Annotated in this window: 102 protein-coding genes, 4 tRNA genes and 1 rRNA gene (1 of these 107 running past the window's edge); 37 read left to right on the top strand and 70 right to left on the bottom strand. The window is 38.0% G+C overall.

Annotation, left to right across the window (positions count from 1 at the left end):
* The 4 genes from AC3WJG_RS16225 to AC3WJG_RS16210 all read right to left on the bottom strand — a co-directional run.
* Nucleotides 1-446, bottom strand: the beginning of a protein-coding gene (locus tag AC3WJG_RS16225) for an acyl-CoA dehydrogenase (protein WP_028409710.1). It extends 682 nt beyond the left edge of the window; 446 of the gene's 1,128 nt are visible here — the first part of the coding sequence; it begins with the start codon at nt 444-446; its stop codon lies off the left edge, out of view.
* Nucleotides 447-458: 12 nt separating this feature from the next.
* Complete coding sequence (locus AC3WJG_RS16220; protein ID WP_028409711.1) at nt 459-1,313, bottom strand: 3-hydroxybutyryl-CoA dehydrogenase; 855 nt, start codon at nt 1,311-1,313, stop codon at nt 459-461.
* Nucleotides 1,314-1,328: 15 nt separating this feature from the next.
* Nucleotides 1,329-2,492: an acetyl-CoA C-acetyltransferase gene (locus AC3WJG_RS16215; protein WP_060745878.1), complete on the bottom strand. Its 1,164-nt coding sequence runs from the start codon at nt 2,490-2,492 to the stop codon at nt 1,329-1,331.
* A 102-nt stretch (nt 2,493-2,594) separates the two neighbouring features.
* Nucleotides 2,595-4,706 (bottom strand): (Fe-S)-binding protein, encoded by a 2,112-nt coding sequence (locus AC3WJG_RS16210; protein WP_102813955.1) that lies wholly within the window; start codon nt 4,704-4,706, stop codon nt 2,595-2,597.
* A gap of 198 nt (nt 4,707-4,904) precedes the next feature.
* Here AC3WJG_RS16210 and cls point away from each other — a divergent pair, with 198 nt between their 5' ends.
* Together cls and uvsE are read left to right on the top strand one after the other, a co-directional pair.
* Nucleotides 4,905-6,098, top strand: a complete 1,194-nt coding sequence (gene cls / locus AC3WJG_RS16205) for a cardiolipin synthase (protein ID WP_102813956.1) — start codon at nt 4,905-4,907, stop codon at nt 6,096-6,098.
* 24 nt (nt 6,099-6,122) lie between these two features.
* Nucleotides 6,123-7,076 (top strand): UV DNA damage repair endonuclease UvsE, encoded by a 954-nt coding sequence (uvsE, locus tag AC3WJG_RS16200; RefSeq protein ID WP_102813957.1) that lies wholly within the window; start codon nt 6,123-6,125, stop codon nt 7,074-7,076.
* Between the two features lie 31 nt (nt 7,077-7,107).
* Here the strand turns inward: uvsE and argS are convergent, their stop codons facing one another.
* The 4 genes from argS to speE form a co-directional block, all read right to left on the bottom strand.
* Complete coding sequence (argS, locus tag AC3WJG_RS16195) at nt 7,108-8,778, bottom strand: arginine--tRNA ligase (protein WP_014457737.1); 1,671 nt, start codon at nt 8,776-8,778, stop codon at nt 7,108-7,110.
* Nucleotides 8,775-9,215 (bottom strand): YwiB family protein, encoded by a 441-nt coding sequence (locus AC3WJG_RS16190; protein ID WP_258006115.1) that lies wholly within the window; start codon nt 9,213-9,215, stop codon nt 8,775-8,777. Before AC3WJG_RS16190 ends, argS begins: the two co-directional genes overlap by 4 nt.
* Before the next feature lie 187 nt (nt 9,216-9,402).
* Nucleotides 9,403-10,281, bottom strand: coding sequence for an agmatinase (gene speB, locus AC3WJG_RS16185; protein ID WP_013059842.1), 879 nt, complete (start codon nt 10,279-10,281; stop codon nt 9,403-9,405).
* Nucleotides 10,282-10,356: 75 nt separating this feature from the next.
* Nucleotides 10,357-11,184 (bottom strand): spermidine synthase, encoded by an 828-nt coding sequence (gene speE / locus AC3WJG_RS16180; RefSeq protein WP_013059843.1) that lies wholly within the window; start codon nt 11,182-11,184, stop codon nt 10,357-10,359.
* 266 nt (nt 11,185-11,450) lie between these two features.
* Here speE and AC3WJG_RS16175 point away from each other — a divergent pair, with 266 nt between their 5' ends.
* Entirely contained in the window at nt 11,451-13,517 is a 2,067-nt protein-coding gene (locus AC3WJG_RS16175) for a transglycosylase domain-containing protein (RefSeq protein WP_098333902.1), read from the top strand.
* 39 nt (nt 13,518-13,556) lie between these two features.
* On the opposite strand, the gene AC3WJG_RS16170 is transcribed toward AC3WJG_RS16175, so the two are convergent.
* Nucleotides 13,557-14,069 (bottom strand): YwhD family protein, encoded by a 513-nt coding sequence (locus tag AC3WJG_RS16170; protein WP_025752469.1) that lies wholly within the window; start codon nt 14,067-14,069, stop codon nt 13,557-13,559.
* 19 nt (nt 14,070-14,088) lie between these two features.
* A complete protein-coding gene (locus AC3WJG_RS16165) occupies nt 14,089-14,733 on the bottom strand; it encodes a site-2 protease family protein (protein ID WP_016765944.1) in 645 nt (214 codons plus the stop codon).
* Between the two features lie 273 nt (nt 14,734-15,006).
* Here AC3WJG_RS16165 and thmT point away from each other — a divergent pair, with 273 nt between their 5' ends.
* Entirely contained in the window at nt 15,007-15,192 is a 186-nt protein-coding gene (thmT, locus tag AC3WJG_RS16160) for a 2-hydroxymuconate tautomerase (protein WP_025752468.1), read from the top strand.
* Nucleotides 15,193-15,238: 46 nt separating this feature from the next.
* Here the strand turns inward: thmT and AC3WJG_RS16155 are convergent, their stop codons facing one another.
* From AC3WJG_RS16155 to AC3WJG_RS16145, 3 genes are all read right to left on the bottom strand, one after another.
* Entirely contained in the window at nt 15,239-15,748 is a 510-nt protein-coding gene (locus tag AC3WJG_RS16155; protein ID WP_013059848.1) for a YwgA family protein, read from the bottom strand.
* A 23-nt stretch (nt 15,749-15,771) separates the two neighbouring features.
* On the bottom strand, nt 15,772-17,079 hold the full coding sequence (locus AC3WJG_RS16150) for an HD domain-containing protein (protein ID WP_013059849.1): 1,308 nt from the start codon (nt 17,077-17,079) through the stop codon (nt 15,772-15,774).
* A gap of 193 nt (nt 17,080-17,272) precedes the next feature.
* Nucleotides 17,273-17,497 (bottom strand): YuzB family protein, encoded by a 225-nt coding sequence (locus tag AC3WJG_RS16145; RefSeq protein ID WP_013059850.1) that lies wholly within the window; start codon nt 17,495-17,497, stop codon nt 17,273-17,275.
* Nucleotides 17,498-17,698: 201 nt separating this feature from the next.
* Here AC3WJG_RS16145 and AC3WJG_RS16140 point away from each other — a divergent pair, with 201 nt between their 5' ends.
* Together AC3WJG_RS16140 and lipL are read left to right on the top strand one after the other, a co-directional pair.
* Nucleotides 17,699-18,373 (top strand): RsfA family transcriptional regulator, encoded by a 675-nt coding sequence (locus tag AC3WJG_RS16140; RefSeq protein ID WP_013085499.1) that lies wholly within the window; start codon nt 17,699-17,701, stop codon nt 18,371-18,373.
* Nucleotides 18,374-18,500: 127 nt separating this feature from the next.
* Nucleotides 18,501-19,352, top strand: a complete 852-nt coding sequence (gene lipL / locus AC3WJG_RS16135; protein ID WP_028409720.1) for an octanoyl-[GcvH]:protein N-octanoyltransferase — start codon at nt 18,501-18,503, stop codon at nt 19,350-19,352.
* A gap of 31 nt (nt 19,353-19,383) precedes the next feature.
* Here the strand turns inward: lipL and pta are convergent, their stop codons facing one another.
* On the bottom strand, nt 19,384-20,355 hold the full coding sequence (gene pta, locus AC3WJG_RS16130; RefSeq protein WP_013059853.1) for a phosphate acetyltransferase: 972 nt from the start codon (nt 20,353-20,355) through the stop codon (nt 19,384-19,386).
* A 276-nt stretch (nt 20,356-20,631) separates the two neighbouring features.
* Here pta and hemQ point away from each other — a divergent pair, with 276 nt between their 5' ends.
* From hemQ to gerQ, 3 genes are all read left to right on the top strand, one after another.
* Nucleotides 20,632-21,375 (top strand): hydrogen peroxide-dependent heme synthase, encoded by a 744-nt coding sequence (hemQ, locus tag AC3WJG_RS16125; protein WP_013059854.1) that lies wholly within the window; start codon nt 20,632-20,634, stop codon nt 21,373-21,375.
* Nucleotides 21,376-21,552: 177 nt separating this feature from the next.
* Nucleotides 21,553-21,975 carry a cell wall hydrolase gene (locus AC3WJG_RS16120; RefSeq protein WP_016765947.1) on the top strand — a complete coding sequence of 141 codons (423 nt, stop codon included), beginning with the start codon at nt 21,553-21,555 and terminating at the stop codon, nt 21,973-21,975.
* Nucleotides 21,976-22,001: 26 nt separating this feature from the next.
* Nucleotides 22,002-22,481, top strand: a complete 480-nt coding sequence (gene gerQ / locus AC3WJG_RS16115; RefSeq protein WP_013059855.1) for a spore coat protein GerQ — start codon at nt 22,002-22,004, stop codon at nt 22,479-22,481.
* Nucleotides 22,482-22,505: 24 nt separating this feature from the next.
* Here gerQ and AC3WJG_RS16110 read toward each other — a convergent pair whose 3' ends face one another.
* From AC3WJG_RS16110 to AC3WJG_RS16100, 3 genes are all read right to left on the bottom strand, one after another.
* Complete coding sequence (locus AC3WJG_RS16110; RefSeq protein ID WP_013059856.1) at nt 22,506-22,877, bottom strand: DUF423 domain-containing protein; 372 nt, start codon at nt 22,875-22,877, stop codon at nt 22,506-22,508.
* A 15-nt stretch (nt 22,878-22,892) separates the two neighbouring features.
* A complete protein-coding gene (locus AC3WJG_RS16105) occupies nt 22,893-23,210 on the bottom strand; it encodes a YwdI family protein (RefSeq protein ID WP_028409722.1) in 318 nt (105 codons plus the stop codon).
* Between the two features lie 103 nt (nt 23,211-23,313).
* On the bottom strand, nt 23,314-23,988 hold the full coding sequence (locus tag AC3WJG_RS16100; protein ID WP_028409723.1) for a uracil-DNA glycosylase: 675 nt from the start codon (nt 23,986-23,988) through the stop codon (nt 23,314-23,316).
* A 177-nt stretch (nt 23,989-24,165) separates the two neighbouring features.
* Here AC3WJG_RS16100 and AC3WJG_RS16095 point away from each other — a divergent pair, with 177 nt between their 5' ends.
* Nucleotides 24,166-24,612, top strand: coding sequence for a staygreen family protein (locus AC3WJG_RS16095; RefSeq protein ID WP_060745884.1), 447 nt, complete (start codon nt 24,166-24,168; stop codon nt 24,610-24,612).
* Nucleotides 24,613-24,917: 305 nt separating this feature from the next.
* Nucleotides 24,918-26,420 (top strand): glucose-6-phosphate dehydrogenase, encoded by a 1,503-nt coding sequence (gene zwf / locus AC3WJG_RS16090; RefSeq protein WP_013059860.1) that lies wholly within the window; start codon nt 24,918-24,920, stop codon nt 26,418-26,420.
* A 42-nt stretch (nt 26,421-26,462) separates the two neighbouring features.
* Here the strand turns inward: zwf and gnd are convergent, their stop codons facing one another.
* On the bottom strand, nt 26,463-27,875 hold the full coding sequence (gnd, locus tag AC3WJG_RS16085; RefSeq protein WP_028409726.1) for an NADP-dependent phosphogluconate dehydrogenase: 1,413 nt from the start codon (nt 27,873-27,875) through the stop codon (nt 26,463-26,465).
* A 396-nt stretch (nt 27,876-28,271) separates the two neighbouring features.
* Between gnd and AC3WJG_RS16080 the strand changes: the two genes are divergently transcribed.
* Together AC3WJG_RS16080 and ald are read left to right on the top strand one after the other, a co-directional pair.
* Complete coding sequence (locus AC3WJG_RS16080) at nt 28,272-29,507, top strand: PucR family transcriptional regulator (RefSeq protein WP_028409727.1); 1,236 nt, start codon at nt 28,272-28,274, stop codon at nt 29,505-29,507.
* A gap of 252 nt (nt 29,508-29,759) precedes the next feature.
* The gene (gene ald / locus AC3WJG_RS16075) at nt 29,760-30,893 is read left to right on the top strand and encodes an alanine dehydrogenase (protein ID WP_013059863.1); all 1,134 of its coding nucleotides are present in this window, start codon (nt 29,760-29,762) and stop codon (nt 30,891-30,893) included.
* A 62-nt stretch (nt 30,894-30,955) separates the two neighbouring features.
* On the opposite strand, the gene AC3WJG_RS16070 is transcribed toward ald, so the two are convergent.
* Nucleotides 30,956-31,645: a hypothetical protein gene (locus AC3WJG_RS16070; RefSeq protein WP_225049787.1), complete on the bottom strand. Its 690-nt coding sequence runs from the start codon at nt 31,643-31,645 to the stop codon at nt 30,956-30,958.
* A 357-nt stretch (nt 31,646-32,002) separates the two neighbouring features.
* On the opposite strand from AC3WJG_RS16070, the gene pdxK reads away from it, so the two are divergent.
* Complete coding sequence (gene pdxK / locus AC3WJG_RS16065; protein WP_028409729.1) at nt 32,003-32,827, top strand: pyridoxine/pyridoxal/pyridoxamine kinase; 825 nt, start codon at nt 32,003-32,005, stop codon at nt 32,825-32,827.
* A 33-nt stretch (nt 32,828-32,860) separates the two neighbouring features.
* Here pdxK and AC3WJG_RS16060 read toward each other — a convergent pair whose 3' ends face one another.
* Together AC3WJG_RS16060 and pgmB are read right to left on the bottom strand one after the other, a co-directional pair.
* A complete protein-coding gene (locus AC3WJG_RS16060) occupies nt 32,861-33,730 on the bottom strand; it encodes a Cof-type HAD-IIB family hydrolase (protein ID WP_098333900.1) in 870 nt (289 codons plus the stop codon).
* A gap of 88 nt (nt 33,731-33,818) precedes the next feature.
* Complete coding sequence (pgmB, locus tag AC3WJG_RS16055; RefSeq protein WP_337134430.1) at nt 33,819-34,526, bottom strand: beta-phosphoglucomutase; 708 nt, start codon at nt 34,524-34,526, stop codon at nt 33,819-33,821.
* A gap of 275 nt (nt 34,527-34,801) precedes the next feature.
* On the opposite strand from pgmB, the gene AC3WJG_RS16050 reads away from it, so the two are divergent.
* The 9 genes from AC3WJG_RS16050 (at nt 34,802) to AC3WJG_RS16010 (ending at nt 44,872) form a co-directional block, all read left to right on the top strand.
* Nucleotides 34,802-36,439, top strand: coding sequence for a PTS transporter subunit IIBC (locus AC3WJG_RS16050; protein ID WP_337134429.1), 1,638 nt, complete (start codon nt 34,802-34,804; stop codon nt 36,437-36,439).
* A gap of 4 nt (nt 36,440-36,443) precedes the next feature.
* Complete coding sequence (locus tag AC3WJG_RS16045) at nt 36,444-37,229, top strand: endonuclease/exonuclease/phosphatase family protein (RefSeq protein WP_060745889.1); 786 nt, start codon at nt 36,444-36,446, stop codon at nt 37,227-37,229.
* Between the two features lie 291 nt (nt 37,230-37,520).
* Complete coding sequence (locus AC3WJG_RS16040; protein ID WP_060745890.1) at nt 37,521-38,621, top strand: glycosyltransferase family 4 protein; 1,101 nt, start codon at nt 37,521-37,523, stop codon at nt 38,619-38,621.
* The gene (locus AC3WJG_RS16035) at nt 38,618-39,556 is read left to right on the top strand and encodes a glycosyltransferase family 2 protein (RefSeq protein WP_013059871.1); all 939 of its coding nucleotides are present in this window, start codon (nt 38,618-38,620) and stop codon (nt 39,554-39,556) included. The genes AC3WJG_RS16040 and AC3WJG_RS16035 overlap by 4 nt, the downstream gene beginning before the upstream one ends.
* Before the next feature lie 2 nt (nt 39,557-39,558).
* Entirely contained in the window at nt 39,559-41,277 is a 1,719-nt protein-coding gene (locus AC3WJG_RS16030) for a DUF6020 family protein (RefSeq protein WP_263033655.1), read from the top strand.
* On the top strand, nt 41,277-41,612 hold the full coding sequence (locus AC3WJG_RS16025) for an EamA family transporter (protein ID WP_013059873.1): 336 nt from the start codon (nt 41,277-41,279) through the stop codon (nt 41,610-41,612). The genes AC3WJG_RS16030 and AC3WJG_RS16025 overlap by 1 nt, the downstream gene beginning before the upstream one ends.
* Entirely contained in the window at nt 41,605-41,937 is a 333-nt protein-coding gene (locus AC3WJG_RS16020; RefSeq protein ID WP_337134428.1) for an EamA family transporter, read from the top strand. Before AC3WJG_RS16025 ends, AC3WJG_RS16020 begins: the two co-directional genes overlap by 8 nt.
* Nucleotides 41,938-41,967: 30 nt before the next feature.
* Nucleotides 41,968-43,470: a murein biosynthesis integral membrane protein MurJ gene (murJ, locus tag AC3WJG_RS16015; protein WP_016765962.1), complete on the top strand. Its 1,503-nt coding sequence runs from the start codon at nt 41,968-41,970 to the stop codon at nt 43,468-43,470.
* 25 nt (nt 43,471-43,495) lie between these two features.
* A complete protein-coding gene (locus AC3WJG_RS16010) occupies nt 43,496-44,872 on the top strand; it encodes an O-antigen ligase family protein (RefSeq protein WP_492588398.1) in 1,377 nt (458 codons plus the stop codon).
* Between the two features lie 29 nt (nt 44,873-44,901).
* On the opposite strand, the gene AC3WJG_RS16005 is transcribed toward AC3WJG_RS16010, so the two are convergent.
* The 9 genes from AC3WJG_RS16005 to AC3WJG_RS15965 form a co-directional block, all read right to left on the bottom strand.
* The gene (locus AC3WJG_RS16005; protein ID WP_060745895.1) at nt 44,902-46,701 is read right to left on the bottom strand and encodes a cation:proton antiporter; all 1,800 of its coding nucleotides are present in this window, start codon (nt 46,699-46,701) and stop codon (nt 44,902-44,904) included.
* Nucleotides 46,702-46,927: 226 nt separating this feature from the next.
* Nucleotides 46,928-48,676 carry a thiol reductant ABC exporter subunit CydC gene (gene cydC, locus AC3WJG_RS16000; RefSeq protein ID WP_337134426.1) on the bottom strand — a complete coding sequence of 583 codons (1,749 nt, stop codon included), beginning with the start codon at nt 48,674-48,676 and terminating at the stop codon, nt 46,928-46,930.
* Entirely contained in the window at nt 48,673-50,385 is a 1,713-nt protein-coding gene (gene cydD, locus AC3WJG_RS15995; RefSeq protein WP_028409736.1) for a thiol reductant ABC exporter subunit CydD, read from the bottom strand. Before cydD ends, cydC begins: the two co-directional genes overlap by 4 nt.
* A complete protein-coding gene (gene cydB / locus AC3WJG_RS15990) occupies nt 50,385-51,401 on the bottom strand; it encodes a cytochrome d ubiquinol oxidase subunit II (RefSeq protein WP_098526036.1) in 1,017 nt (338 codons plus the stop codon). Before cydB ends, cydD begins: the two co-directional genes overlap by 1 nt.
* Nucleotides 51,388-52,794, bottom strand: coding sequence for a cytochrome ubiquinol oxidase subunit I (locus AC3WJG_RS15985; protein ID WP_025752440.1), 1,407 nt, complete (start codon nt 52,792-52,794; stop codon nt 51,388-51,390). Before AC3WJG_RS15985 ends, cydB begins: the two co-directional genes overlap by 14 nt.
* A 302-nt stretch (nt 52,795-53,096) precedes the next feature.
* The gene (locus AC3WJG_RS15980; protein ID WP_013059882.1) at nt 53,097-53,552 is read right to left on the bottom strand and encodes a threonine/serine exporter family protein; all 456 of its coding nucleotides are present in this window, start codon (nt 53,550-53,552) and stop codon (nt 53,097-53,099) included.
* Between the two features lie 14 nt (nt 53,553-53,566).
* Nucleotides 53,567-54,328 carry a threonine/serine exporter family protein gene (locus tag AC3WJG_RS15975; protein WP_013085528.1) on the bottom strand — a complete coding sequence of 254 codons (762 nt, stop codon included), beginning with the start codon at nt 54,326-54,328 and terminating at the stop codon, nt 53,567-53,569.
* Between the two features lie 144 nt (nt 54,329-54,472).
* On the bottom strand, nt 54,473-55,483 hold the full coding sequence (locus tag AC3WJG_RS15970) for a LacI family DNA-binding transcriptional regulator (protein WP_337134425.1): 1,011 nt from the start codon (nt 55,481-55,483) through the stop codon (nt 54,473-54,475).
* 95 nt (nt 55,484-55,578) lie between these two features.
* A complete protein-coding gene (locus tag AC3WJG_RS15965; protein WP_098433222.1) occupies nt 55,579-56,355 on the bottom strand; it encodes an alpha/beta hydrolase in 777 nt (258 codons plus the stop codon).
* A 190-nt stretch (nt 56,356-56,545) separates the two neighbouring features.
* On the opposite strand from AC3WJG_RS15965, the gene AC3WJG_RS15960 reads away from it, so the two are divergent.
* Nucleotides 56,546-57,931 carry a sugar porter family MFS transporter gene (locus AC3WJG_RS15960; protein ID WP_098332531.1) on the top strand — a complete coding sequence of 462 codons (1,386 nt, stop codon included), beginning with the start codon at nt 56,546-56,548 and terminating at the stop codon, nt 57,929-57,931.
* Between the two features lie 32 nt (nt 57,932-57,963).
* On the opposite strand, the gene AC3WJG_RS15955 is transcribed toward AC3WJG_RS15960, so the two are convergent.
* Nucleotides 57,964-59,208 (bottom strand): glutamate-5-semialdehyde dehydrogenase, encoded by a 1,245-nt coding sequence (locus tag AC3WJG_RS15955; RefSeq protein ID WP_102813665.1) that lies wholly within the window; start codon nt 59,206-59,208, stop codon nt 57,964-57,966.
* Nucleotides 59,205-60,038, bottom strand: a complete 834-nt coding sequence (gene proB, locus AC3WJG_RS15950; RefSeq protein ID WP_258006097.1) for a glutamate 5-kinase — start codon at nt 60,036-60,038, stop codon at nt 59,205-59,207. The genes AC3WJG_RS15955 and proB overlap by 4 nt, the downstream gene beginning before the upstream one ends.
* A gap of 244 nt (nt 60,039-60,282) precedes the next feature.
* Here proB and cstA point away from each other — a divergent pair, with 244 nt between their 5' ends.
* Both cstA and katA read left to right on the top strand, forming a co-directional pair.
* The gene (gene cstA / locus AC3WJG_RS15945) at nt 60,283-62,091 is read left to right on the top strand and encodes a carbon starvation protein CstA (RefSeq protein WP_043977578.1); all 1,809 of its coding nucleotides are present in this window, start codon (nt 60,283-60,285) and stop codon (nt 62,089-62,091) included.
* A gap of 275 nt (nt 62,092-62,366) precedes the next feature.
* Nucleotides 62,367-63,827: a catalase KatA gene (gene katA / locus AC3WJG_RS15940; RefSeq protein WP_337051056.1), complete on the top strand. Its 1,461-nt coding sequence runs from the start codon at nt 62,367-62,369 to the stop codon at nt 63,825-63,827.
* 325 nt (nt 63,828-64,152) lie between these two features.
* Here katA and AC3WJG_RS15935 read toward each other — a convergent pair whose 3' ends face one another.
* Together AC3WJG_RS15935 and AC3WJG_RS15930 are read right to left on the bottom strand one after the other, a co-directional pair.
* Nucleotides 64,153-66,399: a sensor histidine kinase gene (locus tag AC3WJG_RS15935; RefSeq protein WP_337134423.1), complete on the bottom strand. Its 2,247-nt coding sequence runs from the start codon at nt 66,397-66,399 to the stop codon at nt 64,153-64,155.
* Complete coding sequence (locus AC3WJG_RS15930) at nt 66,377-67,066, bottom strand: response regulator transcription factor (RefSeq protein ID WP_028409744.1); 690 nt, start codon at nt 67,064-67,066, stop codon at nt 66,377-66,379. The genes AC3WJG_RS15935 and AC3WJG_RS15930 overlap by 23 nt, the downstream gene beginning before the upstream one ends.
* Before the next feature lie 250 nt (nt 67,067-67,316).
* Here AC3WJG_RS15930 and AC3WJG_RS15925 point away from each other — a divergent pair, with 250 nt between their 5' ends.
* A complete protein-coding gene (locus AC3WJG_RS15925; RefSeq protein WP_014457695.1) occupies nt 67,317-68,768 on the top strand; it encodes an alpha-amylase in 1,452 nt (483 codons plus the stop codon).
* 29 nt (nt 68,769-68,797) lie between these two features.
* Here AC3WJG_RS15925 and AC3WJG_RS15920 read toward each other — a convergent pair whose 3' ends face one another.
* On the bottom strand, nt 68,798-70,231 hold the full coding sequence (locus AC3WJG_RS15920; protein WP_028411930.1) for an anion permease: 1,434 nt from the start codon (nt 70,229-70,231) through the stop codon (nt 68,798-68,800).
* 275 nt (nt 70,232-70,506) lie between these two features.
* Nucleotides 70,507-71,706, bottom strand: coding sequence for a class I SAM-dependent rRNA methyltransferase (locus tag AC3WJG_RS15915; protein ID WP_337134422.1), 1,200 nt, complete (start codon nt 71,704-71,706; stop codon nt 70,507-70,509).
* Between the two features lie 523 nt (nt 71,707-72,229).
* Here AC3WJG_RS15915 and AC3WJG_RS15910 point away from each other — a divergent pair.
* Both AC3WJG_RS15910 and AC3WJG_RS15905 read left to right on the top strand, forming a co-directional pair.
* Nucleotides 72,230-74,128: a PhoX family protein gene (locus AC3WJG_RS15910; protein ID WP_060745909.1), complete on the top strand. Its 1,899-nt coding sequence runs from the start codon at nt 72,230-72,232 to the stop codon at nt 74,126-74,128.
* Between the two features lie 409 nt (nt 74,129-74,537).
* Nucleotides 74,538-75,536 (top strand): tRNA dihydrouridine synthase, encoded by a 999-nt coding sequence (locus AC3WJG_RS15905; RefSeq protein ID WP_028409752.1) that lies wholly within the window; start codon nt 74,538-74,540, stop codon nt 75,534-75,536.
* A 169-nt stretch (nt 75,537-75,705) separates the two neighbouring features.
* Here AC3WJG_RS15905 and rlmH read toward each other — a convergent pair whose 3' ends face one another.
* The 24 genes from rlmH to AC3WJG_RS15785 all read right to left on the bottom strand — a co-directional run bounded on the left by rlmH (nt 75,706) and on the right by AC3WJG_RS15785 (nt 95,409).
* Nucleotides 75,706-76,185 carry a 23S rRNA (pseudouridine(1915)-N(3))-methyltransferase RlmH gene (gene rlmH, locus AC3WJG_RS15900; RefSeq protein WP_016765982.1) on the bottom strand — a complete coding sequence of 160 codons (480 nt, stop codon included), beginning with the start codon at nt 76,183-76,185 and terminating at the stop codon, nt 75,706-75,708.
* 83 nt (nt 76,186-76,268) lie between these two features.
* Nucleotides 76,269-76,427 carry a CxxH/CxxC protein gene (locus AC3WJG_RS15895; protein WP_063611556.1) on the bottom strand — a complete coding sequence of 53 codons (159 nt, stop codon included), beginning with the start codon at nt 76,425-76,427 and terminating at the stop codon, nt 76,269-76,271.
* Nucleotides 76,428-76,499: 72 nt separating this feature from the next.
* Nucleotides 76,500-77,732: a S1C family serine protease gene (locus AC3WJG_RS15890; RefSeq protein WP_035335787.1), complete on the bottom strand. Its 1,233-nt coding sequence runs from the start codon at nt 77,730-77,732 to the stop codon at nt 76,500-76,502.
* Nucleotides 77,733-77,789: 57 nt separating this feature from the next.
* Complete coding sequence (locus tag AC3WJG_RS15885) at nt 77,790-78,584, bottom strand: MBL fold metallo-hydrolase (protein ID WP_028409754.1); 795 nt, start codon at nt 78,582-78,584, stop codon at nt 77,790-77,792.
* Nucleotides 78,585-78,602: 18 nt separating this feature from the next.
* Complete coding sequence (locus tag AC3WJG_RS15880) at nt 78,603-79,382, bottom strand: two-component system regulatory protein YycI (RefSeq protein WP_060745910.1); 780 nt, start codon at nt 79,380-79,382, stop codon at nt 78,603-78,605.
* Nucleotides 79,369-80,736 (bottom strand): YycH family regulatory protein, encoded by a 1,368-nt coding sequence (locus AC3WJG_RS15875; protein ID WP_028409756.1) that lies wholly within the window; start codon nt 80,734-80,736, stop codon nt 79,369-79,371. Before AC3WJG_RS15875 ends, AC3WJG_RS15880 begins: the two co-directional genes overlap by 14 nt.
* Nucleotides 80,727-82,634, bottom strand: a complete 1,908-nt coding sequence (walK, locus tag AC3WJG_RS15870) for a cell wall metabolism sensor histidine kinase WalK (RefSeq protein WP_013059906.1) — start codon at nt 82,632-82,634, stop codon at nt 80,727-80,729. Before walK ends, AC3WJG_RS15875 begins: the two co-directional genes overlap by 10 nt.
* 6 nt (nt 82,635-82,640) lie before the next feature.
* On the bottom strand, nt 82,641-83,348 hold the full coding sequence (gene yycF, locus AC3WJG_RS15865; RefSeq protein WP_013085552.1) for a response regulator YycF: 708 nt from the start codon (nt 83,346-83,348) through the stop codon (nt 82,641-82,643).
* 262 nt (nt 83,349-83,610) lie between these two features.
* Nucleotides 83,611-83,683 (bottom strand) — tRNA-Phe (locus AC3WJG_RS15860).
* A 4-nt stretch (nt 83,684-83,687) separates the two neighbouring features.
* Nucleotides 83,688-83,763, bottom strand: a tRNA-Asp gene (locus AC3WJG_RS15855).
* Between the two features lie 35 nt (nt 83,764-83,798).
* Nucleotides 83,799-83,870: transfer RNA gene (locus AC3WJG_RS15850), tRNA-Glu, on the bottom strand.
* Between the two features lie 15 nt (nt 83,871-83,885).
* Nucleotides 83,886-83,958 (bottom strand) — tRNA-Lys (locus tag AC3WJG_RS15845).
* Nucleotides 83,959-84,126: 168 nt separating this feature from the next.
* On the bottom strand, nt 84,127-85,413 hold the full coding sequence (locus AC3WJG_RS15840) for an adenylosuccinate synthase (protein WP_098578905.1): 1,287 nt from the start codon (nt 85,411-85,413) through the stop codon (nt 84,127-84,129).
* Nucleotides 85,414-85,600: 187 nt separating this feature from the next.
* Nucleotides 85,601-86,965: a replicative DNA helicase gene (gene dnaB / locus AC3WJG_RS15835; protein WP_028409758.1), complete on the bottom strand. Its 1,365-nt coding sequence runs from the start codon at nt 86,963-86,965 to the stop codon at nt 85,601-85,603.
* Nucleotides 86,966-87,080: 115 nt separating this feature from the next.
* Complete coding sequence (gene rplI, locus AC3WJG_RS15830; RefSeq protein ID WP_013085555.1) at nt 87,081-87,530, bottom strand: 50S ribosomal protein L9; 450 nt, start codon at nt 87,528-87,530, stop codon at nt 87,081-87,083.
* Entirely contained in the window at nt 87,527-89,500 is a 1,974-nt protein-coding gene (locus AC3WJG_RS15825) for a DHH family phosphoesterase (RefSeq protein WP_028409759.1), read from the bottom strand. Before AC3WJG_RS15825 ends, rplI begins: the two co-directional genes overlap by 4 nt.
* Nucleotides 89,501-89,536: 36 nt before the next feature.
* Nucleotides 89,537-90,481, bottom strand: a complete 945-nt coding sequence (locus AC3WJG_RS15820) for a YybS family protein (protein WP_337134421.1) — start codon at nt 90,479-90,481, stop codon at nt 89,537-89,539.
* Between the two features lie 138 nt (nt 90,482-90,619).
* Nucleotides 90,620-90,859: a 30S ribosomal protein S18 gene (gene rpsR, locus AC3WJG_RS15815; RefSeq protein WP_013059913.1), complete on the bottom strand. Its 240-nt coding sequence runs from the start codon at nt 90,857-90,859 to the stop codon at nt 90,620-90,622.
* Between the two features lie 66 nt (nt 90,860-90,925).
* Complete coding sequence (gene ssb / locus AC3WJG_RS15810; RefSeq protein ID WP_013059914.1) at nt 90,926-91,426, bottom strand: single-stranded DNA-binding protein; 501 nt, start codon at nt 91,424-91,426, stop codon at nt 90,926-90,928.
* Nucleotides 91,427-91,474: 48 nt separating this feature from the next.
* Complete coding sequence (gene rpsF, locus AC3WJG_RS15805) at nt 91,475-91,762, bottom strand: 30S ribosomal protein S6 (RefSeq protein WP_013059915.1); 288 nt, start codon at nt 91,760-91,762, stop codon at nt 91,475-91,477.
* Nucleotides 91,763-91,951: 189 nt separating this feature from the next.
* Nucleotides 91,952-93,052 carry a redox-regulated ATPase YchF gene (ychF, locus tag AC3WJG_RS15800; protein ID WP_013059916.1) on the bottom strand — a complete coding sequence of 367 codons (1,101 nt, stop codon included), beginning with the start codon at nt 93,050-93,052 and terminating at the stop codon, nt 91,952-91,954.
* 170 nt (nt 93,053-93,222) lie between these two features.
* Entirely contained in the window at nt 93,223-93,420 is a 198-nt protein-coding gene (locus AC3WJG_RS15795) for a DUF951 domain-containing protein (protein WP_013059917.1), read from the bottom strand.
* A gap of 14 nt (nt 93,421-93,434) precedes the next feature.
* Complete coding sequence (locus AC3WJG_RS15790; protein WP_028409761.1) at nt 93,435-94,328, bottom strand: mechanosensitive ion channel family protein; 894 nt, start codon at nt 94,326-94,328, stop codon at nt 93,435-93,437.
* A gap of 67 nt (nt 94,329-94,395) precedes the next feature.
* The gene (locus AC3WJG_RS15785) at nt 94,396-95,409 is read right to left on the bottom strand and encodes a YkvI family membrane protein (RefSeq protein ID WP_337134420.1); all 1,014 of its coding nucleotides are present in this window, start codon (nt 95,407-95,409) and stop codon (nt 94,396-94,398) included.
* An 86-nt stretch (nt 95,410-95,495) separates the two neighbouring features.
* On the opposite strand from AC3WJG_RS15785, the gene yyaC reads away from it, so the two are divergent.
* The gene (yyaC, locus tag AC3WJG_RS15780) at nt 95,496-96,116 is read left to right on the top strand and encodes a spore protease YyaC (protein WP_028409763.1); all 621 of its coding nucleotides are present in this window, start codon (nt 95,496-95,498) and stop codon (nt 96,114-96,116) included.
* A gap of 32 nt (nt 96,117-96,148) precedes the next feature.
* Here the strand turns inward: yyaC and AC3WJG_RS15775 are convergent, their stop codons facing one another.
* The 10 genes from AC3WJG_RS15775 to rpmH all read right to left on the bottom strand — a co-directional run bounded on the left by AC3WJG_RS15775 (nt 96,149) and on the right by rpmH (nt 105,358).
* Entirely contained in the window at nt 96,149-97,018 is an 870-nt protein-coding gene (locus AC3WJG_RS15775) for a ParB/RepB/Spo0J family partition protein (RefSeq protein ID WP_013059921.1), read from the bottom strand.
* Nucleotides 96,990-97,772 (bottom strand): ParA family protein, encoded by a 783-nt coding sequence (locus AC3WJG_RS15770; RefSeq protein WP_028409764.1) that lies wholly within the window; start codon nt 97,770-97,772, stop codon nt 96,990-96,992. Before AC3WJG_RS15770 ends, AC3WJG_RS15775 begins: the two co-directional genes overlap by 29 nt.
* Before the next feature lie 117 nt (nt 97,773-97,889).
* Nucleotides 97,890-98,765, bottom strand: coding sequence for a nucleoid occlusion protein (gene noc, locus AC3WJG_RS15765; RefSeq protein WP_013059923.1), 876 nt, complete (start codon nt 98,763-98,765; stop codon nt 97,890-97,892).
* 135 nt (nt 98,766-98,900) lie between these two features.
* Nucleotides 98,901-99,617, bottom strand: coding sequence for a 16S rRNA (guanine(527)-N(7))-methyltransferase RsmG (gene rsmG, locus AC3WJG_RS15760; protein ID WP_028409765.1), 717 nt, complete (start codon nt 99,615-99,617; stop codon nt 98,901-98,903).
* Between the two features lie 30 nt (nt 99,618-99,647).
* Complete coding sequence (mnmG, locus tag AC3WJG_RS15755) at nt 99,648-101,537, bottom strand: tRNA uridine-5-carboxymethylaminomethyl(34) synthesis enzyme MnmG (protein WP_013059925.1); 1,890 nt, start codon at nt 101,535-101,537, stop codon at nt 99,648-99,650.
* A gap of 22 nt (nt 101,538-101,559) precedes the next feature.
* Nucleotides 101,560-102,948 carry a tRNA uridine-5-carboxymethylaminomethyl(34) synthesis GTPase MnmE gene (gene mnmE, locus AC3WJG_RS15750; protein ID WP_013085566.1) on the bottom strand — a complete coding sequence of 463 codons (1,389 nt, stop codon included), beginning with the start codon at nt 102,946-102,948 and terminating at the stop codon, nt 101,560-101,562.
* A 305-nt stretch (nt 102,949-103,253) separates the two neighbouring features.
* Entirely contained in the window at nt 103,254-103,883 is a 630-nt protein-coding gene (gene jag, locus AC3WJG_RS15745; RefSeq protein WP_337134419.1) for an RNA-binding cell elongation regulator Jag/EloR, read from the bottom strand.
* Nucleotides 103,880-104,644 (bottom strand): YidC family membrane integrase SpoIIIJ, encoded by a 765-nt coding sequence (gene spoIIIJ, locus AC3WJG_RS15740; protein ID WP_028409767.1) that lies wholly within the window; start codon nt 104,642-104,644, stop codon nt 103,880-103,882. The genes jag and spoIIIJ overlap by 4 nt, the downstream gene beginning before the upstream one ends.
* Before the next feature lie 115 nt (nt 104,645-104,759).
* The gene (gene rnpA, locus AC3WJG_RS15735; RefSeq protein WP_013059929.1) at nt 104,760-105,113 is read right to left on the bottom strand and encodes a ribonuclease P protein component; all 354 of its coding nucleotides are present in this window, start codon (nt 105,111-105,113) and stop codon (nt 104,760-104,762) included.
* A gap of 110 nt (nt 105,114-105,223) precedes the next feature.
* Nucleotides 105,224-105,358 carry a 50S ribosomal protein L34 gene (gene rpmH, locus AC3WJG_RS15730; RefSeq protein ID WP_013059930.1) on the bottom strand — a complete coding sequence of 45 codons (135 nt, stop codon included), beginning with the start codon at nt 105,356-105,358 and terminating at the stop codon, nt 105,224-105,226.
* Nucleotides 105,359-106,112: 754 nt separating this feature from the next.
* On the opposite strand from rpmH, the gene dnaA reads away from it, so the two are divergent.
* The 7 genes from dnaA to AC3WJG_RS15695 form a co-directional block, all read left to right on the top strand.
* Nucleotides 106,113-107,456 (top strand): chromosomal replication initiator protein DnaA, encoded by a 1,344-nt coding sequence (gene dnaA / locus AC3WJG_RS15725; protein ID WP_028409768.1) that lies wholly within the window; start codon nt 106,113-106,115, stop codon nt 107,454-107,456.
* A gap of 186 nt (nt 107,457-107,642) precedes the next feature.
* On the top strand, nt 107,643-108,779 hold the full coding sequence (gene dnaN / locus AC3WJG_RS15720) for a DNA polymerase III subunit beta (RefSeq protein ID WP_028409769.1): 1,137 nt from the start codon (nt 107,643-107,645) through the stop codon (nt 108,777-108,779).
* A gap of 100 nt (nt 108,780-108,879) precedes the next feature.
* On the top strand, nt 108,880-109,095 hold the full coding sequence (gene yaaA, locus AC3WJG_RS15715) for a S4 domain-containing protein YaaA (RefSeq protein WP_013054822.1): 216 nt from the start codon (nt 108,880-108,882) through the stop codon (nt 109,093-109,095).
* 14 nt (nt 109,096-109,109) lie between these two features.
* Nucleotides 109,110-110,228 carry a DNA replication/repair protein RecF gene (gene recF, locus AC3WJG_RS15710; protein WP_028409770.1) on the top strand — a complete coding sequence of 373 codons (1,119 nt, stop codon included), beginning with the start codon at nt 109,110-109,112 and terminating at the stop codon, nt 110,226-110,228.
* 240 nt (nt 110,229-110,468) lie between these two features.
* Nucleotides 110,469-112,385 carry a DNA topoisomerase (ATP-hydrolyzing) subunit B gene (gyrB, locus tag AC3WJG_RS15705; protein ID WP_028409771.1) on the top strand — a complete coding sequence of 639 codons (1,917 nt, stop codon included), beginning with the start codon at nt 110,469-110,471 and terminating at the stop codon, nt 112,383-112,385.
* A gap of 126 nt (nt 112,386-112,511) precedes the next feature.
* Nucleotides 112,512-115,022, top strand: a complete 2,511-nt coding sequence (gene gyrA, locus AC3WJG_RS15700) for a DNA gyrase subunit A (protein WP_013054825.1) — start codon at nt 112,512-112,514, stop codon at nt 115,020-115,022.
* 261 nt (nt 115,023-115,283) lie between these two features.
* Nucleotides 115,284-115,343, top strand: a 16S ribosomal RNA gene (locus tag AC3WJG_RS15695); the annotation flags it as partial.

Below are 115,343 nucleotides of genomic sequence, written 5' to 3'. Positions count from 1 at the left end.
TTTAAAAGATAGTGGTCTCCTTTTCGTTCTGCCTTTGTTTTTAAGCTTGCAGCATCAGACCCTGCACTAGGTTCTGTTAAACAAAAAGCACCTAAATATTCACCTGTCGCCAGTTTTTTTACATACTTTTGTTTTTGATCTTCCGTCCCAAATACGACAATAGGATTCGTACCTACAGAAGTATGAACAGACAAAATGACGCCTAGGGCTGGACTTACTTTTGATATTTCGTGGATGGCAATCATGTACGATACAAAGTCCAGTCCGCCCCCTCCGTATGCTTGAGGAACGGGAATGCCCATCAGGCCAAGATCAGCCATCTGCTTTAATAAACCTCGAGGAAATTCACCCTTTTCCATGTTTGGCACAGCCGCAGCGACTTCTTTTTCACTAAAATCAGCTACCATCTTTTTAATCATGTGTTGTTCAGACGTAAAAAAGATCATTTCGCCACTCCTTTATGTTTCGTACGTAAAAAATCCTTTTCCTGTTTTTCGACCAAGCCACCCTGCCTTTACATATTTCCTAAGCAATGGACAAGGACGATATTTGTCATCACCAAACCCTTTATGAAGCGTTTCCATAATAAACAAACATGTATCGAGGCCGATGAAATCTGCTAATGTCAAAGGTCCCATTGGATGGTTCATTCCTAGTTTCATCACTTGATCAATATCCTCTTCGCTTGCTACACCTTCATAGAGCGTAAACACAGCTTCGTTAATCATTGGCATTAAAATTCGATTTGAAACAAACCCTGGAAAATCATGAACTTCCACCGGGGTTTTATTTAATTTTTTCGTTGTTTCATAGACTGCTTGATACACTTCATCGGTAGTAGCCAGCCCTCTAATAATTTCAACGAGTTTCATCACCGGAACAGGATTCATAAAGTGCATGCCAATTACTTTTTCAGGTCGAGTGGTCACAGCTGCAATTTCAGTAATAGGAAGCGAAGACGTGTTGGTTGCTAAAATAGTATGACTCGGGGCTAACGAATCCAACTCCGCAAAAATGGCTTGTTTGACTTCCATCTTTTCCACAACCGCTTCGACGATTAAATCTGCTTTTTGTGCTGCCGTTATTTCATTTGCCAGCTGAATGCGCTCCATAATCCCTTCATGTTCCTTAGCTGAGAGAGAACCTTTTCCCACCTGCTTTTTCAGACGTTTATCAATACCTTCTATTCCTTTTTGTGTATTTTTTTGATCAACGTCATACAAAGAAACTTGGTATCCGCTCGCAGCAAATACTTGCGCAATGCCTGCTCCCATCTGACCTGCTCCAATAACCATAACTGTTTCAATATTCAAGTTGGTATCCCCCTTTTACACTTCTACCATAATGGCATCACCTTGGCCGCCGCCGCTGCAAATAGAAGCAATGCCTAGTCCGCCGCCTCGTCGTCTTAATTCATGAATGAGCGTTACAACAATACGGGCGCCGCTTGCTCCAATCGGATGTCCAAGTGCTACAGCCCCGCCGTTCACATTTACTTTTTCAGCCGGAAGCCCTGCAATTTCCATACTCATCAACGCTACCGCTGAAAAAGCTTCATTGATTTCAAACAGCGCAATATCGTCTACTGTTTTACTTGTTTTTTGCAATAGCTTATTAATAGCAAACCCGGGCGTTTTCGGAAATTCCCTTGGCTCCATCGCAAGAGAAGTATGGTTTACAATCGTAGCCAACGGCTCATAGCCATTTGCTTTTGCCACATCTTCATCCATTAGCATGAGCGCAGCTGCTCCGTCATTCACGCTAGGTGCATTTCCTGCTGTAATGGTTCCGCTGTGACCAAATACAGGCCGAAGAGAAGAAAGTTTTTCTAACGACGTGTCTTTTCTTGGTCCTTCATCTTTTTGAACCGTTATCGTTCCTTTTTTAGACGGAATATCAACTGAAATTCTTTCTGCGGTCCATCTCCCTTTCTCTTCTGACTCTACCGCTAATTGATGACTGCGAAGGGCCCATTCATCCTGCTTTTCTCGGGAAATATCCATTTCAGAAGCTATTTCATTTCCATACGTACCCATTTGGACCCCTGTAAAGCTGCATGTCAAACCGTCATGAACCATCAAATCCGTCACAACGCTATCTCCCATACGGAACCCCCACCTTGCTTTTGGAAGAAGATACGGCGCGTTACTCATCGATTCCATTCCACCTGCAATGATTGTTTTTGCTTCTCCTAATCGAATCAGCTGATCAGCAGTTGTAATGCTGCGCATACCCGATGCACAGACTTTATTAATGGTTTCCGTCTCTACTTGCCACGGTAAACCTGCATAATGCATGGCTTGCCTAGAAGGCAGCTGCCCTTGGCCCCCTTGCAGCACGCACCCCATAATAACGGAATCAATTTCTGTACGTCCTTTTGATGCTGCTTGAATCGCTTTCCCGCCTAGTTCTGCCGCTTTTAGTCCACTTACGCTGCCACCTAATTTTCCAAAAGGTGTTCGAACTGCACTCACAATAACTGTTTTCCCCACTGTTATTTCCTCCTTTTTCTTCCTCTTTGTCCTTGCCGATTGAACGCTTGCTCAATTTCCTTTCTGTAAAAAGTAGAGATGAAGACCACCTCTACTTCTCCTTTATGAAACCTGTTCTTGCACGTCGCCATAAATTGACTTTTCAAGCAGTTCTGCTACGTCATACGTATGAACCTGTTCTTCTACTTCTTTTGCTTTTGTTCCGTCACTTAGCATCGTTAAGCAGTATGGGCAACCTGAACTGATAATGCTTGGGTTAACAGCTAAGGCCTGTTCGGTGCGCGCTACATTAATGCGCTGGCCGGTCGTTTCTTCCGTCCACATTAACCCTCCTCCTGCTCCACAGCACATACCATTTTCACGGTTGCGATCCATTTCAATCAAATGAACACCTGGAATCGCTTTCAAAATTTCTCTTGGCGGACTGTATACTTCGTTATATCTTCCTAAATAACAGGAATCATGGAAGGTAATTTTTTCATTAACCGCATGTTTTGGTGACAGCTTACCTTCTTTCACCAACATAGCTAGTAATTCTGTGTGATGATACACTTCTCCTTCAAAACCGAAATCTGGATATTCATTTTTAAAAATATTGTAAGCATGTGGATCAATTGTAACAATTTTTTTGATTTCATTTTTTTCAAATTCAGCGATATTTTTAGAAGCTAACTCTTGGAATAAAAATTCATTGCCCAACCTGCGCGGCGTGTCACCAGAATTTTTTTCTTTATTTCCTAAAATCGCAAATGAAACACCCGCTTCATTGAGAAGCTTTGCAAACGATAGGGCGATTTTTTGGCTGCGGTTATCATAAGATCCCATCGAACCTACCCAGAACAAATACTCAAACGTTTCACCGGCTTTACTTACTTCTTTAACAGTAGGAATGTGAACATCTTCTCTTACATGTCGCCATTCTTCACGCTCTTTTCGGTTTAATCCCCAAGGGTTTCCTTGACGCTCAATATTCGTCATGGCACGCTGAGCATCCGCGTCCATCTTTCCTTCAGTTAATACTAAAAAACGTCGTAAATCTATGATTTTATCTACGTGCTCGTTCATTACGGGACATTGATCTTCACAGTTTCGGCACGTTGTACATGCCCAAATTTCTTCTTCCGTAATGACATCTCCAATTAAAGCGGGATTATATTCCGCTGTTGCTGCGGCTTCTTCTCCGCCTTGGGTGGCCGCCATCATCGCCAGCTGATTTCCTTTTGTTTTGGAGAATGCATACGTAGGAACCCAAGGAGCCTTAGATGTAACAACCGCTCCTTTTTCTGTTAAGTGATCGCGCATCTTTAAAATTAAATCCATTGGAGATAAAATTTTCCCTGTACCCGTTGCCGGACACATATTCGTACATCGACCGCATTCCACACAGGCATATAAATCAATAAGCTGATGCTGCGTGAATTCTTCAATCTTTCCAACCCCAAACGTCTCCTGGGTCTCGTCTTCAAAATCAATCTTTTCAAGCTTACCTGGCTTAGAAACGCGGTTAAAAAATACATTAGCCGGTCCAGCCAGTAAATGAGCATGTTTTGATTGAGGAACATATACTAAAAACGTCAATAACACGGCTAAGTGGATCCACCATGAAACATAAAAAATGGAGATAGCGGCAATATCATTGATTCCCTTAAACAAGATCGCAATCGATGACGCAACCGGTTCTGTCCATGACGGTTCATGATTATGCCAGATGATTGACATACCGTTTCCGACAAGCACTGACAGCATAAGTGCTCCAATAAAAATCAGTACTAAACCAGATTTAAACCCTCTTTTTAAACGCACAAGCTTTTCGACGTAGCGGCGGTGAAAAGCCCAGACCACTGCTACTAAAATCAAAAGCGTCACAATTTCTTGAAAAAATGTAAAGCCGGGATATAAAGGTCCAAGCGGCAAATGTTTACCTGGAAGCAAACCTTTTATAATAAAGTCTAACGCACCAAACTGAACTAAAATAAACCCATAAAAAAACATGACGTGCATAATTCCACTTTTTTTATCTTTTAACAGCTTCTTTTGTCCAAACACGTTCACCCAAATTTTTTGCAGTCTTTCTTTTAACCGCTGATCAAATTCTACTTTTTTCCCTAATTGAATATACTGAATGCGTGTGCGAATCAAATATACAAACAAAGAAACAGCGTAAGCGGTTACAATAATAAAAAAGAGAAAATTCACCCACAGCAACCCTGTCATCTCGTCCCCTCCTTGAATAATTTGTTACCTTTTTTTCCTCCTGACGACTAAATTTTCTGATAATATATCTGCTTTCATTGTATATAATGAATGAGCATTCAGTCAATATCTTTTCGTTCTTTTGTTCATATTCTATTTAAACAAGGTGACACTAAGAACAACATAAAATGTATTTACATCGGGAAAAGAGGTGACGTGATGAGCGGCATGGTTGTAATTTTACTTTTTATTATTTTTATTGCTTGGCTTGCAATTGACCTTGGCGTTGGAAAGAAAGTATTTTCTCAGGCTGAAAATACATTTCCAAAGCGCCGTGCTTCTCTTTTTTTGTTCGCAGACGGGAATGTCTTGTATAAAGATTTATTTCATGAAATAGAAAATGCCTCTTCATTTATCCATTTATCGTTTTACATCGTACAAAATGATGAAATTAGCCAAGATTTTTTAGATTTACTAGTCCAAAAAGCACAGCAAAATATTGAAGTCCGGTTATTGGTAGACCGTGTGGGAAGCTATAAAATCAAGAAAAACAAAATTGCATTCTTAAAGAAACAAGGCGTTCATTTTGCTTACAGTCGAACGCTACGGTGGCCTTATTTGTTTTATACACTCAACGCACGCAATCACCGTAAAATGGCCGTTATTGATGGGAAAGTTGGCTACATTGGCGGTTTTAATATCGGCAGAGAATATTTAGGACTCGACGCCAAGCTTGGGGTGTGGAAAGATTACCACCTGCGTATGGAAGGTGAAGGTATCCAAGATCTTCAAATGCAGCTGTTGAGCGACTGGTATGCTGCTACCGGCATAGACCTGCGTAAAGTGGAAAGATACTTTCCAGCAGCCTCTGAAGGAGACTATGTTATTCAGCTACAGTCGACTGAAGGTTTTTCACTTGAAGAAAGCTTTTTATCGATTATCAACCAAGCCAATAGGGAATTGTACATAGGTACTCCTTATTTTATTCCAAGTGAACCTTTGATGAATGCGTTACTGCAAGCTCGCGCACGGGGAGTACAAGTTCATATTTTGATTCCAATGCGTGCAGATCAACCGCTTGTTCATCATGCTGCATTTGCCTATCTTCCTACATTACTTCAAGCAGGCTGCATGATTTATCAATATTATTACGGTTTTTACCACGCAAAAGTATTAATTGCAGACAATGTTATCTGCGATGTAGGAACGGCTAATTTTGATAAAAGAAGCTTGTTCTTAAACGCTGAAATCAACTGTTTAATCTACGATGCCATATACATTGAAGAGGTAAAGAACAGCTTTAAAGCTTGTATGGGGGAATGCCCCATTTTGTCTTTAGAAGATGTCAAAAACCGAAAATGGAGTGAAAAACTAAAGCAAGGACTTGCAACCTTTATTTCTCCGTTGCTTTAATGAACGAAAAGAGGAAAATTTATAATGAAAATTAGATTTGGCTATGTATCACATGCCCTGTCGCTTTGGGACTGCTCACCTGCGAAAACCCTCACGTTTACCAGATGGGAAAAAATGAAAAAAGATGAGAGGCTGGATAAGCTTCACTACGTCACAAAACAAAATTTAAATCATACTAAGCGCGCTTTACATTTTAATATTGCCCATGAAATTATGCTGTATCGATTATCATCTTCTCTTGTCCCTTTAGCTACTCATCCTGAAGTAGATTGGAATTACATTGATGCGTTCCAAGACGATTGGTCAGAGATAGGAGAATTGATTCGGAATCATCAGCTGCGCGTGAGTTTTCACCCCAATCAGTTCACATTATTTACAAGCGACAAAAAACATATTACAGAAAATGCGGTAAAAGATATGAATTATCACTATAGAATGCTTGAAGCGATGGGAGTGGTCGATCAAGCTCTTATTAATATTCACGTAGGTGGAGCCTATGGCAATAAAGAAAAAGCGATCGGTCGATTTCATGAAAACATTCAAACGCTGCCACCTGTCATTAAAAAGCGCATGACTCTTGAAAATGATGATAAAACATACACAACTGAAGAAACATTAGCTGTATGCGAAAAAGAGAAAGTCCCTCTCCTCTTTGATTATCACCACCACAAAGCAAATGAAGGAGAAGAACCTCTTGCATTATTGCTCCCTCGTATCTTTGACACGTGGAAACATATCGGGTTAAAACCAAAAGTACATATCTCTTCTCCTAAATCTGAAAAAGAATTTAGAAGTCACTCTGATTATGTCTCAACTGATTTTATCGCACCTTTTTTGCAAATGGCTAAAGATATTGGACAAGATTTTGACGTAATGATAGAAGCAAAGTTAAAAGATAAAGCGCTGCTAAAATTAGTGGAAGATTTAGCATCAATGAGAGGAGTAAAGCGTACAGGAGGTGCCACGCTTGTTTTTTAAATAAAAAAGAGCCAAGAGGCTCTTTTTTTTGTTACATTTTTTCAGGTGCTGAAACACCAATTAGTTTTAAGGAGTTTTGAAGCGTTACTTGAACAGCTTTCACTAGTTCAATACGCGCTTTACTTGTTTCTACATTATCGCTGTCTAATACTTTTTCTGCATTATAGAAGCTATGGAACGTAGAAGCAAGATCAAATACATAGTTTGTAATGCGGTGCGGAATACGTTTTGTTGCTGCTTCCGCTACGGCCTGAGGGAACTCTCCGATTTTCTTCAGTAGTTCCATTTCTTTTTCTGCACTAATTAATGAAAGGTCAGCGCCAGATGTTGATTGAATCCCCATCTCTTCACCTTGACGAAGAATACTGCAAATACGGGCATGAGCATATTGCGCGTAGTATACAGGATTTTCATTAGATTGAGAAACAGCTAAATCTAAATCAAAGTCTAAATGTGTATCCGCACTTCTCATCGCAAAGAAGTAGCGAGTTGCATCAAGGCCTACCTCTTCTACTAGATCACGCATTGTTACTGCTTTACCTGTACGTTTGCTCATCTTCATTTTTTCGCCATTTTGATACAGTTGAACCATTTGAATGATTTCTACTTCAAGCGTATCTTTTTCATAACCAAGCGCTTGAATCGCCGCTTTCATACGAGGAATATATCCATGGTGGTCGGCTCCCCAAATGTTAATTAGCTTATCAAATCCACGTTGAATTTTGTCTTGGTGATACGCAATATCTGGTGTTAAGTACGTAAATGAACCATCATTTTTAATTAACACACGGTCTTTATCATCACCAAATGTCGTAGAACGGAACCACGTAGCACCTTCTTCTTCATATACATGGCCTTGTTTTTTCAGCGTTTCAAGTGCAACTGAGATTTTATCATTTTTATAAAGAGACGTTTCAGAATACCATACGTCAAATTTCACACGGAACTGTTCAAGATCACGCTTTAATTTAGCTAACTCGTAATCTAACCCGTATTGACGGAAGAATTCAAAACGCTCTTCTTCAGAGGCATTTACATACTTGTCTCCGTGCTCTTTTGCTAGCTCTTTTCCGATGTTTATAATGTCAGCACCATGATAGCCGTCTGCAGGCATTTCTTTCTCTAAACCAAGAGCCTGCATGTAGCGTGCTTCTACTGAATAAGCCAGGTTATTAATTTGGTTACCAGCATCATTGATATAGTATTCACGTGACACATCGTAACCTGCTTTTTCAAGAACATTACATAATGAGTCTCCAACTGCAGCACCTCGGGCATGTCCTAAATGTAAATCCCCTGTCGGATTAGCTGAAACAAACTCAACCTGTACTTTTTGTCCGTTCCCTACGTTTGTTTGGCCATACGCTTCACCAGCTTTTACAATCGTTGGAATAAGCTCTGTTAAATAAGAGTTATTCATATAAAAGTTGATGAATCCAGGGCCTGCAATGTCAATTTTCTCGATAGATGCTTTTGATTTATCGAAGTTTGCTACAAGCTCTTCAGCGATAACACGCGGTGCTTTTTTGGCAATACGAGCTAGCTGCATAGCCATATTGGTAGAATAATCACCATGTGTTTTATCTTTTGGGGTTTCTAATAGAACTTCTGGAAGTTCTGCTTTTTCAGCAAGTCCTGCTTTGACCACAGCATCTTGAATTTCAGCTTTTAATTTTTGCTGCACTTGTTCGACGATGTTCATTTTTTCTCCTCCTTGAATGTAATGGTTAACGCATATTTCCCGGTAGGCTGCCCCTGTACTTCTAGATCATACGTTAAAAATAATCGACCCTTTTGAGTCATTTGTTTATATTCAATGTTATGAGCGAATGTTAGTAAATCCATACGTCCATAAGGGCTTATATAAGTTCCTTCGATCTGTACCTTTTTACGAAACGATTGCTTCATTTGAACAGCACCGGTTCGATTAATTGATACTTCATCTTCGCTAATTTTCACCATTGTTCTAATATCTCCGATTTCCTCTTGGCGCTCTGTGTATGTAAGATAAATTTTAGATCCTTTTTCATAATACATACCTTTTGCATTTACCGATGTTGTCTCTTTTCGGTGACCATCGCGGATATCCGTCACAATTTTAACTTCAATGGGTTTCTTGACATCTGAAGCGTTACTCACAAAAGACACTTCCTTATTAAAATGAATACGTTATAACTTAAATAGTATAAACATTCTAAAGAAAGAATTCAATAATACTTCAAAGGAAATATGATAGATACGCCGAGAATTCACCTTTTTACAGTACGTGACGCATTCACATATTCCAAATAAAAAAGGCAGCCACAGCGGCCGCCTTTTACTTTATTTATTTCTTTTGTACCCAGCCTAAGATCATTTCGCGAATAAGCTTGCTTGCTGTATTAGCGGTTTGTTCAGACGGATCATAAATTGGAGCTACTTCTACTAAATCTCCTCCGACAATGCGAAGATCTGATTTAGCAATTGCGTGAATAGAAGCTAAAAGCTCTTTTGATGTGATACCGCCTGCATCTACTGTTCCTGTACCAGGAGCGTGTGCTGGATCTAATACATCGATATCAATTGTTACATAAACAGGACGACCTGCAAGTGTTGGTAGAATCTCTTTTAACGGCTCTAGAACTTCAAATTTTGAAATGTGCATGCCGTTTTCTTTTGCCCATTGAAATTCTTCTTTCATTCCTGAACGAATACCAAATGAATAAACATTCTCCGGTCCGATTAGTTCTGCAACTTTACGAATCGGAGTGGAATGAGAAAGTGGTTCTCCTTCATACTCTTCACGAAGGTCTGTATGAGCATCCATATGAATAATGGCCAAATCCGGATATTTTTTATACATAGCTTTCATAACAGGCCAAGAAACCAAATGCTCTCCGCCCATACCTAATGGGAACTTGTCTGCTGCTAAAAGCTGGTCGATATACTCTTCAATCATATTTAAGCTGCGCTGAGGATTCCCAAATGGAAGTGGAATATCTCCTGCATCAAAATATTTTACTTCCTCTAGCTCTCGATCTAAATACGGGCTGTATTCTTCTAATCCAATTGATACTTCACGAATACGAGTTGGGCCAAATCGTGAACCTGGACGATAGCTAACTGTCCAGTCCATTGGCATTCCATAAAGAACCGCTTCACTTTCTTCAAAAACAGGGTGACTGCCGATAAATACATTACCTGAATAAGCTTCATCAAAACGCATATTTTGTTCCTCCTTCATTATTCATAGAAAAGATGCCAGTCTTAAATCTCTGGCACCTCACTTGTATGTGATAACTTATTTAATAAGATCTTGCACAAATTTAGGTAAAGCAAATGCGGCTTTGTGCAATTCTTTTGTGTAATACTTTGTATCAATATCGAAGAAACGATCTTCACTTACTTCTAATGGATCATGTTTCTTTGAACCCATTGTAAATGTCCATAAACCGCTTGGGTACGTGGGAATATTTGCTACGTATAGACGTGTAATCGGGAAGATTTCTCTTACGTCACGCTGAACATTTGAGATAAGTTCTGGCGTAAACCAAGGGTTGTCCGATTGAGCAACAAAGATACCATCTTCTTTAAGTGCTTTTGAGATACCTGCATAGAATCCTTTTGTAAATAAATTCACAGCTGGACCTACTGGCTCTGTTGAATCCACTAAAATGACATCGTATTCGTTCTCGCTTTTAGCGATGTGCATAAATCCGTCATCTACTTGTACATCAACACGAGGATCTTCTAGTTTGCCCGCAATTGAAGGTAAGAATTTTTTTGAGTACTCAATAACTTTTCCATCGATATCAACTAACGTCGCTTTTTTTACGCTTGGGTGTTTTAAGATTTCACGGATTACGCCTCCGTCTCCTCCACCTACAACTAGTACGTTTTCTGGATTTGGATGCGTAAATAACGGTACATGCGCAACCATTTCATGATAAACGAACTCATCTTTTTCCGTTGTCATAACCATACCGTCAAGTAGGAGCATGTTACCAAACTCTTCTGTTTCAACCATGTCTAATTTTTGAAACTCCGTTTGCTCTGTATGTAAAGTGCGATTAATTTTAGCTGTAATACCAAAGTTCTTTGTTTGCTTTTCTGTGAACCATAATTCCATTTCAAACTCTTCCCTTCTATTTTGAGAATTAACCTATGCATAGATTACCCTAACATAATTTATACAAACATGAAAAAAGTATAGATGAATTCAGCAAAAAAGCAAGTAAAATTTTTAGCAATGGAGGTTTAAAACCTCCTTTTCTATTTCATACTGATGATAGATACAAGCTTTAGAATCTACTTGCACCGCTCTTTTAATAGAATTTTGTTGTATTGAAAACAACATGCATGGTGCATAGTGACACATATTGGTGGTGAATAGAAATGGAAACGGTATTAACCGAACATTTAAAAAAGGCAAGACGCATCTTCCGAATTCTTCTCGTCCTTGGTATATTAGCGGGGGCTTTATTGTTGTTTGCCTACATAAGCATCTTTCTCTACGCCAAAATCTCTGGCCCCCCTCCGCTAAACGTTTCTCAAACAGCTGTTTTCTACTCAGCAAACGGTAAAGTTCTTGATGAAGTTCACAATGGACAAAAGCGCTACTGGGTTTCACTTAATCAAATTTCACCTTACGTAAAAGATGCGACTTTAGCCGTTGAAGATAAGCGCTTCTATGAGCATCACGGCTTTGATATGCATCGAATCGCCGGAGCAATTGTAGCTGATATAAAAGCTATGGGAAAAGTACAGGGTGCGAGTACCATTACTCAGCAGTATGCACGAAACTTGTTTCTAGAGCACGACAAAACGTGGACTCGAAAGCTTCAAGAAGCTCTGTATACAATTCGGTTAGAAATGAATTATAGCAAAGATGAAATTCTAGAAGGCTACATGAATACGATTTACTACGGCCATGGAGCTTATGGAATTGAAGCGGCAGCTAGGTTGTATTTTGATAAGCATGCCAAAAATTTGACGTTAAGTGAAGCGAGTATGTTAGCAGGTATTCCAAAAGGCCCTAGCTACTACTCTCCTCTTATTCATCAAGAAAATGCAAAAAAACGACAAAATATCATTTTATCTCTCATGAAAGAGGATGGAATTATTACAGCTAAGCAAGCAACAAAAGCGCTTGTAACACCTCTAGCATTCGCAAAGCCTGCTGAAAAAGATCCTAATAAAGAAGATGCTTCTTACTTTATGGATGCAGCGCTAGCAGAATTAAAGCAAGATTTAGGCATTGATGAAACCATGATTTATACAAATGGACTTCGCGTTTATACAACGCTGGATGAAAAGATGCAGCGAACGGCCGAAGAAAAAATGAAGGATGTTATCAGCAGCTCTTCAGACGTACAAAGTGCATTTGTTGCGATGAATCCTAAAAATGGACAAGTGAAAGCTCTTATTGGTGGAAGAGATTATGAAAAGAGCCCGTTTAATCGCGCGACTCAAGCAATAAGACAGCCTGGCTCAACGATGAAGCCATTTTTATACTATGCGGCGTTAAAAGACGGTTTTACTGAATCTACTCCAATGAAAAGTGAAGAAACGACGTTCAAATTGGAAGATGGCGTTTCGACATACACGCCTAGTAACTATCACAATTATTATGCAGATGCTCCTATTACAATGGCTCAAGCCATCGCACTTTCAGACAATATTTATGCCGTAAAAACGCATTTATTTATTGGGGAAAACCGCTTGATTGAAACTGCTAAAACACTTGGAATATCATCACCTTTAAAGAAAGTTCCATCTTTAGCTCTTGGAACTTCACCTGTCAAAGTCATTGATATGGTTAATGCGTACGGCATCTTTGCTAATGGCGGAAAAGAAATTCGTCCAACATTTATTAAACGAATTGAAACCCATGACGGAGAAGTTGTTTATCAAGCTCCTTCGGAACGGAAACAAGTCATTGATAAGCGCTATGCTTTTCTTACTACTCATTTAATGACAGGCATGTTTAATCAAAAGCTAAATGGCTATACAACCGTCACAGGAAAGCCTATTTCTAAATATGTATCTCGTCCTTATGCAGGAAAATCCGGCACAACCTCCACGGACAGCTGGATGATTGGCTACTCTCCTCAGCTCGTTTCAGGCGTTTGGGTTGGATATGATCAAGGAAGGACAATGGATGATGTAGCTGAAAAAGGATACGCAAAAAAAATGTGGGCATTATTTATGGAAGATGCTTTACAAGGGAAGAAAAAAGAAAAGTTTAAAGCACCAAACGGATTAATGAGCGTAAACATTAATCCTCAAAATGGAAAGTTAGCATCCAAATCATGCCCTGTTCAATATAAAGCTTATTATTTAACTGGAACACAGCCAAAAACATATTGTACTGATCACATCGATCATGCAGCAAAAACGAAGAAAAAAGAGCGTGAAACAGAAGATAAAAAGTTTCACTGGTTACCCAAATGGTTTGATTAAAAAAAAGCTTAAGGCGAAGGCCTTAAGCTTTTTTTAGCATTACGATGTTTGAAGCGCTTCTTTTAAGTCATCATTAGATAACGTCCAAACTTCTTCATTATGAGACTTCAAAAACTCACGAAGCAAATCCTTAGACTTGTTATCCATTTCTTCTACCATAATGCGTCGTTTTAAAGATTTATCCATTTTATTTACGTGTTCAGGAAGTGACTTATAGCCGCGGCGAATTTCACGATCAACGGTCATTTCACATGCTGTCATACCTGCGTAGTAAGGTCCTTCTTGCTTGCGATCAATCGTTACCCACACAAGCCAATATAACTTGCCGTTTGGCACCTCGTCTTTATTCGGTAAGAACTTAATTCCTTTTTCCACTACACTTCTTGCATGCATCGCACCGATATCCACAAATACTTCTTCGTCGCTCGGACAAACAAAAACAGGTGAAATGTTTTCTAAACTTAACGCTCCAACCCCGTAACCGCCGTGGCCGTCGGTTGAATCGTCTTTTATGATATTAAATCCTATACTTTTCTTTTTTGGCTGAGTCATAGTAAGCCTCCTCTATTCATTAAATCAGTGGTGCTAATATCTGCTGAAAGATATTCATAACAAATGTTGCTGCTCCGTTTAGAAGCGGCCAGATCACAATGCGATCCAGAGGTGTAATCACAAGAATCAAAAATACAAAAATGCCCCAAGACTCATACTGCGTCATCTTGGCTCGCGTAGACGGCGGAACGAGGTCTTCAATCACGCGGTAGCCGTCTAAAGGTGGAAAAGGCAACAAGTTAAATACACCTAGTGTTAGGTTTATTTGAATAAATAATGTAACAAAACGATAAAGCGCATCGTTGTCCACTGCGGCGTTATTCATCAAATAGTAAATAAGCAAGCCGATAAATGCCAACACCAAGTTGCTAAACGGTCCCGCTATCGATACTAGAATACCAGCTAAACGAGGCTTTTTAAAGAAATAGCGATTAACAGGAACCGGCTTCGCCCACCCAAAACCTGCGATAATTAACAAAAGCGTTCCAAATGGATCTAAATGAGCCAGCGGAGAAAGCGTTAGCCTTCCTTGCTTTTTAGCCGTGTGGTCTCCAAATAAATAAGCTACATACGCATGTGCAAACTCATGCAGCGTGAATGCAACAATAAGCGTCATTACCACGTAAGGAAGGTCTTGCAATGAAAAAGCTAAAAAATGTTCCACTCTTTATCTCCTTTATTTTAAAATAATTTCTACCTATCACATCTACTAGATGAATCTTTTTTTGCTGTAAGAAAGATACAAGGCTTCTTCAAATATGCCCTAAAAATTCTCAAAGACCAGCGATGAGCTTCCTTTGGACACAGCTGTTTTTTATATCGATGTTATTATAAAAGTATACTACAGATTATGGCCTCCATCACTATCTCATACTGTCATTTTATTCAGAAAACGGGTACACTAATCATATAATGACCAAAAAGGAGTGTACACATTATGCCAGTTGTAACTGTTAAAATGCTTGAGGGCCGTACAGATGATCAAAAAAGAGCTCTTGTTGAAAAAGTAACGGATGCTATTGTGGAAACAACAGGTGCAGCACCTGAAAAAGTATCTATTATCATTGAAGAAATGTCTAAAAACCATTACGCTGTAGCGGGCAAGCGCATGAGCGATCAATAACGCCTACATAAAAAAGATGCCATAGGAGTGAACCTATGGCATCTTTTTAATGGACAGACAGCGTTGCCTGAAGTTTTTCAATATATTTGTATGCTTCTGAAATGTCTTCTTCTGTATAGTTTTGCTTACGCTTTAGCGTAAACACTTTTTCTTTTACTTCTTCTTTCGGTAAATTATCGAAATATAAAATCGTGGAGACAAGCTCCAAAAATTTCGAGCTTTGTTCATTCATATCCTTCATACATTCCTGCAAGTGAGGAAGTTCTAAATCATAGTGGCTTAGAAATCCTTCCCCCGCTTCTGTTAATACGTAGCGATACTGCATATACCCGCCTTTTTTCTCTTTAATTTCACTTAAAAAGCCTAAGTTGCACAGCTCTTCAATTCGAAGCGTTAATTCCTCAGAATAAGGTCCAAAAAAGTGAAAATTATACTTTTCATAAAAAGGAAACTTCAGCTTTTTTCCGATAAATATCATCTTTTGTAACTTTTTTCTGCCAACAACTTCTCCCGCCGCGGAAAATACTTTCACAATCTTTGCGTGATCGTTTAACACAGCCCCTTCAACTCCTATACTATTTAACTCTGATCTCCTTTTAGTAAGTTTATAATCTGATCTTTAACTTTTCGCTTAGACGACAATTGATCAATGAGATCTTGTGGAAAATATAATTTATGATCGGTTCTCTTTTTCCCTGAAATTGCTTCAACAATCTCCGACTGACGTGATAATTCACGCACTTCATTATTTGGCATCAACAGATGAATCGGCAAACGTTCTTCCTCTTCACCCGGTCGATAAAAATCGTATGGTAAGTCGCTTGAAGAATCGACGACTAAATAATAATCTGGGTTAATACCCGCTTTTTTAAATAATGTTGTAAGCTCCATCCACATCTTCATTTGTGAATTCGGATTAAACTCAATGTATTTAAAAAGCTGACGATTCATAAATCTTCGGCATAGATCAGATAAAATTTCATCCTCTTCTTCTTCCCACGCTTGAAAATAAAATAAAATCACAGATTCATCTAATTTCAAATACTCTTTTAGCGATATTTCTTCTTCAAAAATCGAATAAAAATGAGTTGGCTCCTGCTTGAACTCATAGTAATGATGATGGAGCTCTTTTGCACGATGTAAAATTTTTGTCAAAATCACTTCAGCACTTCTCGTAACAGGATGAAAATACACCTGCCAGTACATTTGATAGCGGCTCATAATATAATCTTCAACCGCATGCATACCGCTGTGTTTAATCACGGCTTGGTCTTCCCTAGGACGCATAACGCGCAGAATTCGTTCCATATCAAAGTGACCGTAGCTTACTCCTGTGTAATACGCATCACGCTGCAAATAATCCATGCGATCTGCATCAATTTGACTGGAAATCAAACTAACGACAAGCTTATTTTCATATGTTTTCGCGATTACTTCAGCCACTTTTTTAGGAAAATCCTTTCCTACTTTCGTCAACACTTGATTTACCTCTGTGTCACCTACGATAATGGCTTGTGTAAATTCTTCATGGTCTAAGTGGAAAACCTTCTCAAACGAATGTGAAAACGGACCGTGACCTAAATCGTGCAGTAAAGCAGCACAAAGACAAAGAAGACGCTCATCTTCATTCCATTCAGGGCGTCCTTGAAAACCGTCATCAATAATACGGCGCACAATTTCATAAACACCTAGGGAATGACTAAAACGGCTGTGCTCAGCCCCATGAAACGTTAAGTATGTCGTTCCTAGCTGTCTAATACGACGCAGCCTTTGAAATTCGGCTGTCCCAATTAGCTCCCAAATAACACGATCTCTTACATGGATATAGCGGTGAACAGGATCTTTAAATACTTTTTCTTCACTGAGTTTTTCATTAGGATATGTCATTTACATACCTCTCTATCTTCACTTTGTTGTTGCTATAATTTTTCGACATTCACTTCCTATTTTCCTATTCAGAATAAAAAATCACCTTGTCAAGCAACCAAGGTGATTTACTTAACAAACAAGGCGATTCTGTTTGTAAGAAGCTCGTTCGACAAATAAGTAGCAGAAAAGCAGCTATTTATTGTTTCACTATCTATTTTTTTACTTTTTTCTCAATCTTCTCGATTAATTCATCCTCTGTTGGCGCTGCTACAGGACGATTGTTTACAAATGCAAATGACTTTTTACGTCCGGGTCCACAGTAAGACTGGCAGCCGATTTGTACTTCAGCTTGTTCATCTATTTTTTTAAGTCGAGGTAACAACGTTTTGACGTTTGTTGCCTGACAATCATCACAAATTCTAAATTCATTTGCCATGTTGACACAATCCTTTCAAAATTGGTTCATCATTTTGTCTAAGGGGTATTTTACCCCTATTTGAAGTCCGATGCAAGTTAAAGAAGGAAGCAAAATCTATCATACTCCTAGAAGAAATGGTATAAAGTATGGATTTTTTGTACATGATGATACTACAAAACATGATTACTATGAGTCATGGAAAATAGAGGAGTGAACAAAGTGAAAGATAGACAAGATGCTTGGACAGAAGAAAACGACTTATTATTAGCTGAAACAGTATTGCGCCATGTCCGCGAAGGAAGTACGCAGCTGAATGCGTTTGAAGAAGTTGGAGATGAATTAAATCGCACTTCAGCAGCATGTGGATTCAGATGGAATGCTGTGGTACGCCATCAGTATGAAAAAGCACTTCAGCTAGCCAAAAAACAGCGAAAACAGCGCATGCGTGCACTTGGACAAGAGCAAGGCAAAAAGAAATTATTATATACACCACCAGCATCTGTAGAGCATGTGGAACAAATGATGTCCGCACCTACAGCAACATATAGCTTATCTGAAACACAAGTAGAAAAAAGCAGCAGCGAGGAGCTTTCAATGGCTGATGTTATTCGCTTTTTGCAAACAATGCCAAATCAAGCGAGCAATTTACAAGCATTGCAAAGCGAAAATAAACGCTTGATGCAAGAAAATGCAGAGCTAGCTAAGAAAAACACAGAGTTGGAAAAACAAATCAAACATCTCGAGGCAAATGCTACTACTATTCAAGAAGACTATGAAACATTAATGCAAATCATGAACCGTGCGCGAAAGTTAGCTCTATTCGATGAAGAAGAACGTTCTTCTACTACATTTAAAATGGATCGCAACGGAAATCTTGAGAAAATGGCTGAATAAGCTACATGAACGAAGAAAGAGGATGTCAAACTTGGCTCTTCTTTCTTCTTTTTCTATTTTACAGTCAATGACACGACGCCTTTATGCTATAATATGTTCGTTTACTGTTTATAAAGGGGTTTGAGATATGCAGCAGAATAGTTTGAAGCTTTTAGCACAGCCCGCTTGGCGTATTATTGATCAATCCAGTCTAGGTCCTCATTTTGATGCCCGTCATTCTTTTGCCATCGATGACACGCTTTGTACAACCGTTGGAAGAGGTGAATCTCCAGCTGTCATGCGCTCATGGGTGCATCACGATACGATTGTATTAGGCATCCAAGATACAAAGCTACCTCATTTAGCTGAAGGTGCAGCTTATTTACACGAACAAGGATATAAAACAATCGTCCGCAATTCAGGCGGCCTCGCTGTCGTACTTGATCAGGATGTTCTAAACATTTCTTTAATTTTTCCTGATGCAGAAAAAGGAATTGATATTGATCGTGGATATGAAGCCATGTTTGATTTGATTAAGATCATGTTTGCATCTTACGGGACAGCAATTGAAGCGAAGGAAATCGTAGGCTCTTATTGTCCCGGCAGCTTTGATTTAAGCATTCGCAATCAAAAATTTGCAGGCATTTCACAGCGACGCGTTCGCAGCGGAGTGGCTGTACAAATTTACTTATGCGTTAAAGGAAGCGGTTCTAAACGTGCTTCTCTCATTCAAGAGTTTTACAAAAAAGGTCTCCAAAACACGGAAACTAAATTTTCATACCCAGATATCGAGCCTCACACAATGGCTTCGCTATCTGAACTATTACAGATTGATTTAACCGTTTCTGATGTCATGCTGCTTTTATTGCAAACACTGAATAGTATGAGCTCTTCTCTTGTGAATATGCCTTTAAATGCTACCGAACAAGAGCTGTTTGAGACGCAGCTGCAGCGCATGTATGACCGCAACGAAAAAGCATTAGGTTCATTAGCCGAATAAAAAAACTCCGCCCTAGGACGGAGTTTTTTTATTACAACGCTTGAGCTGCTGTGATTAAAGCAAGCTTGTACACATCTTCTTCATTACAACCGCGAGATAGATCGTTTACCGGTTTGTTTAGACCTTGTAAGATTGGACCTACTGCTTCGAAGTTTCCTAGGCGCTGTGCAATTTTGTAACCAATGTTACCTGCTTCAAGGCTTGGGAATACAAATACATTTGCATCTCCTTTAATCACTGAACCTGGTGCTTTCTTTTCAGCTACAGAAGGAACAAATGCTGCGTCGAATTGGAATTCGCCGTCTAATGTTACGCTTGGTGCTAATTCTTTTGCAATTTCTACTGCGTTTGCTACCTTTTCTGTTTCCGGAGATTTTGCTGATCCTTTTGTTGAGAAGCTTAGCATAGCAACACGAGGATCGATATCGAACATTTCAGCTGTACGAGCACTTTCGATAGCAATTTCAGCTAAATCTTGGCTGTCAGGTGAGATGTTGATTGCACAGTCAGCAAATACGTATTTTTGATCGCCGCGAACCATAATAAATACGCCAGATGTTTTCTTAACACCTTGTCTTGTTTTGATAATTTGTAGAGCCGGACGTACTGTGTCTGCTGTAGAATGAGCAGCTCCGCTTACAAGACCGTCAGCTTTGTTCATATGAACAAGCATTGTGCCAAAATAGTTTTCATCTAATAAAATTTTGCGAGCATCTTCTTCTGTTGCCTTACCTTTACGACGCTCAACAAACGCTGCTACCATTTCATCAAATTCAGAGTAGCTTTGAGGATCTAGAACCTCAACACCGTCTAGTTTTACGTTTAGTTCTGCTGCTTTTGATGCTACAGCGTCTTTGTTTCCAACAACGATAGGCTTTAAGATATTGTCGGCAGCTAAACGAGAAACAGCGCCTAATACGCGCTCATCTAATCCCTCTGGGAATACGATTGATACATCGCTAGCTGATACTTTTTGTTTTAAACCTGTAAATAAATCACTCAAAGTAAATCCTCCTCGATATGTAAAAAACTTTTCTCATAATAGGATACTCCACTTTTTTTAAAAATCAAAGGCATGTCCTTCAAGAATCCATGATTACGAAAAAGTCTTTTAATTCTTAATTTTCCACTAACACCTAAAATGAAACCTGTTTTTACTTTGCGACAATTGTTTAAAGTTTAGTCACAAAATCACAGGTTTTTCATTCCAGTTCTTCGGACAAACTATGATATAGTAGAATTGGAATTTATCATAATCGGACAATAGGAGTGAAACGAAATGGCAGAAGCAGCACAAACATTAGACGGTTGGTATGCACTTCATGATTTCCGTTCAATCGATTGGGGCGCTTGGAAGCAGTTATCAAGCGACGATCGCCAAGCGGCTATCCATGAATTTTTAGGATTGATTGAGAAATGGAAAGGAACTGAAGCTGAGAAGCAAGGCAGTCATGCTTTATATACCATTGTCGGCCAAAAAGCGGACTTTATGCTAATGCTTGTTCGTCCTACTATGGAAGAACTAAATGAAATTGAAACAGAATTTAATAAAACAAAGCTTGCTGAGTTTACCATTCCTACTTATTCATACGTATCAGTAGTTGAATTAAGCAACTACTTACCTGCTGGGGAGGATCCTTATGAAAATCCTCAAATCCAAGCTAGACTATATCCAACTTTACCAAAAGCTAGTCATGTTTGCTTTTATCCAATGGATAAACGTCGTCAAGGAAATGACAATTGGTACATGCTTCCTATGGAAGAGCGACGCAGCTTAATGCGCAGTCATGGAATGATTGGACGTCAATACGCTGGAAAAGTAAAGCAAATCATTACGGGTTCTGTTGGTTTTGATGATTACGAGTGGGGCGTTACTCTTTTTGCAGATGACGTACTTCAATTTAAAAAATTAGTATACGAAATGCGTTTTGACGAAGTAAGTGCTCGCTACGGGGAATTTGGCAGCTTCTTTGTCGGAAATTTATTAAAAGAAGAAGCTATTGCACGCTTTTTACACGTTTAAACTAAGCCGCAAAAGCGCTCATCGCTTTTGTAACGCCTAGAGCAATAAATATCAATGAGCTTTATCTAAAAAACCTGTTTCCACGTGGAAACAGGTTTTTTATTTTCTAGCCATGGCATATTCGCACTTACAGGACCATATATATACAACAGTGTCACAAGTAAGCGAGGTGGGATAATGGCAGTCGTTGCACACAACGAAGAAGATGTTAAGCTCCTAGCCAGACTCATTCGAGCTGAAGCCGAAAGTGAAGGAAAACAAGGGATGTTACTGGTAGGAAATGTAGGCGTGAACCGCGCTAAAGCTCCCTGTTTAGATTTTAGAAATATAAGAACCATTCGTCAGATGGTGTTTCAAAACCCAGGCGGATTTGAAGCAACTCAAAAAGGCTACTTTTATCAGCGTGCTCGCCAGTCTGAAATTACACTTGCACGACGTGTATTAAGAGGGGAACGTTTTAACCCCGCGGAAAACTCACTGTGGTTTTTCAAGCCCAGCGGCGACTGTCCTGCTCAATGGTATAACCAAAATAACACAGGACGATTTAAATCTCACTGTTTCTTCGCACCAACTCAAGCTGATTGTCCAGGAGTTTACTAATTTCTTTTTGTTTGAAGGAGGTTCCTATGAAAAAACCAAAGTCTAATCAACCGCAACAGCAATATATGCAAAATCCGTATATGAGTCCAAACTACCCTTATTATATGCCTCAGCCGCAGCAGCCCCAGCCAGGCGGCCAGCAGGTTCAAGGGCAAAGTCAAGGAGGTCCACCCCCTACCTCTTCTGGAGGCAGCGGTGCCCCGCAAGACCCGAATCAACTGCCCATTGAAGAATCATATATTGAAAATATTTTACGTTTGAATCGAGGAAAAATAGCGACTGTATATATGACGTTTGAAAATAACACGCAGTGGAACGCTAAGGTCTTTAGAGGGGAAATTGAAGCAGCCGGACGCGATCATATCATTTTAAGTGATCCACAAACTGGCACTCGTTATTTACTACTTATGGTTTATCTTGATTACATCACTTTTGAGGGTCCAATCAAATATAACTATCCGTTTAGCGGTGGAGGCCAGCAGTTGAGCAATTATTCTCCGCGTTAAAAAAACCCCTTTTCAGGGGTTTTTTTATAGCCATTTTACAGCTGCAACAACAATTAAAATCCAAGCCACAATAAATGCAACTCCACCTAGCGGCGTAATCGCGCCGAGAACTTTAATACCGGACGTACTTAATACATAGAGACTGCCCGAAAACAGCACAATCCCCGCGAACATAATCCAGCCCGAAGCTGTTAACAAAGAAGATTGAGGAAATTTGCTTAATAGAAACGCAATGACAAACAGCCCCATTGCATGGAACATTTGGTACTGCACTCCCGTTTTCCATACCTCTAAATACTTCTCTGAGATTTTCCCTTCTAACCCATGCGCTCCAAAAGCACCAAGAGCAACCGCTAACATTGCATTGATTGCACCGATTATTAAAAATAGTTTCATGTTTTTCTCCTCACTTTAGAAATCAAACAGACTATCGCCGTTTGCATCATCTGATTTCAATTTCGTTCCTTCAAAATTAGGTTTGGATGACTGAATAATCTGTTGCTGCATAATCTCAGGCGATTGCACAATTTCCGGTGAAGACATTACAACAGGTTTTGAAACCGAGACAGGTTTCGATAGTGAAACCTCTCCATTTTGATCTAATGCAAGCTCACATAGTGCTTTTATGGCAACCAATTGATCTCGAACGTTCGCACTATTCGAATGGTGCTTTGCTTTTTGTACTTCTGCACTAATTTTATCAAGGAGCTGCGCCATTTTTATATCCATGTAGACACCTCATCTTACATTCAATATGACTTTATACAGCTATTTTATCAAAAGATGAAATAGGAGGCTATGTCTGAAGCTAATCTTCATGAAATGCTCACTTTTACACATCGTCAATTTGCCAATCAATAGATTGACGTCCTTGTTGAAGCAAAAACTCATTTGCTCGTTGAAAGTGATTATTGCCAAAAAAGCCTCGATTAGCCGAAAATGGGCTAGGGTGCGGGCTTTCCAAAATTAAATGGTGCGAATGATGAATAAGCTCTTTTTTAGCTTGTGCATGCTTGCCCCACAGCAAAAACACGACTGGCTCCTCTTTTTGTGCCACTAATTCAATAATGCGGTCCGTCAGCTGTTCCCACCCTTTTCCTTTGTGAGAATTCGCTTCTCCTCTTCTAACTGTTAAAACAGTGTTAAGCAAAAGAACACCTTGTTCTGCCCATTTGACTAAATAACCGTTATTCGGAATATGATAATCCATTTCATTTTTCAGCTCTTTGTAAATATTCACTAAAGAAGGCGGTGTTTTTACTCCTGGTTGAACAGAGAAGCTCAGTCCATGCGCTTGATTTGGTCCATGATAAGGATCTTGTCCCAATATGACCACTTTTACATTTTTATAATCCGTATAGTGTAAAGCATTAAAAATATCATATTTATCAGGGTAAATGGTGTGGTGATTATATTCATCCACTAAAAATTCTCGAAGCTGTATGTAATAGTCTTTTTGAAATTCTTCTTCTAATAAAGGAGCCCAGTCATTTTTTAAAATACTCATCGCTTATCACCTCATAATAATCTTTTTTGTTATTTTATCGTAAACTCTGCCCCCTGCTCAAACGTTGCCTGCTTTAAATATGCTGAGAGCCTGGGCATATTTTAATATTGTCATGTTCAATGAAACTTTGTATACACTTATAAAGAGTGTATTTTTATATTAAAGGAGGGATTCCATATGATCATTAGCAATCCCCACCAAATAGATGTAACCTACAGCCTGGGTGTTACACCCGTTGAACCGATGATACCAAGAAAATACACCGTTTTCCCAGGTCAACACACTTCTGTTCCTTCCATTCAAATCGGCATTGAATTTGCCTACGATCATATGCAAAAAGAGCGGAACGAATATTTAGCATCCTTCGTCTTTGATAAAGGCTTTTATTCCCTTACTGTGTATTATTACATCGGTGCGCATACATCAACAGATGAAACCATTACACGCTACCTTCACTTTTTAGAACAGCTCCCTGTTATTCTATCGTCCATCTATCACGCTGATGCTTCTTTTTTCGAAAAATATCCACTTTTAATGCACTGTCCTATTTTTATCATTGCCGATAGCCCTGACTTGCCATTTTTAACAAAAAAATCTATCGGTTCCCTGTATCAATATAAATAAATGAGAAAAGCTACTGTTAAAATAACGGTAGCTTTTTCTCCGTATTCGAAACAAAATACTTTTAAACTTGTTAAAAACATGGAATAATAACTACAAATTGTTTTAATCTATTTGCGTTAACCCTTTAAAATCGTTACAATTTATTAGTAGTTCTATACATAAAGGAAAAGGTAAACAAGCAATCATTCGTTTGTTTATAAAGGCCGAGTTTAACGGGCAATGAATCCCCAGATTTCATTTAAGTGTTGTCTGTTAAAGCGGAAAAAAATTGAACGTAACTACGACAAAGTGAGGTCCTAGAAGTAATGACAAATGTACAACCAAAATCCATTATCGTAATTTTTGGCGCTACAGGTGATTTAGCAAAACGTAAGTTATTCCCCTCTATTTTCCGCTTATATAAAGCGAACAAACTATCGGAAGATTTCGCTGTTGTTGGTGTCGCAAGAAGACCTTGGACTAATGACGAATTACGCGAAAATGTAAAAAAATCAGTGAGCAGTTTCAAAAACAGTGACGCTGACATTGAAAAGTTTGCTTCACATTTTTATTACCAACCGTTTGACGTAACAGATGTCGCTTCTTATCAAGAATTAAAAAGCCTAACAGAAAGCCTTGATGAGCAATACAACGTGCCTGGAAATCGTATTTTCTATCTAGCAATGGCACCTGAATTTTTCGGAACAATTGCTTCAAATTTAAAAAATGAAGGTTTAACACAAACAGACGGTTGGAGTCGCCTAGTCATTGAAAAGCCTTTTGGCCATGATTATCCTTCTGCTAAAGAACTAAATGAACAAATTCGCCATGCATTTAAGGAAGATCAAATTTATCGTATCGACCACTACCTCGGTAAAGAAATGGTGCAAAATATCGAAGTTATTCGATTTGCAAATGCTCTATTTGAACCAATGTGGAACAATCAATACATTTCAAACATCCAGATTACGTCTAGCGAGACGCTTGGTGTAGAAGACCGTGGCCGTTACTATGAGTCTTCAGGTGCCCTTCGAGACATGGTACAAAACCATATGCTTCAAATGGTGGCATTGCTTGCAATGGAACCGCCAATTAAATTAACACCGGAAGAAATTCGCAGTGAAAAAGTAAAAGTATTGCGTGCTCTTCGCTCTTTATCAGTAGATGAAGTAGATGATTATTTTGTACGAGGCCAATACGGCAAAGGTGTACTTGAAGGAGAAGAAGTGATCGGCTACCGCGAAGGAAATTCGGTTGATCCTGAGTCTAATACCGCTACATTTGTATCTGGTAAGCTTATGATTGATAACTTCAGATGGGCTGGCGTACCAATTTATATCCGTACAGGTAAACGCATGAAAGAAAAAGCAACGACAATTGTTGTACAGTTCAAAGACTTACCAATGAACCTGTACTTCAATAAAGATAAAGAAATTCATCCAAACTTGCTTGTCATTCATATCCAACCGGAAGAAGGTATTACGCTTCACTTAAACGCGCGTAAAACTCCGGGTGCAACATCTTCCACACCAATTAACTTGAACTATTGCAATAACTGTGGAGATAAAATGAATACACCGGAAGCTTATGAGCGCCTTATTTATGATTGCATGCTTGGAGATGCAACGAACTTTACTCACTGGGATGAAGTAGCCCTTTCTTGGAAGTTTGTTGATACCATTTCAGAAGCATGGGAAAGCACAAAAGCACAAAACTTCCCGAACTACGAGTCAGGTTCAATGGGGCCAAAAGAATCAGACGCATTGCTTGCTGAAGACGGTTTTCACTGGTGGCCAGTCGGAGAAGACAACTTCTCCCCTAAAGAGTAAATAAAAAAAGCAGCTGTAGTATACAGCTGCTTTTCTTGTTTTTTATTTTAACCACTCAGTATGGAATACGCCCTCTTTATCAACACGTTGATATGTGTGAGCTCCGAAGTAGTCACGTTGCGCTTGTAAAAGGTTCGCTGGTAACGTTTCTGTACGGTAGCTGTCATAGTAAGCTAATGCACTTGAGAAACTTGGTACAGGAATACCTTGTTTAACCGCAATTGAAATAACTTCACGAAGAGCCGACTGATAGCCTTCTACGATATCCTTGAAGTATGGGTCTAATAATAAGTTTGTTAGATCTGCATCGCGATCGTAAGCTTCTTTAATTTTTTGTAAGAATTGTGCACGGATGATACAACCACCACGGAAGATCATTGCAATATCACCGTACTGTAAATTCCAGTCATATTCTTCAGAAGCTGCTTTCATTTGAGCAAACCCTTGCGCATATGAACAAATTTTACTCATGTACAATGCTTTACGGATTGCTTCTACTAATTCGGCTTTGTCACCTTCAAATGCAGCTGCATTTGGACCGCTCAATACTTTGCTTGCTTTTACACGTTCTTCTTTCATAGCTGAAATAAAGCGCGCAAATACAGATTCCGTAATGATTGGTAGTGGTACACCTAAATCAAGCGCACTTTGGCTTGTCCATTTACCTGTACCCTTTTGACCTGCAGTGTCTAAAATAACGTCTACAAGTGCTTTACCTGTTTCTTCATCTTTTTTCGTAAAGATATCCGCTGTGATTTCAATTAAGTAGCTATCTAGCTCGCCTTTATTCCATTCAGCAAATACTTCATGTAGTTCATCTGTTTCTAAACCTAATACGTTTTTCATAATGAAGTATGCTTCACAAATTAACTGCATATCCCCATACTCGATGCCATTATGAACCATTTTTACGTAGTGACCTGCACCATTTGGTCCAATGTATGTGCAGCAATCATCGCCTTCAACTTTTGCTGAAATAGCTGTTAAGATTGGTTTTACAAGTTCATATGCTTCTTTTTGTCCGCCAGGCATGATTGAAGGTCCTTTTAATGCGCCTTCTTCTCCGCCGGATACGCCTGTACCGATGAAATGGATACCTAATTCTTCTAGCTCTTTGTTACGACGAATTGTATCCTGGAAGAATGTATTTCCGCCATCGATTAAAATGTCGCCTTTTTCTAAGTATGGTTTTAACGAATCAATTGTTGCATCTGTAGCAGCACCAGCTTTAACCATTAATAAAATTTTACGCGGTTTTTCAAGAGAATTAATAAACTCTTCCACACTGTATGTACCTGCAAAATTTTTACCTTCTGCTTCTGTTTTTAGGAACTCTTCTGTCTTTTCAGGAGAGCGGTTATAAACTGAAACAGAATAGCCTCTGCTCTCAATGTTTAGCGCCAAGTTTTTCCCCATAACCGCTAAACCGATAACACCGATTTGTTGTTTTGCCATGTTAAATTCTTCCCTTCATGTGTAATATGAATTGGTCAACCTAATCGTAACTGAACATATCATAAAGAAAGTTACAGATTCAAGTTTGATATAACCATAATCATACGTTTTATTATACACACTTGAAAAGAATCATGCTCACCGAACATTGATTATTTTGAAGAAAATTTCGATAAAATAAGTGAAATGAACGCAGTTACGAATCATACGTACATTCTTAACTACCTTTAGACGCATTTTAACATTTTCTTAAACAATTACTTTTGTTAAAATATTAAGCAGTTAATCATTTCAATGAATTGACAATCAACACGGTTGTTACCGTTTGACTATATTTATTGCAGCTAAAAAAGCTGCACTAGTACTTATTTTGTTTTATGAAGAGGGATTTTATATATGACGAAACCAATCAAAGATCCGTTCAAGGAAAATTTTGATACGCTTGAAGAATTCGCTGATCGCATTAGCGAAGTATTGAACTGTCCTATTACCATTGAAGATGCTAATCATCGCTTATTAGCTTATAGCACCCATGACGAAAGAACGGACCAGGCGCGTATTGCCACAATTATTGGAAGAAGAGTTCCGGAAAAAGTCATCAACAACTTATGGAAAGAAGGCATTATTCCTAAACTGCTTGAGACAAATGAACCTGTGCGTGTGAAAAATATAAATGAAATTGGGCTTGGAGATCGTATAGCTATTTCCATCTGGAAAAATGAAGAAGTTCTAGGATTCATCTGGGCTGTTGAAATTGAGAAAGCCTTAGGCGACGAAGAAGTAGAGCTATTAAAAAAAGCTGCGAATGTATTAAAAAATAAATTGCTACAGCTTCAAATTCGAAAATATAAACGAGAAGAACGTTCACAGGAATTTTTCTGGAAATTATTAACTGGTCACATTAAGTCTCGCCAAGAAATTTCAGAAGCGTTTTATGAAGCTCAAATTACAGCTCCATCAACGTTTTCCATTGCTATCTTCCGCTTCCAAGAAGATATTACGCCTGAAGCTGAACGTCAAATCTCGTATATGCTAAAAACGATGCATCGCTTAAAAATCGTTCTTTATACGATTGATTGCAATGACTTAATCTTACTGCTTTCTTTGGATGCGGTTGAAAACCCTCTTGATGAACAGCGAGATTTTGTAGACTATTTTAGAGGCAACATGTATGAACGCTTTGATGTTACTCAAATTAAAGCCAGCTGCAGCAGTATTTATTCATCGCACGATCATATCGAAAAAAGTTATAAAGAAGCCTTGAACGTATTAGATATGAAAAGTAAGTTTCCAGAAGAAACGAAAGAGATTATTAACTATCAGGAATTAGGTATTTATCAATTTCTTGATGTTATTTTAGAAAAGCGCGTGCAAGATCAATTTGAAAACCATTCTTTAAAGAAGCTAACTGATTACGATCTTCGTCATAATAGCAACTTGGTGGAGACTCTCGAAGTATTTTTAAATAATGATAATAACATTAACGAAGCAGCAAAAGAATTAAATGTGCATATGAATACCCTTAGCTATCGATTAAAGCGAATTTCAGAGATTGGTGATATTAACTTAAAGGACGTTAATCAAAAAATGACTCTTTATATTGATATTAAGTTAATGAAATATAAAAAATAACAAATAATGTGACTTTTTTTAACATCGAGCTATTTATTTATTTTCTAATAAACGAATAGCTCTTTTTTTCACTTTTTATTTCTTTATGATGTTAGATTACCTTACATAAAAATTAAAAATTCTGATAAGTAAGCGTTTACATTTGTGTGTTTAAACAAAAACCACTTCTTCGATTCTTCTTTCTAGACAAAGAAATTTCACAAAACTTTCTTTATACTAAAGGTACACAAACGACCAAGGGGGAAATTAATCATGATTATTGGCGTACCAAAAGAAATCAAAAACAACGAAAACCGAGTAGCGATTACACCAGCAGGCGTAGCATCATTTGTTGGTACAGGTCATCGTGTATTAATTGAAAATGAAGCGGGTATTGGAAGTAACTTCACAAACGAAGATTATGTAAAAGCTGGAGCTGAAATTGTTGAGACAGCAGCTGACGTTTGGGCACAAGCCGAAATGGTTATGAAAGTAAAAGAACCACTAGCAAGTGAATACGGCTATTTTAGACCAGGTCTTATCTTATTCACATACCTTCACTTAGCAGCTGAACCAGCACTAGCAAAAGCATTAAAAGATAGCGGCGTAACAGCCATTGCTTATGAAACAGTAGCAGTAAATCGTACATTGCCTCTATTAACGCCTATGAGCGAAGTAGCAGGACGTATGGCTGCTCAAATCGGTGCACAATTCCTTCAAAAATCAAACGGTGGAAAAGGAATTTTACTAGCGGGTGTTCCTGGAGTTAGCCGCGGAAAAGTAACGATTATCGGAGGCGGCGGTGTTGGTACAAATGCTGCAAAAATCGCAATCGGTCTCGGTGCTGATGTAACAATTATTGATTTAAGTCCTGAACGCTTACGTCAATTAGACGATATCTTTGGCAACCAAATCAATACGCTAGTGTCAAACCCTTATAATATTGCGGATGCAGTAGCGGAGTCAGATTTAGTGATTGGCGCAGTATTAATCCCAGGTGCAAAAGCTCCAAAACTAGTAACAGAAGAAATGGTGAAAACAATGAAGCCAGGTTCTGTTATTGTTGACGTAGCAATCGACCAAGGTGGTATTGTTGAAACAATCGACCACATTACAACACACGATCAGCCGACTTATGAAAAGCACGGCGTTGTACACTATGCAGTTGCAAACATGCCGGGAGCAGTTCCTCGCACATCAACGATTGCTCTAACAAATGTAACGGTACCTTACGCACTTCAAATTGCTTCTAAAGGTGTTCACAAAGCAATCGCTCAAAACGAAGCGTTAAAATTAGGAGTGAACGTTGCAAACGGAGCCATTACGTACGAAGCAGTTGCACATGATTTAGGTTATGATTATGTATCAGTAGACGTAGCTCTTGAAAAAGAATTAGCTTCTATCTAATAAAAAGTGAAAAACGTCCTTAACCCGCTGTTAAGGGCGTTTTTATTTTGCATGAACAACAATTAGCTATAAAAAACACGACTATTTAAAGCTTTGTGTATCTGTTCACTGGTAATCTCCGGTACTATTGGCCAGAATTCAGGAGTAGGAAACATAAGGTTACTAGGCGTTTTATTATGATTTCCATCTAGTTCATGAAAAGGTTCTGGATCATCCGTCTCGTTAAATCGATTCGTAATAAACATAAAATGACCCAATTCATGTGCGAGAAGATACTCATCTGTACTTGCATTTGTCATAATAATAAGCGGAAAAGAGTTATAAGTTACAGCGAGAGTAGATGAATAGTCAAAATTAACAGGCCCAAATCTATTTCCATTCATGTAAAATACATACACATCAGCATTTTGACAAACCTTTCGGCCAGTTTTAAGCATTGCTTGTACCATTGTAAGATGACTAGCCCCTCCAACTGGAAAATTTTCCGCATTACTAACAATGCCACTGATGTTTTCCAAAAAAACAACTGAACGTGTAATAGTAAATGTAACACCTTGGATTAATCGGTTTTTCTCATATTGTTTCCATATTTTATTAGCAGCCGCTATGTCTCTTTTTACACGATTGGGAACTATAGACTGATTATCTTTGGAGTTTCGATCAACTTTAGCTCCTGGTAATACAATTATACAAACATTTAAAGTGCCTGCCTTAACAGTTCTGAAGTGATCGTTTGTTAAATTTGAATTCATATAATAATCTTTGTGGTTTTTTTTGCGAGGTTGTGATTTATTGAAAGAATACGAATCGTCTTTATAACTGTCATGATTAGAATGTTTTTTTATGTGAACCACCCTTTCTTAAGTTTCTCTTTATTTTATTCATGAAAAGAAAGAGTGCTTGTACCATAAGGTAAAAGAGGCTAAGACAAAAGTATACACTTACGATTCATACAGTTTTTAGAAATTGAATATCTACATTAAAAGCGATAAAATATAAGAAAAAGTGAATGGAAGAAATTTATCTAAAACACATTGGGCAGCTAAAACCCGACCGGTGGAAGTTTTACTCTATTTTCTCTATGAACTTAAAATACGGGAGGATTTTTTATGACAATGAATAAAGCATTAACCATTGCCGGTTCTGACAGCAGCGGCGGAGCTGGCATTCAAGCGGATTTAAAAACATTCCAAGAACTTGGTGTTTACGGAATGACAGCTTTAACAACAATTGTAACAATGGATCCCGATAACAGCTGGTCTCATAACGTATTTCCACAAGAAGTTTCAACTGTTGAACAACAGTTAAAAACAATTGTAAAAGGCGTAGGCGTACAAGCTCTCAAAACAGGTATGCTTGGCTCAGTGGAAATTATTGAACTAGCGGCAAAAACAATTGAAGAATATGATCTAAAAAATGTCGTAGTAGATCCTGTGATGGTATGTAAAGGAGAAGACGAAGCGCTTCACCCTGAAACAACTGTCAGCTTGCGTGATGTACTAGTTCCAAAAGCAACAGTGGTAACGCCTAATTTATTTGAAGCTAGTCAATTAAGCGGACTTGGTCCTATCAAAACGGTCGATAAAATGAAAGAAGCGGCCGTGAAAATTTCTGAACTTGGTGCCGAATATGTATTGATTAAAGGCGGAAGTAAATTAGAGCACGAAAAAGCAATCGATTTACTTTATGATGGAAAGACGTTTGAAATCTTAGAGTCTGAACGTATTGAAACGACATTTACGCACGGTGCTGGATGCACATACTCAGCTGCGATTGCTGCTGAATTGGCAAAAGGCAGTGACGTTAAACAAGCTATTTATACAGCAAAAGAATTTATTACAGAAGCAATTCGTCATTCGTTTGCTTTAAATCAATACGTTGGACCAACAAATCACGGTGCGTACCGTCGTAAAAAAGAAAAGGTAACAAACTAAAAAGCATGCCTAAAGGCATGCTTTTTAGTTTGCTTATTGTTTAACTGTTTCAAGCGCATTTAAAATAGCTTGAGCTACGCCGTGCTCGTCATTTGTTCCTGTTACGATATGGGCAAACTCTTTAATTTCTTGAGGTGCATTTCCCATCGCTACAGCACGTCCAACTCTCTGAAACATTGATACATCATTATAATTATCTCCAATGGCCATCGTTTCTTCTAAAGAAATATGGCGTTCTTGAACAAATGATGTAACTGCAATTCCTTTTTGAGCATTTTCATCATTTATTTCAATATTTTCTTTACCAGATGCACTGACTGCAATCGAATCTAACTTCACAAGTTCTATTTTTGCCTGTTCTAACTTTTCTTGGTCAAAAGAGAAAGCAAGCAGCTTATAAATGTCCTTGTTTGGATCTTGAAACAACGCTTCATACTCTTCAATAAGCTTTACTCTGCCGCTATTGAAACGCTCTTTTGCCGCTTCTAACGATTTTTCATAATTATCTTTTAAGCTAGCGCTTAAATAAATATCCATTAATACCGACAAAGCTTTTTCATAGTCATTTGAATACGTGCCTTCACTTGTATAGACTTCAAAGTACAGCTGAAACTTCTTAAAAATATCCTCTACTTCGCGAATAGATTCCATCGTCATGCCTACTGAATATTGTTTTTCCCCTTGTGGATTCCGAAGCTCTGCTCCGTTTGCACAAATTAAATATGTATGAAGTCCTGCTTCTTCTAAAACATAGCGGGCCTCTTCATAAGAACGTCCCGTAGCAACAACAACTTCCACCCCTGCCTTTTGAGCTGTCTTAATCGCTTGGGCATTTTCTTTACTTACAACTTGTTCACTATTTACTAACGTTCCATCCATATCGATCGCAATACATTTAATCATGATGTACCCCTTCCTATGTATCTTTGCTCTCTTACTTTATTCTAGCATATGTTTTTTTGCGCTTTGCTACTTGCATGTAAAAGATTTACTAATTTTTTGTATACGCGCTGTTATAATCTGTTCCTTTTCTTGCTTTTTCGAAAACCTCTTTGATCGTCTTTAAATGCAAATCAGCTGTTGAATATACGTGAAAATTCACATCCTCTTCCTTCAGATGCTTACCAACGCCGATAGAAACCATATCTGTTTGATTAATAGCTTTTATACCGGCCTCTCCGTCTTCTATCGCCACACATGCATAGGGTTTTACTTGTAATTGATCGGCAGCTGTCAAAAATATTTCTGGATCTGGTTTTCCCTTCTTTATTTTTCTCACATCCACAATGCAATCAAAAAAAGAACGTATTCCTAGCGAATCTATTACAGTATTTGCATTTGAACTAGAAGAAGCAATCGCCATTTTAATACCTTGTTTTTCACAATCCTCTAACAACAATTGTATTCCTGGAAGTAAGTGACTCTTTGTCATTTCCTTTATTAATGCTTGATAATGCTTATTCTTTTCATCAGCAAGCTGTTCTTTTTTTTCCACTGTGAGATGTACATTGCCTTGTGCAGCAATGAGCTCTACAGTTTTCACTCGGCTGATCCCTTGCAGCTGCTGATTCAGTTCTTCAGAAAATGAAACGTTAAGTTGATCTGCTACTTTTTTATTTGCTTTATAATATAAATGTACCGTATCTGCAATAACACCGTCTAAATCAAAAATAATCGCTTGTACCCCTTCTTTTTTCATATTATCCTCCTCTGCACTTGTCTTTATGCCATTACTTGAATGCTTTGATTACATTCCATCATGTTAAAATACCGTTGATATCGTTCACTTTATCATAAATTTTTTTTCATCATTTATGATTTATGAATAAATTTTTCAAAAAAAGAGAAATTACAGTCTTGCATTATGAAAGCCCTTTTATTACAATAAGGTTATGCAAACGGTTGCACTATCTTAGAAATATAGTTTATCAAAAAATAAAATGAAAACCCATACATAGGGGAAGGGGAAAAACTATGAAAAAGTTCTTTTCATTTGATTTTTGGCAGAAATTTGGTAAGGCTTTATTAGTAGTAGTAGCGGTTATGCCCGCAGCTGGTATTATGATTTCACTTGGAAAGCTAGTTGCAATGACTGGGGGAGACATCACTGCTGTACAAACAATTGCACGCGTGATGGAAGATATAGGCTGGGGTATCATTACAAATCTTCACATCTTGTTCGCTGTTGCCATCGGGGGGTCTTGGGCTAAAGAACGTGCTGGAGGTGCATTTGCTGCACTTATTGCATTCGTTCTTATTAACCGAATTACAGGAGCTATTTTCGGAGTTCAAGCAGAAATGCTTTCAGATCCAAAAGCAACGGTTCAATCACTGTTTGGACAAGAATTAGTAGTAAAAGACTACTTCACATCTATTTTAGGAGCTCCCGCTCTTAACATGGGAGTATTCGTAGGAATTATCGCTGGTTTTTTAGGCGCAAATTTATTCAATAAATATTATAACTATGATAAATTGCCTGAAGCCCTTTCGTTTTTTAACGGCAAGCGCTTCGTACCATTTGTGGTCATCGGCGGTTCAGTTGTAACGGCACTGCTTTTATCCATTGTATGGCCGTTTATCCAAGGTTCATTAAACAGCTTCGGACAGTGGATTGCAACATCTAGAGATACAGCTCCTATTCTAGCACCATTTATTTTCGGAGCATTAGAACGTCTGCTTCTTCCATTTGGTCTTCATCATATGCTGACAGTTCCTATGAACTACACGGAGCTAGGCGGAACGTACAAAATTTTAACAGGTTCTGGAGCAGGTTCCACGGTGGCCGGTCAAGATCCTTTATGGCTTGCTTGGATTGCAGATTTAAATAACTTCCGCGCTGCAGGAGATATGGAAAGCTACAAGCAGTTATTACATGACGTTACACCTGCACGCTTTAAAGTAGGACAGATGATTTTGTCTTGTGCGTCGCTAATTGGAATCGCTTTAGCAATGTATCGTAACGTAGATCCTGACAAACGTTCAAAATATCGTTCAATGTTCCTTTCAGCTGGACTAGCTGTTTTCTTAACAGGCGTAACAGAACCGATCGAATTTATGTTCATGTTCGCAGCACCTCTTTTATATGTCGTATATGCAATTATGACGGGACTGGCTTTTGCCATTGTTGATATTGTTCATGTTCGCGTACACTCATTTGGCGTAATTGAACTATTAACACGTACACCAATGATTATCAAAGCCGGACTATGGGCTGACTTAATGAACTTTGTCATCGCCTGCCTTGTATTCTTTGGCTTAAATTTTGGAGTGGCAAACTTCTTAATTAAACGTTTTAACTTCCCAACGCCGGGACGTAACGGAAACTATATTGATGAAGAAACAACTGCAACAAGCAGCAAAAAGGTAAAAAATGATTCGCTTGCACCAGTCATTATTGAACTGCTTGGCGGAGAAAACAATATTGAAGATGTTGATGCTTGTATGACTCGCTTACGTGTAACGGTAAAAGATATACATGCCGTTGCAGGAGAAAGTGAGTGGAAACAAAACGGAGCCCTTGGTTTAATCTTGAAAGATAAAGGGGTACAAGCTATTTATGGACCTAAAGCGGATGTTTTGAAATCCGACATTCAAGATTTGTTAGGAGCTTAACATAATGAAGCTATTAACGTTAAATTGCCACTCTTGGCAAGAGGAAAATCAGCTAGACAAGTTATCTTGTCTAGCTGAAGTAATTAAAAAAGAAAAATATGATGTCATTGCTTTACAGGAAGTGAGCCAAAAAGTAGACGCACCTTATGTATATGACTACATTCGCAGCGATAATTACGCTTGGCTTTTAGCAAAAGAACTGGGTAAGCAAGGTGAAGACTATCAATTGGTATGGGATTTATCTCATATAGGCTATGAAGTGTATGAAGAAGGAATTGCCATTTTAACGAAACACCCGATTATTGAAGAGCATTCATTTTTTGTTTCACAAACGTCAAATATTGACTATTGGAAAACGAGAAGAATTGTTGGAGCCACAATCGAATATGAAAAAGAACTTCTTACGTTTTATTCTTGTCATCTTGGCTGGTGGGATGACGAGGAAGAGCCGTTCAAGCAGCAAGTTGATACGCTGCTAGCTCATGTACACAAAGATAACCCATTTTTCCTACTCGGAGACTTTAATAATGACGCTCATAGACGAAATGAAGGTTACGACTACCTATTGAGCCAAGGCCTCTATGATACGTATAATCTATCGAACAAAAAAGACAGCGGTATTACAGTTAAAGGTAACATTGCTGGATGGGATGATAATGAACGGGCACTGCGCCTTGATCTAATTCTATCGAGTCATGCGCAGGATATTCATTCATCAACTGTGGTGTTTAACGGCATACATTATCCCGTTGTTTCCGACCATTTTGGGGTAAGCGTTGAAGTGAAATAAGTAACATAAAGCGAACCAATAGCGTTCGCTTTTTTTCGTGTGATTATGATGATGTGAAAATCATCTTCTTTACTGCTTTATCTATCGTTTTAGAAGTGTCCGATAAACTTTCGCATTTTAAAAAGTAGGTGTGCTATAATATTGTGATGTTGGCGATATGCAACCCATTTTTGCATGTTTATCAATGAAATCGCTCAACTTAATAGTAAGACGATACATGTAAGCTCTATTTAAATGAACACCCGTTGTCATTATCATAAACTAATAAAGAAAAATAGGTGTGAAACAATCATGAAAATTTTGTTGATTTCAAATATGTATCCTTCGGAACAATTCCCGAGCTATGGTGTATTTGTTCAAAACACTGAAAAAATTTTAGTTCAACATGGTATTCAAGTTGATAAAATTGTCATGCAAAAAAAGACAAGTAAATTAAGCAAGCTTTTTAGCTATGCTTCTCATTATGCTAATGTCGTCTTGACGGGCTTGACAAAAAACTACGACTACCTTTACGTACATTATGCATCTCATAATGCTCTTCCGCTGCTGATTCTTAAAAAGCTAAAGAAGAATGTGAGGATTGTGACAAACGTTCATGGTTCAGACGTTGTACCTGAAGTACCTTCACAGGAAAAGTATCAGCCAAGAGTAAATGACTTATTGCAACATTCCACTAAAATTATTACTCCTTCTCCTTATTATAAAGGGCTCGTTGAAGAGAAATATAAGGTTCATAACCCAATTTATATTTTTCCAAGCGGAGGAGTGAATAAAGATCTGTTTCACCCTTATGCAGATAAAAGCAAAGCTTATCAAGAACTAAACTTGGACCCTACTATCCGTTATCTTGGATGTGTAAGCCGCATTGATGTGGGTAAAGGATGGGAATACTACCTGCAAGCAATTGCAAAAGCTGAACAACAAATGCCCACTTCTTACAAATACCTATACGTTGGAAGCGGAAAAGATGAAGCGGCCTTTAAGGAAATGATCAAGACTCTAGGTCTAGAGGAAAAAGTCATCCATTTCCCTCTCCTTCCTCAGTCCTCTCTTGCTTACGTATATAATGCGATTGAAGCATTCGTGTTTCCGACCGTAAGAAAAGGAGAAAGTTTGGGCTTAGTCGGCCTCGAAGCTATGGCTTGCGGAGCACCCGTAATTGGGAGTCAGATTGGTGGTCTAAAAGATTACATTATAGACGGAAAAAATGGTCTATTCTTTGAGCCTAAAAATGTAGAGGAACTAGCTTCACAGCTACAGGCTTTTATTAATCTTCCTGAAGATGTGAAGCAGCAAATGTCTCAACAGGCGTTACAAACAGCAAACCGCTACACAGTAGATGTAATTGCTGAACAACTCCCAACAATTTTTTTTGATGAGGTGGAAAAATGAAAGTCGCAGTTTTAATTCCTTGTTATAACGAGGAAGTAACAATTGGAAAAGTAATTGACGATTTCAAACGCGAACTGCCTAGTGCAGATATTTATGTGTACGATAACAATTCAAAAGATCGCACAAGTGAAATTGCACTTGAACACGGGGCAATCGTCAAAAAAGAATTCAAGCAAGGAAAAGGAAATGTTGTACGTTCGATGTTTCAAGAAATTGATGCAGATTGTTATGTCATGGTAGATGGAGATGACACGTATCCTGCAGAATTCGTTCATCAATTAATTGAGCCTATTAGAAATCGAGAAGCTAACATGGTCATTGGAGATCGTTTATCAAACGGAACGTATCTCGAAGAAAACAAACGTGCTTTCCATAATTTTGGTAACAACTTGGTACGTTCTTTAATTAATGGCCTGTACAAAAGTAACATTAAAGATATCATGACAGGTTATCGTGCGTACGATAAATTATTTGTAAAATCAATACCTGTGATGAGCCCGGGATTTGAAATTGAAACAGAGATGAGTCTTCACGCGTTAGATAAACGCTTCCGTCTCAAAGAAATCGCGATCGATTATCGCGATCGACCTGAAGGCAGCGAATCGAAACTTAATACGTTCTCTGATGGATTTAAAGTGTTACGAATGATTTTTACGTTATTTAAAGAGTACAAGCCGCTTCAGTTCTTCTCCATTTGGACAGTGTTGTTTATTGTCGCAGGATTAGCTGTTGGTGCTCCGGTACTTTATGAATTTTTTGATACAGGCTTCATTACCAAAGTACCGTCATCTATCTTAGCAACTGGATTGATGGTGTTAGGTGTTTTATCTTTCGTCTGTGGATTAATTCTAGATACAATCGCTTCATTAAACCGCAAGCAATATGAATTAGAACTAAATAAAAAAATTGAACAGATTGAACAAGTAGGAGAATAACAATGATGAAGAATAAAAAAAGTATTTTACTGCTTACAGTAACAGCTTTAATTATTCTTATCGGTTTAAGTATTGGTAATCCAGACGGTGTTCACTATCTTTCCCTTTTTGCTGCACTTGTATTTACCATCATAAGCTCTATTTTTATTTATAAAAATAGAGCTTATGCTTCATTTAAACCGCTAGAATGGCTATTGCTAATTGTTTTTTCGTTTATCGTACAGTTTTCACTTTTAGATAACTTACATATGACGAGCTCAACTATTTTCTTACTCGTTTTGTATGCCATCAGCCGTACTCTATTAGCAATGCTGCTGACGGCCGCTGTACTCAGCGCTATCAAGCAAATAAACGATTTTCACTATACATTTGCACACCCAAAGCGTTACCTAGGAATTGTTACGATTCTTATTTTAGCTGTTAGTCTATATTACTGGTTCGCCTTTTTCCCAGCGGCCATGACTCCCGATTCATTAGCACAGTGGAGACAGGCACATAACGGAGAATTTAACGATTGGCACCCTATTATGATTACGTGGCTGATTATGCTGCTGACAAAAATATGGGATAACCCAGGAATTGTAGCGTTCACGCAAATTGTTGTTGTAGTAAGCATATACGCCTATACATTTGACTTTTTCATTAAACGCAAAGCACATCCTGTTATGATTGGTCTTTTAACAGCTATTATTGTCATTATTCCAAGCTTTTTAATCTTTTCAATTATTATTTGGAAAGATATTTTATACAGTGCTTTTCTGCTGTTTTTTACAGTGAATATTGCAAAAATCTATTTATCAAAAGGTGCTTGGATTAAAAGCAAAGCAAGCTTTTTCTTACTTTTACTTTCCGCATTTGGAGTAGCTTTCTTTAGACATAATGGTTTTCCTGTATTTATTTTGACTTTCCTTTTAATGATCGTCTTATTCAGAAAAAATTGGAAACCTCTTGTCACGATTTTCTTAGTTGTTTTTATTTTACAAAAGATTGTTACAGGCCCTGTGTTCACGTGGCTTGATGTACAGCCTTCGGATCCAAATGAAGCTTTGTCTATTCCAACTCAACAAATTGCAAACATCATTTCAAATGATGGGCAGATGTCAAAAGAAGAGCGTGAATATTTTAATAAAGTGCTCCCTATTGAATTGTGGAAAGAAAAGTACAATCCATATAAAAGCGATCCTATTAAATTCACTTGGAAATACTACGACCGCAAGTTTATTTTTAATGATTTAGGTCTTTACTTTAAGAATTATGCTAGCATTGTTATCAAAAATCCTTATCTAGCAACGGAAGGCTTTCTCAAACAAACAGCTTTAGTATGGCAAATCAATCCTTTTAAAGATGGCTACACAGATACGTATGTAACCAACATTTATTACGGCAATGATTTAGGTCTTAAAAATAAAGTAATTGAGCCGTTTATTACGCATACTGCCAATGCTTACTTAGCTATTTTTAAGCACCCTGTTTTTACATTCTTATGGAAACCAGCTTTTTATCACTGTGTCATTTTATTATTTTCATTAATGCTAGTGATTCGAAGAGGAATTACGTCACTTATTATCGTCATTCCTTGGGCTCTTAACACGCTTTCTGTTCTTGCGGCATTGCCGGCTCAAGATTTTCGATATTTATTAGCAAGCGTATTTGTGTCTTTCTTCTTTATTGGTCTTCCTTTTATCCGATTTGATCAGAAAGAAAAGGATGTGACCTCCTGATGGAGAGCAATTACAACAAAAAGCTAGGAATCACACTCATTATCGTGGCTTCCCTGTTTACAGCTGTTGGACAACTTTTTTGGAAGTTGTCCGAAGCTTCATTTAACTTAAATTTAATTATTGGTTTTTTTCTTTATGGATTAGGAGCGGTTTTTATGATTGCCGCTTTTAAATTTGAAAGAGTTTCCTTACTTCATCCATTTTTAAGCCTAGGATACGTAATCAGCATTGCTCTTGGTTTCTTTCTATTAAATGAAACCATTAGCCCTATGAAGCTGGTCGGTACTCTTATTATTATCGTAGGTGTAATTTTAGTAGGTGGCCAAGATGAATAGTATCCCGCTTTTAGTTATTATGACCCTTTTAGGTTCAGTTGGAGCTGTCTTTTTCAAGTATATTTCTACGTATTTAAATGAAAAAAAGATAAAGCTAGCGGTTATTTGCTTTGTGGGTGGCGGCCTTTTTTACGGGGCGGCAGCTCTGCTTAATGTGTATGTTTTAACGCTGTTACCTTATTCTATTGTATTTCCGCTCACGTCTATTACGTATATTTGGACATTAACATTCGGTTACTTTTTAATTAAAGAAAAAGTTACAACAAAACAAGTTATCGGCTGTATTCTTTTAATTGTCGGATGCTTCTTTATTGCTAATAGTTGATGAGATAACTTGAAAAGGTAGGAGTTTCGCATGAAAAACTTAAAATTCGCGAGCATTTTACTGCTCATATCAACATTATTTTTGAAATTTTCTAGTATGATTCGTGATTTAGTTATTGCTAACTATTTCGGTACAAGTTATATCGTCGATTCATACAACGCAGCAATGATTATTCCAAACGCTTTTATTTTATTTATGTTAACGGGGATGAAGGATGCATTTATTCCTAGTTATTTACGCTATGAAAAAGAAAATAAAGGAAAGGTTCATTTGACTAATATTGTTAAATCAACCTTTCTTATTTGTTTCATTATTTCGGTTCTCGGATCAATTGCTGCTTTCTTTTACTTTCCCGCTTCGTACTCTAATTTTTCCAAAGCAGCAATTGAACTAGGAATTTATACGGGCGTTATGTACTTTTTATCTCTTTCACTAGTTGGAGTGAATGCCGTATACGAAGGTGTATTTGATGCACGAAGCCAATATTCTTTCTCCGTGTTTTCTCAAACGGTTGTTGTACTATTTACGATTTTAAGTACAATCCTATTACATTCAATCATGGGCGGCTATGCAATTGCTCTTGGCTATTTTGTAGGAACAATTGCTTCTTTCTTAATTAAAGTTGTCTATTTTAAACCGCAGCATCTGCTGTTATGGAAGCAAAAAATTGACCGTGATGAAGTGGTGGCTTTTTATAAAGTATTCATCCCTGTCGGTGTGACCATTATGGTCGGTCAAATTAATTTAACTGTAAACTTCTTCTTTGCTGGCTCCTTTGGTGAAGGTGTTATTTCATACTTAAATTACGCCTTCAGACTTGTAAGTATTCCCCAGGCAATATTCGGGGTTACGGTCGCAACCATTATTTATCCACTGATTGCAAGAGCCATTTCTGAAAAAGATGAAGAACGCTTTAAATCAGGAATTGAAAAAGGGATTACGTTTATGCTGATGCTGCTGATTCCAACGATTGTTATTATGATCTTTTATATGAAAGACATTGTAATGATTGCTTATCAGCGCGGTGCATTTGACGCAAATTCAACTTTAAAAACAACGGATGTATCTTATTATTACCTAGGTTCAGTGTTTTTCTATTCGCTGCAAGCTGTTCTTGCAAAAGGATTTTATTCTCTTCAAAAAGGTTATCTTATTATGAGAGCAGGCTTATTATCTATTGTGTTAAATATCATCTTTAACATGATTTTCACTAAATTTATGGGATACCAAGGATTAGCACTTTCCATGTCAGTGGTTGCCTTTTTCTACACGGCCATCGTATTCGTTATGCTGGCAAAACAAATCAATCACTTCCATTATGGATATCTAGTGAAAGAAACAGGAAAAATTCTTTTAGCTTCCGTACCTGTTGCTATCCTCATGTTCTTCTTGAAGGACATCGCATTTTTGAATTCATTACATGTTATCTTACGATTTGGTATTGTCTGTCTTGCAGGTGGTTTAGTATACTTAATGTCGACGCTATTATGCAGAGTAGAAGGTGTTATGCTTTTAGTTAAAAGAAAACGTTAATTCACGTAAAACAGGAGAGTACTATATGAAGAACACATACTGGTTATTTTTTCTGTTCGTTGGTTTTATTTCAATTCAGCCAATTATTGATATGCTAACGACGTACATGGTTTTGAACATGGATAGTGGTCTCTCAATTGGGGTTGTTATTCGCTTTCTATATATGATTTTTGCGGGTGTCCTACTTTTAGTGTTTGCCAAACAATCAAAATGGGCTAGATATTCGATTATCTACCTTATTGTTTTTGCACTCTTTCTTGGACTCAATATCTACTTAAATCATCAATGGAAAGATCCTTATTATATTGGGCAAGAAATTAAATTTTTCAATAAGGTTGTTTATATGAACGTTACCTTACTTGGAATGATTGTGATGTTTTCACATTATCGATCGTCTGTGGATGTAAAAAGAATACTGAGCAAAAACTTATTGACTGCTTCACTCATCATCAGTATTGTTTTTATTGGTACAATGCTAACAGGTACAGCACTAGAGAGTTATCAGTATAATAAAATTGGATTCAAAGGCTGGTTTTATGCAGCGAATGAGCTAGGAGCAACCATTGCTATTTTGCTTCCTCTCACACTGCTTTTAGCTTTAGATAAAGTACGTTCGTTTTCAAAAGCTTATTACTGGATTCCTTTTATCTTGTTAGCTGTTTCGTCCATCATGCTTGGAACGAAAGTAGGCTTAGGTGCCGTTATTCTTTCTTTAGTTGTAGCAACAGTTGTCTTATTTGCAAAATTATTTACGAATAAACGCAGCTTAATTAAAGCCAACTTAGTAATCTCAATTCTGCTTTTAATTGTAACAGGAGCAACCACTCCGATTTCTCCAGCTTATAAAAACACATATACGCACATCGATATGTTAGAGGCTAAAAAAGAGAAAACAAAACAAGAAAAGCCGGAAAAGAAAGAAAAAGAAAAGCCGGCTAAAAAGAAAAAGCAAAAGGAACCAAATTTAGATGACAAAGATATTCAAAATCTGATTCTAAGCAGCCGTGAGCAATTTTTAGCTCATCATAAGGAAGAGTATGCAAAAGCACCTATTGCAAGAAAAATGATAGGTATGGGCTTTTCTGGTGACTATACAAAACAGCTTCCGCCAAAGATGATTGAAATGGATTTTTATGATCTGTTTTTCTCTTTAGGTATCATCGGATTTTTACTATGGGTTCTTCCACTTCTAGTAGTTGGTTTAACTGTATTGGTTCGATTATTTAAAGACCCGTCACAGCTTCTTGATGAAAGCTTTATGATGTATAGTACAGCAATTATATTAGCTCTTGGAATTGCTTTTGTAGCTGGGCATGTCTTCACCGCACCAGCCGTTACCATCTATTTTGCAGCAGTTGCTGCTTATCTGTTCGTCATTCATTTTAAACAAAGACAAGCATAAAAAAAACAGGCCATTGAAGGCCTGTTTTTTTATCTTTTTAATGGCTGAAGGCTTAACACCGTATCACCCGCATTAACGTTTATTTCTTGATCATGAGCAAAAAAACTCAATGCCTTTCCTTGCTTGCTTACTGCTAGTAAAAGAGAATCATCGCTTTTCTCCTCAAGATATGTTTCATACGTATATTCATCCGTAATTTTTGTATTGTAAATCGTATATCCGTGCTCCATTTTATGATGCAGAAACTCCCACGTAATTCCTTTCTTAAAGAGCATGCGTCCTCTTACAGTGTGCATAATTTCATCGACATCTTCTCTTGAATCTTCTTGATCACGAATACTCAATTGAAAAACATTGTTCCGTCCCATATCTTGAAGAAAAGCAGTACAAACAAGTGCATTATATGCATCTAACTCAGTTGCAGCAATCACGTATTCATAAGGAGTTAAATCTAGATGATATTCCGTTTGCTCAGCTAGAACTTCTCCGTGATACACATCTACTTCCGCTCTGCGCGCAACTCTTAACCGCTCCCACGAAGAATCAGCAACTAACACTGGATAGCCCAGCTGCTCTAACTTAGAAGCAAAGGCAACCGTAAAATCATTGCTTCCTACAAGCAAAATACCAGGTTCTTCTCCAATTGATAAATCAAGCTTCTTAGCTAGCCATGAAAGGGAAAAACCGTGTGCACAAACCGTAGCAAACACTAAAGCAAATGTCAGCGTTGTTAGAATGGAAGCATCTTTAAATCCTTCATCAATTAGTACTTTCGCAAAGTAGCTTGAGACCGTTAACGCTACAATTCCACGCGGGGCAATCCAGCCAATCAGTATTTTTTCTTTTATAGATAAATCTGTCCCTACCGTTGATAAAAAGATGGAGACAGGTCTGACAATAAAAAGCATAAGTAAAACAAACAAAATGATATTCCAATGAAAAATTTCAGTAATGGTCTTCATCGTCAGTCCAGCCGTTAACATGATAAAAATAGTAGAAGTCAATAGAACTGAAATGTTCTCTTTAAAATGTCGCATATCACTAATAGATGAAATATGCATATTAGCAAGGGTAATCCCCATCGCTGTTACTGCTAGAAGACCTGTTTCATGCTTAATTTCATCAGCTATCGTAAAACAGGCAATAACGACAATAAATACGACCGGGGATTTTAAATACTCTGGAATATGCCCCTTTTGAAACATCCATCCTATTCCGCGGCCAAGAAGCCATCCTATTAAAACAGCAATAATAGAAGCTGCAAAGAAAAAGAGAATTGTTTTTCCACTCACTTCTCTCAGCACTAAAAATTGAACAATTTCAAACGAAAAAACGGCCAGCAGTGCACCAAATGGATCAACAATAATACCTTCCCATTTTAAAATCGCTGCTGGTTTTGGTTTTAATTTAGCTTGTCGTAAAAGAGGTAAAATCACGGTTGGACCCGTTACAATAAAAAGCCCTCCGATAACAATTGCCACTGCCCATGATAAATCTGCTATATAATGAGCAGCTAAAGAGCCTAAAATCCAAGCTAGCATGGCTCCGAGCGTCACAATGCGAAACACGGGCTTTTCGATTCCCCTTACCTCTCTCATGTCTAAATTCAAGCTGCCTTCAAATAAAATAACAGCTACAGCAATCGACACAAAAGGATCAAAAAGCTGGGCAAACTGTGCTTTAGGATCAATTAAACCTAAAATAGGGCCTGTTAGCAGTCCGATAATTGACATCACGACAATTGCTGGTAACTTAAATCTCCAAGCCAGCCACTGAGATAGAACTCCTAGTCCCACTACGAGCGTGATATGTATAAGCATAGGTTCCATTGTATCTTCCTTCTCTCGTTCGCATAATGTGTATATATTTTCCCTAAAATAAACCGATGTTATACAGGAAGAAACAAACACTACCTTGTTTTACCACTTTTTCAAAAATGCTAAACGCATACTCTTTTCTTTAAATCCAAGCTATTTTCTTTCATTCGACACATATTTTACTCGTGTTTGTCGAATTTCACTTTATGATCAAATAATAAAAAGCCTTTAGCTTCTGCTAAAGACTTTTTGCCGGATGATCCAATTCATATAGCTTTTGATAGTGACTGTTCGTCGCAAGCAATTCGTCATGCGTTCCTCGAATGGCTATCTTACCATCTTGCAAAAATAAGATTTCATCCATTTTTTCCATCCCAACTAAATTATGCGTAACCCATATTAAGGTTTTGTCTTGAAGAGTTTCAAAGATAGTGGATAACAAGCGCTTTTCAGTCATAGCATCCAACCCTGCAGTTGGCTCATCTAGCATAACAATTGGCGTATGCTGAAGCAGAACACGTGCTAACGCAATCCGCTGACGTTCACCTCCTGAGAAGCGCTGACCTGTTTCAAGCATCGGCGTTTGATATCCTTGGTGCAAACCTTCCACAAGGGAGTGCATATTCACTTGCTTCATGACCTCAATTACTTCTTCTTTTGTGGCCTCTTCATTAGCTAGTAATAAATTGTTGGCTACGCTTGTATTAAATAAATAAGGATTTTGATTTAATACAGAGATGAGTTTTGGTACATCTTCACGAACTTCAGCAACAGACTGACCGTTTAGCTGAACTGTACCTTCTGTAGGTACTAAGGAGCCTTGCAGCAACTTTAATAGAGTCGATTTTCCAGCTCCACTCTTGCCAAGAATCGCAATTTTTTTCCCTTGCTCGACTTGAAATGAAAGATCATGAATGACTGACTCCTCCTCATTACTATAGCGAAAGCTTACATGCTCAACTTTTAATCTAACCGAATTCCATGAACCTTTATAAGGTAGAGAAAGAGTATGTTTTTTCTTTTCGTTCACAGCTTCCCAGTTCTTTTCCATTGTCTGTACTCTATTTAATGATTCTTCAAACTGAGGAATCTTTTCTACCGCATTAGATACTGGCAGCAGCGCTTCAGATAAAGGAAATACTACTAAAATAAAAGCAGCAATAAACACACCTGCAAGCTCTTTATCTGCAAAAAGAGAAGCCCCAAACCAAATCATTGTGACAATTAAACCTGCCACAATAAGTTGTCCAAACAATTCTCGGTAATACGTCCATAGTTTAAGCTTGCGATCCATGCCGTCTAACTCATTTTCTGTTTTGTTATACGAATGAAAAAATGATTGCTGCTGACCGCTTAACACCCAATCAGCCACTCCTAAAAAGCCGTCTGTGACCTTGGCATATAACTGTGCTTTGCTTGATTTATATCGCTGATTGGCTGCCTTCATATGCCAAAGGGAAAAAAGCGGCATCACTACTACTAATAAAAATAAATAGATGGCAATCAAACATGCAAACTTTAGGCTAAAGAATCCTAAAGCTACAATCGAAATAACGTATAAAATAACAGCTGAAATTGTTGGAAGAATGGTACGCAAGAACAAGTCTTGTAAACTTTCAATATCTTCCGCGAGAACGCCTAAAACATCTCCTGTTTGATAGCGAGATGTAGCAATTAACGGTTCAATCAAATGATAAAGACGTGTACGCATTTTAGCTAAAATGCGAAGAATAAAATCGTGACTGACAAGACGCTCCGCATAACGGAAAGCGGCTCGGCTTAAACCAAATGTACGCACAAGTACAATTGGAACATACACCAATAAAATCGTTTCTGGCCGTAAGGAAGAAGCTGAAATCAAATAACCTGACGTGAACATTAGCGCGCAAGCAGAACCAATCGTTAACATGCTTAGTAATAAGATAGAAAAGATACGATATTTATATGTTTTAAAGTAGGGCCATATCCAACTTTTATATTTCATCATATCTCCTCCTCTTCATGTAAAAATTGATAGTAAGCTCCTTTTTTTTGAATCAGTTCTTGATGATTACCGATTTCTGCAACCTTTCCGTCCTCTATTACAACAATGAGATCCATGTCTTTCATCCAATGCAGACGGTGCGTAGCTAAAATAAATAACTTATCTTGGAACATCGTTAAAATATCTTGCTTTAATTCATATTCCGTTTCAATATCGACTTGTGCCGTTGGTTCATCAAGCATAATAATAGGACGGTCGCTTAGAAATGCCCTTGCTAGAGCAATCCTTTGAGCTTGGCCGCCGCTAAGCTGCCGTCCCCCATCCCCTATCATTTCATTTTCCTTCTTAGGCATCTGTTGAACCGTTGATAAAAGTCCTGCTTTCGTTAAAGCATCTTCATAATCATATGAGCCGCCTCTGTCTTGATAAAATTCAATATTTTCTTTTACTGTTCCATTAAAAATAAATGGGTGCTGAGGGATATACGTAATCTGCTTTTGCCAAGCATCTGAGCGTAAATCAATTGGCACGCCGTTTACTTCAGCAGAGCCTTCTGTAGATTGTACAAAGCCGCTTAGTATATCAATAAGCGTCGATTTTCCAGCTCCGCTTTTTCCGATGATTCCAATTTTCTTCATTCCTTTAACATGCAGTGACACATCTTCAAGAGAAGGTGGATGCTCTTCGTCATATTTTACAGTGATATGCCTTAATTGAAGTTCACTGCTTTCAGTCCAACTAGGAACAGCTTCTTTTTTAGCGGACGGTTTTTCGGCCCGCTTCACAATCTTAAGTAATGCATCTCCGGATTCTTTTCCGTCTAATGTTGCATGGTAATCGTTTCCGACTTCTCGTATCGGCAGGAAATATTCAGGTGCCAGCAATAAAATCATAAGTGCAGGTTCTAATGTCATAGACCCGTTCACCAGCCGCAAACCAAGCATAACAGCCACGATGGCTACAGATAACATCGTAAAGAAATCTAGAGCAAACGTAGATAAAAAAGCAATTCGGAGCGTTCCCATTGTCGCTTTTCGATAACGGTCACTGACTCTTTCAATCGTTTCAGCATGTTCCTTACTTTTCCCGAGAAATGTTAAAGTTTCTAACCCTCGAAGCGAATCTACAAAGTGGTTGGACAACACGTGATATGTCTCCCATTGGCTATCTATTTTTTTTTGTGCAGCCAATCCAAGCAAAATCATAAATAAAATTAAAATTGGCATGGTCACAAGTAAAATAATGCCTGAAAGCCGATCATGGTACCAGACGAAAGCAAGCACTAGCCAAGGTGTAACGCTAATGGCGGCCAATTTAGGCAAAAACAGCTCGAGATAAGCGCGAAGCTTCTGTAGGCCTGTGGTGATGAGCGTCACCAAGTTTCCTGTTCCTTCATCTTTGGTAAAACGCGGCCCTAATGAAAAAATGCTTTGCATGACTATCAAACGAAGTTCCTGCGTCGTTTTGACTCCAAATTGATATGCTGTTTTTTTTATTATAAAACCTACGATCTGACGAATCATAAAGGCAGACAAAAACAATCCGATTGCTTTTGTCTGCGAAGTTAAACTTTCACCATGAAAAAGAGCAGTAATTACTTCGGCGAGCCACTTAGCTTGAAAAATAATGGCTACACTTTGAATAGTAATAAGCCCTATTAACATGGCAAGAACCATTTTTATTCCGTTGTAAACCATTAAATTTCTACCCATTAATACTCCATATGCTCCTTATGATCTACACGTTTTCTGAAAACGTAGTAGCTCCAAATTTGATAACCTAACACAAAAGGCAGTAATCCAATAGCAGCGTAAGACATAATTTTTAAGGAATAATTCCCTGATGCTGCATTATGAATCGTTAAACTATAGCTTTCATTGATTGAACTAACCAAAACGGTTGGAAACAATCCTGCAAATATAGAGGAAATTGATAAAATTAAAATTAAGCCAGACATAGCAAATGCCCATCCATCTTTTTTACGTGTAAGGAAAAATCCTGCTAGTAAATACACGAAAATACCGATGAAAAATGTATATAGCATCAAGCGGCTATGATTACTGAATATATCTGTTTCAAAAAACGTCATGCCTGAAAAGATAAGAAGTAATAAGGCATTTACAGGCAAAAGCTTCATAGCGACCTTACGTGAACGATCTCTAATATCGTCCATCGTACGGATCGTGGCAAAGATAAGTCCGTGCCATAAGCAAAGCATTGTTAACGTAACGCCGCCTGTGATGGTATATAGATTAACAATATCCGAAAAGGCGGCATTCATTTGCATGTTGCGCTCAACAGGCAGTCCTTTCATTAGCGCTGAAAATAAGATACCAAAAATGAGCGGTGGAAAAAGACTTCCAAAGAAGATAACCCAATCCCATGCATTTTTCCACGCTTGTTTTTCAACTTTCCCTCGAAATTCAAATGCTACACCGCGGCCAATCAGCGAAAGCAAAAGAAGAACAAAAAGAATATATGACCCGCTTAATAGCGTTGCATACCAGTTTGGAAAAGCAGCAAACATAGCACCGATTGCTGAAATTAGCCAAACTTCATTTGCATCCCAAAAAGGACCGATTGTATTAATAAAAGCTCGTCGCTCTAAGTCGTTTCTTCCTAAAAAACGAGACACCATTCCAATACCAAAATCAAAGCCTTCTAAAAAGATAAAACCAACAAACAGAATGGATACTAGTAAATACCAGAATTCATTAAGAGAAAACATTGTATCCCTCCTTTGTAAACGGATCAGTTGATACTACTTTTGTATGTGCTTCGTGATCGTGATCTGGACCTTTTTTAATTTCTTTAACGAACAAGAACACCATAATCACAGCTAAAATTAAATAAAAGAATGAAAACGAGATAATAGAAAACAGCAATTCACCTGCTGTTACACCAGGAGACACGGCATCTTCCGTTTTCATATAGCCAAATACAACCCAAGGCTGGCGGCCAATCTCTGTCATAATCCAACCTGCTGAGCTTCCAAGGAACGGAAAGGCAATGGCAATCGTCATAATACGTAAAAATAGTTTGCTCTCCTGAAGTTTTTTACGAGAAAGCAAGTACGTGCCCCAAATGCCTAATGCACATAATACGCCACCTAGACCAGCCATAATGCGGAAACTCCAAAATGTTGTCCGAACGGGTGGAATATAATTTCCTGCTCCATATTTAGCCGTATACTGCTCCTGCAGCTCGTTCATCCCAGGAACGGAACCTGAAAATTTCCCGTATGATAAGAAGCTTAATAAATAAGGTATTTTGATTTCTCCCGTATTTTTCTTTTCATCGGGGTGAATATTTGCTGTTACCGTCCAAGCGCCTGGACTTCCGCTGTTTTCCCATAATCCTTCACTTGCGGCCATTTTCATGGGCTGTGTTTTAACTAAGTATCCAGCCTGTTCATGACCAGATAACGCAATTCCTACACCTGAAACTAACCCTACAATAATGGCAACTTGAAATGATTTTTTGGCAAAAGCCAAATGTTTTTTCTTCAAGAGCATAATGGCACTGACACCCGTGATAAAAAAGGCGCCTGTTGCAAACGAACCTAAAATGGTATGAGGGAATTCAACCCACAGCTGACCGTTTGTTAACAATTTAAAGAAGTCATTCATTTCTAAACGGCCATTATTTAGCTCCATTCCAACCGGATGCTGCATAAAAGAATTAGCCGTTAAAATAAAGAACGCCGAAAAAATAGTACCTAGACTAACAAGCCAAATACATAGACAGTGCAGCCATTTAGGCAAACGATCCCACCCGAAAATCCACAGTCCAAGGAAAGTGGACTCCATAAAAAACGCGAGCAGTGCTTCAATAGCAAGCGGCGCACCGAATACATCTCCTACAAACCTTGAGTACTCTGACCAGTTCATGCCAAACTGAAATTCTTGTAAAATACCTGTTACGACTCCGACAGCAAAGTTAATCAGGAATAAGTGCCCCCAAAACTTTGCCATCTTTTTATACTGTTCATCTTTTTTTACTACGTACATCGTTTCCATGATCGCTACTAAAAAGACAAGACCGATAGATAGCGGTACAAAGATAAAATGAAACAGCGTCGTTGATGCAAATTGAATACGCGATAGTATAACTGTATCCATCTTCTTTCTCCTTTCATATATAAGAACATTCATCATTTCCATAGATACTTTGCTCATTTCTGAGTATCTTTTACTTACATTGTGAAACATTGAGCATAATAATTCGAGAGATATGCTCAGTGTTTCACATACATATGTAATATCTCTCTTTCTATTTACATAGTATAGTCTATTTTTTTAGCTGTGCACGTACATTTTTTGAACGTTTTTAGACTAAAACGTGACTTTCTTGTGACAAAAAAAGTGAAGGTTCTCTTTATTTTTTTCATAAAAAAAGCACGCTCTGATTTGAGCTTGCTTCTCTACGGTCGATATTTTGCTTTGGCATTTAATTTAGACTGACGAATGATTTGGTTGATGACTTCAGAAAACACAATACCAATGGCAATTGAACCTGAAATCATAAAGGCTTTCGCTGCAAGACTAATCGCTTCATTATAATTATTTTCTACAAAGTTACGCATGGCATCGTATGCTGTTCCTCCTGGAACTAGCGGAATAATACCTGCTACGGTGAAAATAATGATCGGCGTTCGGTAAATTTTTGCGTAAATTTGACTAATAATAGCAATAAAGAAGGCCGATGCAACTGTGCTTGGAATTTCATCTACGCCATAGAACGTTAGCAAATAGTAAATGAGCCAGCCAATCATTCCGACAAAGCCACTTTTTAATAATGATTCACGTGGAACATTAAAAATGATCCCAAACGCTGCTGAAGCAATAAAACTTGTAATTATCTGCTCTACGATATGCATATGATGCCTCCCTTCTATAGAAGCGTAAATACAATGGCAATACCTGCACCAATAGCGAATGCCGTCAGAAACGCTTCTGCTCCTTTTGATAATCCAGACAGTAAATGTCCCGCCATTAAATCTCGCACTGCATTGGTAATGGATAAGCCAGGAACGAGAGGCATAACGGATCCAATAATAATTTTATCAATTTGCGTGCCTAGTCCTGAAGCGACTAAGAGAGCTGATAAAAGTCCAATAACTAACGAAGCGGTAAACTCAGCAAAAAAGCGAATCGGAATAAGACGGTGGAAATACACCACGGTTAAAAATCCGAGACCTCCTGAAAACATAGCTGGAATAAAGTCCGTCCATAAACCTTGAAACATGATTAAAAAGCATCCGCTAGAAATGGATGCAGCTGCAAGTTGAACCCATAGTGGAAAAGCTACGTTCGTTGCTTCAATTTCTTGTAGCATTTCATACGCTTCCTCCAAGGAGATGTTTCCTTGACTGATTGTTCTTGAGACGCTATTTACCATGGTTACTTTTTTTAAATCCGTCGTTCGTTCGGAAATACGAATTAACTTCGTTTTCGTCGGTTCTTTCGTTTCAAGTGAAAACATAATCCCTGTTGGCGTCACATAGCTGTGGGATTTTTTTATACCGTAAGACGCTGCAATCCGCATCATTGTGTCTTCTACTCGATACGTTTCTGCTCCACTTTCTAACATAATTTTACCTGCTAGTAAGCTAACGTCCATAATTTCATATTTATCTAATTTTTGTTGTGTCATCAAATCGCTCCAAACATATTAAAGCTTGGTTTTTTCCCCTACAGCATACAGTGTATAAGAAAGAGGGAAGTGGACGCAATGGTTAATGCAAAAAAGTGTGGACTTTTTGTCTCACACTTTCAGGAATAGTATATACATTCCTTATCAATTCATACGTTTTGTGGTCTCACGCTCTACTAATACAGGTGCCATTTTATACTGTATCTGATCTATTTCTTGCTGATCATGAATTTGCTGAAGTAAGAGGTTTACTGCTTTTTCAGCCATTTTTTCCATCGGTTGACGGATAGTTGTTAGTGGAGGATGCGCTTCACTAGCTTCTGTAATATCATCAAACCCTATAACAGACAAATCTGCTGGAACGTGAAGCCCGTTTTGCCACGCACAGTGTATCACTTTCAGAGCGATGTAATCCGTAGCACAAATAAGCGCAGTTGGAGGCTCTGGATGATGAGCTAGCTCATTTATAAACTGATATAGTTCATCTGAGTTATTCATATCTTCTTTCACAAACTTTGCGTTTGCTGACGGTACATACTGATAAAAAAGAGACAGACGGTGCTCGACTCCGCTTACAGCTTTTCCAACGAACCCTATATTCTTATGACCAAGGTCCGTTAAGTGAGCAACAGCTAACTGCATTCCCACCGCATCATCTACATGTACAATCGGCCAAAGTGCAGAAGAGGCGTCTCCTGTAAGAGAAACGTAAGGCGTTTGATATTGTTTTAATACATCTACAAACGGATGCTGAGCAGCTACATAGTCTAATAAAATGACCCCATCAAACCAATGGTTCATCATAACATTTAATTGACGCTCAGCCGTTGTTTCTTCGTAATCCGTGTGTCCAATAAGGACGTCCATCCCTCGACTTTGGACTTGTTGCTGTACCTTTTTTAATAGTTCAATTAGAAACGGATCTTTTAAATCTCTAATCAATATCCCGATAATCCCTGTTTTTTGGGCCCGAAGAGCTGCCGCAAATGGATTCGTCTGATACCCTAAATGAGCTGCTGCTTTTAGTACTTTTTGTTTAGTTGTTTCACTAATTTTAATTTTACCCTCTTTATTATTGAAGATTCTTGATACCGTAGCTAATGAAACACCCGCTTCTTTTGCTACTTCTGTAATCGTGACTTTTTTTCTCCCCATTCGTACCGACTCCCATTTCCTTTTAGTCTATCGACCAAGTAAACATTTTTCTTTATTATACTACTAGAAGCCGGCACCACTGAAAACTACCTTCCCTACTTTTCACTAAACAGCCACTTTAACACATCTTGAATTTTTTGATCCCAATATGCCCAGTCGTGACTTCCTTTTTCTTCTTCATATGTAAAACAAATAGGCTCTTGCTTACAGCGCTCGGAAAAACGTTTATTTTCCTGATATAAAAAATCTTCCGTTCCACAGCATTGATAAATACGCGGGGTCACTTCTCCATAGCGCCGGCGATTTTCAAGCAGCCAGAAAAGATCATCCTCAGGTCTAATAACAGGCGGCATGCCAAAAATCAAAGGATAATCTAAAAACTGCACTTCTCCACGTCCTCCAAGCCCTTCAACGTCCATCACTCCTGATAAACTGGCAGCTGCAGAAAATTGATGCGGTTTGCGAAACGCCCATTTTAAAGCGCCGTACCCTCCCATAGAAAGGCCAGCTACAAAATTATCTTCTCTTTTTTCCGATAACGGAAAGAATGATCTAGCCAATTGAGGAAGTTCTTCTGTTACGAACGTCCAATACTTCTTTCCATAAGCCATATCTCTATAAAAGCTGCGATCTACATTTGGCATTACAACTGCAAGTCCTAATTCTGATGCGTAGCGTTCAATCGAAGTTCTTCTCATCCATATCGTATGATCATCAGAAAGACCGTGTAATAAATAGAGCGTAGGGTGTTTCTCACTTCTTGTATTGGTTTGTAAACCAATTTGAGATTTTGTTTGCTGCGGTATCAAAACGTTCATTGAGGTACTTATTTGCAATACTTCTGAAAAAAAATTACATTGCATAAACGCCATATTTCTCTTCCCCCTATTTTTTCTTCCCTATTGGTTGATAACAAAACGTACATAATTCATATAAAAGTTGAAAAATAGTTTGATTATTTACAATTTTTAGTTTAACATAAAAACATCTTTTATGAAAACGTTTTACGTATAACGTTTTTTTTAATTGAAATAGTGACGGTGATTCAAAGGAGGAATTTATATGGGGATAGTAAAAGTAACTTCTGACGAGTATAAGGAGCAAAAAGGAAATCTATTTTTCGTGATTTTCATTTCATGTGCAGCTGCTTTTGGAGGGTTGCTTTACGGCTATGACACAGCCGTCATTTCAGGAGCTATTGGGTTGATGAAAGTACATTTTAATCTCAGTCCAACGATGGTAGGTTTTGTTGTATCTAGTCTGCTGCTCGGTGGTGCCGTTGGGGTACTTGCTTCGGGGAAACTGAGTGATCGATTCGGTAGAAAAAGCATCTTACTTTTAGCAGCTTCTTTATTTGTCGTGTCCGCAATTATGCAAGCGCTATCTTCATCCATCTCTTTTGTGATTATTTCTCGAATTATTGGAGGACTAGGCATTGGTATGGCTTCTGTTCTTTCTATTACCTATATTTCTGAAATAGCCCCTCCGCACATGCGTGGCCGCTTAGGCTCTCTATACCAATTTGCTGTTGCCGTTGGGATTGTTTCTGTCTATTTTGTAAATGACTACATTTTATCTATTGGGGAAGACGCTTGGCAGAATTCCACGGGATGGCGCTACATTATCGGTGCTTCTGGTATTCCAGCTCTTTTATTTCTTCTTATTCTTTCTCCTGTTCCTGAAAGTCCGAGGTGGCTGGTAAAAGCAAACCGCACTTTAGAAGCTATGGACATTTTAATTAAAATCAATGGTACACACATTGCACGCCAAGAGCTGTATCATATTGAGCAATCGTTAAAAGAAAATCAACCGGCTTCTCTTTCGCTTTTTAAAGAGGCCTGTCTTCGAAAAGCGCTGCTTATTGGTATTCTACTTGCAGCCTTTCAACAGCTTGTCGGAATTAATGCCATTATTTATTACGCCCCGCAAGTTTTTGAAGCAGCTGGAGCTAGAGGAGATTTATCGCTCCTTGTTACGTCTATGATTGGTGTGGCTGCCTTTTTAGGCGTTCTTTGTTCCATGTGGCTTATCGACCGGATTGGCCGCAAAGCTTTATTGCTTATTGGCACGGCTGGTATGGCCGTTACGCAGCTTCTCGTTTCCTTTGGGTTTCATTCTCAAGGTACTGAAGGATTGACTACTAGTTTACTTATTGTTTTTTATTTATTTCTTTTTAATATTTCTATGGGACCGGTTGTATGGGTTGTGATTTCTGAAATTTTTCCTAATCACGCGAGAGGCTATGCAATGTCTATTTCTACGTTTTTCTTGTGGATAGCTAATTGGTTTGTATCTCAGTTTTTCCCTATCCTTTGGAACAAAGCTGGAGGATCTTTTACATTTTTATTCTTTATGGTTATGTGTCTCGCTTCATTTTTGTTTATATGGAAGTGGGTTCCGGAAACAAAAGGAAAGTCACTTGAAGAAATTGAACATATGTGGAAGTAAAAGAAGCCTGGGCATATGCCTCAGGCTTCTTTTTATCGAATTTGTCCATCTCCGTAAATAATATATTTTAGCGTTGTTAATTCCTTTAATCCCATCGGTCCACGCGCATGAAGCTTTTGTGTACTAATTCCGATTTCTGCCCCGAAACCAAACTCTTCTCCGTCCGTAAATCTCGTTGAAGCATTCACATAAACAGCGGCTGAATTAACGCGCTGTAAAAAACGCTGAGCATGAGCATAATTTGTTGTTACAATCGCTTCAGAGTGATGTGAACTATGAACATTAATATGAGAAATCGCTTCATCGATATCATCTACGATTTTAACCGCCATGATAAAATCCAAATACTCTTTTTTCCAATCCTCATCCCCTGCGGGAACAAGATCTGGAACGATTGTTACCGCACGTTCATCACCGCGTACTTCTACATCTTTCTCTCGTAGCGCTTGAACAATAATCGGCAAAAATTCATGAGCCGCTCGTTTATGGATAATCAGCTTTTCGGCTGAGTTACACACCGCTGGACGAGATGTTTTTGCATTAATAACAATATTGGCCGCCATGTCACCGTCATATTCTTCATCGACATAAATGTGGCAGTTCCCAGTTCCTGTCTCAATAACGGGAACCGTTGCATTTTTTACCACTGCTTCAATTAAACCAGCACCGCCTCGAGGAATTAATACATCGATATATTCATTTAATTTCATTAACTCCAGTGCTGTTTCTCTCGACGTATCTTCAATAAGCTGTACGCTATGCTCAGGCAACCCTGCACTTGCCGCAGCTTGAGATAATACAGAAACAATCGCTTGATTCGAATAAAACGCCTCGCTGCCTCCGCGCAAGATAACTGCATTTCCTGCTTTTAAGCATAAGCCTGCTGCATCACACGTAACGTTTGGACGCGCTTCATAAATAATTCCTATGACACCAATAGGTACACGCTGCTGCCCAATTTGTAAGCCATTTGGTCGCTTCGTCATAGACAGCACTTCTCCGACTGGATCTGCAAGCGCAGCTACTTGGCGCAGGCCGTCTGCCATTCCGTGAATCCGCTTTTCATTTAAAGATAGGCGATCTAACATCGCTTTTGACGTGCCTTTTTGAACGGCTTTTTCTACGTCTAATTTATTTGCTTTTAAAATCGCCTCTTGTTGACTCAATAGAGCAGCCGCCATTTTATAAAGTGCCTGCTGTTTTTGTTCGCTCGTTACATTTCCTAAGAAATAAGAGGCTTCTTTTGCCTGCTTTCCTTTAAGCTGCAATTCACTCATTTCATTACTCCTTCAGCTTGTTTTAAGAATAACGTTCCAATTTCTTGGCCTTCAATAATATCTCGCAAAATACTTGGTTCTTTACCATTTGCTAGGATTAAGCTCACGCCTGCACTTGTAGCTGTTTTAGCAGCGGTAAGCTTTGTGACCATTCCGCCTGTTCCAACGTCAGTTCCACTATCTCCAGCAAAATTTTCAAGTTCCGGTGTAATGCCATCTATTACTTTCATTAACTTAGAGTTAGGGTTTTTTGTGGGGTCTGAATCAAAGAAACCGTCAATGTCAGATAAAATAACGAGTAAGTCTGCGTGAATCAAAACCGAAACAATGGCAGATAAATTATCGTTATCGCCGAAGCGCACGATGTTTTCAATCTCATCGATGGCAACCGTATCGTTTTCATTCACAACAGGAATCACTTTATCTTCAATTAATTTTTCAAACGTGTTTACAACGTTATTGCGCACATGTTCATCTTCGATTACATCCTTCGTTAACAGTACTTGACCAACGATGTGGCTGTACTCACCAAAGAATTTACTATAGATATGCATAAGCTCACACTGCCCAACAGAGGCTGCTGCTTGTTTTTCTCGAATAGAAGTTGGCTTTTCTTTTAACTTTAGTTTTTTTACTCCTACTTGAACAGCACCTGATGTAACAAGCACAACTTCTTTTCCTGCATTCATTAAATCAGATAACACACGCGCTAGTTTTTCAATGCGTGCTAAGTTAATATCTCCGTTATCATAGGTCAACGTAGATGTCCCTACTTTGACTACGATACGCTTGCTATTTTGTAACTCTTGACGATGGTTCACTCTTTTCATCTCCCTAACTAAAAACACCTAAATGCGTACTAATTTTTTTAAAAATTATAGCAGAGATTATGCGAAAAGTCTTATAGTTTTTCAAAGGGAATTTGAACTTTCTAATTTTTTAAATAATTAAGGGAAAAACTGGTGATAAAAGCGCTTTCTTCTTTTATAATGAAAGTTGTAAGGGGAACACACAATTACATAACGTTGTGTAGTAGTACAAACATCAGACAACTAAGGGATAGGGGGATTTGTAATGAATGCGGTTACGATTGTTATTGGATCTATCTGTATTTTAATGATTGCGTATCGGCTATACGGAACATTCATGGCTGTTAAGGTCTTGAAACTAAACGATTCGCAAAAAACGCCAGCACATGAGTTTGAAGATGGGAAAGATTATGTGCCAACCAACCGATGGGTAACATTTGGTCATCACTTTGCAGCTATTGCAGCTGCTGGTCCGCTTGTAGGACCTATTTTAGCAGCTCAATTTGGCTATTTGCCCGGACTGCTCTGGCTTTTGATCGGAGCTGTAATCGGAGGAGCCGTTCACGATGCAGTTGTGTTATTTGCATCTATGCGCCAAAAAGGCCAGTCGCTTTCCGAAGTGGCTAAAAAAGAGCTAGGACCCGTCGCTGGTTTTTGTACAGGTTTAGCTATGCTTTTTATCATTACCATCACAATGGCCGGTTTATCTATGGTCGTGCTACACGCACTTGAGAAAAACCCTTGGGGTACATTCGCTGTTGGAATTACGATTCCGATCGCAATGGGGGTAGGTATTTATCACAAAAAAACCGGTAATTTAAAAGCGGCTTCTACCGTCGGCTTCATTTTAATTTTAATCGCCGTATTTAGCGGTCCTTATATTCAAGGAACAGCTTTAGGAGATTTTTTAACGCTAGATATTAAAACACTTTCAATTATTCTTCCCGTTTATGCATTTTTCGCAGCGGCCTTGCCCGTTTGGCTGCTTTTAGCACCTCGAGATTATTTAAGCAGCTTTATGAAAATTGGTGTCTTTATCGCGCTGATCGTAGGCGTGTTTTTCGTAAACCCAGCAATTCCATTTCCTGCAGTTACTGAATTTATTCACGGAGGCGGCCCTATTTTAGCAGGACCTGTGTGGCCGTTCATTTCCATTACGATCGCCTGCGGTGCTATTTCCGGCTTCCATGCATTTGTTGGTTCAGGAACAACTCCTAAGATGCTCGACCGTTGGAGTGACATTAAAGTTGTAGGCTTCGGCGCGATGTTAGTCGAATGCTTAGTAGGAATTATGGCGTTAATTGCCGCAACAGCTTTACATCCTGGAGACTATTTTGCAATCAACTCTACACCTGAAGTGTTTAAAACGCTCGGCATGAACGTGACAGCTCTTCCTCAGCTTAGCCAAGAGATTGGTCTAAACTTAGAAGGCCGTACAGGCGGCGCTGTTACACTGGCTGTAGGAATGACATATATCTTCACAGAAATTCCTTGGTTCAGCCACCTGTCTTCTTACTTTTTCCAATTCGTCATTATGTTTGAAGCAGTGTTTATTTTAACTGCTATCGACGCGGGTACACGCGTTTCTCGCTATTTAATTCAAGACTTTTTCGGTGAATTTTATAAGCCATTGAAGCGAGTAGACTGGCTTCCCGGTTCCATTTTTGCAAGCGCCCTAGCCTGTTTTATGTGGGGGTACTTATTGTTCTCAGGAGATATTGGCTCAGTTTGGGCGCTGTTCGGCGTATCCAATCAGTTAATGGCCTCTATTGGTTTAATTATTGGTGCAACCGTTATTCTTAGAATTGCAGATAAACGCTCCTATATGCTTACTTGCCTTATTCCACTAGCCTACCTTTACGTAACGGTTAACTACGCAGGTTATTGGATGGTTAAGAATGTCTATTTAAATGAAGCTGCGGCAGGTTACAGCATATTAAATGCGACTCTTTCAATCATCATGCTTATACTCGGTCTCATTATTATGATTGCTGCGATTCAAAAATGGACGCAGCTTTGGCGCACGCCTCAGGCTGAACTGGCAGCGAAAGCAAACTTATCACAAAATATATAAAACAAACACGCTTGCTTATATAAGCAAGCGTGTTTTTGATAGGGTAATAGCCGGTCAAAATAATTGCACACCAGGCATTTTTATTATTAAACTAAATATACTATACAGAAAATTTTTTAAATAGTTCGTACACTTCACATGTTATATACCCCTTTGACTACATCTTAAAATTAACACTTTAAATTATAATAATTATAATTTAGTATTGATTTTTTATTTAAAAATGTTATTATTATTTCTAACATAATAAAATTTAAATAAGAGGTGGTTCTAAGATGACAACAAACAAGAATAACCTAACGACTAGTTGGGGAGCTCCGGTTGGAGATAATCAAAATTCAATGACCGCTGGTTCACGCGGACCTACTTTAATTCAAGATGTTCACCTTTTAGAGAAATTAGCCCATTTTAACCGAGAGCGAGTTCCTGAACGCGTCGTACACGCAAAAGGCGCCGGTGCCCACGGCTATTTTGAAGTGACAAACGATGTTTCAGCCTATACAAAAGCAGCTTTCCTTTCTGAAGCAGGAAAACGAACACCTCTATTTGCTCGCTTTTCAACAGTAGCTGGTGAAAACGGCTCAGCAGATACCGTTCGCGACCCTCGCGGATTTGCTGTTAAATTTTATACAGAAGAAGGAAACTACGACTTAGTCGGAAATAATACACCTGTATTTTTCATCCGAGATGCGATTAAATTTCCTGACTTTATTCATACACAAAAACGCGATCCACGCACACATTTAAAAAACCCGACGGCCGTTTGGGATTTCTGGTCTTTATCTCCTGAATCTTTGCATCAAGTTTCTATTTTAATGTCTGACCGCGGTATCCCGGCAACTTTACGCCATATGCATGGATTTAGCAGCCACACATTTAAATGGGTTAATGCCGAAGGAGATGGCGTTTGGGTAAAATATCACTTCAAAACAGAGCAAGGCGTAAAAAATCTGTCTCCAGACGTAGCTGCAAAGCTAGCTGGTGAAAATCCAGATTATCATACTGAAGATTTATTTAATGCCATTGAAAAAGGCGATTTCCCTTCATGGAAGCTGTACGTTCAGATTATGCCATTAGAAGACGCTGATACGTATCGCTTTGATCCGTTTGACGTAACAAAGGTTTGGTCACAAAAAGACTACCCGTTAATTGAAGTAGGTCGCATGGTCTTGGACCGCAATCCAGAAAATTATTTTGCCGAAGTGGAGCAAGCTACATTCTCACCTGGAACGCTTGTGCCGGGAATTGACGTATCGCCTGATAAAATGCTGCAAGGCCGATTATTCGCATACAGCGATGCACATCGCTACCGCGTGGGTGCTAACCATCAAGCGCTACCGATTAACCGTCCGCGCAGCGAAGTAAATAACTATCAGCGTGACGGCCAAATGCGCTTTGACGATAACGGCGGCCGTTCTGTTTATTATGAGCCAAACAGCTTTGGCGGCCCGACAGAATCACAGGAAAACAAACAAGCAGCATACCCTGTTTCAGGCGTTGCCGATAGTGTTGCATATGATCATAACGACCATTACACACAAGCAGGTGACTTATACCGCCTTCTAAGCAAAGACGAGCGTACACGACTAGTTGCAAACATCGTTGAAGCTATGAAACCTGTAGAAAAAGAAGAGATTAAACTGCGTCAAATTCAACACTTCTACAAAGCGGATCCAGAGTATGGAACACGCATTGCAGACGGTTTAGGATTATCTGTTCCGCAGCAAGTAAAATAAATTTATCCGTTTTCTAAATGAAAAAATAAGAGTATTTTTCTCATTTTAGATTCTCATTTATTCTCAATTAGTTTAACATTTTATCACTAAATAAGTATCCATATTTTATGGATACTTATTTAAATTCTTGTAAAAAGAGGAAGGGATGAAGAAATGATTGGACAAGAAATAAGATGTAATCAGTGTGATAGAGAAATAAAAGTACTAAAACACAGTACGCTTTGCGGTTGCGGAATAAAATTACGAACGCTAAAAAAAGAGAAGCAACCAGCATAGTGAGGTTGCTTCTCTTTTTCACTAAATATGCTGTTTATATTCACTGACATTAAAGAGTAATCGTTACTTTAAATAAATCTCCGTCAATTTTAATATTCAGTTCTCCTCCGTGCAAATCAATAATTGACTTAGCAATAGCTAACCCAAGTCCCGAGCCATCGGTTTGTCTTGAAGTGTCCCCTCTTTTAAATCGTTCAAACAGCTCATCTGCCTGCTCATTTAATTCATATTTACTTACATTTTTAAATGTTAGTTTCACTTGTTCGTTTATTTCTTGAACAGAAATATAGACACGCGTTTGTTCAAGTGAATATTTCAATATATTCTCTATCAAATTGTCAAATACTCTCCATAGTTTTTGACCATCCACAGTAGCAAATATCGGCTTTTCGAGAGATTGAATACGAAATTGCAGAGTTGAATCTTCCATTGCTTCATTATATTCAGCTAAAGCCTGATGAAGAAGCTGGTTAATATCAATTTTGTCTTTATGCAATTCTACATTTCCACTTGCCATTTTTGACACTTCAAATAAATCATCAATAAGTGTCTGTAACCGTTTTGATTTACGGTCAATAATTTCAACGTAAGCATGTTCGTCCGAAGTAAGATCTTGCGACTTTAGCAACGCTGTATATGTCATAATAGAAGTCAATGGTGTTCTTAAATCGTGACTGACGTTGGTAATTAACTCTGTTTTCAAGCGTTCACTTTTAACTTGAACATGCTGAGATGTTTGAATCTGCTGCTGGATATGATTTATATTTATCGCTGCTTCAGTCAAAGCTGATTTTCCTTTGATAGGTAACAGCTCTGTCCACTCAGCTGCGGCGATTTGATCAATTGAAATAATAATTTTATTTAAATAATTAACTCGTAGCATAAGCAGTATCAAAGTAACCACTCCTACAACACTGCCTATAGCTAAGTACAGTATGGATACTTGTTCTGCAAACATAGATCCACTAGTCAATAGAGTTGCAACAGCAAACACGGCAAACACTAAAAGCAGTACTACAACCATTACATGCATGCCAATATGTCTGATAATAAAAATAGATTGAAGAAAATAAATTACTTGGTAAACACACGCTCTTTTATATTCTTCTTTTATATCATCTATTGTGCGCATACGCTGAAACAGTAGAAATACTTGAAGTGCCCATAGGGAAATAGCTATAGATATTGCTATCATATAAAAGAAGAACGTAGCAACATGCTTATATGATTCTAATAAAGAAGCAGGATAGCCGTTCAGAACTAGACTTAATGTAAAAAATGAGTATAAAAGAAAAACCATTATACAAATATCTAAAGGTATTTTTTTATAAACCTTTTGTACTGCAGTTTGTCTTGTTATTTCTTTTAAATGTACAGTTATTGTTTTTTTATAAATAAAGTAACCTATTAACAGAGCTAGTATCCCTGACAATGCATACACGAGAAACGCTACATTTTGATGATGATAATAGTTATATTCATCAAATAAAGGACTAATGAAGGTTTCTTTTTCAGGAACAGCAATTATACCCGTAAACTTCTGCTTTAAATACCAGGTTGGGATCTCTGAGTCTGCCTCACTGCTTAACGATGAATCTTTATATTCATCTGCTTGGAACACAAGCGGTGATTGAGCTGAATAAGTATGTTTATACAATATATTTTTCTGTTTTACTAATTGATTAACATCTTCTTTGCCTGCGTTTTGGATGTTCGTATATATTTTGTTTGTGTTCCTATCTTTTAAATAATACATGATGTCTTTTTTATATTGAGATAATATTTTTTGTCGATTAAAAGCTTCATCATATAGTTTCTTCATTTCGAGTTTTTTGTTTTTCATTATTTCTTCTCGAACGAATTGATCATCTTGAAACTTTTTTTGAATATTTTTAACTTCTAGATCCTGCTGCTTTACATAGACAGCTTCAACGTTTTTGCTCTTTGCCTGCTTAGCGTCTTCTATTTTTTCTTCATATTTATTTTGTACGCTTTGTATTTGTTCCGTTAAGTTTCCTTCTGCATATCGATACGACTCAATTTCTTCTTCTGTTATCGTATTTGCATGAACGGTATTCTTGTTTTTGGATGTCAATTCTAAGAGGTACAGATCATTTGTAAAACGATCTATTTCTTTTCGAAAGTCTTCTGATTTTACATAGGTACTTTTTTGTAAGTAGTTTGCTTTTACTAGATTATGCATGCTGCCAATAGAAGAAATAGTTGCTCCTAAACCAAATAAAAACAAGATAATACCTATAGCTGAAATGACGCTACTTTTCCATTTTATATCCAAGTCCCCACACAACCTTTACATATCTCGGATTTTTCGGTTCAATCTCGATTTTTTCTCTTATTTTTCGAATGTGCACCGCTACTGTATTTTCTGCGTTGTAGCCTGGTTCATTCCATACGCGTTCATAAATATCATGTATGGAAAAAACTCTCCCTGCATTTTTCATTAATAACTCTACAATTTTATACTCAATAGGAGTCAGCTTAATGAACACCCCATCAAGAGTGACGGACTTAGCCTCAATATCAAGTACAAGACCTCGAATATGGATCGTCTTTGTTTCCTCATATGTACCTAATGTTACATATCTTCTTAACTGTGATTTAACTCTCGCTATCAGTTCTAATGGATTAAAAGGTTTTGTCACATAATCATCTGCTCCTACCTGCAGACCGAGCACTTTATCTGCATCTTCGCTTTTAGCGCTCAGCATAATAATCGGGATATTTTTTTGTTCTCGGATTTTAAACGTCGTTGAAATGCCGTCTTGCCTTGGCATCATAATATCAAGAATAATTAAGTGAACTTTTTCTTTATTTAGTATCTCTATGGCTTCGATTCCATCTTTGGCCGTAAAGACTTTAATGCCTTCATTTTTCAAATAAATAGCAATGCCATTGCGGATTTCTTGCTCATCGTCTACGACTAAAACCACATATTCGTTCATTGATTTCTCACACTCCTTTCAAAAGTATATCATGGGTCATTTCGTCTATGGATTTTATTGTAAACTGCATTTCTTAAGAAAAAGGAAGGGGAAATCTTAAGATTTTCTTAAGCTTCATATGTTGAAAAAGGTTTAAAGAATAGGGATAACAGGAACGTTAAAAGAAAAAATATAATCAATTCCTCATTTGATTCTAAAGAACTATCCGTGAGCGATTATATCTTTTTATTTAAAAGGAGGATGATTTAACTTGGAACGGAATCATACAATTATGCAATTTTTCGAATGGCATGTGCCAGCTGATGGCGAGCATTGGCAACGCCTTAAAGAGCTCGCTCCTCAACTAAAAGAACAAGGAATTGATTCCGTGTGGATTCCCCCGGTTACAAAAGGTGTTTCATCAGAGGATAATGGCTACGGCGTTTATGACTTATACGATCTTGGCGAATTTGATCAAAAAGGAACCGTTCGTACAAAGTATGGAACCAAGCAAGAGCTGCATGAAGCGATTGATGCCTGTCATAATCATGGAATTAATGTCTATGTGGATATTGTAATGAACCATAAAGCTGCAGCAGATGAAAAAGAAACGTTCCACGTCATTGAAGTGGACCCCATGAACCGAACAGAAGAAATTTCTGAACCTTTTGAAATTGAAGGGTGGACAAAGTTTACATTTGAAGGGCGCGGCGATCAATATTCTTCTTTCAAATGGAACTTTAATCATTTTAACGGCACTGATTACGATGATAAAAATGGAAAAGAAGGCGTTTTTCGTATTGCCGGAGAAAACAAAAGCTGGAACGAAAATGTGGATCAAGAGTTTGGCAACTACGATTATTTAATGTTTGCGAATATTGATTACGATCATCCTGAAGTTCGAGAAGAAATGATTAAATGGGGAAAATGGTTAGCAGACACTCTGCAGTGCGACGGTTATCGATTAGACGCCATTAAACATATTAACCACGATTTTATTAAAGAGTTTGCCCACGAATTGTCCTCTTCTCAAGAAAAGCCCTTTTATTTTGTGGGAGAGTTTTGGAATCCAGAGTTAACAGCCTGTCAGGAATTCCTAGACGTGATTGATTATCAAATCGATTTGTTTGACGTATCGCTGCACTATAAACTGCATGAAGCCTCTCAGCAAGGAAGAGATTTTGATTTAACCACGATTTTTGATGATACATTAGTCAAGACTCACCCGTTGAATGTTGTCACATTTGTAGATAACCATGACTCTCAGCCAAATGAATCTTTAGAATCTTGGGTAGAAGATTGGTTCAAACAGAGTGCTTACGCTCTAATTTTACTTCGTGAAGACGGTTATCCTTGTGTGTTTTACGGAGACTATTTTGGGATAGGCGGAGAGCACCCAATTGAAGGAAAAGAAAAAGATATTTCCGCTCTCTTGCATGTACGCTATGACAAAGCATACGGCCAGCAAGACGATTATTTTGATCACCCGAATACTATTGGATGGGTAAGGCATGGTGTAGAGGAATTTGAGAAGTCTGGATGCGCTGTGGTGATGTCAAACGGTGAAGATGGCGAAAAGAGAATGTTCGTCGGCGAACACCGAAGTGGACAAACGTGGATTGACTTCACAAACAACCGAGAGGACCAAGTTGTGATTGAAGAAGATGGCTACGGACAGTTCCCTGTAAATGGCGGCTCTGTATCCGTTTGGGCTGAAGCATAAAAAAAACAGTGGCCTGCGCCACTGTTTTTTTACCATAGACCTAGCAGTTTCCACCACAAGCCGCCAATTCCAATCCAAATGATAATATGAATAATTGAAATTAAAAAGCCGAGCGACCACCATTTTTGCTGCGTTACATATCCACTACCGAAGAACACCGGGGCCGGTCCACTGCCGTAGTGAGTTAAACAGCCAAATAAATTGCTAAAGAACGCTAAAATTAATGCTGACAGTAACGGAGGCGCACCAGCGGCCACGATGACAGATAAAAATGCTGCGTACATAGCGCTGACGTGAGCCGTGTTACTTGCAAAAAAGTAGTGAGAATAAAAATACGCAATAGCTAGTACAATCAAGGCCGTCATCCAAGACATATGGCTAACAGTGCCTTTCATCAGATCACTGAACCAAGGAATCATGCCTAGATCATTTAAGAAAGTTGCCATCATAACCAAAACAGCAAACCAGACTAATGTATCCCATGCTCCCTGTTCTTTTTTGATGTCTGACCAGCTTAACACTTGCGTTAAAAGCAGCGCACATAGACCAATAAAAGCAGTTGTTGTTGCATTAATATTTAAATTAGCTCCAAAAATCCATAGCACAAGAAGAAGTAAAAATACGCCAATCATGTACCATTCTTCTTTCTTTAGCGGACCCATTTCATTTAATTTTTTTGCTGCAATTTCAGATGCTTCCGGCGTTTCTTTTAATTCTGGCGGATACAGCTTATAAATAACAAGCGGAATAACAATTAAACTAATAATTCCAGGTACGATTGCAGCCGCTGCCCAGCCAACCCATGAAATAGTCTTGCCTGTAATTTGTTCCGTCATTTTAACCGCAAGAGGATTGGCCGCCATTGCTGTTACGAACATAGCGGATGTGATCATATCTCCTTGAAACGATACTTTTGTTAAGAAAGCGCCGACTCTGCGCTCCGTACCGTCTCCAGTTCTCGATCCGTATGTTTCGGATAAAGAACGAATGATTGGAAGAATAATTCCTCCAGCTCGTGCTGTATTAGACGGCATTGCAGGTGATAAAAGCAAGTCACTTACGATAAGAGAATACGATAATCCCAACGTCTTTTTACCGAACAAACGAACGAAGATATAGGCAACCCTTGTTCCTAGACCAGTCTTAATAAAACCTCTAGAAATAAAGAATGCAATAACGATTAACCAAATCGTCGTATTTTGAAAACCGCTGAGCGATTGTTCAAGTGTTAATGTATTAGTTAATACAATAATGGTTAAAGATAAAATAGCTACACTGCCCAATGGCAATGGTTTAATGATAAGCCCTACGATAGTAGCCACAAAAATAGCGAATAAGTGCCAAGCCTTCACATCAAGTCCGGACGGAGGTGTAATAAACCATAAAACAAGTCCGATTGCCAGACAAATTAATAAAGGAATAAATTTCACTTCGCCGGCAGGCTTTTTTGTTGTTTCAGCCATAATCTTTCTCCTTTCATGTTTTTTAATAATAGTAGTATGCTCTTTCTACTTCACACCCAATACTTATCCCATTTAAAATAAAATAATTGTAAAAATACGTTTCGTAAGGATGATATTGTAAATTTGTGAAGTGTTGAGCATAATTCCTTTATTATTTTATCATACATACTGACAATATTTATCTTTTCCCTTCATTTTATTCCCTTCAAAATAGCTTGTAAGCGTTATTTCATCACAATAAATAAGCTGCATGAGTTCATCATGCAGCCTTGTATTTAGCGATTTATTTTTTGAATAAACACGACTTTGAGATAATCACCTGACTTAAATTCTTTTATTGTTTTAAAATCAGCTGGAAGAGAGAACTGCTCCATCATTTTGTAGCGTTCCCCTTTTTCATTAAAAGCTTTTTCAATAAACGAATGGAATTTTTTCATATCAAAGTTACTTGCATTCGTAGATGCTACGATGACACCATTTGGCTTTGTAAGAGCAATGGCTTCTTTTAATAAATCTTTGTAGTCTTTTGCTGCACTGAACGTATGCTTTTTCGACTTAGCAAAGCTCGGCGGATCTAGCACCACAAGATCAAACGTCATGTTCTTCTTGACCGCATATTTAAAATACTTGAAAACATCTTCTACAATAATGTCCTGTGCTTCGTGATCAATTCCATTTACACTAAATTGCTCAATTGTTTTTGCCAAGCTGCGATTGGCTAAATCAACACTTGTTGTTTTCGCAGCTCCTCCAAGAGCGGCCGCCACTGAAAATGCGCCTGTATACGAAAACATATTTAGCACGGTCTTTCCTTTTGCATATTTATCTCGAATCGTTTTACGGACGTCTCGCTGATCTAAAAAGACTCCCACCATCGCTCCGTCATTTAAGTAAACGGCAAAACGAATACTATTTTCTTTTACAATAAGAGGGAACTCACCTTTATCCCCTGCTACAAAATCATCTTCTTCAATATACTGACCTTTTACGTTAAAACGTTTTTTCTGGTACAGCCCTTTAAAATTAGGCGCAGACTTTAAGGCTTCAATGACGTATTCTTTAAATCGATAAATTCCTTCACTATACCAACTCATGACGTAATATCCGTCATAATAATCAATAATTAAGCCGCCGATTCCGTCACCTTCACTATTAAATACGCGAAAAGCAGTTGTGTCTTCAGACGCATAAAAATCATGACGTGATGAAATAGCTTGCTGAATTTTTCTAGCAAAAAACGCCGCGTCAATTTGCTCATTTTTCTTTTTCGAAAGAATCCATCCGTAGCCTTTGTTTTGTTTTCCATAATAGCCTTTGGCTAAAAATTGATTCTTGGGAGTGACTAAGTTAATAATAACGCCTTCTTCTTGCAGTTTATGACCATCAACAAGCGCATCTTTTTCAATGAGTGGATAACCCTTGTTCACTTTTTTAATAAAAGCTTCTTTGGCTATAACTTGTACTTCTTTTCTCATGTGTACACCCTATCTATTTAATTTATTTCATTCTAGTTCTATCCATTTTACAACAATAATCTACATTTATCTTAACATAGATAAACAGCCCCGTTTCTAGTTATAAATAGAAAAGCAGAAGATGCCTTGAAGCACCCTCTGCTTGATATGAATGAAAAATGAAATGTATGTTTGATGTTTTAAGATAAAAAATTATGAGCACTCTTGTCCCGTATAAGCATCGAATTGAGTAACGTTTTTTTCTGCTAAAATACCTTTCACTTTTGCTGTACGAGCCAAAGCGCTTTTTGTCGCCTTTAGCTATGTGTTTATTGTAAGAGCGGAACATGAATTCACTGTGAAGCCCAGCTGAATGCTATCTGAACAAATTCTGAAAGATAGCTGAATAACTTCTAGTTAAACTTGTCATATAAATGTTCAACGTTCTTAACAACAGCTCAACAAATCCAGCGCTTCTCTTTATATTTCCTCAACAATCAAATGATTTAATAAGTGTATGAATACGATTTGGAGGTTATCAACCATGAAAAAACGAGTATCTCTTGGACTATCTCTCACTCTCTTAGCTTCTAGCGCGGCTTCTGCTTTTGCAGCAGAGCATCATCCAGTTCAACATCCAAAACAAATCAAAAACGTCGAGTTTCAGCCAATGAAAGCACCTACTACGATTGAAAATATGATTAAAACGTATACAGAGGCATCTGTAAAAGTAACGTATAAAGATGGAAGCGTTGAAGAAACGCCGCTTAACTATAACCAGCTCTTTCTTTCAAAAGATAAAATTGTCGATAATAAAGGAGAATTAATCGCCGCAGGTACACCGATCGATGCAAACGGGGATCCGATTATTGACCGAAGTGTTCCTGATAAGCCATCACCGTACGTATCAGATGCACCGGATTCAAACAGCTTTATCACCATCAACGGTAAGTCTTATATTATTTCACATTATGAATATGAATCTGTTAATAATGCTGGAAAAGAGATTTCCGGTCTTCCTGCTTCAATGACGCTTACACAAGTTGACCGAGATGATAAAACAGGAAAACTAACCGTCAACCATGCTAAAAAAATTGATTTTTCTAATGTAGATGGTTTGTGGACGCCGTGTAATGGCTCTACAACGGATTGGGGTACTCACCTTGGGTCAGAAGAATACGAGCCTGATGCACGTGCTTTTGAAGATCCTTCATCCAGCTCTTATAAAGACGTCACGAACTTCGCTAAGCTTTATTTCGGCGACACGTCAAAAGCAAATCCTTACTACTACGGCTGGATTCCAGAAATTTCAGTGGATGAAAGCGGCAATGCATCCGTCGTAAAACATTACAGCACAGGCCGTTTTTCACACGAAATGATGCAGGTACTTCCAGATAACAAAACCGCTCTTTTTGGAGACGATGGGTCTAATACCATGATGTTTATGTATGTAGCCGATAAGGAGAAAGACTTCTCAGCAGGAACTCTTTATGCGGCAAAGTTTAAACAAACGAGCACAGAAAATGGAGGTAAAGGCGACCTTCAGTGGATTAAGCTTGGCCATGCAACAGACAATGAAGTGAAAACAATAATCGACAAAGAAACAAAATTTAGTGATATTTTTGAAACAGCTGACCAGCCTACAAAAGGATTTACAGCTGTGAAAACCGCTGCAAGTAAAAAAGTTGAATATTTAAAAGTAAAGCCTGGCATGGAAAAAGCAGCTGCCTTTTTAGAATCACGCCGATACGGTGCAATTTTAGGTGCAACATCTGAATTCAACAAGATGGAAGGACTAACGGTTAACAAAAAAGACAAAAAAGCGTACATGGCTATTTCTTACCAAAATAGTGCCATGCTAAAAGAATCTGGTGCTGTACAAGATGATATCCAGCTTCCAAAATTAGAGTCTGGTGTGACCTACCAGCTGAACTTAGGATCGCATCAAAAAGACCAAGCAAACGGCAAGATTAACAGTCGCTACGTTCCCGCAAGCATGGAAGGGCTACTGATTGGACAAGACCTAGAAAAAGCAGATGCATACGGTAATACAGCCGACCCAAATAAAATTGCCAACCCTGATAACCTTACGTATTCAAATGACTTAAATACACTGTTTATCGGAGAAGACAGCTCACTGCATACAAACAACTTCGTATGGGCTTATAATGTAAAAACTAAAAAATTATCACGCATCCTTTCAGTTCCAGTGGGAGCAGAAGCAACAGGACTTCGTGCAGTAGAAAACATTAAAAACTCTCGCTACGTATTAAGCAACTATCAGCACCCGGGCGAGGACATCAGCGACAAAAATATTACCGCTGTTGATAAAGAAGAGCTAGCTAATGCAATGAAAGAAAGCATTGGCATTCAAGAAACAGGTGGTGTAGGATACATTTCTGGACTGCCTTCTAAGGACGGCGCACCTTACAAAAAGCATTAATACGTAATGAAGCCACGTCTGTTGTGCAATGACAGACGTGGTTTTTTATATAGTCGAAGTTATTTATAAAATCGTTTATCGTAATCATAATTATGGTGAATACTTTATAATACCCTTGGAGAAAGTGCCTACACACAAACCAAATGCTTTAGGATATTTATTCGCAGATATCCGTTACATGCCTTCAGGCTCCCTTTTAATTGCTTACACTCCACTAATATTAGATATAAAATTTGTTTCAATAGGTATTTCCAGCAAAACAAAACCACTCGTTCCCTTGCACTTTTCGTTCCATACCATTAAAGTATATATTGGTTGAAGTTTATACTGACATTCAACCTGATAAAAGAAATTACACTTTTTAATTTTGGGAATATGTTTTCCCTAAAAGAAAGGGTTTAGATATAAGATGAAAGATAATTTTTGGCATGAGTTGCCGCGTCCGTTTTTTATTTTGGCACCGATGGAAGCTGTGACGGATGTCGTTTTTCGCCATGTCGTGACCGAAGCAGCACGACCTGACGTATTTTTTACAGAGTTTACAAATACGGAAAGCTACTGCCATCCGAAAGGAAAAGATAGCGTAAAAGGACGTTTGACGTTTACAGATGATGAACAGCCAATCGTTGCGCACATTTGGGGAGACAAGCCTGAATACTTCCGTCAAATGAGTATCGGCATGGCCGAAATGGGCTTTCGCGGCATTGATATTAATATGGGCTGTCCTGTACAGAATGTTGCAGGAAACGGAAAAGGTTCTGGTCTGATTCGCCGTCCAGATACTGCGGCTGAGATTATCCAGGCAGCTAAAGCTGGAGGACTTCCAGTAAGCGTAAAGACTCGTCTTGGCTATACGCAAGTTGATGAGTGGTACGACTGGCTGAAGCACATTTTAGAGCAGGATATCGTGAACCTTTCTATTCACCTTCGTACAAAAAAAGAAATGAGCGATGTTGACGCGCACTGGGAGTTAATTCCGGAGATCAAGAAGCTTCGTGACGAAATTGCGCCTCATACGCTACTAACAATTAACGGTGATATTCCTGACCGCCAGAAAGGTCTTGAACTTGCGGAGAAGTACGGCATTGATGGAATCATGATTGGACGCGGAATTTTCCATAATCCCTTTGCGTTTGAAAAAGAAAAGAAAGAGCACACAAGCGAAGAGCTATTAGAACTTCTTCGCCTGCAGCTAGATCTTCATGATAAGTATTCTGAAGAATTAGAGCCGCGCCCTTTCAAACCGCTTCGACGCTTTTTCAAAATTTACGTTCGCGGATTCCGCGGTGCAAGTGAATTAAGAAATCTACTCATGAGCACGGAAACAACTGACGAAGTGCGTGCGTTGCTTGATGAGTTTAAAGACAGAGCTGGAGTGAAAGAAGACGAAGGTTTTTCTGTTTCTTAAATAAGATCTCGTTTGCTTAAACTCAATTGTTCTAACATTTTATCGGAGAGAAGAACCTCTTGTTCTTTTTTATAGACGTATGCTATTTATCCACATATGATAAAAGCTGAGGCAGAAGGTTTTACATTTCCTTCTGCCTCAGCTTTTAATGAAAAAATATCCACACGATCTATTTATGATAAGGTTCATTTCGAATAATACGAAAAGCTCGGTAAATCTGTTCTACTAATACTAGGCGCATAAGCTGATGAGGAAACGTCATCTTTGAAAAAGAAAGGGCTGCGTTTGAGCGTTTCATTACTTCGCTGCTTAAACCAAGCGACCCGCCAATGACAAACGCTATTTTGCTTTTTCCGTAGGTAGCTAATGAATCAATTTCTTTTGCGAGTTCCTCGGAAGACTTTTGTTTTCCGTTAATAGCTAATGCGATCACATAAGTATCGTCTGAGATTTTCGCTAAGATGCGCTCTCCTTCTTTTTGTTTTACCTGTTCCATTTCAGATTCACTTAAGTTTTCTGGCGCTTTTTCATCTGCAAGTTCAATAATTTCCACTTTTGCATAGCTTGATAAACGCTTTAAATATTCTTGAATACCTTGTTTTAAGTATTTTTCTTTTAGCTTTCCAATGGTTATAATAGAGATATTCACAGGCTATTCTCCTCTCCTTTATCTCTTATCCACAGATATTATCCACATATCCACATGTTATATCCACATTTTGTATAAGAATATTAGTTCCCTACTACATATACAGCTTCATTTTCACAATATTCACAGCTTTTTTTGTCAGTGGAATTTTCTATTTTTTCAAAAACCGGCGCTAGCTCAATCTCATCTACCATTACATCCAGCGCTAGTTCTGTATGTTCTAAACAGCAATATATCTTCATGTATTTATCTTCCTTTCTCTATTCTTTTCATTAAAAAACCACAGGAGTTTATCCCCTGTGGATAACTTTATTTTACTTCATTTGACGCGTTAATTTTACTTCTGTGGATTTCTTTTTGCCATCGCGATAGAACGTTACGTTCATTTTATCGCCAATTTCTTTTTCAATGTAGAGGTGTTTGCGAAGTGTCGCAATGTCCCTTACTTTGCTGTGATCTAACTCAACAATCACATCATATTCCTTTAATCCGGCTTTAGCGGCTGGCGAACCTGGCTCAACTTTTAGAACAGCGACTCCGTTTACTACATCATGCGGTAACTTAAGGGTTTCTTTTAAATGATACCCTGATACCTCACTTAATGATAGTGTACTAACTCCAAGATACGGACGTCTGACTTCACCATATCGTTCTAAGTCATTAATAATGGGCCTAGCCATGTTGATTGGAATCGCAAGACCAATGCCTTCTACTGCTTCTTGAGCAATTTTCATGGAATTAATACCGATTAATTCACCATCAATATTAACAAGAGCACCCCCGCTATTACCAGGGTTAATGGCGGCATCTGTTTGAATAACTTCTGATTGCCAATCAGGATTTCCATCGCCATTCAAATCTTGAGGAATGACACGGTTAACCCCTGAGACCACTCCTTGTGTAACGGAGCCAGAAAATTGAAGGCCTAGCGGGTTTCCGATTGCAATCACTGGTTCACCAGCTTTAAGCTTATCAGAATTTCCGAAGGTAGCCACTTTTGTCACGTGGCCTGCGTCAATTTCAAGAACTGCTAAGTCCATTAAATCATCGCTGCCAAGAATTTTAGCCGATACCCTTGTACCGTTACTGAAGCTCACTTCAATTTCGTTAGCGCCTTTAATGACATGATAGTTTGTCACAATATAAGCTTTGTTGCCTTGCTTTTTGTAAATAACACCTGAGCCCGTCCCGGCATCAGTTCGTTCATCATTCCAAAAGCTTTCAGAGTTCTGGATGTTTACAACTCCTACAACTGCTGCATTGGCTTCAGAAACAGCTTTTGTGACGGCCGTGGTGACGTCAAGAGATACTGATTTTTGAATGGTAGACCCTGTTTGTTCATCTCCATTTTCATCATCCATCCATCCGTATGGCAAAATCCCGTTCCTCACCAAGGCTGGCATAAGAAGCAGTACAATAAGTGCACCTATAATAGCTCCAATCAGAGCAGAAGCGAAATATCCTCTGCGGCGTTTAGGCGGCCGACTATTTGGCTCTTGGCCTTCATCATAATGTTCCACACTATCACCGAACCCTTCATTTATCATCATGAATGTCTGCATTCACGTACTAAATGAAGTTATTTTTCGCTTCCTTTCGAGAGACTATACATAAACAATATCAGTTGGTCTTTTTGGATCTGTATCACATAGAAGAATATTGTCCTCTACACTGATGTCTTTCTGTTGTAACACTTGCGCAACAGACATGCGGGCAATTTCCTTCATGTTATTGTCTTGACTCAAATGCGCTAAGTAAATGCGTTTAGTTTGATCTCCAATCACATCTGCCATTGCAAGCGCCGCGTCTTCATTTGATACATGTCCCACGTCGCTTAGAATTCGTCTTTTAATGCTCCAAGGGTAGCGCCCCATTCTCAGCATTTCGACATCATGATTGCTTTCAAATACGTACATATCGCTATTTTTAATCGTACCTTTCATGCGGTCACTTACATAGCCGGTATCCGTAATAAGGGTTAATTTTTTAGACCCTTGATGAAAGACATAAAACATAGGCTCTGCAGCATCATGCGAAACGCCAAAAGACTCCACTTCCAATTGACCAAACGATTTCGTTTGGCCAATTTCAAAGTGAAACTTCTGTTCCGTATCAATGTTGCCGATCAAGCCATCCATTGCGTTCCACGTTTTTTCATTTGCGAAAATAGGGAGCTTATATTTACGTGCCAGAACACCTAGTCCTTTAATATGGTCACTATGTTCGTGAGTCACTAAAATTCCTGATAAATCCGGGATATTGCGATTTACTTGTTGAAATAGAGCTTCCATTTGTTTTCCGCTCAGCCCTGCATCAACTAGTAAGGAATGTTCTCCATCACTTACTAAAATCGCATTTCCTGTGCTCCCACTCGCTAGCACGCTGAAATGCAGGCTCATTTATCTCACTCCAAATACTTATTTATTTCCTTTTTTAATAATCTGCCCTTCAAAGGCATTTACAAAATAACTCGTATCTCCATTTACAATAACATGCCAAGTTGGTGCTAAAACTTGAGAATTTAGTAGCGGCAGATCAAACGTATAGTACCCAAACTCTACTTTTGTTACAGAATCTTTCTTTTTCAATTCACCCTTCAAAAACAAATTTTCCAATGCTTTTAAAGGCGTTAAAACATCCTGCTCATCATCTAACGTTTTTACAGAACCTAGCATCGTTTGTTCATAAGAAATAATTTCACCTTTATCATTTAAATGAGCAACAATCATGCCATTTTCATTATCAAAGATTTTATGCTTCTTATATTTTTGAAAGAATGTAACTGTTTTTTTCTCTTTGTTAACATTCCATAGCTCATAATCCTTACCTGAGATCACATACCGTTTTAGAAATTGACTTAGCTTTGCTTCGGGACTTTTTTCAGGTACTGAAAAAGGTTTGTCTAATACGCTTCGAATTGTTTTTTCCTCAAGCAGCGTTGCTTTTTGTTCTTTTAACTTTTTTAAATCTTCATCTTTAAACAGTTTGCTTTTGGCATTTAACGACGAAGCTTCCTTCACATCTGTAGATAAATGTTTATATTCAATGCCTTCACTCGTCAATTGTTCTTCAACGCTCGACTCTACAAATAGAGAGTACTGATCTTCTTGATGAGTTTTAAAAATCTGATAGCCTAAGTAAATATTAAGAATCAAGAAAGTGAAAATAAAGATGGTTTTTGTTCTATTCCAATCCATCGTTATCGCCTCCTTCGGTCGGCGGTGCAATTCGATACCACTTGCTATTATAATAATAGAACCAAGAAGGAACGAGTTTGACAGAATTAGAATTAAACTCAACCGTCTTTTCACCGGTTTTCGGCTGCTGTGACACTTCTTCTAGCTGATAGCCTATTGAAATATCTTTTAACAGATTCGGGTCAAAGTTTTGGTGTTTTTCAATTAATTGAATCACCTTTTGAGATGACTGCAGCTTTTCTACACTCGAATCCTGTACTCTCACAAAACGATAAAGAGGACGACGGTAATTTAAAATCTCCGCATTTCCCCATCTCTGATATATTTCAGTCATTCCCTGATTGCTGTACACTGGATAGTTATCTTTATAATAACGGTAGCTAATTTCTTTTGTAATACGATTCCAGCTGTTGAACCTGTAATTAGATTCCGTCCAGCCGCCGTGGTCATTAACGAAGCTAAAGCTGCGATTTATTAAATTATAATCTTCCATTACTTCGGTCGTGGAATTTACAAGATTCACATATTCCATCACATCTGTCTTCGTATTAACATTAATCACCTTTGTACCTTCGGTGTAGACATCTCGGTTTGTAGACGTTTCTTTCCGTGCATAGTCTGGGTTGTTAAAAAGCGCTTCTTTATATTTTTCAATATCTAAATGCCTCATGCTCGTATAGTAGACTTCACTATTCATCGTGATATTATTTTCCGGAAGGAAAATATACCGATTTTTGTTTTCTTTATATACAAAGCTCGGGGCATACGTACGTTTCATTTTATCTTCTAATTCTTTGATATCATCTTTGGCCAAATTCTTGACTGTAACCGAATAAATCTTTTTTTGCTCATAATTCACAAGATACACGCTCACGAAAAAGGAAGGTGTACGCTTAATTTTAATGAGTACACGGTCAAATGTTTGATTAGGCAAAGACGTTTGAGAAAATGAAAAAAGCTGTTGAAACGTTTTCAAAGGTAGCGCGTCTGGATACAACACTTCAATAGAATTACTTCCATGGACATAATTTAAAAATCCATCAGGAGAAATAGCATCCGAAACGTCCGTCACATTCGAAAATTTCCACTTTTTCATTTCATTTACCCATTTGTTTACATCATCTTCGTCGTGAGACATGTAGTGATTGTCGTTTCGATGATAGAGAACTTCTGTTGGAAGAATATGATCTTCTATTTTACTTTTTGAACTCACTTCAACTTCCTGCAAATGTTGATTTTTTGAAATGACCTTATAAGAAGGCTGATACGTCCATATATGATACGTCATAATTAAACTGGAAGCGACGAGAACAACTAAGATGGCCGTTTTGATATGTTCATATCTCATTCCCATTCGTCATCATTCTCACTTTCAATCGGAAGAGTAAAGTAAATCGTTGTTCCTTTTCCTTCCTGACTATCTGCCCAAATGCGTCCATCATGTGCTTCAATAATTTCCTTGGCAATAGCAAGCCCTAATCCTGTTCCGCCTAATTTACGCGTTCGTGCTTTATCTACACGATAGAAGCGTTCGAAAATTTTAGCTAAATTTGATTTTGGAATTCCCATACCTTGGTCTTTAATGCTCACAACAATTTCATGCGTATGCTGAGCAATTGAAAACGTAATGGTTCCGCCTTCAGGTGAATATTTTATTGCATTGGAAATAATGTTATCTAATACTTGTGTAATTTTATCTTGATCGATAGCGACATAGATTGCTTCATTTGGCAAGTCGCGCACGAACGAAATACCTTGTTCAATTGTCATTTCAAAGCGATCAATGATGTAATGATAGAACTTCACAAAATTGATTGGGTCACGACTAAATCGGTAGTCTTGACTATCTAGCTTAGATAATTGAAGCAAGTCGTTAACGAGACGAATCATTCGTTCTGTTTCCGTTTGCGTTACATTTAAAAATGTTGGAGCTAAGTCCTTATCTTGCCATGCTCCTTCTGCAAGCGCATCTAAATAACTGCGCATCGTTGTTAACGGCGTACGCAATTCATGTGAAACATTCGCTACAAATTCTCGGCGATCTTGATCAATTTTCTCCTGCTCTGTAATATCATGCAAGACAATGATAATCCCGTTAATAAAACCGGTCTCTTTTTGAATAGCGGAAATGGTAGCTCTTAAAATAAAGGGATCCGATTTTGTACTAAAGTCTAAAATTAATGACTCTTGATTAGCAAGCAAGCTTTCAAACGTATGCGTTTCTTCAAGATCTAATAGAGAAACAACTGGGTCAGACAAAACCGTTTCACGTGAAACATTTAGCATAGCTGCAGCTGGATCATTAATTAAAATTACTCTTCCTTTTCGATCCGTCGCAATAACGCCGTCCGTCATATGAGCTAATACCGAGCTAAGCTTACGGCGCTCCCCTTCTGTAGTTGCCTGTGCTTCTTGAAGCTTTCTTGTTAAGTTGTTGAATGTGAGAGCTAGCTGACCAATCTCATCATACCCGTATACTTTAGCTTTTCTCGTAAAATTCCCTTTGGCCATCTCAAGTGCTTGTTTTCTCATTTCAGACATTGGACGAGTAATCGTCTGAGCTAAAAACACGCCTAAAATAGCTGTAATAAAAAGAGCAATCACCGTACCTGCCTTAAAGATCTGATTGATATTACTCATTTGATCGTAAACAGGCTCCATGGAAGCTGTTAAGTAAATAGCACCTAAGATTTCTTCGCTAGACTGAACTTTTCCATTTTTATTAGTTGAATTTGATTGACTGGCACCTACTTTATCCTGTAAACGAATAGGCTGTATCATAACTCTAATTCGCTGTCCGCTTTGATCAACAAATACATTATCAGAGTTCGTTCCTGCTAACAACGCATTTGTAATCGCTAAATCATTAGTCTTTTTACCTATGATCTGTTGAGGATTTGAGTTCGATGTAGCAATGATTCTTCTATTTTGGTCAATGACTCTTACTTCAGAGATGTCATTCATATCATTTGAAGCTAAATTGGGTCTTGAAGCAAAATCTCGTAAAATAGTCTTTAAGTCTTCCTCAAGAGTGGGTGAATCATCATCACGATTTTTCACCATTTCTTGTCCAATGTTATACGTCAGCAAGTCTGTCCGCTCTTGAAGAGACGTTCGAAAGTTGTTAACTAATTCTTTTTCTAATTGTCGTGCAAAATAGACCCCAATAATTTGCATCGCAATTAAAATAAGCAGCACATAAATCAATACAAACTTTAAATGAATAGATTGCAGGAGCCTTACTTTCTTCATCTAAAATTACTCCTGCTCTGGGCTGCGTAAATAATAGCCTACTCCACGTCTTGTTACAATCCACATTGGATGGCTTGGATTATCTTCAATTTTTTCACGTAATCTTCGAACTGTTACATCTACCGTACGCACATCACCAAAATAGTCATAACCCCATACAGTTTGAAGCAAGTGTTCACGCGTCATGACTTGTCCAATGTGCTTCGCTAAATAATGCAGCAGCTCAAATTCACGGTGAGTCAGTTCAATCGTTTCTCCGCGCTTAGACACGATATAAGCATCTGGGTGAATAACAAGTGCTCCAATCGTAATTTCATTCGTTTCGCTTTCTTCCGTTGGAACAGCTACCTGTTGATGTCTACGTAAATTAGCTTTTACACGTGCTAATAATTCACGCGTACTAAATGGCTTAGTTACATAATCATCTGCACCTAATTCTAGACCTAAAACTTTGTCAATTTCAGAGTCTTTTGCTGTTAACATGATAATTGGCATATCATATTTTTTGCGCACTTCTCGGCAAACTTCCATTCCATCTTTCTGAGGAAGCATAATATCTAATAAAATCATTTCAGGCTGTACTTCTTCCACTTTTTCAAGTGCTTCTACGCCATCATAAGCACAAAATACTTCGTAACCTTCTTTTTGCAAATTAAACTTTAAAATATCTGCAATCGGCTTTTCGTCATCTACGACTAAAATACGTTTATCCATGATCATCGTTCTCCTTTATTAGTTGAAGCAAAATATAAAAGATAGTATTCATACTGTTTGAATACCGTAGTTTTATTATACTTGATAACCCTTGAAACGTCACAAGTTCATCCTCTACTATACATGAAGATATATGATTTTCAACCATCTCTAAATACAAAAGTAATATATTACCACAAAAGAGATACAAAGCAAATAACGTTTTCTTTTAAATGTAAATAAAAGAAAAAAGCATGACTTTAAATAAAGTCATGCTTTTTGATGGCTCGGGACGGAATCGAACCGCCGACACAAGGATTTTCAGTCCTTTGCTCTACCAACTGAGCTACCGAGCCAAAATGGCGGTCCCGACGGGAATCGAACCCGCGATCTCCTGCGTGACAGGCAGGCATGTTAACCGCTACACCACGGGACCTCAGTCTATATGCTATGTATTAAAAATATTAAAAATGACCCGTACGGGATTCGAACCCGTGTTACCGCCGTGAAAGGGCGGTGTCTTAACCGCTTGACCAACGGGCCACGTTGTAACAAAAGTGAGCCATGAAGGACTCGAACCTTCGACCCTCTGATTAAAAGTCAGATGCTCTACCAACTGAGCTAATGGCTCATGTTATATCTCTTAGCGACGCTTATTATAATAACATGATATTTAATATGAATGCAATAGTTTTTTTAAAACTTTCTTTTTATTATTGAGCTTTTTTTAAAAATCTTGTTAACAAAGCACCAATTATCAATAAAAAAGGTTAGCTCACGAGGAGCTAACCTTTTTTATTTAGCTATATACACCACGTAATACATTTGTTTGTGTACGATCTGGACCTACAGAGAAAATAGATAAAGGAATACCTGTTAATTGAGACACGCGCTCTAAGTAGTGGCGAGCGTTATCAGGTAACTCATCTAATGTTTTCACACCCGTAATATCTTCTGTCCAACCTGGAAGCTCTTCGTATACAGGTTCACATTCTGCAAGTGTTTTTAAGCTAGCAGGGAATTCTTCCATAACTTCCCCTTTATAACGGTAAGCTACACAAATCTTTAATGTCTCAATTCCCGTTAATACATCAATTGAGTTTAAAGATAAATCTGTGATTCCGCTAACGCGACGAGCATGACGTACAACTACACTGTCGAACCAACCTACACGGCGAGGACGACCAGTTGTTGTACCATACTCACGTCCTACTTCACGGATTTGATCACCGATTTCGTTTGTTAATTCAGTTGGGAAAGGACCGTCACCAACACGAGTTGTATACGCTTTTGATACACCTACAACGTGTTTGATTTTAGATGGACCTACACCAGAGCCAATTGTTACTCCACCCGCTACTGGGTTTGAAGATGTAACAAATGGATATGTTCCTTGGTCGATATCTAACATAACACCTTGTGCGCCTTCAAATAGTACACGACGTCCTTCGTCTAACGCATCATTTAATACTACTGATGTATCAACAACGTATTTTGCAACTTGTTGACCATAATCATAGTACTCATCTAAAATTTCTTCTAATGTAAAGCCTTCTACTTCATACATTTTTTCAAGAAGGCGGTTCTTTTCAGCTAAGTTTTGTGTTAATTTTGTTTCAAATACTTCACGGTCTAGTAAATCGGCAATTCGAATACCAACACGTGCTGCTTTATCCATATAAGCTGGTCCAATACCTTTTTTCGTTGTACCAATCTTATTTTCACCTTTACGTTCTTCTTCAACTTCATCTAATTTTAAATGATATGGAAGAATCACATGAGCTCGGTTACTAATACGTAAGTTTTCTGTTGTTACACCGCGATCATGTAAGTATTTTAATTCTTGAACAAGCGCTTTTGGATCGACAACCATACCGTTTCCAATTACACATGTTTTGTCATTATAAAAAATACCTGAAGGAATTAAATGTAACTTATAAGTTTCACCATTAAACTTAATTGTGTGACCTGCATTGTTCCCACCTTGGTAACGTGCAATCACTTCTGCATTTTCTGATAGGAAGTCTGTAATCTTCCCTTTTCCTTCATCTCCCCATTGTGTTCCTACTACAACGACTGAAGACATATCTTAAGCACCTCCGCTTAGTAAGCAACAGCTCACTACGACATAATTTAACCATGGATAAGTGTATCAATTTATCACGCTAAAGTCAATTAAATCCGAACGATTTAACAAAAGTTATTACAAATATATCGTATTTTGCGGAACGAATGCGATAACAATAAAATAAAACCTCTCATATTGAGAGGTTTTATGCACCAGGCGGCACTCCTGCATCATCAAAGCGCCGCTCGAGATTAACGAATTTATTGTACTCTTTTACGAAGGCAAGCTGTACGGTTCCAACTGGACCGTTACGCTGCTTGGCTATAATAATCTCGATAATATTTTGATTTTCTGTATCTTTTTCATAATAGTCTTCACGATATAAGAAAGCTACGATATCGGCATCCTGCTCAATACTTCCGGATTCACGGATATCAGACATCATCGGTCGCTTATCTTGTCTCTGCTCTACTCCACGGGAAAGCTGTGATAAGGCGATAACAGGAACTTCTAATTCACGAGCTAAAGATTTTAACGCACGCGAAATTTCAGATACTTCCTGCTGTCGGTTTTCTCCGCTTCGTCCATTACCTTGAATAAGCTGTAAGTAGTCAATTAAAATCATCCCAAGTCCGCCTTCTTGTTTCAAGCGACGACACTTAGAACGAATTTCACCTACTCGAATACCCGGTGTATCATCAATATAAATCCCTGCATTGGACAAAGATCCCATTGCCATCGTAAGCTTTCCCCAGTCATCAGCTGTAAGCGAGCCTGTACGCAGCCTTTGTGCATCAATATTTCCTTCGGCACACAGCATCCTCATAACAAGCTGCTGAGCACCCATCTCTAAACTGAAGATTGCTACGTTCTCATCCGTTTTCGTTGCAACGTTTTGCGCAATATTTAAGGCAAAAGCCGTTTTACCTACCGATGGACGGGCCGCTACAATGATTAAATCATTTCGTTGGAACCCTGCTGTCATTCTATCTAAATCACTAAACCCGGTTGGGATACCTGTAATGTCACCTTTTCGATTGTGAAGAACTTCGATATCATCGTACGTTTGTACAAGTACATCTTTGATATTTTGAAACACACCGCTGTTTTTACGCTGTGCTACTTCTAAAATGTTTTTTTCCGCTTCATTTAATAAAACTTCTACTTCGTCTTCCCTTGCATATCCTTCTGAAGCAATATGCGTTGCAGTACGAATTAAACGGCGTAAAATCGACTTTTCTTCTACAATTTTACCGTAATACTCTACGTTTGCAGCCGTTGGAACAGAGTTAGCTAAATCACTTAAATACGATACGCCGCCAACTTCTTCTAAGATTTTTTGATCAGCTAATTCAGACGTTACCGTTACCAAATCAACCGGTTCACCTTGGTCAGAAAGTTTCAGCATACATGTAAAGATTTTCTGGTGCGATGCCCGGTAAAAATCTTCAGGTATCAGCAGTTCAGATGCTAAGGTTAAAGAAGAAGGCTCTAAGAAAATGGCCCCTAATAGCGCTTGCTCTGCTTCAATATTCTGAGGCGGAAGACGATCAGCAAAAAGATCACTCATATTTCTATGCCCCTCTTATATTCTTTCGTATTTTCTTTCATCATAAATGTTGGCGCGAACAAATACAAGTCCGCGCCAACCCTTTATATCATTTACCTATTTTTCAATCGTACGTTTATTTTTGTTCAGTCACGTGTACCTTTACAGTAGCCGTTACTTCCGGATGTAATTTAACCGGTACATTTGTGTAGCCTAATGCGCGAATTGCATCATTTAATTCAATTTTACGCTTATCTACTTTAATGTTGTGCTTTTTCTTTAATTCTTCAGCAATTTGTTTGCTTGTGATAGAACCGAATAAACGGCCGCCTTCACCAGATTTTGCTTTTAATTCAACTGTTAGTTCTTCAAGAGTTGCTTTTAACTCTTTGTTTGCTTGAAGTTCTGCAGCTGCATCTTTTTGCTCTCTATTTTTTTGTGCTTCTAATACCTTCACATTACCGCCTGTAGCTTCAACAGCATAACCATTTTTTAATAAGAAGTTATGTGCGTAGCCATCTGAAACATTTTTCACTTCACCTTTTTTGCCTTTTCCTTTTACATCTTTTAAGAAAATTACTTTCATGATTTTTTACCTCCATCTAAGTACTCATCAATTGCTTGTTTAAGCCGTTCTTCAGCTTCATCCAAACTAATGTCTTGGAGCTGAGTAGCAGCATTCGTTAAGTGGCCTCCGCCTTGGAGACTTTCCATAATAACTTGTACATTGATATCTCCAAGCGATCTCGCACTAATGCCAATTAGATTATCCCGCCGCTTAGAAATAACAAACGAAGCAACCACTCCGCTGATTGAAAGCAGCGTATCTGCAGCTTGCGCAATTAACACTTGATCATACATTTTGTTTGGTTCAGCTCGTGAAATAGCAATACCTGCTGTATAAATCTCTGCATGTTCAATAAAGCGTGCTCGCTGTACATATTGCGTGATATCTTCTTTTAAAAACTTTTGAACAAGAACCGTATCTGCGCCTTGAGAACGTAAAAAGGACGCTGCATCAAACGTACGAGATCCCGTGCGTAATGTAAAGCTTTTTGTATCGACAATAATACCAGCTAAAAGTGCCGTTGCTTCTAGCATATCAATTTTAAATCGTTTTGGCTGGTATTCAAGAAGCTCAGTAACGAGTTCTGCTGTCGAGGAAGCATATGGCTCCATATAGACAAGAAGAGGATCTTCAATAAAGTCTTCTCCACGTCTATGGTGATCAATGACCACGACATTTTCAATACGATGTAATAATCTTTCTTCAATAACCATGGACGGCTTGTGCGTATCCACTACTACTAAAAGAGTATCATCACTTACAAGATTTAAGGCTTCTTCAGGCGTAATAAATCGCTCCCACAGGCCTTCTTTCTTTTTAATCTCTTCTAGCATTCGCTGAACACCTGTATCGATATGATCAGGATCTAATACGATAAAACCGTCTTTCTGATTTACTTGGGCTACTTTTAATATCCCAATAGCAGCTCCTACAGCATCCATATCCGGATACTTATGACCCATGATAATCACTTTTCCACTCTCTGTAATGAGCTCTTTTAACGCGTGAGAAATAACTCTTGCACGCACGCGCGTCCGTTTTTCCATTGGGTTTGTCTTGCCCCCAAAGAATTTCACTTTTCCATTCGGCTGTTTAATCGCTACTTGATCTCCGCCTCGACCTAAGGCCAAATCCAAGCTAGATTGAGCTAAGGCACCCAGCTCAGGTAAATCAGCAGCACCAGCACCGATACCAATGCTCAATGTAAGCGGTATATTTTGTTTAGACGTCTCTTCTCGAACTTGGTCTAAGATAGAAAATTTGCTTCGCTCTAAATGAATTAAGATTTGTTCATTCATAATCGCAATAAATTTCTCGGAAGACGTACGTTTAATAAAAATACCGTATTCTTGAGCCCAACTATTTAACATAGAGGTTACTTGGCTATTCAAGTTACTTTTAACTTGATCATCCATTCCTTGCGTTAGTTCATCATAATTATCTAAAAAGATAATACCTAAACTTGTTCGTTCTTCTTCATACAATTTTTCGATTTCTATTTGCTCTGTAATATCAAAGAAGTACAGTAAGCGCTCGTCTCGTTTAATCACCACTTTAAATTTCCGATCATGCAACGTGACAACTTCTGTTTCCACTTCTTGTTTGATCAGTGGAATAATACTTTCGGCTACATCGTATAATGATCTTCCCACTAGTGTGTCTTCACCGAGACAAGATGCTAGAAAAGGATTGGTCCATTCAATTTGATATTCATCATTAAACAGCATAATCCCAATCGGCATTTCCATTAATGCCTCTTCGCCTACTTTTTTCAGCCGATGAGACAGCATTGAAATATAGGTTTCAAACTCATCGGACAGCATTCGCTCCATTCTCATGTATAGAAAAAGACAGGCTAATAGTAATATAAAGCCTATCATTCCTATGATCCAATTATGATAGGTCACGATACCTACTAAAATCAGAGCTATACTATACAATGAGTAAAATGGATAGCGAATAACGTTCTTTTTTGTAAAGACAGGCATCCATTTCAGCTCCTACTTTTTTAAGTTCCACAATATCTACTTTTTTGTGTCTAATTGTTTTCTTAAATTAAATCCTAAATCAATTATACCTAAGATGCGCACAATTTGAAGGATAATTGGAATAATTAATGCTAAAATTGTTACAACAACTGGAATTGCTTTCGCATACCCTTTTTGATGTGAAAAATAGAAAATAAAAGAAATCCCTTGTAACACTACTAGCATTTGCAGTCCCATCACGATATTGATAATGGCTACGTACATAAATGTACCTTGTTCAATATTAAAAGATGGGAAGGATAAGATTAATGCAATCAAATAATACCATAGAATACTTTTAGGAAGTTTGAATTCACGAAAAGGCGGGAATGCTTCCACCTCATAACCTGTTCTTTTAAGAATAGGCGTAGCAATAAGCTGAGAGAAAAAGGCCAGAATAACTCCACCTATAACAATTAATAGAGGCAATAGATTTTTAAACATATCAAATGCATCTCTCATTTGGTCAATTTGAGATTCCTTAACGTCTTGTCCTAAACTTTTCATCATTTCAATACTTTGATTAATTGATTGATCTAAAGCATTATTTATTTGCTCCATTAAATTAACATTAAAAATGACATTTGCTCCTACAAACAATAAAAGTAAACCTAAACTAAATGCAACCGTTCCGCCTAGTAAAATGGTATACCTTTTTTGTTTTTGTCGGTAAAGCATTCCTATTGCTAACCCACCAATACCAAATACAAATGTAAAAGGAAGAGTCAACACATTTCCAAATAACAAAGTCAATAACAACCCTACTACTAAAAATAATATTGCCTTTTTCCACCCATGACGAACGGTATACACAATAAATGGAACAGCAAGCGCTAGTTGAAAAATGGTTCCCACAACAGGTATGTATAGTGAAAAAAGCAACAGCGCCACAAAAAGCGCTAAAAGAGCTGCTCCTTCTGTAATATATCGAATTCCTTTCACAACTTCACCTCGTTGATATAGACTATTATTTATTTTATCGATTCAATTCATAAGAAGCAACTATTTGACAAAAGAGCACTTATGTAATGTAAAAAGAGGCAGTAAGGGAATCCTTACTGCCTCTTTTTATACCGTTCATTATTCACCAGAAACATATGGTAATAATGCCATTTGACGAGCGCGTTTGATAGCGATCGTTAATTTACGTTGGTATTTAGCGCTTGTTCCAGTTACACGACGAGGTAAAATTTTACCACGCTCTGAAACGAATTTTTTAAGCATATCTACATCTTTGTAATCGATGTGAGTGATGCCGTTTGCTGTGAAGAAACAAACTTTACGACGTCTGTTGCGTCCACCTTTACGTCCACCTGCCATTTTGATACGCCTCCTTCCGCTTAAAAGTTTCTATAAAATTTTATACTCCGGATAATCTACTGCGAATTAAAACGGTAAATCGTCATCTGAAATGTCAATTGTCTCGCCATTATTTGCAAATGGATCATCATCAACGCGAGTATAACCTTGATTACCTGAGTTACGGTTCTGATTATCTCCAAATGGAGAGCCTTGTCCAGATCCTCCAGTGTTAGCAAAGTTACTGCGTTGCGTATCCCCACCGCCACTTTTCGGCTCTAAAAATTGCACACTTTCCGCTACAACTTCCGTTACGTATACGCGACGACCGTCTTGTCCTTCGTAACTGCGAGATTGTAGTCGACCATCAACACCAGCTAAACTTCCTTTTTTAAGGAAATTGGCTGCATTTTCAGCCTGACGACGCCATACAACACAGTTGATGAAGTCAGCTTCACGTTCACCTTGCTGATTTGTAAATGTGCGGTTTACCGCTAAAGTGAATGTTGCAACCGCTGCTCCACTCGGGGTATAACGTAATTCAGGATCTTTGGTTAAGCGTCCTACGAGAATTACGCGATTCATCATCAGAACCACTCCTTAAGGAAATAAAACCCAATTTATTTAAACGTTTAATTATGCTTCTTGTTTAACAACGATATGACGGATAATGTCTTCGTTGATTTTCGCAAGACGATCAAATTCAGAAACTGCTTCTGAAGTAGCCGCCACGTCAAGAATCATGTAGTAACCGTCACGGAAATCATTGATTTCGTATGCTAAACGACGTTTACCCCATTCTTTAACATTTGCGATTTCAGCACCATTATCAGTTAATACGCCGTTAAAGCGCTCAACTAATGCTTTCTTTGCTTCGTCATCAATGCTTGGACGGATGATGTACATTACTTCATACTTTCTCATCACTGTCACCTCCTTTTGGTCTAACGGCCCGAAACGGGCAAGGAGCAATAAAATATTACTCACGAATTAAAATTATAGCACACTACCATAGGCAAAGCAATACGCATTGCGGGCTGTTTCGTAAATATATGCTAATATTTTCGCCAACAACAAAAGCCGAAAGAAGATATCTTCTTTCGGCTTTTAATCTTATACGTTAAAGCGGAAATGCATAACGTCTCCGTCTTTTACGATGTATTCTTTTCCTTCTAAACGTACTTTTCCAGCTTCACGAGCTGCTCCCATTGTTTTGGCAGCCAATAAATCCTCGTATGACACCGTTTCTGCACGAATAAATCCGCGTTCAAAATCTGTATGAATAATACCTGCACACTCAGGAGCTTTCATACCTTGTGTAAACGTCCACGCGCGTACTTCTTGCTCACCCGCTGTAAAGTACGTAGCTAATCCAAGCAAATCGTACGCTGCACGTACAAGCTGATCTAGACCTGACTGTTCAATGCCTAGTTCTTCAAGGAACATTGCTTTTTCTTCTCCTTCAAGTTCAGCAATTTCAGATTCAATGCGTGCGCAAACAACAATTACTTCTGCACCTTCACTTGCCGCATACTCGCGCACTTTTGCTACATATTCGTTAGCAGATGCATCGGCTACTTCATCTTCAGAAACGTTTGCTACATAAAGAATAGGTTTGATCGTTAGCAAATGAAATTGTTTTACTAATTTCATTTGTTCTTCTGTAAACGATACAGCACGAGCTGGCTGATCACTTTCAAATGCATTCTTTAGTTTCTCTAGAATTTCGTATTCGTACATTGCTTCTTTGTCTTTTTGTTTAGCCATTTTTTGAACACGGCCAATACGTTTCTCTACCGTTTCTAAATCTGCTAAAATCAACTCTAAATTAATGGTTTCAATATCTGAGATAGGATCTACTTTTCCTGAAACGTGCGTGATGTTTTCATCTTCAAAACAACGTACAACGTGACAAATCGCATCTACTTCTCGAATATGAGATAAGAATTTATTTCCCAATCCTTCACCTTTACTAGCACCTTTTACGATTCCAGCGATATCTGTGAATTCAAATGCTGTTGGAATTGTTTTTTTAGGTTTTACAAGCTCTGTAAGTTTTTGAAGACGATGATCAGGTACTTCTACAATACCTACGTTAGGATCAATCGTACAGAAAGGGTAGTTCGCAGATTCTGCGCCCGCTTGTGTAATTGCATTAAATAATGTTGATTTTCCAACGTTAGGAAGACCAACAATTCCAGCTGTTAAAGCCATATATTTATTCACTCCTCTTTATATATCCGAAACAAGTTAACCTGTCACAATTATAGTGAGTCAACTTTTGAAATACAAGTTTGATAAAGAACCTTTAACCGCATGGGGTTAAGGTGCTTCATTTTGTCCCACCTTACAGTATAAGGCATAAACATAGAAAATGCATGAGGTTATTCCTCATGCTTTACAAGAATTTTTTTCATTTTACGTGCAAAATCACGTCTTGGAATCATTACGCTATGGCCGCAGCCTTCACATTTGATACGGATATCCATTCCCATTCGAATGATTTTCCATTCATTTGTACCGCAAGGATGAGGTTTTTTCATTTCCACAACGTCATTTAAACCAAATTCTTTTTCCGTCATCAGCTCTCTCCTCCTTATGTCCCTTTCAACGTCGACGAATGCTGTGCTTCTTCTGTACGATTATACATAACCATACGAGGAAATGGAACTTCAATACCATGTTCATTTAGCCTTGTACGCACTTCTTTACGAATCATACGAGAAATATGGAAATGTCTCATTGGTTTTACTTCACTTGTAATCCTCATTGTGACTTCAGTTGCATGGATATTTTGAACCCCCAGCAATTCAGGCGTTTTAACCATATCTTCATAGCGACTTGGCAATTCTTCTAACAGGTCTAAAATCACTTGTTCTGCTTTTTGTATGTTTTCTTCATAAGAAATGCTTACATCAACGAAAGCTACGCTGTTATGTAACGAAAAATTAGTGACCTCCACAATACTGCCATTAGGCAAAATATTAATTTCGCCTGTCCAACTCTTAATCTTTGTAGTTCTCAAACCAATTTCCTCTACAGTTCCCTCAAATGTTCCTACTCGAACATAATCCCCAACGGAGAACTGATCTTCAAAGATAATAAAAAACCCCGTGATGATGTCTTTCACTAAGTTTTGAGCACCAAACCCTACCGCGAGCCCTACGATTCCAGCCCCCGCTAGCAATCCACGGACATCTACCGATAACGTTTCTAAAATCATAACTCCCGCAACGAAATAAATGGCATAAGAAAAAATATTTTGAAGCAAACGGACCATCGTAGCTTCTCGTCGCTCAGAAATACGCAGAGGGCTATTTGTGCGAACCTCTACGAATTTATTTAACGCTTTCTTTCCAATTCGAATTAAAAACATGGAAATGAGTAGAATCAATAGAATTTTTATAAATCCCTCTCCAATATGTGCCCACGTTTCTTCTTGAAAAAATGGCTCAAACACGTTCTTAAAAACTGACTTCAACGAATTCATACTACATGTAGCTCCTAACGTAACATAATCTGCATACGAGAAAGTTTTAACCTATTGTAGCAAGTTTCTACGAACTTTTGTAGCGATTTCGAAATGGATACAACAAAACGGCTGTTACTAGAAATAAATTGACGATTCCATACATTGGATACAAAATAGCAATTAAAGTAGAAAACCCTACCTTTGTAAAGGGAATCATTAAAAGTAGCCAGCAGGCTGCCAGTTTCCAAAGAGATTGCACCTTTTCAGTATGAAAACGAGCGGTCAATCCTAAAATTCCCGAAACGGCTGTCGTATAAATTGCGATAAGCAAAACAATGCTCATTAAAAACGTCATCATATAAGGAAAATCTTTAAGAATAGCGAATAATGGAATTTCATAAGAGGAAAGAAGCCCTGAAACTTGAATAAGTGATTCATTATAAATAAAAGAGAGGCCTCCTAATAAAAAACCACTGCCAACACTTGCAATATAAATCTCTTTTTTGCTTTTAATTTCCTTTCCAATTGTAGATAATACCGCGACAAGAGGAAGAATATTTAAAGCCGTAAAGGTAAAAGCAGCAGGCCAATTATGCTGAAGATGCCAATTAATTACTCCAGGATGACGTAAAACAAATGTAAGAAGTACACCAGCTAGTCCAATCATTAAGATTGGCATAACGAAAGAATTGATAGAAAGCAGTCCACTTAATCCTCTTGAAAAAACAAAGACGATAAACACACTAAGACCACCAATTCCCCACCAGTAAGGAACATGCCACATTTCCAATGTCGCCCCGCCGCCCGCGATCATAATCACCGTCGTCGTAAACAAATAAAAAACGATTAAAACGTCGTAGGCTGCAGCCCATCTCTTTCCTATTAATTCAATTAGTACTGGGTAAAATTGATTGGTTCGATAGCGATAGCTGATTTGCATAATCACATTGCAAGAAATCGCAAAAATAATAGAAAATAGAAAAATAGCAAGTCCGCTTTCTTCACCAAAGAACTGCCATAGTTCTCTTCCAGAAGCATATCCAGCACCTATCATCGTTCCCATAATTAAGAATATCCATTTACACCCGGCTCTCCACATCGATTTTCCCCCAATCCACGAAATATATGTATAGAATCTTCAAAATCTTCGTATACTGTTACTATTATGTATAAGGAGTGGACCCTATGAATTTAAAATCTCCCTTCTTTGAGAAGACACAACATTCAACCCGCGTATTTCATGATGAGGAATCTGCTACAAAGAAGCTGAGTACACAGTTACTATCTTTACTTCCAGCACAGAAAGACAGACCAATTGTTTTTGTATGTATTGGAACGGACCGTTCAACTGGGGACTCATTGGGTCCATTAGTCGGAACAAAACTGAATGAAAAAAAGGTTTCATCTTTTCATATTTTTGGAACGTTAGAAGAGCCTGTTCATGCGGTTAATTTGAAAGAAACGTTAAAACATATTCAAAAGCTTTTTCCAAATCCTTTTATTATTGGAATTGATGCTTGCTTAGGCCGTATGAAAAGTGTAGGCTCTGCATCACTTGGCGTTGGGCCCGTCAAGCCTGGAGCAGGTGTTAATAAAGAATTGCCGCCAGTCGGAGATATTCATATAACAGGGGTTGTCAACGTGAGCGGATTTATGGAATTTTTCGTCTTGCAAAATACGAGGCTTCACCTCGTTATGTGCATTGCCGATTTAATTGCGAAAAGTATTGAGACTGCGCACAATGAACGAGAGAAAGAGTTTAATAATTCTTCGGTTTACCAAACGGTAAGACAATATAAACAATAAAAAAGGTTGTCCTAAAACTAGGACAACCTTTTTTATACAGAAGATTTATTAGTCTGAGAAAGATCGTTAAATAATTCAAGAAGACGGTTTAAATCTTCTTTAGAGAAAAATTCGATTTCAATTTTTCCTTTTTTCTTACTTTGTGTAATGTGAACGGAGGTACCAAAACGTTCACGAAGCTGTGTTTCACTTTGTTTTATAAATAAATCTTTATCTTTTTTAGTTTTTGATGTTTCACGTGGAACGGCTTTATTTAAGTGGGCAATATAAGCCTCTAACTGTCTGACATTTAATTGTTCCTTGCGTATTTTTTCAACGACTTTAGGTAGAAGCGCTTTATTTTTCAAACCGACTAGCGTACGCCCATGGCCCATAGACAATTCATTAGTAGAAATGAGGGTTTGAATTTCCTCAGGCAGTTGCAAGAGGCGAACATAGTTAGCAATATGAGGTCGGCTTTTTCCCAGTCGTGTAGCAAGTTGCTCCTGTGTCATATCGAGCTTATCCATAAGCAATTGATAAGCAGTTGCTTCTTCAATTGGCGTCAAATCTTCACGCTGTAAATTCTCTAACAAAGCTAGTTCCATCATTTGCTTTTCTGAAAAGTCTTTTATAATGACAGGAACAGTAGCAAGGTCGGCTTCTTTAGCAGCTCTAAATCGTCTTTCACCCGCTAAGATTTCATAGCCTTTAATGCTTTTGCGAGCTACAATAGGCTGTAAGATGCCATGATGTAAAATGGACTGCTTTAACTCATTAATTGCTTCTTTATTAAACGTTTTACGTGGTTGATAGGGGTTGGGTCTGAGTTCGTGAATAGCAACTTCCTGAATTGAATCATCAGCCTGTGCATCTAAGCCTGAAAATAAGGCATTAATTCCTTTCCCTAATCCTTTCGCCATTATAAATCACTTCCTTTGCAAGTTCCGTATAAACTGCGGCCCCTCTAGATCTTGCATCATATAAGATAATTGGTTCACCATGACTAGGTGCTTCGCTCAAACGAACATTTCGAGGAATAATCGTTTGATAAACGCGATCCTGAAAGTACTTCTTCACTTCTGCTGTTACCTGCAGTCCTAAATTTGTGCGTGCGTCAAGCATAGTCAGCAATACACCTTCGATACGCAGTTGATTATTCAAATGTTTTTGGACTAATCTAACGGTATTTAGCAATTGACTTAATCCTTCAAGCGCATAATATTCACACTGTACAGGTATTAAAACAGAATCAGCCGCCGTTAACGCATTTAATGTCAGTAAACCAAGAGAAGGGGGACAATCAATAATAACATAATCAAAGTGATCTTTCACCGTTTCTAAAGCTCTCTTAAGTCGAACTTCACGTGAAATAGTCGACACTAATTCAATTTCTGCACCAGCTAATTGAATGGTCGCGGGAATGATTGATAAATTTTCGACGGCTGTTGAACGAACAACGTTCTTAGCTTCCATATCTTCCACGATTACATTATAAATACATTCATCTACATCTGCTTTATCTATGCCAACTCCACTCGTAGCGTTACCCTGGGGGTCTCCGTCTACAAGTAGAACCTTTTTTCCTTGTTCAGCTAAACAAGCTCCTAAATTAACAGCGGTTGTTGTTTTTCCAACTCCGCCTTTTTGATTCGCAACTGCCACAATTTTCCCCATGTTGTCACCTACTTTCATTTCCATCCCATTTGTCCAGACAGTTTAATTGTTCATTGAATTTTCTGACGAAAAACTTTGATAAAAAAGCCTCATCAAAAAAAGATGAGGGCTATTTCTTTATTTTTTCGGAATCTTAATAGTAAACTGAAAATATTCATCAAACTCTTCTTCTTCCGTGTTTAATGAAATACCGCTGTCACTAACCATTGTCAAGGATTGACGAATTGTATTCATTGCGATACGCGTATCTTTACTAAACGCTTTTCTTTTTGCTTTTGGCTTTTTAACCTGCGTTTCTAACAATTTAACTACTCGATCTTCCGTTTGTTTTACATTTAATTGTTTTTCAATAATCTCAGCTAATACTTGAAGTTGTTTTTCTTGATTTTTGAGGGGAATGAGCGCTCTTGCATGTCGCTCTGTAATCAATTTTTGTTTGATTGCTTCTTGTATTTCAACAGGAAGCTTTAACAAACGAAGCTTGTTTGCAATTGTGGATTGGCCTTTTCCTAAACGTTGAGCTAATGCCTCTTGGGTAAGATTATGTAACTCAATTAACTTTGCGTAGGCTAGTGCTTCTTCGACAGCCGTTAGCTCTTCACGTTGTAAGTTTTCTATTAAAGCCACAGAGGCCGTTTCTGTATCGTTAAAATGTTTCACAATTGCAGGAACCGTATCCCATCCTAAGCTTTGTACAGCTCTCCACCGGCGTTCTCCAGCAATTAATTCGTATTCTTCGCCCTCAGTCGGTCGAACCACAATAGGTTGAATAATACCGTGTGTATGAATAGTAAGAGCTAGCTCTTCAATTTTTGCTTCATTAAACACAGTACGCGGCTGATAACGATTCGGAATAATACTTGAAACCCTAATTTGTTTTACTTCATCTCTTAAAACTTTTTCGACATTTTCATCTTGGACAGTTTCAATCTCTACATGAATATCCTCATCTTTTTCTTTTAAATTAAAGAAACGTGAAAAAGCAGATTTCATAGTCCCACACCACCTTCAGGAAAATCCCGCCTTAAACTAATTCGATGTTTTTTAATCATATCCTGCTTTCTAAACAGAAAATATAGAGAAGAAAATGTTTCATATGAAACATTCTCTTCTCTATCTATTTAATGCCTACTCTAGTGGAAGCTTAACTGGGGTACCAGGTTTTCTAGGATATTTTTTAGGCGTTTTCTTTATTTTGTCTATTAAAATAATGTAACGTTCACTTTGCTCCAAAGGCAATTGGAAATGTTCAATCGAATTCACTTTTCCACCTAATACTTGGAAAGATTTTTCTCCATTTTTTAATTCTTCAGGGGCAGAAGCACCTTTCATTGCTAAAAAGCGGCCTTGTTCTTTAACAAGCGGCAAGCAAAATTCATTAAGAACCGAAATACGTGCCACGGCTCTTGCCGTTACAAGATCGAATGACTCGCGAATACTTTCTTTTTTACCAAATGTTTCAGCTCGATCATGACATAGTGTGACATTGTCTAGTTCAAGCTCATTTACAAGATGCGTTAAAAACGTAATACGCTTTTGTAACGAATCAACGATTGTTACATGCAAATGCGGGAAGCAAATTTTGATCGGAATACTTGGAAATCCTGCTCCTGCACCTACATCACACATGGATTCAATTTCTGTAAAGTCTTGAAAAAAAGCAGCTGAAATAGAATCGTAAAAATGCTTTTCATACACTTCACCGTGATCAGTAATAGCAGTTAAATTCATTTTTTCGTTCCATTCCACTAAAACTTGATAATACTTTTCAAATTGATTCAGCTGTTTAGAAGAAAGAGAAATTCCCTTTTCTTCTAATAGCTGTTGAAACTGTTGAATATTCATTGAGTTTCCCTTTCTTCGCGCCTAAGAGTTTTAATCATTTGATACTTTAGCGATGCGCCCTTGTTCAATATAAACAAGCAAGATTGAAATATCAGCTGGGTTGACTCCAGAAATACGTGAAGCTTGCGCTACCGTTAGTGGACGCACTTGGTTTAATTTTTGACGTGCTTCTGTAGCTAAACCGTTAATTGCATCATAATCGATATAATCAGGAATCTTTTTGTTTTCTAACTTCTTCAAGCGTTCAACTTGCTGAAGTGATTTCTGAATATACCCTTCGTATTTCACCTGAATTTCTACTTGTTCAGCTACTTCAGGATCTACCGTCTCGTCAGCTGGTGCTAATTGATGAATATGAGTATATGTCATTTCAGGGCGGCGAAGTAAATCTGTCGCACGAATGCCATCTTTTAATTCACTTCCGCCAGCTTCTTTAATCAGTTGTTGAACAGCTTCATTCGGTTTAATAATAAAGGAGAAAAGACGTTTTTTCTCTTGCTCGATTTCCGCTTTCTTTTGTTCAAATTTAGCATAGCGCTCATCGCTGATTAATCCTAGTTCACGACCAATTTCAGTAAGGCGTAAATCAGCGTTATCGTGACGAAGTAATAAACGATATTCTGCACGAGACGTTAGTAGACGATACGGTTCATTTGTTCCTTTTGTTACTAAATCATCCACCAATACACCGATATAAGCATCAGAACGTCCTAAGATGACTTCTTCTTGTTCCAGCGCTCTTCTTCCCGCGTTAATTCCAGCAAGAAGACCTTGGCCTGCAGCTTCTTCATAACCAGATGTTCCGTTAATTTGTCCAGCCGTATAAAGATTTTTAATTTTTTTCGTTTCAAGCGTTGGCCATAACTGAGTCGGAACAATTGCATCATATTCAATAGCATAGCCCGCACGCATCATTTGGACTTTTTCAAGACCAGGAATTGTCGCAAGCATTTGACGCTGTACATGCTCAGGAAGACTCGTTGATAGTCCTTGAACATATACTTCTTGCGTATTTCGTCCTTCTGGCTCTAAGAAAATTTGGTGACGCGGTTTATCATTAAATCGCACAACCTTATCTTCAATAGATGGACAGTAGCGTGGTCCAGTACCTTTGATCATCCCAGAATACATAGGAGATAAGTGGAGGTTGTCATCAATAATTTGATGAGTTTGTTCACTTGTATATGTTAACCAGCAAGGCAGTTGATCTGTAATGTACTGTGTTGTTTCGTATGAGAAAGCACGGGGCACATCATCCCCAGGCTGAATCTCCGTTTTGCTGTAATCAATAGTTGAGCTATTAACACGAGGTGGAGTTCCTGTTTTAAAACGGACCATATCCAGTCCTAACTCCTCTAAGTGTTCAGAAAGCTTAATAGCTGGTTGTTGATTATTAGGACCGCTTGAATATTTTAGTTCACCTAAAATAATTTCCCCGCGTAAGAATGTCCCTGTCGTAATAACAACTGTTTTAGCTTTATACACAGCTCCCGTTTGAGTGACAACGCCCGTACATACACCGTCTTCTACGATTAACTGTTCTACCATGCCTTGCATAAGCGTTAGATTTTCTTCATTTTCTAATGTTTTTTTCATTTCATGCTGATAAGCAAATTTATCTGCTTGAGCTCTAAGTGCTCGAACGGCTGGACCTTTTCCTGTGTTTAACATTCTCATTTGAATATGAGTTTTATCGATATTTCTACCCATTTCTCCGCCAAGAGCATCAATTTCACGTACTACAATACCTTTTGCAGGACCGCCTACAGAAGGGTTGCAGGGCATAAACGCCACCATGTCTAAGTTAATGGTCAAGGTTAACGTTTTAGCACCCATACGCGCAGAAGCAAGTGCCGCTTCACAACCTGCATGACCTGCTCCAATGACAATAACATCATATTGTCCACCTTCATATTGCATAATAGTAGCCTCCTTTAATAATCTATTTTCCTAAACAGAATTGAGAGAACAACTGATCAATTAAGCTTTCGTGAACAGCATCACCAATAATTTCACCTAATAGTTCCCACGTTCTTGTTAAATCAATTTGGACGATATCGATTGGAACACCACTTTCAATGCCTGTGATGGCCTCATCGATAGCTCCTCTTGCTTGCGTTAAAAGCGCAATATGTCTCGTATTAGATAAATATGTTAAATCTTGAGATTCAATTGTCCCTCCAAAGAAAAGAGCTGCGATTGCTTCTTCAAGCTGATCTACTCCTTGTTCTTGAAGAAGCGAAGTCGTCACTATTGGATGATCACCAGCAAATTGCTGCACTTCCTCTAGATTAATTTTTTGCTCAAGATCTGTTTTATTCACAATCACGATAACGTCCATGCCTTTTACAGCTTCAAATAGCTTTTTATCTTCGTCCGTTAGTTCTTCATTAAAATTCAACACAAGCAAAATTAAATCTGCTTCTTTCAAATACTGACGAGAGCGTTCCACACCAATTCGTTCTACAATATCTTCTGTTTCACGAATTCCAGCTGTATCAACTAATCGCAGAGGAACTCCTCGCACATTGACGTACTCTTCGATTACATCTCGCGTCGTTCCGGGAATGTCTGTGACAATGGCCTTTGCATCTTGCACTAAACTATTTAGAAGAGAAGATTTCCCTACATTAGGACGTCCAATAATAACCGTAGCCAATCCTTCTCTTAAAATTTTCCCTTGATGAGAGGTTTGAAGAAGCTTATCAATTTCTTGGCGTACATTTGAAGCTTTTTCAATCAATACTTGGTGAGTCATTTCCTCTACATCGTCATATTCTGGGTAGTCAATGTTTACTTCTACGTGGGCAAGTGTTTCCAGAATTTCTTGTCGTAAATGACGTACTAGTTTGGACAAACGCCCTTCCATTTGGCCAATCGCCATATTCATCGCTTTATCTGTTTTGGCACGAATTAAATCCATGACAGCTTCTGCTTGTGATAAGTCTACTCGACCATTTAAAAATGCTCGTTTTGTAAACTCACCCGGCTCAGCTAAACGGGCACCATTTGCAATAACTAACTGCAGCACACGATTAACGGATACGATTCCTCCGTGACAGTTAATTTCAATAATGTCTTCTCTAGTAAATGTCTTGGGACCTTTCATAATGGAAAGCATCACTTCTTCGACGACTTGCTCTGTCTTGGGATCTACGATATGACCGTAGTGAATAGTATGAGAAGCTACGTCTGTTAATCGTTTGTTCGAAACGCTTTTAAAGATACGATCTGCAATCGTAATGGCTTCTTCACCACTCAGGCGGACGATGGCAATAGCTCCCTCTCCCATTGGTGTAGAAATGGCCGCAATTGTATCAAAATCTAACACCAACTTCACCTCATTTCATTTTATAAACCTTTTATTTTAAACGATGTTATATACTATCATCGTTAACAATTTTCCACGAACAAAAACATCTATTTTAAAGCCCGTAATTTGTATGAACCAAATAAATAGAATACCACAATTCACCGATTTGGAACATCTCTAACGTTCTTCTGTTATACACAGTAAGGAAAACAGGCAGTATGTACTATTTTAACTTATCCACATGTGAATAACAACGTATGTAACTTGATTTTTTGAACGCTAGCTTGATAAAAGTAAACATAAAAAAGCACTAGCGCATTTTGCTAGTGCTTTTTTCCGACGGGCTGAACCAAAATACTTCTTTTCGGTTCTTTTCCGACAGAGTGTGTCTCAACTAAAGAATTTTTAGCTAACACTTGGTGAATCATTTTTCTTTCATGCGAAGGCATTGGTTCTAGTTGAACAGATCGATTCGTTTTAATCGCCTGATTCGCTATTTTTAATGCCAGTTTTTCGACCATTTCTTTTCGTTTTTCTCGGTAGCCTTCTGGGTTTAATACAACATTTAAAAATTGCTGACTGTATCGATTAGCTACCAGTTGTGTGAGAAGCTGGAGCGCATTAAGGGTTTGTCCATGTTTTCCAATCAACATTCCCGCAGAATCGCTACTAATCTCAATTATGCAGTTTCTCGAGGTTTTTTTGACGTTCGTATGAATCGAAATCCCCATTTCACGGCTAACATTTGTAATAAAATGAACCGCTTCCTCTACAGGGTCAACTATTTTTGTAACTTTTACAACTGCAGGTTTTCCCTTAAAGATTCCTAAAAATCCTTTTTTGCCTGGTTCAATTATTTCTACATTTGTTTGATTTTGCTCTACTTCTAAAGCATCTAATGCTTCTTGAACAGCAGCTTCAATCGTCTGGGCCGTAATTGTGATTTCGTTCATTTTTTAACCCCTTCAATATTCGCTTGTTTTAAGTCTGGCCCTTTAATGAAGTAGGTTTGAATAATCATAAATAGATTTCCCACTACCCAATAAAGAGATAAGGCGGCTGGAAAATTGATTGCAAAAACTACAATCATGATCGGCATAACCCAAAGCATCATAGCCATTTGAGGATTTTGACTTGCATTCCCGGCCATCATCATCTTTTGCTGAATAAACGTTGTGATTCCTGCGACAATTGGTAAGATAAATAGCGGGTCACGCGCACCTAAATCAAACCATAAAAAGCTGTTGTTTGCGATTTCCGACGTTCGTGTAATCGCGTGGAAAATCCCAATAAGAATGGGCATTTGAATTAGAATTGGAAAGCACCCAGCTAAAGGATTTACTCCGTAAGTTTGAAATAATGCCATCGTTTCTTTCTGCAATTGCTGCTGCGTCTGGGCATCTTTTGAACTGTACTTCTCCTTTAACTTCTGCATTTCGGGCTGAAGCGTCTGCATTGCTTTCGTGTTTCTCATCTGTTTAATCATAAGCGGTAGAATAAGTAAGCGAATCAGGATTGTGACAACGATAATCGCAACTCCATAGCTTTTAAATACCTCCGCCAGATACGTAATGACTAATGACAGCGGATACACAACATACTCATTCCAAAAACCTTTACTATCATCTGTAATAGGTTGGTTAATTTCCGTACAACCCGCTAAAACAGTTAATAGAAAGATAAGCGTTATTCCTAAAAACAACTTCTTCTTCACCTGTTTTTCCTCCTTCTACATGTTCACCTTTCAATTCTGAAAGTGCGTCAAAATCCATTATATAAGGATGCGGTAGAAAAACAACAGCTATTAAAGGGTTTTCTTCTATTGTTTATTAATCGTTTTGTCTATGTGTAAGTAATTTGCCACGCTTAAAGACATGCTGCAAGCTGCTTTTAATTTCTTCATAGCTCATTGTTGCAGCAGGCTGCCTTGCAATTACAATATAATCTTTGTCTTGCTTTAAATACGGTGTGAATTCAAACATAATTTGTTTAGCAAGGCGCTTAACTCGATTACGAGTCACGGCATTTCCAATCTTTTTGCCCACAGAGAATCCTACGCGGAAATGTTCTTGATCCGGTTTGTCTAGAACATACAAGACAAATTGGCGATTCGCTACGGACTTGCCCTTTTTAAAAACTGTTTGAAATTCATCATTCTTTTTTATACGATATCTTTTTTTCATTTTTAACAACTCCTGCCCTTTTTCAGGTCATGCTCTTATGTAGTCCCTACAGGAACAGAGGTGATTTTAGTCTTATAAAGCGAAAAAAGACCACTGGCGTCAGTGGTCTATTATGCTGATAATACTTTTCTTCCTTTACGACGACGACGAGCTAAAACTTTACGTCCATTCGCTGAGCTCATACGAGCGCGGAAACCGTGTACTTTACTGTGCTTACGTTTGTTTGGTTGGTAAGTTCTTTTCATCTATAAACACCTCCTCGAGGAATAACTGAAAAAGACAGTCCTTGCAATTATAATGAAAAGACTAAGAAGATGTCAATGTTATTTAAAAAATAAAATTTTCAATCTCTTGGTTTCATTATCTGTTTTACTCAATCTTCTTCATTCTAATATCTTTATAACCCAATTGTCTATACCTAATCAATAAAATTCATTGATTTATTAAAGAAAAAATTTTTCCTTTTCATCACTTTTTCTTTCTCTAGCAGCTGCGATCGCATCGTTACTGAACAAAACTACAACAATAAATGTTATAAAAAGCCTCTTTTTTATTCAAATTCTGCTCTTAAACCTTTGTGGATAAGTTTTTTCGACATTTTTCTACTTTTCCATTCCTTATCGACAACTCATGCACACTATCTTGTGTTGTGGAAAACTTTTCTCCACAAGGTGTAGTGATTGTGGATAAGTTTCGAAAATTCATTGCATCATGCCGAATTCTTTGATATTATATTTTTGTTTTCACTCTTAATTACTTTTCCACAGTTGGTTCTTATCCACAAACTGTGGACAACTTGTGGACATCATTTCCACTATCACTGTATAAAGTTATCCACACCATGTGGAATCTGTCGAATAGTCGGCTTTCTTCTATAATATATATTTACCCACATAATAGCAATTGTATAAATATAAATTTTTTATGCATAAGGTTTTGTACAGGTTGTACAAGAGTTGTACAAAGCGCATAAAAGCTAGAAAAAGGAGGGATTGCTCGTTGGAAAACATTCATGATTTATGGAATAGAGCTTTAGATCAAATTGAAAAAAAATTAAGCAAACCTAGTTTTGAAACCTGGCTCAAATCGACAAAAGCTCATGCTTTACAAGGAGACACGCTCATTATTACTGCGCCTAATGATTTTGCACGGGACTGGTTAGAATCTAGGTATTCTAATTTAATTGCTGAAACACTTTACGATCTTACGGGGGAAGAGTTAGATGTGAAATTTATTATTCCTCCTAACCAGGCCGAGGAAGAATTTGATATTCAAACTCCTAAAAAGAAAGTCAATAAAGACGAAGGATCAGAATTTCCTCAAAGCATGCTAAATTCGAAGTATACCTTTGATACATTTGTTATCGGATCTGGAAATCGATTTGCGCATGCAGCTTCTTTAGCAGTAGCAGAAGCGCCGGCTAAAGCCTATAATCCGCTTTTTATTTACGGGGGAGTAGGATTAGGCAAAACACACTTAATGCACGCCATAGGCCACTATGTGTTAGATCATAATCCTGCCGCTAAAGTCGTGTACTTATCATCTGAAAAATTCACAAATGAGTTTATTAACTCTATTCGTGATAATAAAGCAGTAGAATTCCGTAACAAATACCGTAATGTAGATGTTTTACTAATTGATGATATTCAATTCTTAGCAGGTAAAGAGCAAACACAAGAAGAATTTTTCCATACGTTTAATACGCTTCACGAAGAAAGCAAGCAGATTGTCATCTCAAGTGACCGACCGCCGAAAGAAATTCCTACACTTGAAGACCGACTTCGCTCTCGCTTTGAATGGGGCCTTATTACAGACATCACACCACCAGATTTGGAAACACGAATTGCTATTTTACGAAAAAAAGCCAAAGCGGACGGCTTAGTTATTCCAAATGAAGTTATGCTTTATATCGCCAATCAGATTGATTCAAATATTAGAGAATTAGAAGGAGCACTTATTCGTGTAGTAGCTTATTCTTCACTAATTAATAAAGATATAAACGCTGATTTAGCAGCAGAAGCATTAAAAGATATCATTCCTAGTTCAAAACCTAGGGTTATTACGATTCAAGACATCCAACAGATTGTTGGACAAGAATTTAATATAAAATTAGATGATTTCAAAGCGAAGAAACGTACAAAGTCAGTAGCGTTTCCTAGACAAATTGCCATGTACCTCTCTCGCGAATTAACGGATTTTTCGCTGCCTAAAATTGGAGAAGAGTTTGGCGGGCGAGACCATACTACTGTCATCCATGCTCATGAAAAAATCTCAAAACTTGTTCAAACAGATACTGACCTACAAAAACAAATTAAAGAAATAAGTGAATCACTAAAAATATAGGCTTTTTTTACTTGTATTTTGTGTATAAGTGAGTTAGGATTGTACACAGTCTGTCCACATGTGGATAGGCTGTGTTCTCACGTTTTTGGGGGTTATCCACATTTCCACAGCCCCTATTACTACTACTATCTTAAAATATAATAAATAATAAGCTTTTAAACCTACTTTTAAGGAGGATTAATTATTATGAAATTCATCATACAGAAAGACTATCTAGTTCAAAGCGTTCAAGATGTTATGAAAGCTGTATCTTCTAGAACAACAATTCCAATTTTAACGGGGATTAAAATTGTAGCGACTGAAGAAGGTGTTACCTTAACCGGAAGTGATTCGGATATTTCAATTGAATCGTTTATTCCAAACGAAGAAGAAGGAAAAGAGATTGTTGATATCCACAAACCTGGAAGCGTTGTTCTCCCAGCTCGTTTCTTTAGTGAAATCGTCAAAAAGCTTCCTAAAGACATTGTAGAATTAGACGTCCAAAGTCACTTTTTAACAATCATTCGTTCAGGAAAAGCTGAATTTAACTTAAATGGTTTAGATGCAGAAGAGTATCCTCATTTGCCACAGATCGAAGAAAACAACATGTTTAGATTACCGACGGACTTATTAAAAAACATGATTCGACAAACTGTCTTTGCAGTGTCCACCTCAGAAACACGACCTATCTTGACAGGTGTAAACTGGAAAGTCGATGGCAAAGAATTAACGTGTATTGCCACTGACAGTCACCGTCTAGCTTTGCGAAAAGCGACCATTGAAACTGGAAATGAAGCAACGTATAATGTGGTTATTCCAGGTAAAAGTTTAAGTGAATTCAGTAAGATCCTTGATGATTCTCATGAATTAGTAGACATTGTTATCACGGAAAATCAAGTATTATTCAAAACAAAACACTTACTGTTCTTCTCAAGATTATTGGACGGAAATTATCCTGATACTTCAAGGTTGATCCCAGCCGATAGTAAAACGGATGTTATATTGAACGTAAAAGAATTCTTACAATCGATTGACCGCGCTTCTTTATTAGCTCGTGAAGGAAGAAACAACGTAGTAAAACTATCTACGCTGGATGAAGGGATTGTTGAAATTTCTTCTAACTCTCCTGAAATCGGAAAAGTAATTGAAGAGGTACAAAGTCAGTCTATCTCAGGAGAAGAATTAAAAATTTCTTTTAGCGCAAAATATATGTTAGACGCATTAAAAGCGCTCGAAGGAACAGATATCAAAATTAACTTCACTGGTGCGATGCGTCCATTTGTCATTCGAACATTAGAGGATGATTCAATGCTGCAGCTGATTTTACCAGTGCGAACATATTAAATCTCAGAAAGCTACTAGCATGCCGTACTAGTAGCTTTCTTTTCTCAAGGAGAATTATTTAGTAAAATAGAGATACATCATTAGAAAGTGAGAGAGTCGCATGAAAACAGAAGTTAAAATTTCAACTGAATACATTACGCTTGGCCAGTTTTTAAAACTAGCAGACGTCATTCAAACAGGTGGAATGGTAAAATGGTTTTTAAGTGAGCACGAAGTATATGTGAACGGGGAGCTAGAAGAGCGCCGCGGACGTAAATTATATGCAAATGACGAAGTGGATATACCGGCTGCAGGATCATTTGTTGTTATTACTTAAAGTTGGTGAAACGTTTGTATATTAAAGAAATTACTTTAACAAATTACCGAAACTATACGAAGACAACGATTCCTTTTGAAAATAAAGTAAACGTCATTTTGGGTGAAAACGCACAGGGTAAAACAAACGTGATGGAATCGATCTTCGTATTATCTATGGCTAAATCTCATCGTACATCCAACGATAAAGAATTAATTAAATGGGACTGTGAGTATGCAAAGCTATCGGGCATTGTAGAAAAGCATAGAGGGCCTGTTACGCTGGATTTAGTCATCTCAACAAAAGGGAAAAAAGCAAAATATAATCACATTGAGCAGAAAAAACTCAGTCAATATATAGGATCAATTAACACTGTCATGTTTGCTCCGGAGGATTTGAACCTAGTTAAAGGGAGTCCGCAAGTAAGGCGCAAATTTATCGATATGGAAATTGGTCAAGTTTCGCCTGTGTACATGCATGATTTAAGCAGGTATCAAAAGATTTTGCAGCAAAGAAATCAATATTTGAAGCAGCTGCAGACAAAAAAACAAACGGATCTTTCACTTTTAGACGTACTTACGTTACAGTTAAGTGAAATGGCGGCGAAAATCTTAAAAAAACGTTTTGAGTTTTTACAGTTACTCCAACAGTGGGCAGAGCCTATTCATAAAGGGATCAGTCGAGGCTTAGAAACATTAAAAATTGAGTATAAGAATTCAATTGATGTATCAGAAGATGCAGATTTGTCGAAAATGTTAGAAGCATATCATCAAAAGTTTGATAAAATAAAAAGTAGAGAAATTGATAGAGGTGTCACCTTAGCAGGACCACACCGTGATGATCTTCTTTTCTACGTTAATGAAAAAGACGTTCAAACATTTGGTTCACAAGGGCAACAGCGGACGACTGCTTTATCGTTAAAGCTTGCTGAAATTGAGTTAATTCATCAAGAAGTAGGTGAATATCCAATCTTGCTTTTAGACGACGTATTGTCTGAATTAGATGATTTTCGTCAATCACACTTGCTAAATACCATTCAAGGAAAAGTTCAAACGTTTGTAACGACAACGAGCATTGAAGGAATTCATCACGAGACCTTAGAAAAAGCCGCTACATATCACGTAGAAGCTGGCCAAATTCAAAAGGTCAAATAGCAATTGATCTGTCTAAAAACTTTTCGCAAGGCAATCTAACTGAAATATGATATCATTATAGTTTTAAGTCTATATAGTTCAACTCGTACCCTCGATTATGAAAATTTTGTGCATAAGTAAACAAATTGCAAATACATTAAAGGCTCCGTATTATTTCCACATAATATTCGAAAAACATAATACAAAATGATAAATACAGCAGTTTGCTGTTAAAAAAAAGTGTAGGTGATACATTTGACGATGGAACAAAAAGAAGTACAAGCATATGAAGCTGATCAGATACAAGTATTAGAAGGATTAGAAGCTGTTCGTAAACGTCCGGGGATGTATATTGGATCGACGAGCGCAAAGGGTTTACATCATCTTGTATGGGAAATTGTAGATAATAGTATTGATGAAGCGCTGGCCGGCTATTGCGATGAAATTAATGTTATTATCGAAAAGGATAATAGTATTACAGTCAAAGATAACGGTCGTGGAATTCCAGTTGGTATTCAAGAAAAAATGGGCAGACCTGCCGTTGAAGTTATCTTAACGGTTCTTCATGCCGGAGGTAAATTTGGCGGCGGCGGCTATAAAGTATCTGGTGGATTACACGGTGTAGGTGCCTCAGTTGTTAACGCACTTTCTACTTCTTTGGAAGTACACGTACATCGTGACGGTAAAGTTCATTATCAAAAATATGAACGAGGTGTACCGGCTGCTGACTTAAAAGTAGTTGGAGAAACAGATAAAACAGGTACTGTTATTCAATTCCGTCCAGACGGTGAAATTTTCACAGAAACGCTTGAATACGATTTTGATACGTTAGCTAATCGTCTGCGTGAGTTAGCTTTCTTAAATCGCGGCATTAAAATTACGATTGAAGACAAACGTGAAGAAGATAAAAGACGTGAATATCACTATGAAGGCGGAATTAAGTCTTACGTTGAGCACTTAAACCGTGCAAAAGAAGTGATTCACGAAGAGCCGATCTATATTGAAGGTAATCGAGACAACATTTCTGTAGAGATTGCTATTCAATATAACGATAGCTATACAAGTAATTTATATTCTTTTGCAAACAATATTCACACATATGAAGGTGGAACACACGAAGCAGGATTTAAAACAGCGTTAACGCGTGTAATTAACGACTATGCACGTAAAAACAGCGTATTTAAAGACAGTGACGCCAATCTAACGGGTGAAGATGTTCGTGAAGGAATTACAGCTATCATCTCTATTAAGCACCCAGATCCGCAGTTCGAAGGACAAACAAAAACAAAGCTGGGAAATAGTGAAGCAAGAACAATTACTGACTCTGTGTTTGCAGAACACTTAGAAACGTACTTGTTAGAGAACCCTATTGTGGCGAAAAAGGTAATTGAAAAAGGTTTAATGGCTGCAAGAGCAAGAATGGCAGCTAAAAAAGCTCGTGAGCTTACAAGACGTAAAAGCGCGCTTGAAATCTCAAACTTACCGGGTAAATTAGCAGATTGTTCATCAAAAGATCCTTCTATTAGCGAACTCTATGTAGTAGAGGGTGACTCTGCCGGGGGTTCAGCTAAGCAGGGAAGAAGCCGTCATTTCCAAGCTATTTTGCCTTTACGTGGTAAAATTATCAACGTAGAGAAAGCGCGTTTAGATAAAATTTTATCTAATAATGAAATTCGTACAATCATTACCGCTCTAGGAACGGGTATTGGTGACGATTTTGATATCTCGAAAGCACGCTACCATAAAATTGTGATTATGACAGATGCAGACGTAGACGGTGCGCATATTCGTACGCTTCTTCTAACGTTCTTCTATCGCTATATGAGACAGATTATTGAGCATGGATATGTCTACATTGCCCAGCCGCCTCTTTACAAAGTTTCACAAGGTAAAAAAGTGGAGTACGCGTACAACGATCGTCAATTAGACGAGGTATTAGCTTCTTTCCCTGAAGGCGCAAAACCAAACCTTCAGCGTTACAAAGGTTTAGGAGAGATGAATCCTGAACAATTATGGGAAACAACAATGGATCCAGAGTTCCGTACCCTTCTTCAAGTAAACTTGCAAGATGCAATTGAAGCTGATGAGACATTTGAAATTTTAATGGGCGACAAAGTAGAACCACGCCGTAATTTCATTGAAGAAAATGCTCAGTACGTAAAAAATCTCGATATTTAAATGAACGGTAATACCCTTTATATTTTTTATAAAGGGTATATAAACGTCAGGATAGAGATAGGTTCTATCCTGCGTTTACATATATATGAATTACTATACTGAACTTCGCGAAGGAGGTTCTTATCGATGTCAGATAAACCAAACTCTCAAATAAGAGAAGTAAATATTAGTCAAGAAATGCGCGCATCTTTTTTAGATTATGCAATGAGCGTAATTGTATCGCGTGCTTTACCAGATGTAAGAGACGGACTTAAGCCTGTGCACCGTCGTATTTTATATGCAATGAATGATTTAGGTATGGGATCGGATAAGCCATATAAAAAATCAGCTCGTATCGTAGGAGAAGTAATTGGTAAGTATCACCCACACGGTGACTCAGCTGTATATGAAACAATGGTTCGTATGGCACAAGATTTTAGCTATCGCTATATGCTAATTGATGGTCATGGAAACTTTGGATCTGTTGATGGAGATGCAGCAGCAGCTATGCGTTATACAGAAGCAAGAATGTCAAAAGTTTCGATGGAACTGTTACGTGACATCAATAAAGACACAATTGATTACCAAGATAACTATGACGGTTCTGAACGTGAACCCATTGTATTACCTGCTAGATTTCCCAATTTACTTGTAAACGGTTCAGCCGGAATTGCGGTAGGTATGGCGACAAATATTCCACCGCATCAGTTAGGCGAAGTCATTGATGGCGTTTTAGCAGTAAGCCAAGACCCTGATATCACAATTGCAGAGTTAATGGAGATTATTCCAGGACCGGATTTCCCAACTGCAGGACAAATTCTTGGCCGCAGCGGAATTCGTAAAGCTTATGAAACTGGAAAAGGTTCTATTATTGTTCGCGCAAAAGTAGAAATTGAAGAACAGAGCAATGGCAAACAAACTATTATTGTTCATGAACTACCATACCAAGTAAATAAAGCAAAGCTAATTGAAAAAATTGCCGAGCTAGCTCGTGATAAGAAGATTGATGGGATTACGGATTTACGAGATGAGTCTGACCGTTCGGGTATGCGTATTGTTATTGAAGTAAGACGTGATGCAAATGCAAATGTTTTATTAAACAACTTATATAAGCAGACATCTCTTCAAACAAGTTTTGGTATTAACACCCTTGCATTAGTAGATGGACAGCCAAAAGTATTGAACTTGAAGCAATGTCTACAGTACTACTTAGACCATCAGGTAGTGGTTATTCGTCGTCGTACTGAATTTGAGCTTCGAAAAGCAGAAGCACGTGCGCATATTTTAGAAGGTTTAAAGATTGCTCTTGATAATTTAGATGCTGTTATTGCTTTAATTAGAGGTTCTCAAACAACAGATATTGCACGTGAAGGATTAATGACTCAGTTTTCGTTATCTGAAAAACAAGCGCAAGCTATTTTGGATATGCGCCTACAGCGTTTAACAGGATTAGAGCGAGAGAAGATTGAAGCGGAATATCAATCTTTATTAGCGCTAATTGCTGAATTAAAAGCTATTTTAGCAGATGAAGAAAAAGTATTAGAAATTATTAGAGAAGAACTAATAGAAGTAAAAGAAAGATTCAATGACGGACGTCGAACAGAAATCGTAAGCGGAGGAGCGGAAATTATTGAAGACGAGGATCTGATTCCTCGCCAAGATATTGTTATTAGCTTAACGCACAACGGCTATATTAAACGTTTGCCTGTTTCTACGTATAAGAGTCAGCGAAGAGGCGGAAGAGGTATTCAAGGAATGAATACAAACGAAGATGATTTCGTTGAACATCTTCTAACAACTTCTACTCATGATACGATTCTCTTCTTTACAAATAAGGGAAAAGTCTATCGGACAAAAGGATACGAAATTCCAGAGTACGGAAGAACGGCTAAAGGGATACCTATTATTAACTTGTTAGAAGTAGACAAAGGTGAGTGGGTAAATGCCATCATTCGCGTCGATGAATTTGTAGACGATTGGTATCTATTCTTTACTACAAAACAAGGAATTTCTAAGCGTACACCTTTATCTTCTTTTGAAAACATTCGAAATAGCGGACTTATCGCCTTGAATTTAAGAGAAGAAGATGAATTGATTTCTGTTAAATTGACAGATGGTAAGCGCGATATGGTTATTGGAACGAAAAAGGGTATGTTAATTCGTTTTAATGAAAATGATGTTCGTTCAATGGGACGTACAGCTACTGGAGTTAAAGGGATCACTCTCGATTCAGAAGATGAAGTAATCGGTATGGAGATTCTCGAAGAACAATCAGATGTCTTGATCATTACGAAAAATGGTTACGGAAAACGTACGCCGATTGAAGAATATCGTGTACAAACAAGAGGCGGTAAAGGTTTAAGAACATGTAATATCACTGATAAAAATGGTGATGTTGTCGCACTGAAATGCGTATCTCAAGAAGAAGATATTATGCTTATCACAGTAAGCGGCGTTCTTATCCGTGTTTCTGTTTCAGATATTTCACAGATGGGCCGTAACACACAAGGTGTCAAAGTCATCCGTTTAGGAGACGAAGAGTTTGTTTCAACGGTTGCAAAAGTACAAACTTCAGAAGATGAAGACGAAGTTTTAGACGAATTAGATGAACATGAAGAGACAGATATAATAATTGAAGCTGAAGAAACAGAAGAATAAAAAAAGCCCCTGAAAAAGCAGGGGCTTTTTTTATGTAAAAAACCTTGCCATAGGCTTTTGATTTTGGTAATATATAAAAAGTCAGCAAAACATATATGAGTTTTTTAGTAGTTTTAAAAAAGTTATATAAAAGTGTTGACAACGATTCTTATAAAGTGTTATTATATAGAAGTCGCTTTAAGACAAGAGTTCTTTGAAAACTGAACGAAATAGTAAACGTCAACGTTAATTTTTATTTTTTAAATGAGCAAGTCAAACATTTCTTCGGAGAGTTTGATCCTGGCTCAGGATGAACGCTGGCGGCGTGCCTAATACATGCAA

The sequence above is a fragment of the Priestia sp. FW507-14D1A genome, assembly GCF_058781295.1.
The sequence above is the reverse complement of the archived record's forward strand: the minus strand, read 5'-3'. Positions and strand labels throughout refer to the sequence as shown.

Coding starts and splice junctions, on each gene's coding strand:
- AC3WJG_RS16210 (WP_102813955.1), bottom strand. CDS start 4,706: ATGACAGGGTTGCTGTGGGTGAATTTTCTCTTTTTTATTATTGTAACC.
- cls (WP_102813956.1), top strand. CDS start 4,905: ATGAGCGGCATGGTTGTAATTTTACTTTTTATTATTTTTATTGCTTGG.
- uvsE (WP_102813957.1), top strand. CDS start 6,123: ATGAAAATTAGATTTGGCTATGTATCACATGCCCTGTCGCTTTGGGAC.
- argS (WP_014457737.1), bottom strand. CDS start 8,778: ATGAACATCGTCGAACAAGTGCAGCAAAAATTAAAAGCTGAAATTCAA.
- speB (WP_013059842.1), bottom strand. CDS start 10,281: ATGCGTTTTGATGAAGCTTATTCAGGTAATGTATTTATCGGCAGTCAC.
- speE (WP_013059843.1), bottom strand. CDS start 11,184: ATGGAATTATGGTTCACAGAAAAGCAAACAAAGAACTTTGGTATTACA.
- AC3WJG_RS16175 (WP_098333902.1), top strand. CDS start 11,451: ATGGAAACGGTATTAACCGAACATTTAAAAAAGGCAAGACGCATCTTC.
- AC3WJG_RS16170 (WP_025752469.1), bottom strand. CDS start 14,069: ATGACTCAGCCAAAAAAGAAAAGTATAGGATTTAATATCATAAAAGAC.
- thmT (WP_025752468.1), top strand. CDS start 15,007: ATGCCAGTTGTAACTGTTAAAATGCTTGAGGGCCGTACAGATGATCAA.
- AC3WJG_RS16150 (WP_013059849.1), bottom strand. CDS start 17,079: ATGACATATCCTAATGAAAAACTCAGTGAAGAAAAAGTATTTAAAGAT.
- AC3WJG_RS16145 (WP_013059850.1), bottom strand. CDS start 17,497: ATGGCAAATGAATTTAGAATTTGTGATGATTGTCAGGCAACAAACGTC.
- lipL (WP_028409720.1), top strand. CDS start 18,501: ATGCAGCAGAATAGTTTGAAGCTTTTAGCACAGCCCGCTTGGCGTATT.
- hemQ (WP_013059854.1), top strand. CDS start 20,632: ATGGCAGAAGCAGCACAAACATTAGACGGTTGGTATGCACTTCATGAT.
- AC3WJG_RS16120 (WP_016765947.1), top strand. CDS start 21,553: ATGGCAGTCGTTGCACACAACGAAGAAGATGTTAAGCTCCTAGCCAGA.
- gerQ (WP_013059855.1), top strand. CDS start 22,002: ATGAAAAAACCAAAGTCTAATCAACCGCAACAGCAATATATGCAAAAT.
- AC3WJG_RS16110 (WP_013059856.1), bottom strand. CDS start 22,877: ATGAAACTATTTTTAATAATCGGTGCAATCAATGCAATGTTAGCGGTT.
- AC3WJG_RS16105 (WP_028409722.1), bottom strand. CDS start 23,210: ATGGATATAAAAATGGCGCAGCTCCTTGATAAAATTAGTGCAGAAGTA.
- AC3WJG_RS16100 (WP_028409723.1), bottom strand. CDS start 23,988: ATGAGTATTTTAAAAAATGACTGGGCTCCTTTATTAGAAGAAGAATTT.
- AC3WJG_RS16095 (WP_060745884.1), top strand. CDS start 24,166: ATGATCATTAGCAATCCCCACCAAATAGATGTAACCTACAGCCTGGGT.
- zwf (WP_013059860.1), top strand. CDS start 24,918: ATGACAAATGTACAACCAAAATCCATTATCGTAATTTTTGGCGCTACA.
- gnd (WP_028409726.1), bottom strand. CDS start 27,875: ATGGCAAAACAACAAATCGGTGTTATCGGTTTAGCGGTTATGGGGAAA.
- AC3WJG_RS16080 (WP_028409727.1), top strand. CDS start 28,272: ATGACGAAACCAATCAAAGATCCGTTCAAGGAAAATTTTGATACGCTT.
- ald (WP_013059863.1), top strand. CDS start 29,760: ATGATTATTGGCGTACCAAAAGAAATCAAAAACAACGAAAACCGAGTA.
- AC3WJG_RS16070 (WP_225049787.1), bottom strand. CDS start 31,645: ATGAATTCAAATTTAACAAACGATCACTTCAGAACTGTTAAGGCAGGC.
- pdxK (WP_028409729.1), top strand. CDS start 32,003: ATGACAATGAATAAAGCATTAACCATTGCCGGTTCTGACAGCAGCGGC.
- AC3WJG_RS16060 (WP_098333900.1), bottom strand. CDS start 33,730: ATGATTAAATGTATTGCGATCGATATGGATGGAACGTTAGTAAATAGT.
- pgmB (WP_337134430.1), bottom strand. CDS start 34,526: ATGAAAAAAGAAGGGGTACAAGCGATTATTTTTGATTTAGACGGTGTT.
- AC3WJG_RS16050 (WP_337134429.1), top strand. CDS start 34,802: ATGAAAAAGTTCTTTTCATTTGATTTTTGGCAGAAATTTGGTAAGGCT.
- AC3WJG_RS16045 (WP_060745889.1), top strand. CDS start 36,444: ATGAAGCTATTAACGTTAAATTGCCACTCTTGGCAAGAGGAAAATCAG.
- AC3WJG_RS16040 (WP_060745890.1), top strand. CDS start 37,521: ATGAAAATTTTGTTGATTTCAAATATGTATCCTTCGGAACAATTCCCG.
- AC3WJG_RS16035 (WP_013059871.1), top strand. CDS start 38,618: ATGAAAGTCGCAGTTTTAATTCCTTGTTATAACGAGGAAGTAACAATT.
- AC3WJG_RS16030 (WP_263033655.1), top strand. CDS start 39,559: ATGATGAAGAATAAAAAAAGTATTTTACTGCTTACAGTAACAGCTTTA.
- AC3WJG_RS16025 (WP_013059873.1), top strand. CDS start 41,277: ATGGAGAGCAATTACAACAAAAAGCTAGGAATCACACTCATTATCGTG.
- AC3WJG_RS16020 (WP_337134428.1), top strand. CDS start 41,605: ATGAATAGTATCCCGCTTTTAGTTATTATGACCCTTTTAGGTTCAGTT.
- murJ (WP_016765962.1), top strand. CDS start 41,968: ATGAAAAACTTAAAATTCGCGAGCATTTTACTGCTCATATCAACATTA.
- AC3WJG_RS16010 (WP_492588398.1), top strand. CDS start 43,496: ATGAAGAACACATACTGGTTATTTTTTCTGTTCGTTGGTTTTATTTCA.
- AC3WJG_RS16005 (WP_060745895.1), bottom strand. CDS start 46,701: ATGGAACCTATGCTTATACATATCACGCTCGTAGTGGGACTAGGAGTT.
- cydC (WP_337134426.1), bottom strand. CDS start 48,676: ATGATGAAATATAAAAGTTGGATATGGCCCTACTTTAAAACATATAAA.
- cydD (WP_028409736.1), bottom strand. CDS start 50,385: ATGGGTAGAAATTTAATGGTTTACAACGGAATAAAAATGGTTCTTGCC.
- cydB (WP_098526036.1), bottom strand. CDS start 51,401: ATGTTTTCTCTTAATGAATTCTGGTATTTACTAGTATCCATTCTGTTT.
- AC3WJG_RS15985 (WP_025752440.1), bottom strand. CDS start 52,794: ATGGATACAGTTATACTATCGCGTATTCAATTTGCATCAACGACGCTG.
- AC3WJG_RS15980 (WP_013059882.1), bottom strand. CDS start 53,552: ATGCATATCGTAGAGCAGATAATTACAAGTTTTATTGCTTCAGCAGCG.
- AC3WJG_RS15975 (WP_013085528.1), bottom strand. CDS start 54,328: ATGACACAACAAAAATTAGATAAATATGAAATTATGGACGTTAGCTTA.
- AC3WJG_RS15970 (WP_337134425.1), bottom strand. CDS start 55,483: ATGGGGAGAAAAAAAGTCACGATTACAGAAGTAGCAAAAGAAGCGGGT.
- AC3WJG_RS15965 (WP_098433222.1), bottom strand. CDS start 56,355: ATGGCGTTTATGCAATGTAATTTTTTTTCAGAAGTATTGCAAATAAGT.
- AC3WJG_RS15960 (WP_098332531.1), top strand. CDS start 56,546: ATGGGGATAGTAAAAGTAACTTCTGACGAGTATAAGGAGCAAAAAGGA.
- AC3WJG_RS15955 (WP_102813665.1), bottom strand. CDS start 59,208: ATGAGTGAATTGCAGCTTAAAGGAAAGCAGGCAAAAGAAGCCTCTTAT.
- proB (WP_258006097.1), bottom strand. CDS start 60,038: ATGAAAAGAGTGAACCATCGTCAAGAGTTACAAAATAGCAAGCGTATC.
- cstA (WP_043977578.1), top strand. CDS start 60,283: ATGAATGCGGTTACGATTGTTATTGGATCTATCTGTATTTTAATGATT.
- katA (WP_337051056.1), top strand. CDS start 62,367: ATGACAACAAACAAGAATAACCTAACGACTAGTTGGGGAGCTCCGGTT.
- AC3WJG_RS15930 (WP_028409744.1), bottom strand. CDS start 67,066: ATGAACGAATATGTGGTTTTAGTCGTAGACGATGAGCAAGAAATCCGC.
- AC3WJG_RS15920 (WP_028411930.1), bottom strand. CDS start 70,231: ATGGCTGAAACAACAAAAAAGCCTGCCGGCGAAGTGAAATTTATTCCT.
- AC3WJG_RS15915 (WP_337134422.1), bottom strand. CDS start 71,706: ATGAGAAAAGAAGTACAAGTTATAGCCAAAGAAGCTTTTATTAAAAAA.
- AC3WJG_RS15910 (WP_060745909.1), top strand. CDS start 72,230: ATGAAAAAACGAGTATCTCTTGGACTATCTCTCACTCTCTTAGCTTCT.
- AC3WJG_RS15905 (WP_028409752.1), top strand. CDS start 74,538: ATGAAAGATAATTTTTGGCATGAGTTGCCGCGTCCGTTTTTTATTTTG.
- AC3WJG_RS15895 (WP_063611556.1), bottom strand. CDS start 76,427: ATGAAGATATATTGCTGTTTAGAACATACAGAACTAGCGCTGGATGTA.
- AC3WJG_RS15890 (WP_035335787.1), bottom strand. CDS start 77,732: ATGATAAATGAAGGGTTCGGTGATAGTGTGGAACATTATGATGAAGGC.
- AC3WJG_RS15885 (WP_028409754.1), bottom strand. CDS start 78,584: ATGAGCCTGCATTTCAGCGTGCTAGCGAGTGGGAGCACAGGAAATGCG.
- AC3WJG_RS15880 (WP_060745910.1), bottom strand. CDS start 79,382: ATGGATTGGAATAGAACAAAAACCATCTTTATTTTCACTTTCTTGATT.
- AC3WJG_RS15875 (WP_028409756.1), bottom strand. CDS start 80,736: ATGGGAATGAGATATGAACATATCAAAACGGCCATCTTAGTTGTTCTC.
- walK (WP_013059906.1), bottom strand. CDS start 82,634: ATGAAGAAAGTAAGGCTCCTGCAATCTATTCATTTAAAGTTTGTATTG.
- yycF (WP_013085552.1), bottom strand. CDS start 83,348: ATGGATAAACGTATTTTAGTCGTAGATGACGAAAAGCCGATTGCAGAT.
- AC3WJG_RS15840 (WP_098578905.1), bottom strand. CDS start 85,413: ATGTCTTCAGTCGTTGTAGTAGGAACACAATGGGGAGATGAAGGAAAA.
- dnaB (WP_028409758.1), bottom strand. CDS start 86,965: ATGAGTGATCTTTTTGCTGATCGTCTTCCGCCTCAGAATATTGAAGCA.
- rplI (WP_013085555.1), bottom strand. CDS start 87,530: ATGAAAGTAATTTTCTTAAAAGATGTAAAAGGAAAAGGCAAAAAAGGT.
- AC3WJG_RS15825 (WP_028409759.1), bottom strand. CDS start 89,500: ATGCCTGTCTTTACAAAAAAGAACGTTATTCGCTATCCATTTTACTCA.
- rpsR (WP_013059913.1), bottom strand. CDS start 90,859: ATGGCAGGTGGACGTAAAGGTGGACGCAACAGACGTCGTAAAGTTTGT.
- ssb (WP_013059914.1), bottom strand. CDS start 91,426: ATGATGAATCGCGTAATTCTCGTAGGACGCTTAACCAAAGATCCTGAA.
- rpsF (WP_013059915.1), bottom strand. CDS start 91,762: ATGAGAAAGTATGAAGTAATGTACATCATCCGTCCAAGCATTGATGAC.
- ychF (WP_013059916.1), bottom strand. CDS start 93,052: ATGGCTTTAACAGCTGGAATTGTTGGTCTTCCTAACGTTGGAAAATCA.
- AC3WJG_RS15795 (WP_013059917.1), bottom strand. CDS start 93,420: ATGACGGAAAAAGAATTTGGTTTAAATGACGTTGTGGAAATGAAAAAA.
- AC3WJG_RS15790 (WP_028409761.1), bottom strand. CDS start 94,328: ATGAATTCGTTGAAGTCAGTTTTTAAGAACGTGTTTGAGCCATTTTTT.
- AC3WJG_RS15785 (WP_337134420.1), bottom strand. CDS start 95,409: ATGTGGAGAGCCGGGTGTAAATGGATATTCTTAATTATGGGAACGATG.
- yyaC (WP_028409763.1), top strand. CDS start 95,496: ATGAATTTAAAATCTCCCTTCTTTGAGAAGACACAACATTCAACCCGC.
- AC3WJG_RS15775 (WP_013059921.1), bottom strand. CDS start 97,018: ATGGCGAAAGGATTAGGGAAAGGAATTAATGCCTTATTTTCAGGCTTA.
- AC3WJG_RS15770 (WP_028409764.1), bottom strand. CDS start 97,772: ATGGGGAAAATTGTGGCAGTTGCGAATCAAAAAGGCGGAGTTGGAAAA.
- noc (WP_013059923.1), bottom strand. CDS start 98,765: ATGAAATCTGCTTTTTCACGTTTCTTTAATTTAAAAGAAAAAGATGAG.
- rsmG (WP_028409765.1), bottom strand. CDS start 99,617: ATGAATATTCAACAGTTTCAACAGCTATTAGAAGAAAAGGGAATTTCT.
- mnmG (WP_013059925.1), bottom strand. CDS start 101,537: ATGCAATATGAAGGTGGACAATATGATGTTATTGTCATTGGAGCAGGT.
- jag (WP_337134419.1), bottom strand. CDS start 103,883: ATGAACGAAATCACAATTACGGCCCAGACGATTGAAGCTGCTGTTCAA.
- rnpA (WP_013059929.1), bottom strand. CDS start 105,113: ATGAAAAAAAGATATCGTATAAAAAAGAATGATGAATTTCAAACAGTT.
- rpmH (WP_013059930.1), bottom strand. CDS start 105,358: ATGAAAAGAACTTACCAACCAAACAAACGTAAGCACAGTAAAGTACAC.
- dnaN (WP_028409769.1), top strand. CDS start 107,643: ATGAAATTCATCATACAGAAAGACTATCTAGTTCAAAGCGTTCAAGAT.
- yaaA (WP_013054822.1), top strand. CDS start 108,880: ATGAAAACAGAAGTTAAAATTTCAACTGAATACATTACGCTTGGCCAG.
- gyrB (WP_028409771.1), top strand. CDS start 110,469: ATGGAACAAAAAGAAGTACAAGCATATGAAGCTGATCAGATACAAGTA.
- gyrA (WP_013054825.1), top strand. CDS start 112,512: ATGTCAGATAAACCAAACTCTCAAATAAGAGAAGTAAATATTAGTCAA.